This is a genomic window from Seleniivibrio woodruffii (genome assembly GCF_004339245.1).
In the GTDB taxonomy this organism is placed as follows: Bacteria; Chrysiogenota; Deferribacteres; order Deferribacterales; family Geovibrionaceae; genus Seleniivibrio; species Seleniivibrio woodruffii.
The window spans coordinates 57,672-173,014 of the sequence record NZ_SMGG01000007.1; the positions used below are offsets into that span (position 1 = coordinate 57,672).

The window sequence follows — 115,343 nt, forward strand, 5'->3', positions numbered from 1 at the left end:
TCTTTGGTGTCTATCGCCAGTGCCTCAACAAGTTATATCAGAGCCCTCAAAAGCTACAACGCTATATTCAACGCAAAAGAAACTCTATCATTTGATGATATGGGAAATTATCTGGGCACAGCAGCTCTCTATGGATACTATAAAACATCTAGAAAAAGAATAAATAAAAAGAGAATTGACGAAATCATTACTAAAGATGAAGAAAATGTCGAATGGGTATTGGCAATGTTAACAATTGTTAACGTATCAAATGCTTCTGGACAGACCATTCCTGTTTTCTCAGTACATAAACTAATCGGAGTTTTAAATAGGCTGATAAATAAATATTACGAGTCAGCATATTTAAACTCAGAAATTATTGAGTCAGAATTATCTAAATTAGGACAAATAAAAGACTTCTTGTATCCTGATTGGGCATCAAAGATGCCTATAAAAGTTAACGATAACTTTGAGACAGATGAAATTGAGGAATCACATAATCAGAAAAATACAAACACTAAGCTCAATGAGTTAGCCACTATAATCAGTGAGTGGATTAGCTCCAGCGAACCTATTAATATTTCGCCCACGCTACTAGGCAGGATATCAACTAGGTTTTTCTATGCCCTTTTACGTATTGATGAAAAGCAGTATCAAAAACTAGGCGAATACATTCACAGAGTGTTGATTGTATTTTTATATTCAATTTTAGTTGAAGAACTGGATGAGAACAGCAAAGAAATAAGAATCCAAAGAACTAACCCCACAGATACCGATGGGCTGTTTGATAATGCGTTAAAAACACTGGCTGGAATAGATGGATTGAACTTGCCTTTCTTCGAATGGATACTCACATGTCCTCTAATCACTGTTTATCTTGATAAAGAAACACTCAAAAAGATTAGTAACTACAAAGAATCGGATATTAACAGCGAAGAATTCAATATACATGCAAAGCTGATGAAAGTTGATATTTATACTAAAAATGTCCCTTCGAGTACCGCCGATAACAACGAAGGAATCGGTGAAAAGCCAAATATTGGAGTATACAATAACAAACACATTGAAATATTCGAAACTTATCTAGTCCGTTCAGGGTATGATATGAAAAAAATTAATCCAAGAAATAACAATATATTATACGAAATAAAAGACAAAGTTAATGAAGATATACAATTCCCCTATCGTTTACCATCAATAAAAACAGTCAGCTCACTTATTAATACAATAAAGAGCAGGAATAGCAAAAAACAATGAGTAACACACCATCGTTAAGACAAATTCTTTTTGATATAAATTCGTTAAAAGATTACGAAACAGGTAATGGCAAACCGGAATTTGAAGATATTAAAAGAAGAATGGTGCTCAACGAACGTTCACTCAACAGAAATTTGCCTGATCATTATTACAATAACGGTTACGAATATGTACTGGGCGGAATCAATGATATAAATTCACTTCTGACCAAAGGGTTAACAAAACTCGGCTCCGAGCATCTGACAATTTTTAAGGATCTTGTCTATGTAAAGACTGAAAGCTTTTCGGACTGGCAAGAGTTACTGACTTTATGCCCCCCACTGATACTTGTTTGTGCTTTTTTATGGGACACTAAATACTGCAAAAGCCAGACGAAAGTCTGTTGTATATCAGAATTTACTATAGAGTATTTGAAACCGCACACTATTTACACATGTATTCCTTCACCAAGATTCATTCATCTGGATAGTTTCATTGAAGAAAATGGTGGTCTTTACGATCTGCACATGCACTTGAACGGTTCAACAGAAACCGATATAGCATGGCACTATTTTCTACAGACACCTGAAAAAGTCAAAAAAGGCCTAATGAGTGCAAGCCATAACCAAAAAGTCATAGAACAGATTGAACAGACGGAAAATGGTTTTACACCGGACGTTCTCTATCAACGCCTGCAAGCCGCAGTTGAACTCAGACATGATATCGTAAGAACAATACTTGCGTCTTATGGCATTATAAAATGTGAAAACTACATAAAAGTCAGTGACAGACACCCTATGACTCTGCTGTTTAGCTCCTATTCTGACCCAGACAGCAATTGGCGTGATGAAACAATGGAAGCCTTGATGTATATCTTGGCACTAGACCACATTCATACACACCAAAGCAGTACTCTGGCAAAAATATTCCACCACTACCTCCTCATTTTGGGTTTCATTAACCAGTTCCTTGTTCAACAGATTCATCAGAGCGGTTTTGACCAATTCCAAAAAATCACACTTAACAAGTTTCGTGAAACACCAGAAGAAACTTATGCAAGGCGATTTTTTCAATTGGGAGGATACAAACAGAATAACTTTAAAATGATTGAAGGACGGTTCGCTCCGAAAGATACACCGCAGAAAAACAGAGAGCAGATAAACCTTATACTTTCTGGATGGGGAAAATATAAAGAAAAAATTAAGAGCCGTTACGATGACCTAAAAGTTGACTCCGACCATATAGAATTAAAGCTCGTAGCTCACTTTATAAAACAAAGTGATTCCAATATATCAACTGATACCGATGACTTCTTTATTCCTCATACAAGATTACGTAAGTCTCTATGGCAGAAGGCTGCTGCCCTTATTGTAACCAAAAACCACACAGAGCACGGTCAATACCTCACCGGAGTTGACGCTGCATCCAATGAGTTGGAAACACCGCCTGAAGTTTTTGCCCCGATATACAGACACTTGAGAAATAATGGGTTCAGTCATTTCACATACCATGCGGGCGAAGATTTCCATCATATCGTAGGTGGACTCAGAGCTATGTACGAGGCTGTTGATTTTCTCGATTTAAAAGCAGGAGACAGAATCGGGCACGGCACTGCAATGGGAATCAGCCCTGAATTATGGCACGGTCACACAGGGAATTTTCTATTTTTGAACAAAGGTGAATGGTTGGATGACTTACTATTCTCAATTTTCCTAATTGAAAAATACGATGACGGCTCTCTTGTCAATTTGTCCAGTAAACTCCGCTTTGAAGCTGAAAAAAAAGCATCGGAAATATATGGGAACTATTTTCATATAGGAGCTTTAATCGGTGCATGGAAGCTCAGAAAGTTCTGCCCTTTTCATATGTTTCCTGTTGAAAGTTCTCTAGGGCATAACGACTACTCAACTGAAACGGTAGCCTGCTGTCAGGCAAAGCCGGATAAAATACAGTCAGACCTGTTGAAAGCTTACTATACACAATCGATAAAAAAGCGATATGATATTAAAGAAAAAATTGAAACATTAGGCCTGTTCAGTCTGGATGACCTGTGGAAGTTGCAAATAATTCTCCAGAAATATATGCACCAGAAAGAAATCGTAATGGAAGTCCTACCAACAAGTAATGTTAGAATAAGTTATTACAGCCAATACTCAGAACATCATATATGGAGATGGCTCGGATTGAATAAAGTTAACAATTGCGACACCTTGCCCCCCATCGTCCTCGGAACAGACGATACTGGCATATTTGCGTCAAATATAAGAAACGAGTATGCTCATATTTATAACCATCTGATTAATACCATAAAGTTACCTCACCAATCAGCCTTGAAGTATATTAAGGAAATTCATGAAAGCAGTAAAGTGTATGCGTTTAAATAGTAAATAAAGAAATCTAACTTTAACAATATTACAAGGAGTCTAACTGTGACTGGTTTTGTTCCATTATTGACGGTGTTTTCAACGCAGCATAAATATAACTATTAATTAAATATGTTTGTTTTAGTACTCTTTATCTATTATCCGTATTTTCGCTTCTAACGCAATTTGCGTTCATAAACACAAAACTCCAACTCCCAAACTATTTTTCGTCACAGACAGGCTCATAGGCTCTCACAACGCCATACCAGAGTTGCAACGCCATGACATAGGAAAAAACCGCATATCAATGGATGATATTACTGACAGCTATAATTTTAGTTTGCACATAAATCTTTCCCAAAGAAGCCGAATAAAATCACTGTCGATTTTTACACTGACTAAATTCATTTGCATAGAAACTAGTTGTTTTATTTTAAAAAATGGAGAAATAGAAATCGCTTTCGCTCGAAATAGAAACTGTAAAACATACGAAGTATATAATACTGGATAACGCTGGCGTTTCCAGAAACGCCGAGCGGCGTTTGCAGGAACGCCGGCCGGCGTTCACGGAGCTGCTAACTGGTTGCTAAAAATTCTGAACGTTAGGTCATAATGAAAACTATATAGTATTGCATTTAATTATTTTAATAACTATTATTTTAGCCTCATTTCCACTCTGAAATTCAGTGTTAACTAACCGCACAGGACGGGGGTTCATGTAACCCAATATCGGGCATCGCAATCCCAGTTGAGACCCAAAACAATCCCAACTCTATCCAACATCAGAGCAATTGTCGCTCATATTCCATATCGAACATGAAACAATGCGTCGATGAGCCTGCATATTCTTTCGCACCTCTGTTACCCTGTCATTCTGCAAGTCATAAATAATCCGCGCTTCAACAGATCTCGCCAGCACATTCCCATCTGGAGAATGATGAAGAATGATATTCTCAAGTTTTTGAAGAACCGGCTCATCGATCTCAATCATCTTGGCAGCATTCTCTAACAATATCTTATGCGATGAAGAAACAGCACCGACATAAAGACCTGTGTGCGTGACCTGAAAGCCTCGCTCTGTCATCCTGTAACACTTGGCTTTTCCAATATTAACAAGCATAATTCCCATGATGAGATGGTCATAATTTATATATTTTCCAATGCGATCCATCTTCGCAAATAGTTCTGCTGTCTCAAAAAGCTCGCAGGTATGAACCAGAAGACCGCCAATGTAATTATATTTACTGTCATTCGACTCCGGCGCATCTACAAACAACCTCATTAGCTTTCTGTCTCGATGAATCATGCGGAATAGCCTACTACACATGTCATCCTGCAGATTAAAACTGTAATCCACAAACTTCTGCATGTATTTTTCATAAAGCTTGTTCAGACCTATTCTTACTCTGGAAATGCTGATCCTACCGTTTTTCCTATTCTTAATCCTGACACCGTCGATACTGATTTCACTGTAATCAGCCAGAATACGAAGTGTGGCATCGATATTATCTTTGCAGTAGGCAACTTCTTGTCCTTTTGGACCAGAAACATGTAGTTTCAAACACCTGCCGTCAGAGTTGACAACTTCCTTATGTATGACTACAAACTCACCAAGATATTCAACCATCGCACACCGCCACTGTTCTCACAAGAACACGTTTATTTTTAAACATGTTTAATAATAAACATTCAATTGCGTCATGTCAATGAAATAATTTGATTTTTACTCTTTTGATGTTTATTCTTGTTATATGGAAATAAGACTTAAACCCGAATATTTAGAAGAAATTAAAAAGAAGCACACAACCTATTCGCTTGGAAAAATACTAAGCAACCACCAGGCAATACGTATTTTCAGCGGAGAGGCCAATATAACTCTCAAGTCATACTACGTTCTTTGCAAAGCAATGGGATGGGATTTTCCTGAGTATTTCAGTGTCAAAGATGACGCTGAATAGATTAGTCTTCTACATATTTTAGATTATTGACAATATATTTTTGTGATTTATAATATAGAGTACATAAGGAGGACACTATGGAACTGATTACATCACCAATCTTTATTTTCCTCATGATTGTCGGAGTACTTGGAATAGGCGCACAACTGCTGTTGAATAGCAGACATAAGCAAAAGAATAAATAAGAGAAGGCTTCTGCTTTCTCTTTTTTTATATCAGCTTATCGAGTTCAGAAAGTATTCCGGTAACCGCCGCCTTCTTCCCGCTGTCGGCAGTCTCAAGACTCTTCTGCAGCTTCTGCAACGTTTCATCAGCAAGAAAGTCAGTCTCAGGCATCAACAGCCTTTCAACGTTCACGCCCAATCTCTCGGACAGACTCAGAAGTATCGCAACTGTGGGATTCGCTTTGCCGGTTTCCAGATGTGACACATAGGTGGGATGCAGCCCAGCAAGCTCAGCCAGCCTCTCCTGAGAGTAGCCCTTCGCCTTGCGCAGCTTCTTGATGTTTACAGCTAGAATTTCCATGAATTCAGTCATTTTGGCTTCGTTTATTTCCATACGGAAATATATTATTTTTCCAAAACGATAAACATAGATGATACTACATCATAATTGACTTTATTTGTCTGTTACTCTATATTTCTATTCATTCTATGTATTATATTACGAGGTGAACATGAAAAGGTTGCTTTTAGTCATGATACTATGTATCAGCTCAGCTCTCGCTTATGCTGAAGATGCAGTCACTCAATACGACCTCTCTTCAGAACTTGTCACAAAGAACATCCTTGTTCCGACCAAAGGATACGGGGATGTCGCATTTACACAGGGCGATATAGCCAATATGGTTGGTCAGAGGCTTGCCTCATACTCTTCGATGCAGAAGTTCTATAAGTTCATGTACAACGAGCATGTGGAGGGCTGGACAGGTGTGCGCGGGACTAAGTCTCCTGAAGGCAATTTCATTTCTCTGGCATACTTTGGCAATCAAGACAAAAAGCCCATAGGAACTAACAGAACGGCTTACACAGAGGCAAAGCTGCCCTATTACATCCAGAACAACAAGATGGCATTGACACTGCCTAACAAGTTCGCAGAAGTGATGAGCAGAGGCTTTTCATTGTTTGGACCTAAGCCTCTGGATACATCCACCAACATCAAATACGACATCCAGAACGCATTTGATGCCCTTAAAGAGAATGACACCTACTGCGCTGTTTATACTCTCAAGGATTCATTCCAATACAACGGCAAGCTGGATAATCTGACAAGCCTCATCAGGAACTCCAACAAATATGTAAACGTATTCAATGGCGAAAAAAGGGACAGCCTGAAATACATCATAACCTATATGTTCCCCACTCTTGAGCCTGAGCTTTATAAGCAGTGCATCGACAACACAGGCGACGACCCTGTGCTTATCAAACCCGATTACGTCGCTTATCAGTACAAGCTGGAAGCCTACCCCTACATGGCGGGTTACAGGATAACCTACGAGCTTAAGATCCCATACTTCGTACAGGGCGACGGCAAACTTATCAATTCCGAGGTCATAGAGGAAACGAAGCAGATTATAAGGACCACTTTGAAATAGGAGGATATCGTGAAAGTATTTATTATCTCGTTACTGCTTGGGACGATAGTGCTGTTTACCGGGTGTGCGGCGAAGACAGGCAACTCTAAACTTGCTGAAGCAACGAATGAGTCTGTCTCGCAGACAATCATTAAAGGAACATCCACGAAGGCTGATCTTCGCAGGAGCTTTGGTGAACCGCAGAAGGTTGACTTCACAGAATCGGGTCTTGAGAAATGGGAATACTCATTTATCAGGAAATCCCAGAAGGCTATCAACTTTGTACCGCTTGCCGGAGCATTTGTCGGCGGCACGAATGACACAACGAAAACTCTGCTTGTAATCTTCAAAGGCGACGTTGTAGAAAACTATGCTCTGTCCACCGCACAGGGCGAAACAAAAGCAGGGCTGTTTCAGTAAAAATCAATTAGGCTCCGCTCAACGGCGGAGCCTTTTCTTTAACCCTCTGATATCACACCCAAAACAATACAAGACGTTTATATATTTTCAGGCAGCTTTCAAGTTATCATCCCGATTATTTTATGCGGGAGTTTGTTTTGATTGATGAGATACTGAAATCTATGAAAGCCTACCAAAAGGGAGACATGCCCCTTATCGCTGATACCATAGGTCTAGCAACAACAAAATGCTAATGTAAGAATTAGATAATAATTAAGACATTTATTGTATCATTTATTTCTTAGGCAAGGTTCTAATACAATTCAAATAATAAAAGCCTAATATGATTGCATCTTTTATTTAATATGTTATCATCTCTATAGTTTACAGTATGGAGAAACTATATGCCAGATGATAAATTATATAATCTTGCGGAGAAAATATATTTTCATGAACTGGGACGTGTTGAGCACATAAGAAACAGACAACAATTACCCATGGCTGTCTTAATGGTGTTTATTAGCATATATGTTTTCTTCACCAATAAAGTAACTCTTGCACTGTCTGATGATAAGCATAAGATATTTTGCATATTATTATTTCTTAGTCTCATATGTTTTTTTGGAGCACTTTTTTATTTTATTAAAGTTTTTAAGTATAAAAATATAAAACATATGCCAACGGCAAAAGCTATAAGTGATTATAGAGATGAACTAGAAAAAAAGTCACTTGAACCAGAGGCAGACTGGAATGCTGAAGATGTTTTTAATGATTGGATGGTAAAACGGTTTAATGAAAACTCTTCGAAAAATTTCGTTACTAACCTTGAAAACTCTAAATCACTTGAAAAATGTAATCTTTTTATAATAATGAATGTATTTATTATTGTTATTCTATGTTTTCTGTATACATTCGGCTCTCTTGACAAGAAAGATAGTCGTAATGATCTAAAAATTCATTTCATTGGTAGTAACAGAGTTAACCTTTCATATAATGAGAAATCTTCAGGATTTATAATTGAAGTAGATAGCTTAAATAGAGGCATCACTGTTAAAGAGGACAATGATGCAAAGAATTAATATAGAGCAACTTATTGAACTTCTGAAATCATTAAATCAAGAACAAGTTGATGAAAAGAATACTCCTCCGATAGGTCCAGATGATAATGATGTTCCTGGCAGATATAAAACAATAGGCGGTTTTAAGGTAATATCTAAGTCATCACAAAAAAAAGCTAGAGAGAGGCATAGACAACATAGACAAACACTAAAAACACGTAAAGGCATCGCAAACTATGTGGGTTCACCTATACGTGAGAACCCTTCTGTGCAGAATAGAGGAGGAAAAGCGGGTAAAATCGCTAAACGTGGAGGCAAAGCAATCCCTTCATATAAGTATCATAATCTTAATGCTTATAGTAAGAAAAAACTACTTGATTCCATTATTAAGCATTTAGATATTGGTTGTGCTGTCCAATCAAGGGACATACCGGTAGAAATAGAAGTTAGATTAAATGAGAAGACGTTAACAGTCACCAATCCTTGCGACGGGACAAAAACGCTATATCATATCATAAAAGGGATGTTAAGAAAAATTTGATAGAATTATAACGAAGGTGGCGTCTGGAGCAGAAATGATAATGTTCGTCTTGTGGATTATATGCGTAGCAACTGCTGCATATCTTGTTAAACAGTACCGCCGTTCATTCTGGTGGGTTCTGCTTGTTGCGATACTTCCGATAGCTGTTATTGTGCTACCCATGCTCGGACGCAGAGAAGGTTTAGGCGGATATAAAAAATGCAGTGAATGTCGTGAGCTTATTAAGTATGATGCAGGTATATGTCCCCACTGTCACTCTGACCAGAACGCAGAGCCCAAAGGCTCAAAAAAGGGTATCGTCATCACCACAATAATCTGCCCCAAGTGCAAATCGGTGAATACTTCCGACAGCAAGACGTGCTATAATTGCGGGAAGAAGATGGCTTAGTTTTTAGGCACTCCTATAACGTCTTCATTCATTATTCTGATTGCCTCTTGTTCTTTATAGTATGCATCAGATCTAAGCTGATTTGCTTTTAATACAAGCGAATTAATTTCTTTCTGTTTATCTTGATTTTTAAGCAATGGGATACTGACATCACCAAGATGATTGCTGTCGATTTCATCAACAACAGCCCCATATGTATTTCTCGTTATGAGACTATAACCATATTCCGAATTAAGCCAACAGTATAAATATCCTGAAATATCCGAACTAAAAGGGAAAATTCTTAAAATATGTTCATTGGCAGCCCAATTTTCTAGATGTTTAGGGACAATATTTGTTTTGCCTATTGTTCCACTACGGGTAACAAGGATACAATTCTCCTTTAACAATAGTTGTTCAGCTACTCTTTCTTTGTGTAAGGCTTTGGAAAGATATTTCTCACAATTTGGAGATAGCTCTAATAGCTGTTTTCCGCCGAAAAAGGGGACTCCATTGTTTTTGTCAACATATACTCTTTTAAATCTTCCGGGGAGAATAATTTTCTGTGATAAAGTGGGGTCTTTGAGCTTTTTAACATCTTTTGCATGTTTTTTTATATGGTCTTCAATAATATCAATTAAAGGCAGATGATAACTTCCGTCAAATCGCATATTCAGTCTGCTTAATTTAACCTGAAAATTTCGTACATTATCAATATCTCGAAAATACGAAACTTTTAAATCGTCCAAAGAGGGCAAGGATAACTCTTCATATAAGATGTCTTCAGCTTTATCCATAAGTTCATTTGATTCGTCACGCAATTCGTATGAAGTCTCTATTAACCGATGAATTGTATTCTTTATGTCTTCAGGTGCATTCGGAATCACAACATTCTGCAGATGCTCAGGCTCAATATGTTCAACAACAGCACCATAATTATTAGACTGTAGTATCTTTTGCCCTGTATCAGTCTTGAAAAATGTGTAAATGTATCCACCGTCATATTGCTCTTTTCCAGATATTCTTAATAAGTCATGGCTCAAAATGTTACCGTCCAAAGTAGAAGACACAAAAGATGATTTACCTATCGTCCCTGAAATGGTTAATAGAACCATGCCCTTTTTAACTTTTAATAGGTCAATATTTGTATCTGTTTTTTCAGAAATATATTGCTGTGCCTTGGGATAAATTTCTGATATTGCTGATGGTTGAAAGATAGGAAATGCGGACTTCTCTACGAATAATCGTTTAAAACGTGGACGATGAAACGCATTAGCTACTAATCCATTATTACTCCATAAATAAACATAACCATATTTTGAATATTTAACTAAGTTAATCGCTGCCTTTGCTTCCAAATCAAAAGCACTCGCCTCAAATCTCATCTTATTATGAATAATATCATTCAGAGAAACCGATGTGCTTTTAGGCTTATCCGGTAAAAATGTATAGTCTTTTTCAGGTTTTTCTATGTCATGGATATGTCGTGGTGCTGTATTGCCTACCATGATATTCCTTCCTGTCTCTTCCATTCTGCAAATATTTCTGCAACATGAACAGTTTGATCATTCACAATTCTTTCCTGACTTATCTCTTTGCGATAAGTCATATTTCCGTCTCTGTCTCTTTCCTTAACCAGATTTTCTTGTTCGACTATAACAAGATTTCCGTCTTCGTCTCTTTTATAAATTTTTGTCCCACGCTTATCATGTCCGATATGGTCTACCATAGTCATAAATATATTGTAGTCTGCCATACATCCGTTCACTTCTTCTTCACGGATTTCCTCTGGTGTCTTCTTCTGTATAATTAAAACAGATGTTTGTGTCCCGTTTCTAGGTTGAAACGTATCCGCATGTAAATCTATACTTGCTATCAACTTCACATTTTTAATAAGCCAGAACCTAATGTATTCTAATCCGGGAGCCCCAAGTATACTATCAGGCAAAACTATCGCAGCCCTTCCGCCCGGTTTAAGCAACTGAATTATTCGTTCGATAAAAAGTTGCTCCGGCGAAACACTACTTTGCAGTCTATCTGTTTTATTCCATGAGCCTTTTTTATCTTTTTGCCATATATATGCTATTTCAAACTGTTCAAGAATACTGTGGTCTTGAATTGGTATTTTTGAGCCGAAAGGAGGGTTCGTAACTATTACATCGAACTGGTTTATATTGTTGTGATTGGTAATACTACCCTGCTTAATTTTAAGTGATTCACACAGTTGTTTTTTTACATCTTCTTCCCATTCGTGCGGAGGAAGCAGGGAGTTAAGTTTCAGAATATTGCCACTTCCGTCATTATTCATGACCATGTTCATTTTTGTTGCTTTCACAAGGGAAGGGTTTATATCAAAGCCATAAAAATTTTCACGAGCTATATCAGATATAGTTTTCTGATATATTGCATAAATATCAGTATTCCATTCATCTTTCAATTTCCCATGAGACGTTTCGAGCTTTTCAACGATAAGGTCAATTACTTTCTTCATCGCCACAACCAAGAAGCCGCCTGTACCACAACTGCTATCAAGTACCTTTTCGTTCATTTGCGGGTTAATCATATCTACAACCATATGCATCACGTTTCTTGGAGTAAAAAACTCGCCCCTGTCTCCACGGAGATTAGCTCCAACAAGCTCTTCATATGCCTTGCCTTTAATATCAATATCAGTTGTCAGCAGAGAGTACTTCTGCAGTTCTGCGACCAGATAGGTTACAGTAATAGATTTAAGCTGTATTTCATCATTTGCAGCAAAAATTTGAGAATGCTTTTTCTTAACTTGAGAGAATATGTTATTGATTCTTTTATTAACTGAAATTTGTCCATCACGGTAATTACGTTCTCTCGAGGTTACATAAAACTCTATAGGATTAAAAAGTTCTCTCTCGTCATGGATTTTACAGAATATTATCTTCAGAAACTCAAAAAATGCTTCCTGCTTTTGGAAACCTTCATTTGCATAAATAATATTATGGCATGTTTTGAAAGTGAAAAGAAGGTTGTCTTCATATGCTTTTATTAGATTGCCACGCACTGGTCTTTCGTTTTCGTCTGATACACCGTCCGCAGAAGGTATGTCATTAAATTCAACGATTTGAGGTTTTTTACTTTCATCAATAACTCGACGATAAACAGTCTTATGAAGACCATTAGTCCACATTCCCCATTCACAATTAACACATGCTGCCATGTAGCTTTTTAATTGCTCTAATCCATTGTCTTTGTCGTCCGGCTTAACGTCTTCTTTTTTACATTCAATAATAATAGAAATATTGTGTTGGTCGTTTTGCTCTTCTGGAGAGAGGCTATTAGGAAAGATAACAATGTCCGCTCTTTTTTTACCAGACCCCATTTGCATCGTATATTCAACCTTAATACGATCTTTTGAATATTTATGCTCATTGACCAAACGTTTTTCGACTGTTTGTCTTACATATTCTTCGGGAGTATCATTTCTAAAAGTACCGTCTATATAGTCTTTAATCTTCCCTTCAGGGATAGAAATAACAAGATTACTCATTAATAAGACTCCGTTTTTAATAGTTAAGTTTTATTATGACATTCGGCGTATTTATTGTAAAGATTAAATCAATTATCCTGATGGCACAGCCTCAGTCAGCTTATTCATCAGATACCGATTGATTTCCTTCTGCGTTCCTTCCCAGAGCGCACCGTCCTTGATTGGGAAGTATAGTCTTGCCGGAAGCGCCACGCTCCTGTCTCTGCCCGCCTTTCCGCCGAACTGTTGTATAGCGGCGCAGAAAAGGGACTCCTCAATTAGAAGAGGCTCTTGTATCGTTAGGAGATAGCACAGAGCAGCTTTATGATATTGTTAATAGTGCAAAAGAAAATGAAATTGAATTTTCTCTTCTATTTACATCACCACCTTACTATTCAGTTACTAATTATCATGCTGATCAATGGTTGAGGTTATGGCTATTAGGTGAATCAAATGGCCCACACAGTATAAATAATAAAACGATTCACACTGGTAGATTTGATGATAATAGAATATTACAATCTTCTCGATACAGTATTCATGAATTGCGCTAAAATCATGAAAGAAAAAAATACAGTATATGCAAGAACAGACAAAAGAGAATTTACATTTCAATCTACATTGGAAATTCTTAAGAAACATTTTCCTAAGCATGCAGTTAATATAATTGAAAAACCATTATCTGAAAAAAGCAAAACACAAACAAAACTTTTTGGAGACAAAACACTAAAACCAGGAGAGGTTGACATAATATTGACTAACGCTTAAATCAGCATTTAGGAATTTTTCCAACCTTAGCGAATTCTAATTGTGACGCAAATATGGCGCAAATGATTTTTTAATAACCTTATTTACACAATATTACAAATATTATATAAAATAGCACATTTGGATTCCTAATCCAGAGGCCGCATGTTCGAGTCATGCCGGGGGCGTTTGTTTTTTATCAATAACTTGCCTGATTATCAGCAAGTTATATAAGTTGTTTTAACAAACTAAAATCGTTCAAAACCGTTCAATTTCGTTCAAAATTTGAAGCATTTGCTTCAAGAATGCTTCAAGTGTTTGAAGCAGTGGTTTTTTTCTAAGCCTATTCCAGACGCTCTATTTCCTGGCATCAAAGACAAGACAACATACTAATAATAAAGAATAATCACGAAAACAACCTAATAAAAACCTTTGTTAACAAAATTGATACTTTCTCTATAATCAGGCAGAATCAGCAGAATAGCTTATATGCAAATTAGTTACATCAATGTTCCTATATTTCTTTAAGCCTGTTCGCAATAACCAATAATGACTGCATAACACTTTGCTCATCAACTGGCTGTCCATAAACCAAGCCCATAAATTCATGCTCATAAGTATCTACAAGTTTTGTCCAGACCGTAACGGTATCTGAAAATATCAACGCTTCCTCAAAAGGATGTTCAAGCCATTCATTGTTGTTTCTGTAGCTTCTTTTATCATCCTCTCTAACTTTAAGCATCATCTCACGAAATTGGTCAGAATGCAGAAACTGTACGATTTCCTCCCTTTGTAAAAGCATATGGATGTCATAGGTATGCCTGATCTTCATTTTCAAATCCTGATTTGGATCTGCACTGTATGAAAAACGAATCAGGCTCATGATTTTCTCGCAGAAGGTTCTTTCAAGACAAAGAGCATTAACAACAAATGGAGTCATTTCATACTCGGCAATCAATGCATCCTGCTGTCTGGCTTTCATCATCTGAGCAATATACGATTCAATCTGTACTTCTGTTTTAGGTTCAAAGTAACCAAGCCAAGTGGCTTCTATTACTATATAATCCCTGACCTGCCCAAAATCTCCTTTCAATGTCTTGGGATAGGAGTGGCATGTTTTTCTGTTCATACCTCTTTTGACAGTAACACCATCGACATCAATTTCTTCAAGTATGCCGGATACTATATTACTGACTGCTCTTAGTTTTTTGTTTTTACTGTTATCCGACTCAGCCTCGTCATAACTTATAACCAGATCAATATCTTCCGAAAAACGCTCTATTACACCAAAACACTTGGATAAAGATGTTCCACCTTTAAAAACAACATAGTCCTTCGCTTCAGCCGTGAATATAGCTTCAAGCACCAAAGTAACCCAGTAGTCTTTTTCTACATAGACTTCTCTAATGCCCATCATTTGAGCTGTCGCCTGAATTGCTTGTCTGAAAAGAGTCGGATTATTATGCAGTTTCATTTTATATTCCATTGAGCCGATGAAGTAAGGATTTTAGCAGCTCCCTTATACTTATAAATTGTAACAGAGTTGAGTGAATCTTTTAACTTTACAGTTTTTTCCTCATAACCGATCTCACTCAATAATGCACCAAGTAAAGCTCTTGTTGATGGGGGATATTTCATCGCTAATCTTACTATATTATCAATATCCGATTTATTTAAGTCTCTTAGGATTGATTTCAAACGGACGCAGGACTTTTCAATGGAAGTATCAGGAATTTTCTTTATGTACCTGATTGAGTCCAATATCTGCAACAGGTAGATGTTATCTTTTGTAATGACATTCCTCTGTTTTACAAAGGATATTAAATAATTGCCCCTTTTTAACGATGCTCTGACTATGTTTTTACCTATCTGTATCACATTGCTCACCTGAGTGGTTAAACCAAGTTTATTATAACAACTCAGACCGGTGATATATCCGTCTATTTTCCCATTTGTCTCAAGCAGATCCTTTACTATCTGCTGCTGATTCGGTTCCAACTCTCCAAATAAAGTTTTCTCCTGTTTATAAAACTTTCCTTTAGCCAGTTTTACTATTTTACCAGATGCGGCCATACGATTAAGAGCTTTTATTACAGCTTGACTGCTTGTCACATCATCAAGAAAATCATTATAGGTGAACACATATCCTTTAGGCAGCCTATCTATTTTATTATTTATTATTTCAGATGTTTTCATAAGCAAAGACTACATCTCTTATAAATATTTGTCCAGTTTTTTAATTAAAAAACTGGACAAACAAACACAAGCAATACAAAAACAAAATATTCAAGTTATACTAGATTATTATCACTAACTCATATTCTGTTATCTCTGCGAAACAAATTCGTACAATATTCTTCTAAATTCAAAAACGACGAATCCTTTATAATAATAAAGTTTTAAGGCAAGATTAACCCAGAACTTAACACTATCGTCATTAGTAACTTAAAGAAACTCCTTTGCTGTTATGTTAATACCATGATAGAATTATATGTTTGGGGCTTATTTATACATTGTATAAATAATTCCGAATAGGGATGAAGCTAATGTTAAAGGCATCAAAACCTTTCTAAAACTTGCTAGCAAGTGGAAAGTACCTGTAAATATAAAGCCCCAAACTCTTGAGGAAAATATGACAATTTCAAAAGAAGAAACTCTTGGGAAAATTCAAAATAAGATATATATAACAAGACTCTCAAGAATTCAAGCAAGTGAACGATTGCTAAACAATAAAAAATGGTCAGAATACCTTCTTGTATATTACTCTATCGTAAATATTGTATACTCTTATTTTTCTGTCACATCCATATGCTCTAGTGTGTATTTAGAACATCTAAACATACTCCTTTCTATTATTCTCCTTATTATCTCCCTGATTGTTGCAAAAAACAGGTTTTCAGAGAGATCTCATTTATTCCAAGACAACTATACAGCTTTAGACAATTTATACTATAAAGCATGCGAATCAAATGCCGATCCAATAGAAATAATGGATGAATATAGTCAACTTCTAAATAACATTGAAAACCATCTTGCCCAAGACTATATTGTCATGAAAGTAAAAAGATTTCTTTCCGGAAATGCTATCAATAATGGGAAACCAACTGCATATGAATTCTACCAGTTTACAGAAATTTACATCACATCACAAATTATTGTCCCTATTCTATTTATAATTCCTATTTTAACCCCAATCATATTACATAAAACTTTAAGATGAAAGCTTCAGAATTATTTAAGAAATCTTTTAAAAAAGAGAATATCATACATGTTTATAACGAGCACATAAGGCATTCAACTACAATTGGCTTGGATAGGGTCTCAATACGGACATTCGAAAAAAACTTAGATGAACATATTGATGTAATTCAAAGAAAATGTCTAAATGGACAATATGTATTTACAAAGTACAAGCTATTGTTAATTTCAAAAGGACCGGACAAGTATCCTCGAAAAATATCAATCCCAACGATAAGAGACCGAATTGTTTTAAAGGTTTTACAAATATTTATAAGTCAAGTCTTTAAAGATTCACTTAATATTACTTTACCGCAAACGACTATTTCTCATCTCAAAGATGCCATTACCAGTGGCATGTACACGCACGTAATAAGAACAGATATAACTAACTATTATCCATCAATTAATCATAAAATTCTTTTCAAAATTATCCACTCTAAAATAAAAAAGAAGGAAGCTACCTCACTTATCAAAAAAGCAATCTGTACTTGTAGTGTAACAAAATCTAATAAGTTAAATAATGTTGAAGAACAGTGCGGAGTTCCACAAGGCCTTTCTATTTCAAATATATTAGCAGCATTATATTTACACAACTTTGATCAAAAATTTCAAAACAATCAAGAAATGGCATACTTCAGATATGTAGACGACATATTAGTCCTTAGCAACGACACAAATAAAGATCTAATAGCAAATACTATTCAGACTTTATTAAAAAGAGATAATAAACTTAAGATTCATGATTTTAATAAATCAGATAAATCTTCAATATCTTTAATTAATGAACCATTTAATTTTTTGGGTTATGTCTTTAATAGTGATATGGTTACAGTCAAATCAACTGCTAAAGAGAAACTTATTGAGAGTCTTATTAAAATACTTACTCAGTATAATTATTCTCGAGAGAAACGAAAAGAAATTGTGGAATGGAGGTTAAATTTACGTATCTCTGGATGCATATTTGATAAGACACGCCGTGGCTGGGTATTTTACTATTCTCAAGTAAATGATGAAACAATGCTGCATCAATTGGACTATCTAGTAAAAAAACTTTTAGTTCGTTATGAGCTAGTTGGTAAAATTTCTGTAAAGTCTTTTGTTAGGACATATCACGAAATAATTAAAAACTTTCATAATACCAACTATATCCCAAATTTTGACAAATACACCAACGAACAAATGGTTAAAACACTTAAGGAATATTTCCCAAGAAAATTTAACCAAGCCACGCTAAGCAGTATGACACCAATTGAAATTGAAAAAAACTTTAGACGTCAAATAGGTTATATCATTAAAGATATTGAGCAGGACATAAAACCAGAATCATACTGATACAGTAAAATTTAATATATTTAATCCTACAATCTCTTTGAATACATAATCACGATTCTTACTTGAGAATACAATTCTATTTTATAGTTAATTCAAGTTACTGTCGTTTAAACTCTATGCGGTTCGATTCTATCATATTTCCCTCATATATAATTTTAATCATAAGAAGTTTATAAGTAAACAGCTATTATCCCATCACACATTTAACCGTCTTCTCATTAATGAATCAGATAACAACATGAGGAGGCTAAAATGGCTTATCTGAATCAAACACATCTTTTAGGACGATTAACCACAGACCCTGAACTCAGATATATTCCAGGCAAAGATATTCCGGTATGCGTATTCACTCTCGCATCAAACAAACCAAAGAGTGATAACACTCTCTTCATAGAAATTGCCGTTTTCGGCGAATATGGTAAAGCCTGCCATGAACACCTCAAAAAAGGCAGTCTTATCATTGTCTCCGGTGAGCTTGAATACAGAAAATGGGATAAAGGCTCAGAAAAGCACTCAAAACACACTATCAAAGCCAATGATATTCAGTTCATAGCTCTCGGCAAACCCGATGAAAAGGATACTGATAACTAATGTGCATAGAGGACAGTTATATCAGCATATTAGAACAACTGAACGATGCCAAAAGCACTATCAACAGCATCAAAGACCTTGTTATGCGAGTCATCTCTGAGGAAGAGGATGAGAGGGACTACACAACTGCGTTCGATGAACTTTTCGGCATTTTAATGACAGATAGCAGCAGAGCGAGAACTGACATATGTGGCTGAAAGCATATATTGCCGAAATCTCAGAAATATATGGAATAAGCTCTGCTGAGGTTCAGAATGTCATTATTGAAACGGCAGAACAGTTCTATACTCATCTTCTACGCCATCCTGTTGTCTGCGAAATGACAAAAGACGGTATAACCATCAGAAAGTATAGTTTCAACGCTTTTGCTGTTTCTGAAGACACCGTCACACTGCAATCACACGACTTTAAAAGTTTGTCTGCAAGCCTTAAAGACCGTTTTGAGACCATTATGCTGTACAGAAAGCACAAATATTTATCAGGATACATTGGCAAGGCAATCAGGTGCACATTCTTAAAATATGATGATGGTGCATTTTGTTTTACCGAAGACGGCGGAGCGGGCAAAATACATGCAGTATGTTCAGACCGCAACATACCTCCGAAAGAAAGAAACAGATACTCATCTGGACAAAACCTATGGTTCATCGCATCAGGATTAATACAAATAAACGATCAGATTCTTTTCCGATTATCACGCACAGCCATGACTCTTGTTGATGAATTATTCAAGCTCAACGGCTCAAATGTGAAATGCATAAAGCGAATTCCGGGTGCCAAGAGTTACGTTCACGCAAAAAAGCACATTCCCAAGAAGCAGATTGTCTCCGTTGCCGGTGAACTCAATGAACGAATTATTGTGGAGTTCTGAATGCAGACAGTTGTCGGAACAGGACATAGAATAAAAGATAGAAGTAAAAAAGCAGCCCTGTCCATAAGCGATGCTGATCTCTCAGGGCACTCATGGGTTTTCGGAACAACAAGGGTGGGTAAAACCAGACTTATCGAGAATATTCTGGAACAGTCTATCAATAAGGGATACAGCACAGTCATCATTGACCCGAAAGGCGATGTTGAACTTTTCAGCAAAATAACACAGGTCGCACTGGAGGCTGGAAGAAAAGATGATTTAATGCTGATATCCCCAATATTTCCACAATACAGTCTCAAGATTAATCCCCTCGAATACTACTACATGCCTGAGGAGCTTGTCGGACACCTTGTATCCGGTATTGAGGTTGGTAAAGAACCTTTCTTTTACAATGTAGCATATGAAACCAGCCTGATGATTGTTCAGGCGTTTATGCTGATTACAAAGAAGACTTATGGGGAACGCTTCAATTTCAATGATGTCAAAGATGTTGTTTCCCATCATGACATCGAATCACTTCAAAAACAGATAGAATCAATAGGCGGCGATGATGCCACCGTTCAGCTTGCGGCAGATCTCAAAAAAATCGTTGATTCCGGAATAGACTATTACAACAAGGTATCATCATCACTCCGAGTAGCCCTTATGGAACTCACGCAGGGCAATATCGGTGAGATTATAGGCAAAGCCCGAGGGAATGCCGTTATCGAACGTCTGGAAGCCGGCAAAGGCGTTATCCTTGTTGCCCAGATAGGTTCGCTAATAACAAGAAAGGCCGCATTCACTGTAGGCAAGGTACTTCTCTCAATGCTCCAGTCATATGTCGGGCGTGTTTTCTCAAGCGGCAAAAAAGTACACCCAACACTTCAGATTCACATGGATGAAGCACAGAACGTCCTATACAAAGGCATTGATGATTTTTTCGCAAAAGCGGGCGGAGCAAGTGTTCAGCTTTTTGGATACAGCCAGAGCGTAAACCAGATTTATGCCGCTCTTAACGATATCTTTTATGGCAACACCATACTTGATAACACCAACAATAAAATGTTTTTCAAAGCTCCTGACTCAGAAACGGCTGAATACGTCTGCCGACATTTCGGCGTTGAAAAGCAGATGACTAGCATGATGAGCACATCGGGCGTTTTAAATATCAGAGAAACAGAAAACGATGTTCTCCAACCTCAGGATATTCTCGGATTATCCAGAAGAGAATTTTTCATGCTCAATTATGACGGCACATTTTTCGGCAAAACAAACAACGTCAGCGAGCTTTATGTTGATGTCGTGTATCCGGAGGCAACAGTATGAAGTGGAAAACCCATATAGCAATCGGTCTTTCATATGCCGCTGCATCCGGTAGATTTGAGATGCTTCCGGCAACGATGCTGGCAACCGGTGCAGTTCTTCCTGACATAATTGACAGGTCAATCTCATTTGGAATCGAATCCGTCTGGCAGAAGGTACACAGAAACATCAGCCACTGGTGGTTTATATACTTTGCACTAACCCTATCATGTATCTTCACAGGCATGCAGATGCCCTACTATCTTTTTATTGGCTGTATGCTGCATATATATGCAGACTCTCTCACCGTATCAGGTGTCCCATTTTTAAACCCTTTTGAAGCTGGTTATGGGCTAAGGAAAGCGAAAACCGGAAACTTATCTGAATATATTCTGGCTGGAATAATGGTGGGATTCATGTTTCTGATTGGATTCCTGCCAGTGCCAATATGGATGACTCTTACAGCAATTTTCATTCTCTCTGCCATATTTAACCACAAAGAACAAAACCCAATGCAACATGATAAAAAGCAAATCGCTTTATCTGAGCTGTCAAAACTATGGACAAAATACAATATAGACATTGCCCCCAATCAGAATGCCACAGCATTGGATAACCCACATTTCAGTAACAATCTGATAAATGAGTTTTATCAAGCCAACACCAAAGATATTCCGGAAACCCAGCTCAGCATAATCATTGAAATCCTGAACTACCTCGATGAACATGGAGATATATCCTCTGTATCAACCAATATAAAAGATATTTCGGCATACAATGAACCAGCACTCAGGCAAACTCTCTCAAAAGTCACATTGTTGCAGCACAGTATAAATACAGCCAATGAAATAATTTCTCGAAACAGAAAGCTCAACGCATTTTATAAAGGAGATATACTTATAGCGGCACTGGCACATGATATAGGAAAAATCTCAGCCGCAGACAAAATAAATATAGGAGAGCATCCTAAAGCATCCGTACTGTTTCTTAACAGCATTAACGGTTTTAAAGAACTTTCCCAAAAAACTGCAATAGAAGAGGCAATTCTTAACCACGACAGCACCGGCGGCGGCGAACTCGCCGAAAAGCTCAGAATTGCCAACACCGAAGCCAGAAAAAAAGAAGCCGCAACAAATAACCCTAATCAAGTCAAGAACACCATACTTGACGAAATAGACGCTGGCACTCTCATAGAAACACTAAGAGCCCGTATCAATGTCGCAAACGGCATTAAATTCGATGCTTTCAGCTTCGGAAGTGTTGTCTACTTTAAAACTGATGCATTCTGGAAAGCTGTTGCCAAAAGTATTCAAATATCGCCCGATACAAACTTTGAGGATGCTGAATACCGCAAGACTCATCTCCTCGAAGCCGTAAAAATACTCAATAAAACCGGATTCATAGATAACGACCTGCTTACTCCGGAAACATTTACCCAAATGTTTTCTATCACTTTTAAAGACGGCAGCACCCAAAAGATCTATGCAACTCCATTAAAACTTAAATCTTTCAACAACCCAGCAGAACTCGAAAACAACAAAACAGGAATACTTTCAGAAATTACTGCAGTTACACCTCTTTATCAGGAGAAAGGTAAATGAGATTGCTTCTTTTGCTGTTGATGCTTCCAATCAATCTTCTGGCGGCTCCGTATATCTGCGGCGACTCAGGTTTGATATATGATTCGCAAGGTTTCTGCAGCTCGGCATGTACAAACTGTACCGCTTTGATTTCTTCTGAAACATGCAGTTCAAATTATAAAAACTATGTCTATGATGAAACAAGAAATATCACCTATGCGGTTTCAGTCTCTTCCGGCAGATGGACATCATTTACATCCTCTGCAATTGTCAGAGACAGCTCTGCTAATGCAGTACTCAAAAGCATAACCAATTACAGTGGATTGGCGGCAGCGTGGATAGGACTGTATGACCCAGATAAATCCCAGAACCTCGGCTCATCTGACGATACAAGGTTTAAATGGCGTGACGGCAGCCTCTTAAATTATAGAAACTGGGCTTCTGGTCAGCCAGATAACGCATTTGAAAGTGCCGATATCGGAACTGTATCCGTATACGGAGAGCATTGGGTAATCATGGGTAATAACGGTCAATGGAGTGATGTCGGAGAACACTCAGGGCAAACATTATCATACCCAGCTCTTGTAGAATTCTCAGGACAGCTGGGCTGTGTAAAAGGAACTATCCCATCACAGGAAACAGCACCTGAAGACATTATCACTTCTTACTGTGCTACAAACCCGGATAAATGTTATCTCTGCACAGACACAACCGACATATATCAATGTACTGCCGGAACATCAGGTGGGTATCTTTGCCCAAAATCACAAATTGCCTGTGACGCTCAATGGGCAAATTCAAGTTGCTCATCGGGCGGCGTATTAAATCCGGCAACCGATAAATGTGAACTGAGTAGGAATGTAACTTGCCCAACAGGAATGTCTTTTGACACTAATCTTGAAGTATGTGTTTTAGCCGCTTCATGTTCTTCAGGCGGCGTATTAAACACCATAACAAACCTTTGTGAAATAACACTTTCATCGTCCTCGTGTCCGACAGGCTACGTTTATGATGCGGTCAATAACGGATGTACGAAAACACCAGACTGTTCCTCAGGATCTTATATCGCAGCAAATGACAGGTGTGAATTCTCCGTAACTTATACATGCCCGTCAGGTTACTCATATAACAGCGGGCTTGGAATATGCGAGGCTGCACCTGTCTGTACTAACGGGACCTACAACACGGCATATAATAAATGCCTGACCTCTGCAACGCTTTCCTGTCCTGTCGGGTATACCCAGAACGGAGCAATATGCCAAGCCGTTCCTTCGTGCACAAGCGGAAGCTACAATACCGTCACAAACCGGTGCGAAAGCGGCAATAATTACACGTGCTCACTCGGCGGTAGCTACAGCGATTCTGCCAGCTGCTCGACATCATGCAACTCGACTATTAATGCAACGGCTACATCCACCTACAAATGGATATTGACCTTTCCTGCTTATGACACTGTATGGGGTGATTATAACTCTGCCACATACAAAACTTGTACTGTTGATTTAAAAACCTGCTGGACATATGGACCAATGACAAGAGGCGGTGCATACTTCATACGAGACCGCTACTGGGCGACTGCTTACAAGAATGATGGCAGCATATATCTGTGCCTTGATATGAACGGAACATACAACTACACATGCTCAACCACAGTTGCAACTTACTATCCAGAAGGCACATCGTACTCTTGCCCATATGGTTGGTCAATTACGGGCTATAATGGCGACTTGTGCTATAAAACTGGCATATGCACTGTCGGTTCATGCCCATCAGGCACAACGGCTTCTGGTTCGCTTTGTGTGTCGTCTCCAAATTGCCCCAGTGGCGGTATTTTGAATACATCAACAGATAAATGCGAAATAGCAACTATCAACAACTGCCCTTCAGGAATGACATGGGACAGTGCTTTAAATTACTGTGTTGCCTCTCCCGTGTGCCTCAATTCAGGCACGCTCAATACTGTTACAGACAAATGTAATCTTAGTGTTACCACCAGCTGTCCTTCAGGCTACAACATTTCAGGTTCAGTTTGTTACTCTGCACCAATTTGCTCTTCAGGCAGCTATAACAGTACTCTGAATCTATGCCTATATTCCGCATCAAATCTATGCCCTGCTGGTTATAGTTTTGACTCAGCAACGGATAAATGTAGAATATCCCCGTACTGCTCTGTTGGCTCTTACAGCACAACGATTGATAAGTGTTCTGTTCTGCCAACAATATCCTGCTCAGGGGTTTACAGCTATAATTCGGCTTCCAAAATATGTCAGTCAGATCCGTCATGCAGCAGCGGAATATACAACACGAACCAAAACCAGTGTTTCACAGGCTATGCTTGCCCTTTCACCGGTCAGCCGTGCATAGAATTGAACAGTCAATGGCTCTGCAGTAAATACGGGTGTTACGATGCAAATGACCAGAGCAACTACGCCGAAGATGATACTGAGGAGGGGACAAACGATGTCCTTGCCGATGGCGAAAAGGATAACTCAGGAAACTGCATCGGTACGATTTATATTTTTAACGGAAATGATAGAAGGTGCCGTAAATCAGGTGTGCAAACCGGATTTTCAGACTGCTGTAAAAAGAAAAAAGATTGGTTCGGATTGGCAAAATGTAACCCAACGGAGCAATTATTATCTACTCTCAGAAACTGGGGAGAGCTGGACGGGCAATGCCATGAAATCGGCGAATATTGCTCCTCAAAATTCCTCGGTGTATGTGTGCAAAAGAAAAAGACTTACTGCTGTTTCGGTAGCCCATTGGCAAGGATTATACAGGAACAGGGAAGACCACAACTCAATGTTGGCTGGGGAGATCCAAAATCGCCTAACTGCAGCGGCTTTACCCCTGAAGAGTTTCAAAAGCTGGACTTCAGCAAAATCAGCTTCGATGAATGGATAAATGAATATGTAGCACCTGAGCTCACAGAGAGCATTACAGACAATATCAAAGAAACATTTGAAAACATCACGTTACCTGAAAACAATTAAAAACTTTCTTGTAGCATGCTAAATCTCAGACTATGCATGCCACAAGATCATTTTTACAGAAGGTGCTGCCAACATAACAAATAGAGATACTTTTTTGGCATAATAAAAAAGTTACTATTTGAAAAATCAACAGTGACGTATAGCGTTTGAAAGACTCAGTCTTTCAACTTTTACACGCCATCTAGTCTACCAGTCTCAATGCAGATTGTTTTATGCCACAACTAATTTACATCGAGAACTTAGCTTATAGACCACCCATAATAAAGAGGGCTTCCAATAAAACACCTCCTCTGCTACAGCTTTACTTGCAGCATCTTAAATATTTTAATAGCAATATACATGCCAATTTTCTATTTGTCAAGTTTTACCATAATTCTATGAAGACGATCGCAATCACACGTAGTTATTAACCCCTACCTCATTCTCTAACAAAGAGAATGAGGCATCTTTGTGCAAAAAAGAAAACTTCTGACAATATGTTTGGCTGTTGCTATTTGCATGGTCATCATAGTATTAACTTGTCGCAATATCGGGGTAAACATCTCTGAATCTGTACCATTTCGGGTATACTCCATCGATAAAACGGATAAGCACTTCTCCTGCGGATCTTACGCACTCTTCTATTTGACAAAAGATCCTCTGAACATCCTGCCTGACAAAGTTAAGCTCGTAAAAAGGATTGCCTGTGCTCCGGGCATGAGTCTGAACTCATCTAAAGAAGAATTCACGTGCGATGGCAAACTCATTGCCATCCGCAGGGACAAAGCGAATATGAAATTCTCGTTTAATGGAACAGTACCAAAAGGCATGTATTTTATGTCCGGAGACCATTTCCGCAGTTATGACTCAAGAATCTGGGGGTTCCTCAATGAAAAAGATATTATTGCCGTTGTTCATCCTATTTTTTAACTGTGCGGTTTATGCCGAAACAGTGCAAAACCTGAACCATGAGTTGGTAAACAAACTGCATGAGCTTAATCAAACCAAACAGGCACAGACAGAAGTAATAAAGAATACTGACATGAGCAAACGTGTAACTGATTTTGGCAATAATGATATGTCTAATCTACTGAACAGAGTTCAGGAATATAAAGGAAAGCTCTCATCCGATTTCGGGTATGAAGATGACTCAGAAAAGACATGCTACGAAAAACGTGAGCTTGGCGAAATCAGTCTTTATGTTTTTATCAGCTCCTCTATTCCGGAAGAAACCTTAAAGACATATGCTGCAGACCTCAAAAAACTCCCCGGTGCGGTGATGGTTCTCAACGGTGTTATCGGAGGAGCCAGCAAGATAATGCCCACCGTTGACCTTATTTCCAGAATCTCTTGCGGTAAAAATGTGAGTGAGCTTAAAACAGAAAACTCTGACTGCACTATGGCACGCACTGACATCAATCCATATCTCTTCAGGGCATTCGGAATAGATAAGGTTCCGGCTTTTGTGATGGCTGACTTCCCATACAGCCAGATAATGATGTCTGCATCGCAGGGGCAAAATATCCCTGACAACAGTTTTCTGAAAATATCCGGAGATCCAACACTGGAATATGTTCTGGAACATTTCAATTCCGCTGGAAACAAAGATGCAGCTGATCTGCTTATTCGGCTTCGGAGCGGATACTATGATTAAGATAATATTCACAATCCTCATCATCTCAGCCTGTGCATATGCCGACAATAAATCTGACGCTCAAACGAGAGCAAACACGCTAGGAACATCGCTTTCCGGCACATATTCAGACACCGGAAACATCAAGAATAAACTGTATAATCCAGTCACCTCTGACACAAAAATGCAAACACTGAATCAGTCATGGAAGTGTGCTGATAAATCCACCCCATATGAAAGTCAATCAGCCTGCAATGACTCCTGTTCAACACCGTGCACAGTATATTCCTTCGATGCGAAGCTCCAATGCTCATCGTCCACTGAAGCCATTATTATTACTCCATACAGCTTTTCATCCGGTGGTGAAGTCTCTCTTAAAATCCAGTACGACACCGACCTTGACTGGAGCATAGACAGCTCTTTTACGACATCGAACATATCAGGTTTCTGCTCCAACGGATATGTATCCTGCACTCCGGGCACGTTCAATAACTGCAAATATTATGAATTCGGGATTAAGCATAAATGCGGAACAACAGAATATAACACTTATAGAGAATGCGATGCCGCATGCTCTGGCGTGTGTAAGCCATCGGACAACAAGGTTCTGGCATTTCAAAGAAGTGTCTCTGAAATGAAGTATTCTGGAGGATGCTTCTGTTCCAACTCTTCATGCGGTTCCAGCTTTAACGGTGTATTTCAGAATGCATTGAGCTATTTTGGGGGAGGCATAACCGCACATGCCATGAAGGAATTAGGATTTGCTCTGATTGACACCGACATAGATTCATCGACACTTTCAGTCAAATACTACGCTGCAAATGCGGCATCATGCCTCGATTCTTCAGATGATAAAACTGACACATTAAAGAGCTTTTATCAGGTAGGCAGCATACATTATGACGAAGAGCTAACAGAGCAAATGACGGACAGCGAGAGCCTTTATAATACCGTAACGGCACAGAGCAACAAAACCGCAAAAACAAGCAGTTGCAGTGTCACAAATACTCCGGCGGCAATTAACTCCACACCCAGCCAGACGCTTCTCATAACCGCTGGGCAGGTCGGCAACAACTACTGGTGCTCGTCATGCTCCATGCACTCAATAACAAATGAATTCACCATTGCAGACAAAAACAATGTCACTGAATTCAAACTTACATCGGTAAAATTTGATGACTGGATTAAGATAACGCTGAACGGTTATGTGGTTTATGTTGGACCTTATGGTGGTGACAGGCTGAGCATTGTTGATGGCCATGTGCAGTATTCAGCCACCGGAACCGGAAGCTGTGAGCTCGGAACCAGCTGGAGCAAATCGCCAAACGTTGACTTCAAGAATTATCTCGTAAACGGCACCAACACACTTAGAACCGATGTCGTTGTAGCAGGTTGCGGAGAGGGTTATGCATATTTTCAGGGAGTAGAGGTCGGTAGCGATAATCTCGGAGTTACCAGACACAACAGTTGCTCCATATATGAACAGGATTCAAACTGCAGACTATACAGCGAGACAGTCAACGGCACATATGAAACAGTCGTAAACTATACTTCCACAGGAATTATCCCAGGCAGTACGTGCACAACAGTGCAGGGTTCTTCCGGAACATATGTGGTATGCGATTACGGAGACAGAATAGATCAGGTTTCATCAAAGAAAAATGTACCTCTTCTCACAGGAGGCACCGGCGTTGTCACCAGCAATACTCCTGTAACTATCTCCTCACAAAATAACGGTAAGGATTGGTTCTTAATCTCCAGAACATACATCTGTCAGGATGGCTCATCATATAACTTTACTGAAGCAAAAAAGCAGGCTGACCTTGTCGGTTCAACTATCAACAGGGATACCGGAGATTTCAGCTACTATTCTGACAGCGGTATATCCTCAGGCAACGCAAAAATAGACACTATGTCATATGACACCTGTTCTTATACCTGCACTGTTCAAACAGGCAATCAGGACACAACACTGTTCCCTGACCAAACCACCAGAAACACCACAACTGCCGTTGTTAAAGAACAGCGTCCATGCGGAAGAGAAAAGATATGCCCGTATGACTCTGCCAGTGAAACATTAATTTCAGACTGTACCTGCACAAACTCATTCAACGAAGTCATATCGTTATTCAGCTCGGTGAATGATGCGGTACACGACATGATTTGCAGTAGCACACCTAATTAGAGGGATATAAATGATAGAACTATATCAGAAAATTACATACTTCATCCTTTCAATGTTTTCAGGACGACTGGCAGAAGCCATCAGTATAACTCTGCTTGTCTCTGCCGGTTGGATATCAATTAAAAGAAAGTCATTCAGGTTTGCCACCATACTGATATTTCTTTCAGCACTCATATCTTTCGGATCAACTTTATTTGCGTTTTTCAGGGGGCAATAATGGCAGAGCAAGTAATTCCCATGGATACTGAAGGCACAAGAAAAAAGCCTGTAGGGCTTCTTGAGGCTGTGAGTGAAATCCAGCTGTATTATGTTGCAGAGTCTGGCGGCAGTGAGCTACCGGAACACTACGTCACACTGGAAAGGCAGATGGAATATTTTGTGATAGGTTTCAAAAGCGTCCTGCATGGCGGGCTTTTCACAATCCTGTTTATGCCTCTGCTCATAGGCGTGCTTGATGACAAAATACATATCTTCGGACACGTCCACAGAACCATGCTCGACAATGTTTACATGTTTGCGATGACACTGCTGTTTTCTCTGTCATACGCATTCTTCTATGTGTATTCATCAGGCTTCAATGCCGGTGCAGTCACCAGAAAAATGATATTGAACCTTTACGGCGGCGTAACCTTTGGCAGCATACTGAAAGCAATCGTATCTATCATTGTTTACCACATCTTCTATTTCTATGTCGTCACGGACAGAAATGTATTTGTTGTTCTTCAGAACCTCAGGTTTATCCGTGCACACGTGCGGAATGACATCTTTTACTGGATTCACGACACCAAGGATGTCCTCATCAGCAGCTCCATGTGGGTGTTCTTCACATCCTTGTGCACAGTCATAATGTGCTGGATTGCATATTTTGTTTCAGAAAATAGAAAAAAATCGAAGGAGAAAGAATATGGCTGGAAATAGTAAAGGCAGCGAATATCTGAACCGTAAGCTGGAGCTTGCCGGAAGACCGGACAGCAAAGTGGTTATGACCAGAACGCCGGAAAGCCACATCCTCTATCTGATTATGTCGCAGGCGGATATTGGGATAAGCACCCTGAAAATGAGATTGTTCCAGGAAGGATATTCTGCCGATGAGGTGGAATCGTTGATAAAAGAGTTTTACGCCAAGTGCAGGGAGCTTGAAAAGGTGGTCGAGAAAATTAATACAAAATGCGGATTCAAATACAAAAAAGCAAAGGAGCTAGCATGAAAAAAATTATCTGTATCGCCCTGTTTCTGTTCAGTTCAATGTCTCTTTATGCGGAGGAGAACATTAATCCTGATGAAATCAGAGCAAACATCGGCAAGGCATTTGCAAATATGCCGGTGGGAGAGATCAGAGAGTCCGAGATATCCGGTTTGTTTGAAATAGAAACCGGCAACAACATCATCTATTCTGACGGCAAATATCTCATGATGGGGCATATGTTCGATTTCTTAGGTAAAGACCTTACACAAGAAAAAATCAACAGCCTGATGACAAAGAAAGCCTCTGAGATTGATAAAACACTGGCGATTAAAGTCGGTAACGGCAAAAAAGAAGTAGTTGAGTTTACAGATCCGGAGTGCCCGTATTGCCTCAAAGCTGAGGAATTTTTCAAAGGAGCCAATGTAACAAGACTTCTGCTCTTTATGCCGCTGCCCTTTCATAAAAACGCCGAACGGCTCGCCGTACACATCCTCTGTTCATCGACACCGGCGACAGAGTATCAGAAAGTGCTAAAAGAAGTGTCAGCAGGCAACGCCGACAACTTTAAAACAATCAGCTGCGATGCCGGAAATGAACGTCTTCAAAAGATGGTTGAAACAGCCCAGAATCTTGGTGTTCGTGGAACGCCATTTTTCATCATAGATGGCAAAGCTGTCAGCGGTGCAGATCCAGCTATACAGCAAATGATAAAATGAAAAGGATTATCTTGATTGTAATCATACTTTTGGCCTGTGGAATATCACAGGCCTCTGTCTCACCTGAAATTCTGTCTGCAACAAAATACGCCTCAAAGAGAACAGGTATTCCGGAGTGGCTTATTCTTTCTATTGCTCATGTGGAGAGCGGGTTCAATCCATATGCGGTCAATGTGGCAGGGAAAAGTTATCAGCCAAAAACAAAAGAAGAGGCATACGCTATTATCAGAAATGCCGCTTCAGCTGGGAAAAGTTTTGACGTTGGGGTTATGCAGGTGAACAGCTTCTGGTTCAAGAAATTCAACATCCCATATCACTATGGTCTGGATCTCCAGAACAGCTTTGTCATGGGTGCCGAAATCCTCAGAGAAGAAATCCTCCGCAATGGCAACAACTGGCTGTCAGTGGGGTATTATCATAGTAAAAATGTTAATTTAGCCGTTAAATATTTTCAAAAGATTAAGTATCAATCGGAAAATTACAATTTGAGATAGAATTTAATTATCTCAGTAAGTTACCATACAAGAAAATGTGCATTCTGTTAAAAAATGAGACCGCAAAATAGCGGTCTCAACAATGGTATTGCTCATCAGAACCCTTTGCAAAGAGAAACTATTTCGCCCTCTTCGGGGTAGCGTTTTCTTACCAGTCTCGAAAAAACAACTGCACCGTCGACAGTCACGGCAAACTCACTCTTCTTTGGTCCCGGCTCATATGTAATATCTGCATTTGGGAAACTCTCCTGAAGTTCTGCGGCGAGACCCGCCGCCAATGGTTCGTGGCCTCAGCTGGGGCAATAGATTATTTCAATTCTCATCTGTTTCTCTCCTCTTATTTATTTAAACCGTCCAGATATCTTTCGGCATCCAGAGCTGCCATGCAGCCGGTACCTGCCGATGTTATCGCCTGACGGTAAATATGATCCTGAACATCTCCGGCGGCAAATATGCCTGGAACGCTGGTCTGGGTTGCATAATACCCTGTCTTTCCGGCGACCTTTATATAGCCGTTTTCCATCTCCAGCTGTTCTTTAAAATTATCCGTATTCGGAGAATGACCTATTGCGACAAAAACGCCTGCTACTCTTATTTCTTTCAATTCGTTGTTTCTTGTGTCCCTGATCCTGACTCCGGTAACATTGTTTCCGTCTCCAAGCACCTCATCAAGGACATTGAACCATTCGATAGATACTTTACCTTCGGCAGCTCTCTCAGCAATTCTGTCAGCAAGTATTTTTTCTGAACGAAACGAATCCCGCCGATGAATAACAGTTACATGAGAAGCAACATTTGAAAGATACAACGCCTCTTCAACAGCAGTATTCCCGCCACCGACAACAGCAACAGGTTCATCGCAATAGAGAAAACCATCGCAGGTGGCACAGGCGGAAACCCCTTTATTTTTGTAAAAGTTTTCGGAAGGCAGCCCAATATATCGTGCCGATGCACCAGTGGCTATTATCATGGCATCACAGGAGTATTCATCCTTTCTCCCTTTTAACAGAAAAGGTTTTTCTCCAAGAGACACTTCTGTTATATGGTCATTAATTATGACGGTACCGAACTTTTCAGCGTGTCTTCTCATCCTGTCCATCAGTTCGTTGCCGTCTACTCCGAGGTAATCTCCGGGCCAGTTGTTCACCTCCGTTGTGGTTGTGAGCTGTCCCCCAGGCTGAACTCCCGCTATAAGCACCGGCTTAAGATTTGCTCTCGCTGCATATACTGCTGCTGTATACCCCGCAGGTCCGGAACCGAGTATTATAAGTCTGTGGTGGCTGCCGTTCATGATATACCTCCGTTAAAAATTCATAACTCTGTCGGACACAAGCACCATATCGTATAAGTCTTTCATAGTCGAAATTGAGCAGATGCCTTTATCATCAAGTTCTCTGAGCTTCATACAGGTTCCGCATGCAAGTATTTGCCCGCCTCCGCTATTAAAAGCGGTTATCTGTCCCCTGATGTCAAAATCAGGTTCATCGAGCCTAATTGCTTCCACACCTTCAGCTGTTAAAAACACTGTGACATTATCTTCCTTTCCAAGGGCAAAGTTTGCAAACCTGAAAGCGGTGAAAACCTGTTCAGGATTTTTCTGAGTTATAACTACGGTAATCTTCATAAAACACCTCACATATTGAACATCAGGGGCGGATACAGCACTTGCTCTCCTTCTTTTCGTTATCTTTCGGGTCGTTTTTCAGCAGTTTAAGTATCCCGCCGACAAGCTCGGGACAGCGCACAAAATAACATCTCTGTGCACCGCTTTGTGTGAAGTCGACTATCCCGGCACTGCGCAGAACTGTAAGATGCTGTGAAATGTTAGCCTGAGAAACAGGTAAAATTTCCTGAATATCGGTTACGCATTTTGTGCCGTGTTCAAGCAGTTCGATAACTATCTTAAGACGTGTGCCGTGTCCAAGCGCCTTTAGTATCTCAACCCATTCTTTATTAAAATATGCCTGCATATCAAATCCTTAAATCATATTCGAATATTCTTATATCATGTATTAAAAAAAATTGCATTAAAATTTTCAGCATATTTCCATTATGGAAGCAGGGGAGAAATTCTCCCCTGCTCCGGTTTGATCAATTATTTATTTCTTTTTGTAGCCCATTTCCCACAGATCTTTAAACATAGGGCTTCCGGGAAGCTGCCAACCCATGATTTCAGCCTGTTGGTCTTTTGCCCCCTGTATCTGTCTGACATAGTCGTCATGCTGCGGCGGGAAATCCTTAGCCGTCTTGTTCACATACTCATCTTTGGTCTTATCCCATTCGTTCCACATCTCCCACTGCTCTTTCGAGATAATTCCTTTGCTGTATATAAATTCGACATTTTTTCTCACGCTTTCCCAGTAGCCGGGTTTTTTATACCAGTAGTTATTGGTGAGAGCGATGTTTGATTTACCCCAGATAGAGCCGCCGTAGTCAAACCACGGGAAGAACCAGACTTTATCCTTTGAATTCTCATGCGCCCATTTTTCTGCCTCGGGAATACCCTTTTCGGCAGCCATCTCGATGAGTTCATATGTCTGATAAGTCATCGGACTGTAGCCGTAGGCTTCGTTCTTATTAGGGCCAAAGTGCATAAGCGAAGCTCTGTAGACCCTACCCGTGTCGTGCCATACTTCCCTGAGAATGATATCAAACGGGTCGTCATCATCATTTTCGCTGGTAAGCGCACCCTTTTCATTCATAGATCCTCTCAGTTTCGCAAAGACTTTAAATACCTCGTTAAACTGATAGACTCCCAGGTCGGTAGCAAGGAAAAGCCTCTTGGTAAATGATTCTGCATGGCACTGAACGCAGACTTTCTCCATACGTTCTCTTTTAACCTGCCAGTTTTCATCATTCCATTTACTTCTGAAAGAAATAGGTGAAGCGAGTCTCCAGCTGCTCCGCTCGCTTACGTTGTGTGTTGCTTTAAGTCCGGGCGCACCGCTCATATGGCATGTTGCACAGACAGGTGCATCAAAAGGAACGACTTTTTCGCCGGAAGCATAATTCCAGTTCCATTTTGAGCCTTTGTCAAAATATACAAGACCGTGTTTTGAGTTCTGATATGATTCCCAGTTTCCATGATCCATACCCTCGTGACAGCGTTTACATGTCTCGGGCTTTCTGACCTGTTCAAGAGAGAAATCATGCTTGTTATGGCACTGTGTGCAGTCTCCCAGTGTTTTATCCGGCCAGTAGTTGCCCATACCCGCATGACAACTTGAACAGCCCATTGTTTTTCCGTAGATGGGCGGTTTTCTCCAGTTCATGTTAGGGTCGAGACCCTGTCCGTGTGTACCGAGGATGGCGTGACGGCTCTTGAGAAACTCTTCATTCTGTTTCGGGTGACATTTTGCACAGTCAGCTGCATTGGGTGTCTGCGCAACGGTGTAGCCGTTGTGATCCATTGCATCATAATCCTTTTCTCCCGCTTTGTGGCAGGACATACACCCAACTTCAGCTTTGCTGTGCATACTGTTTTTCCACTGCCTCACCATGCCGGGATTGTTTTCCCCGTGGCATTCGATACAGTCTTTGTCCGCCTTTGTCAGACCGATCTTTTTAGATGGTTTTCTGGCATCGGCATGAGCAGAGCTGAAAGAACCGGACATGCCGAGAAATACTGAAACCATCACAAATAAGACCATCAGACTGATCCACTGTGACTTTTCACTTCTGTGACTCATAAAGTCCTCCTGAATAAATTCTTACGAGACAAGCTCTGCTTTATTCAAAGCAACATAAATGCCACACAATTCATAAGTGCCAGCACATTGGTAATAAAAGAAAATACAAGAAGCAACCGTTATCGATAAAAAGGAATTGTTACAAACTGAAACATGATGAAACCGAAATGTTGCTGTAATGCAACATGAGAGGAATTGAAGATACTGAATCTATGCTCTTTCTATACCCAGCTCCTTCATTTTTCTCCAGAGAGTTGCCCGGCTGATTCCGAGATATTTAGCAGCCTCACTTTTACGCCATAAAAATCTGTTAAGAGCGTCAAGGATGGTTGATTTCTCTATCTCTTTGATATTGTAATCAAGCTGGCTGTTCCCAACCGTATCGACTGTCCTGTCATGCCTGTTTAAAATGTCAGAGGGAATATTTCTGACAAAAACAGTGCCACCATCACAAAAAGTGATGATATTCTCCATCAGGTGCTTCAGTTCACGGATATTGCCCGGAAAATCGTAGCCGGACAGAAACTCTTTAAATTCCTCTGAAAAATCCGGAACGGATTTTCCGAGTTTTTTGCTGAACTCTGTAGCGTAATGTTCAGCAATTGTGAGGATATCCTCCCGCCTGTCTCTGAGCGGAGGAAGTGATATCGTCAGCACGTTTATCCGATAAAAAAGATCCTCGCGAAAACGTCCGGCAGAGATAAGCTCTGAAATATTCATTCTCGTAGCAAAGACAAACCTTGTATCAATATAAATTTCCTTGTTGCCGCCAAGACGTTCAAAGGATTTATTTTCAATTATCCTCAGCAGCTTCGTCTGCATGTTGAAAGGCATATCTCCTATTTCGTCAAAGAAAAACGTACCTTCATGCGCCAATTCCAGCTTTCCTTTTTTCTGTTGAAAAGCTCCTGTGAAAGCACCTTTTTCATAACCGCACAGTTCTGCCTCAAGCAGTTCTTCAGGAATAGAAGCACTGTTTATTTTGATTATATTGCTGTCGCACCTTTTACTCATAAGGTGGATTGCATTTGCAACAAGTTCTTTACCAGTGCCGCTTTCACCAAAAATCATCACGGATGAATCAGATTTCGCAGAAGCTGATATAAAATCAAAAATTCTGCCGACAGCCCTGCTTTGTCCTAAAATACCGAAGTTGCCGGAAGACGGCTGTTTTCCGGCATCGCAGCAGGTACTCTTGTTCGACTTGTGCGTACCGCTCAGAAACCTGTCTATCATTTCTATAAGTTTGGACGGATCAAGCGGTTTCTGAATATAATCAAAAGCTCCCAGCTTTATTGCTTTCACGGCATTTTCTATCTCGGCAAATGCCGTAATCACGATTACACAGGTTGACGGGCTGATTTCCTTAACTTTTTCCAGTATCTCGATACCGTTATACCCCGGCAGGCGGAAATCGGTGACGATAACGTCAAAGACTTCCCTGCTGATAATATCCATGCCCTGTTCGCCGGTTTCGGCAACACATACATCATAGCCTGCATCCTCAAGGGTAAACCGAAGCCCCAGCCTCATGGAAAGTTCGTCTTCTATTATCAGAATTCTATTCATCTGTATCCCCGTTTTTGCAGTCAAGAGGCAGGGTGATTATAAACTCACACCCCTTTCCCGCCTCAGTTTTAACCTCTATGCTGCCGCCGTGCTGGTCGATAATTCCCTTGCTGACAGAAAGCCCGAGCCCGGTTCCCTGACCATTCTTTGTGGAAAAGAAAGGATCGAAAATATACGGCAGTATGTCATCGCTGATCCCGCTTCCGGTATCTTTAAGAGATATGCGGCACTTCCCATCCAGTTTTCTGGTTTTAATATTAAACGTTCCTCCTTCAGGCATGGACTGAAAGGCGTTTATCGCAATATTCATAATAACCTGTGATATTTTATTTTCACTCAGTTCTATCCTGCCAAGATCCGGATCAAATTCACAGGTTATTTTTACATTACGTCTTTGGGCTTCATAGCCTACCAATACGAGCAAATTTTCAATCAGTGCGTTCACATCGGCATATTTCTTTTCAGCTTTTGCAGAACGCGAAAAATCCAGCAACTGCTCGACTATATGCTTCATTTTTTTCAAACTGTCGTCAATGCCGAAAACCAGCTGTTCTGTCTCTGTATTTACAGCGGTATATTTCTGGAGCCTGTTAAAGCATAGCATTACACCGCCAAGAGGATTGTTAATTTCGTGAGCAACACCGGCGGACAGATACCCCAGCGACACCAGTTTTTCATTCTGAATAAACTGTTCAAATGTTCTTTCCTTCTCCTCGTCAAGTTCTTTAAGCCTCCGGATAAGCCAGTAAAAACTGTGTTCAAGCTCTCCTATTTCATCACGTCTTCCTTTTGCAACAGTAATGTTCATGTCCTCATGATTCTTTATTCTGTTCATGGTTCCTGAAAGTTTTATGATAGGTTTTGACAAATGCTTTGCAAACGCTTTCACTATTATCATAGCGAAAAGAACCAGCAGAACAGCAAGAACTATGATTTCCTGTTTCAGCACATCAATTCTCTGATGCATCTCCTCCAGCGAAAGCGAAATTCTTATAGCTCCCCACTGCTTTGTGCTGACGTTCAGCGGAGCTGTAATCACAAGAATCTTATCATTTTTATCCGATGTTCTGATTACGGGCTTATTCTCTTTCATTGCAGATATAAATTCCCTATCATGATAGCGTTTGTTCAGCGAATTTATATCTTTATGTGTGATAACCTTTCCGTGCGTATCCAGAATTGCGATACATTTTATGCGGGGATCCTTTTCTGACAGATTCAGAATATAATAATCGAAATAATCGATCATATCCTGATTGTCCATTATTTTAAGTTCGTTATATACCATAATGTTTGTAAGGGTCAGTCTGCTGGTTTCAGTTAAAACGTTTGCCTGCTGATATGCGTTGGCTATGTATAATTTCTCCTCACGGTCAAATATCCACCAGCTAGCAACCGCAATGGTAAGGATTATGCAACTCACAGCGGTAATGGTAAATTTTCCTTCCAGAGTCACAGGCCATCTGAACAAAAAGTATTTGAGCTTGTTAATGAAGGATAATACCATTCTGTTCCATCTCTTTTATCATACCTCTGATCGTGTTATAGTCAGAATCTTTTGCTTCGGCAAAACCGAATTTAAGCTCTTCATCCCATGTACTCATTATTTTTCTGTCCGCCGGTTTGCTGTAGTCAAGTTTCAGCAGAGCAGCCTTAACTTCATTGATAAATTTAGGATCCGCATCCTCTCTGACAACAATGGGAAGTCCCGGAATAGGCTCCGAACGCCATATTACTTTCAGACCCTCGTGGCTGTATTGATAGGCAACGGCGTCTATAAGCGCACCCGCATCATAATTGCCCTTCTGAACCTCTCTTGCCACAGAATCATGGTATCTGAGGTTCTTGTAGCTACGAAGTTCGTTAAGATAAATATGTTTCTTCATGAGGTTGTATACGGGAACAAGAAAGCCTGATGTGGAAAGCTCCGAAGGAAATACGATGCTTTTACAGCATAACTGGTCGATGGAATTTATCGGAGAATTCTTCCTTACAACTATAGTACTCCTGTAAAACACTTCCCCTTTTGAATTTTTTGGTTTCAGTATCGGAATTACAGGTGTAGTTTCTCTCGCTTTAACATATGTGGTTCCTCCAAGCAGAACCAGATTAACCTCTTTGTTTGCAAGATATTCTATGACTTTTCTGTAGTCCTTATTCAGTTTCAGTTCAAATTTATATGAAGTATTTCTGGTCAGATAATCCATCATAGGCTGATATTTCTGGTACATGACAATTGGATGATACAAAGTAATAGCACTGAAATATACTGTCGGTTTAACAACCGCAGATCCGGACGCACTCCATGATATACCGGAGCAAAACATCACAGCAAAAGCAATCAGAAATATCCTGTATAATGATTTCATTTTTCTGCCTTTATCACAGTAAAATAATATCCGCTACCGAATGCCTCATCTGAAATTCCGGATATGGATATTCCTGTAAATCCGAATTTGCCCAGCATCTCTATAACCTCATCGGCAGAATAAAAATGCGCATTTCTGTAAAAACGGCTTTTTTCTTTCTTTGCCAGATATTTTTGCCCGAGTCCGGAATCCTTGTCCACAAATCCAATGATAAGACAACCTCTTTCACTCAAAACACGTCTGACCTCTTCAAGAGCTTTCATAGGATTTTCAATAAAGCACAGCACAGTTATCATATATACTGCACCGAAACTGCCGTCAGCAAAAGGTATGTCCCCGGCGTATCCCCTCACAGTGCAGATTCCCCTTCTCAATGCGTATTGTGCCATATTGGATGACGGCTCAAGACCATATTCAATTCCAAGCGGTAATGCAAATCTGCCGGTACCGACCCCTATTTCGAGTTTCGGGGTTTCAGAGGCGCACACATTTTTAAGAAGATCAAGTTCCGCAAGAAAAACTTCCGTATTTTCATCAAACCAAATATCATATTCAGCGTGGAAGCTGTCAAAGGGGTCTGTATTGTCCATATTCCACCTCGGATATAATATAAGGCATGAGTTTATTTAAAGGAATCACATAATTCAGAATGCCGGTGCGGATTAACCGCACCGGCAGATGTCCCCTCCCCTGAGGTTGTTAAGGTCAGAGACGAATCACTTTAACACGGGTGCTGCTGAAGTCCGGAGTCCCCCCCACTACATCAACCATGGGGGTATTTCCGAAGTCCTCGTCCAGTCGTGCGACATTATTGAACTGCAGCCCTGAACCGAGTTTTTTGTTCCCTATCAGCCTGTCTTTTTCCGCAACAGCTTTACCGCCGTAAAACACTTCCCGGGCTTTTGAAATGGGCAGATCGGAGGCTCCCATCTGTGTATGCCCGTAGTGGTTGGAAATTCCAAGACAGCCTTTACGAACCAGTTTTGTAACTTTAACTTTTCCGGTAATTCCGTCTTTATTGCTTGCTGAAATCAGCCGGACAGAATCCATATCCCTTATTCCCAGTGTAGCGGCATCTTTGTCGTTCATTTCAATATAGTTTTCCGGAAACAGTTCCATAGACCATTTGTGGAAGTGAGTTCTGGACTGAGCATGAACGTTCATTTTGTATGTTATAACGCTGAACGGGTATTCCTTATCGATTTCATCGATATTCCTTCCTTTCGGCGTAACCGGCTGCACATATTTCAGAGTCCCGCTGAAGTTTTCTCCGGTGATGGAGTTTTTCGTTAACGCCAGTTCCTCACTGTAAAGCAGGATCTCTTTAATTCCAAATTTGTGATTCTCGCCAGTGAAAACATCATTGTAAGACGTGTTGAATACACCGCCGCGGGCAAGTGCATAGCACACTTTTTTCCACTCGGATGCACTAAGCATGTTTTTAAATCCGGCAACGGGATAGTTCTTTTCGACAAAAGCCGTCTCTTCATCCGATGCTTCAGGCACTTTTGCGCTGTCGGCAAGGTTTGATATCGCCCTAAGATAAAAGTCCTCAGCTTTTTTCAGCGGGAACATATTTCCGTTTTTATCTTTTATGGCATTTTCGCCGAATCCCGGCAGACCGGAGGCAATGGCAAGGTCAATAAGAAATGTTTCTTCGGAAAAATGTCTTCCGTCTTTTGTTTTGCCTGTAACCGGCTCAACCGCAGGAGTTCTTATTCCCGTGAATCTTGAAGCCGGAGCATGAGGAGTAAGGAATCCGTAATGTCCCTCGGAATATACCACATCGGGAACTATGTAATCGGCAAAAATATTAGACTCGTTCACGGTTATATCTATGGAAACGTGAAGCGGTACTTTTTCAGTGTCACTCAGTGTCTCTTTGTATCTGTACCCGCCGGGTATTGAATATACCGGATTGAAGAAGTAGGTCATCAGTATCTTGCACGGGTAAGGATACTTCTGGTCTATACCGCTCATTGCTTCAACACAGAGACCGCCAACCGACATGGGAAACCATGGTCTTTTTGCAGGATATCCGTTCTTTTTGAATTCCGTAGTTTTTTCGTAAGCAAATTTCTCACGCGAGATAACCGGTCCGGAAGGTTTTCTTGCTCCTTCAAATAATGCAAGATCATATATTCCGGTATTCCATTTTCCGGCACCGCCGCCAGCTTTCATATAACCGCCTTTCCTGTCCACACTGCCTACCAGCGCATTAAGAACTGCCACTGCATAAGCGGCATACGTTCCGCCGATATAGTTTCCGGCACCGTGATACTGTGTTACTGCTGATTTTGTACCGTTGGAAGTAAATCTGTCCGCCAGCTTAACTATATCCGCAGTTTTTACTCCGGCTTTTTCAGCATACTCATCAACTGTAAATTTAAAAACACCCTCTCTCATGAGAACGAATGCCGATTTTACGGAAACTGATTTTCCTGAAGAATCTTTAACGGTGCCTGAAAACAGCAGATTTGCTTTTTCTGTTTTTAATGCTGAAGCGAACATACCGGCGGAATCTGCCACAACAGGGTCTTTACTCTCTTTTTCATCTGCATTTGCATTGATATCGGCAACTCTGAGAAATTTTCTGTAATTTTTATGCGCCGGATCGGTAATAACAAGATAGGAAGCATTTGTAAAACAGGCAAAACCCGCCTTTGAGGCTGCTTCGGTATTCGGGGCAGCAAGAAACGCCCCGTTGTATCTGTTATTATCAATTATCCATCTGAGCATCCCCATAGCTAATGCACCGTCTCTGGTGGGCTGAACCGCAATCCAGTCTTCCGAATGAACTGACGCATTGGTTGCTCTGGGGTCTACAATTATAAAACGTACTTCACCTTTTGAATTCCTGTTTGCGACCGTCGCACCGTAAGTGTTTATCCCGGGCTGAAGAGCCTCATATATATTTGCGCCGAAAACCGCAATAAATTCAGAATTAACTGGATCCGCCTTGAACTCCACTTCTTTCTTGTTGCTCATAATCCAGTTGCCCATTCTGAAACCTATGCCGCAGATATCTGTATGACCGATACGGTTGCACGAACCAAGCGCGCCTTTCACAAATCTGTCTGAAAACTCTTTTCTGGCATTCTGGTCACGTCCGCCGATAAATATGAACCCGTTTCTGACTGTTCCAAGCTCAGGAGCACCCGCATCTATCAGCTTATCAGAATTAAGGGCTTTAACACCTTCAATCATACGCTTCTCACCGATGTGTTCAAAAAGAGCTCCGCCTTCAGCTATCTCTTTTATCATTTGCTCCCACTCAATGGGTTCAAACTTGCCGGAGCCTCTAGGACCGGATCTTTTCAAAGGTTTTATAAGCCTGTAAGGGTTATATGCATAGTTCCTTGATTCTTTGGATTTTCCGCAGACACTGCCGCTGTGTAAAAGCGACTCTTTAACCGGCATATCATAGGCGATGGGCGCAAACCTCGTATTATAAGGATGGTATGGGTTTCCATAATTACCTATCAGCCTACCGTCTTTGGTAAGGACTCGGGTACCGCATCTTGCATTGCATCCCAGACAAACGGAATGAACAACTTTTACGTTTTTATCTTTAAGCGTTTCTGCAATGTCCTGTACATCACGCGGGCTTGTGAATTTCTCAGAAGCTTCTGCTTCTGGGGAAGAAAAACCGACGACAGCCGCACCCGCTGCTCCCGCTGCCATTGCCGCTGCGTTCTTTACAAAAGAACGTCTGGACATTTTAAGTTCTTTATCTTTTCCGCTCATGTTTACCCCCTCAGTTCTTTCTGCTTTTCTTATATTTAAGGCTTGTTTCTATGCGCAATTCAGGGAATCGGGAAATCAGTTTATCTTTTTCAAGATATTTGGCAAATTCACCTGAAGGCATCTTCGCATTACCGAACAATCTTGCTCCTGAAGGGCAGGTTTCAACGCAGGCAGGCATAAGACCTTTTGACAATCTTGATATGCAGAAATCGCATTTGTCAACTTTGCTGCCCGCTTTGCCTTTGTACCTGTCATCAAAAAATCTCGCATTATAAGGACATGCTCCCACACATTCGCCTATTCCGTCGCATTTCTCCCAATCGGTTACGACGATACCGTTCGAAAGTTTAAATGTTGCATCAACAGGACACGCAGCAACACACATCGGTTCTTCACAGTGGTTGCATTGAACCGGAGTAAAAACAGCTGCCTTATCAGAAATTTCCTCTTTCAACACTCTGGTATTGAAATTATCCTGAAATGTGTCGTTCTCTGCTTTGCACGCTATTGAACAAGCCTGGCAGCCCGTACATCTGTTTTGGTCTATAACCATCATGTACTTCACATCGGGCATACTGCTTATCACGGTTTTTTTGGCACACGCCGAAGCCGCAACGGCAACAGTAAGCACCAGACCGCTCTTGAGGAACAATCGCCTCGAATTCATAATGATTCCTCCTTTATTAGGTTGTTTCGCCGATTAACATTAATCAAAACCGATGCCAAACGACAAACGGAAGAATACTGTGCAGTATGAGTATATTATCTGAGAGCAAATATCATGATGAAGCAATACTGAAACAACGTGAAACGTTTTTGTTTCATATTTGAAACAAAATGATTTAAGTTAAAGCCATATAGATTTTCAAGAGTTAATTTATGATTCCGCACCTAGCCATACATACGAATTATTTAGAAATATTAGCCACATTTTACACCATAGTTTACAGATCATTCTTCAAAATATAAAAAGTGGATCACAGTTACTTTTTCAATTGTTATCCACTTATCTCTCCGTGCTCTACTAAAGATAAAAAAAGCCCTGCCAAAATTGGCAAGGCTTTTAGGTGACTATATGCTAATCCTCATCGGGCAGCATAACAGTAAACACAGGATCCGGAGTATCTCCTGGACCTAACACACATTTCAATCGAATAACTTTTGATTCATCAGCGTCATCACCGCCGGATTCAATCTGCCTTACGGTAACTGAAAACACTATTTCAGACCCGCTCGTGCCCTTTTTAATAGCAAAATACAGACACATGAGAACATCCCAGAATCTTCCGGAAATGCTCTGAATCCCAGAATAATTTTCAGGCAAGCCAACAGCCTCAAAATATGCCGTTCTGGTAAATGCCATAGGATATTTAAAGCCAGCCTGCTTAAGCATAGGTATGTTTTCATTTTCCGGCTTATACTCGGTCATATCAACCAGTATGCCGTCTTCTATTGCCTGCTTACGTGAATAAGCATACAAGACTTCGCCAAAAATATTATCCATATCGGCACCGCCTCAGGACGCTTTTGGCAGCGACATAGCCGCCTCTAACTGAGCAATAATGCTATTTGCCATGTCATAAGCAACAGTTAAAGCTTCTTTCACCTCAGAGATGTCTCCATCACTCCATCCGGCAAGATACCCGAATGAATAGCATGATGAATCCACGCCAAAATGTCCGGACACGATAAATGATGTTATCTCTGCCTCAAGCTCTTTAACGGCTCTGCTTTTTGACTTTTCTTTAAAGTGATTCAGCTCACCGTGGGCTACCTCATGAATCAAGGTTTTCAGACGTTGCTCTTCGCTCTTGTTGGCGTTAAGAGTGATTGTATTATCACTTGTCAGAAAACCACCAAGATCCGGTTCCAGAGGCTCGTGTTTCACGCCATATTTGTATCCGAATACACTTATAAACTTGCTCAGAAGTTCCGTTTCGCCGCCAAAGTCGTGACAAATATCAGCCTCTTCAGGAAGCTCCTTCCCTTCTGTCTGGCTCACGTCATAAACACAGACTGCTCTGAAGCCCTGCAAAAGCTGCACGTGCCTTTCAGACTCACTTACGGCTTCGCAATCAACTTCTATATCTATGACTTTCTTTATCAGAGGGGCGAATATCATTATTGCCTTTTCACCTTTTTTCACCCTTCTTCCCAGCTTGTTCCACTGCTTCAGCCCTGCCACCATGGTGGCGTGTCTGCATGCACAGAATATCAAAAGGGAATTCATTGGTGAATACTTGTGAAACTTTGAATGGAAAGCCAGAAATTCTGCAAATTTACCATCGGCGATTATTTTCTTTAAACCATCTTCAATAAGAGCAGAAAGCTCCTGTAAACTTTTACTTTGCATTGTGTTCTCCTTAAAAAAGGGGGGACACAAATCCCAGAGGGGAATTGCATCCCCTCAAGGGTTATTTTTCAAAAACTACTTCTATTGCGTTATCGATAACATCCCAGTTAATCCCTATCGTTGCGTCATGTGCTTCCTCGATAAGCTTTGCCACTTTTTTACAGTTTTCAAAGGTGGGTTCAATATCTGCATAGCCCTCATCAATCCTCATTTTTATATCAGCCAAGGACCAATGAACGTCTATCTCAATATCTTCCCATGCATAACTGAACTGTTTAACGTTTGGCAGTTCATCCGGTTCCCCTTGAGACTCAAAAACTATCGTAGCAAACGCTCTTATCAATTCTTCACAAGCATCTGTATCAAGAGGCTCTGTCTGAGCCTTGAAAGGGTCTTTCTCGCTGAACAGTGATATCAACGCCATAACAGCCGTATCAAAGTTCATAAAGATTTTTATCCGTTCATTCAGCTCATCAACTTTTGAATCCAATTCACGCACCACAGAGCGAAGGCGTGTTATCTCTCGCATACGTTCTTCAGCTATCTCTTCATATGTCATTTTGCATCCTCCGCTGGCAGAGGAGCATACCCTGATAGGGGATATGCATCCCCTGTCAGGATTTTTAACTATTGATTACGGGCATCAGAAATCGCTTATTTCAGCTTTTCCCAGTACCAGTAATTCTCAACAAACTTGTTTATCAAGGATAAGCCGGAGCCGCTTGCCAACAAGCGTCCTTTTGTGTCGGTTATCCTTATCCTGCCTCTCTTCATCTCAACCTTAACATTTGTGGGTTCGCCCCTTAAGTTAAGGATTTCTCCTGTCTCAGATAAGTCTGAGCCGTACTCTTTCAGAACATTTTTGATTGATTCCATATTGTGCTCCATTCTCATAAAATATCAGAATGGAATATCATCGGAGTCTTCTTCCGGAGTGTGCGGCGGCATATCATCCGACTGCTTCTTCCATGCAAGCAGCTGGATTGAGTTTGCTACAACAAGCACCCTGTAACGGTTTTTGCCTTCTGATTCCCATTTATCCTGTTTGAGCTTGCCCTCTATCAGGACAGGAGAACCCTTTGATACAAAGTTTTTGACAAACTCGGCTCTATAACCGAATGTTCTGATGTCGAAGAAACTTGTCTCCTCTTTAAGCTCTCCGTTTTTATCTCTGTATTTCTTGGTAACAGCGACAGAGGCTTCGGCGACAAGAGTTCCGTTTGGCAGTGTACGTATTTCAGGTTCTTTTGTGATGTTTCCTTTCAGGATTACGATGTTCATAATACTCTCCTTAGATTTGATATTTTAAGAGAGAGCATTCCCCATAAGGGGATATGCCCCCTCATAGGGTTAAAACTTGTTTTCAGAGTGTAGTTATTATGTATTCAACAATCAGATCCCATGATGCCGTCGGATCTGCTTCAGACTCATAGAAATACCTTTCCTGAACAGCCGTGAAATATTCATCTAGAGACTGCTCATCAACAGGCAGTTTGAGTCTTTCTGCAATTACTCTGACATCATCTCTCGTTAACCTCAGGCAGAAAAACTCAGCAGAGTATTCGCCTTCGTCCATGAGGATTGAGCCTTTTGAATACAATATTTTTACTTTTTGCTCTGCCTCGGCAGCAGATTCAGCATCTACGGTAACTTTCAGAACAGATTTTTCAGTGATTATGACGGTGTACTCACTCATAATAAGCACCATCCTTTTCAGACAGGACAAATTCATTCCCTCTTGCAACAATCTGAGGAAAATCAAAGTCCCAATCCTCTTCATCTATTTCAATGAAGTCTGCATCACCAAACTGAAGCGGTTTTATAAAGATTACCGTGTTGCAGAAATTCACGAACACACTTTTCTCAATGGTAACAGGTGTGACCCAGTCGCCATCATCATCGTGTCTGGTTTCATAAAAGAACAGCTGCCTTCCGGCTAGTTTTTCTATCTGTTCCTTTTCTGCTGATTTGAGTCTGCCGTCATAATAGGCATAAAGATTATTAAACATGATGTGCCTCCGCATAGATTACCGGAAACACTTTTACCCTATCCGGGGTAGTGTCCCCGGCGTTGGGTTTTACATAATTTCTGAAATACTGATGGTCTCGCTTCTCAGATCCTCTGCATGATACTTCAATGACAGCATCAACTGGAAAGTCGTCCTGCCAACAAGCACGTATCCGCAGCTTGTTTCTGCATAAGCATCACCGCAGTTGTAGCCGTAATCAAAATCAATCTCTCCAGTGTCCTCATCAACTTTTCCTGACTCAACAGGATGGAAGAAAGAGGCTTCAAAGAGACCTTTTGATGTTACAAACTCAGCTGTTTCGCATATCTTCAGAATACTTTCTTTGCTGATAACAGTTGAAAAACCATCATCGCAGTCCATGTATTCCAGATCAGAAAACAGCTTGCCGGTAATTGAAACGCTGCCATCAGCTCTTTTTTCAATAACATAATTTTCCATACGACACCTTTAAGCCGATTTCATGTCGGATTTCTTTGAAGCAGGGTACATGTTGTTGATGTAATTGCCACCCTTCGGAGAGGCATAATAGTACACCGAAACATATTCCCCTTTTTTCAATCTGACATTATCGTCCACAACGGACTTATCAGTTCTGTTAAACCACTCGGAACCGATACGGATTGCCTTATCAGCATTTACCGCAGCGATATAGCCTGTGATTTTCAGATTATGCTCATAAGTCTTTACATCAACAGCAGCAGGCACAACATTATCAGTTACTGTCTGTTTAAAGCTATTAATGTACTTTCTGCCTTTCGTTGTCACATAGACAACGGCATCAACTGTCATTCCTATTTCAGGTTCAATATCCATAACGGTATGTTTTGAGAAAAGATATTCCTCTCCGTTAAGGCTGAGACTGTTTTCGGAAATGGCAGTAATGTCGGCGGCAAAAAGCTCTTTCAGTGGATTTTCGGCACTAACACCGGCGAGATTTACTCGGTTCAGATAGAGCGAGTTTTTATTAGGGCTCAGATAAGCATAAAGGTCTACCTTCATCCCTTTTGAAAACTTCTCAAATCCGACTCTGACAGTCTTTTCCGATGTGACAAAGGTGTAGCCGTTGATAACAACACCCTTAAAAGTCAGGGTATCGACAACAGCATTTTCAAGATTAACATAGATTGCATTGGAAACAGTTTGATCGTTTGACTTGTCTTGCATAGCGTTCTCCTTCGTTTGAAATATTTATTTCCGAACGTAGGCACACTATGCTCCCTCTAACGGGGTAGTATGCCCCGTGGGGATTTTGTGACATGTGCTGCATATCAACTATGCAACAAAAACTATGACCGGTGGTGTCCCGGTTTGACCGCTGGTGTTGCGGGTCATCATGAAATGATGAAGAAATATAAATAATTATTCAATAAAATTGCTTCAAATGCAACAGTATTAACTTTTCAATTGTTAGTTTTAACGCAATTGTCTAATTTCCTATGTAGCAAAGAAATCAGCGTTAAATAGTCTGCCGCATCATCATCTCCAGACCACAGAATCTTTGGCTCATGAGCCAGAGGATTTCTGATCGCTGCGAAACACCCTTTCAACAACATAGCAAATCCTTTATGCTCAGATTTTTCAGTTTCGGTCTGTAAAGTATTTAAAGCAAGAATTGGCTTGTCTATTGCAAATACAGCCTCAACCAAAGCCGCTCCATCAAGCTCAAGACCAGACATCACTCTTAATCTTTGAGCTAATCCTTTTGCAGCTTCAAAAACTGCATGAAAATAATTTTCCTGCATAAGCTCCTGATTACAATATTTAATCAGCTCAGGATGCATGCTCCTGTCTTTGAATTTTGCACGAATTGTCTGGACTCTCCGTTCTGCTTCTTCCAAAGTAGAGGCTTTATCGCAGGTTTTAATTTTACCATCTTTACCCAATTCAAAACCTGCAAATATAAGTATTCTGTTCAAAGCCTCCCTTTTCTCTTCAAATTCACCACTGCGTCCTATATATCTAGCAGGATTGAAAAATGCCTGTAGAAAATCTAATATTTTATTGGAGCATTTATACTGTCTCTGAGAATCAGAAAATACCCAATATAGCCTTTTCCATTTTGTAGATTCCCCAGATTGATCTTTTATGCCACGATCATCTAAAAGTCTTGTGATTTCGCTACCACTTCCGCACTCTCCCAAAAACTTTGCCAGTGTTTCGATTTGACCATTTGACATTACAGGCAATGCACTCATACATATTTACCTGTGAAATCTTCATAAGAAGTGGCAACTGTGAAAGCGACATCGGTTTCGAGAGCCTTGAAATGTTCTTTCCCGCAGTTTATCTTTGCGTTTTCTTTTGCTCTTCTTTCTTCAGACATGTGGGTGTCTTTTGTTTCAACAACAAAGTATAGTTTTTCTTTTCCATCTGCTTCAACAAGAACAGCCCAGTCTGGGTTATATCCGCCAAGTGGTGTTGGAATTTTAAACCAGCTAGGCAATTTTGTATAAAGCTTAATATCAGCACTTTTTTCAAATTGCTCAGCAAACTTAAGTTCAACATCTGAATCATATACAACGTACTCATGAATTGACTTTGCAACACTCAACATATTCTTGTGCAGATATCCAAAGAGTTGCATATCATCTTTTTCAAAAAGCTCTTGAGCATAAAATTCAGTATCTCCAATTTTCTGGTATTTAACTCCATTCACCTGCATCAGCTGCATTTTAGTATTAATAATGTTTGCAACCTGCTCAATGTATTTTTGAGGATTTCTTTTGAATGCGTCCAGTCGATCACTTTCAGCAATAATCTGAACAATAGTCTTTCTCGTAAGGTTAGTAGTATTTTGCAGATATGTTATTAAATCAGGTAGTTCAAACGCTGTCGATTCATAACTGCTGGCACTTTCATGTGGTGTTCCGACATGAACGCCGCCTCTGTCAATTTCTGCAACTGCTTTTCTATAGATAAATCTTGCTTTACCAACATTAAGGTTATTTTTAATCTCTTGGACACAGTCTTCGACAAGCCTATCAACGTCAAAATTAACTCTGTATGTCGTCTTAAACTTGATTTTATCCCAGAGAATCTTAAACTCTTCGCTCATAAATACTGCTTTATTAAGAACTATGTGTTTTTTGTCATCTCTATTGTTGATATTCAGTTTTCCTGCAACTTTCTTGAGAATGTTCTCGATCTGGGCTCTTTGCGGTTCGTATTTTGCAGAAAGTTTCATATCACCATTCTTAAGTGCAGCTTTCAGGCTATCCTGAACCTTCCCTTTAACATCAACATAGGCATTTTCCTTCAGCTCTTTAAAAAGCATTTTGGATGCCTCTGAGCCAAGGTATTCTATTTCTTCATCTTCAATAGACACTGCTATGCCTGCAAAAAGATGATCCTCTACAACACCAAACTTAATACCTTCTTCTCTCTCAATTTCGTTTTGAAGCCCTTCTGCAAACTTCTCATAAGACTCATTTGCCATAACAGTGAGGGTATTCACCTCAAAGCCATGAACTCTCTCACCATCCTGGTTAACTGCGATACGAAGTCCCCTGCCTATTTCCTGTCTTTTTTTGATTTCTGAGTTGGTTTCGTTCAGAGTGCAAATCTGGAATACGTTTGGATTGTCCCAACCTTCTTTAAGAGCAGAGTGAGAAAAGATGAATTTCAGCTTTGAGCTGAAACTCAAGAGTTTTTCTTTATCCTTCATAATAAGATTGTACGCACTCTCATCAAAAGCAGATGTTGCAGGCTTATCATCATTTGTATATTTAGATTCCTTAAACATATCTTCGCCTTTTGTATCTTTCTTCTTATCTATGGCGAAATAACCGTTATGAACTTCTGCGGCAACAACTTCAGGAGTTTTTCCATCTAGCAGAGTTTGATATTGGGGTTTTCTGACAGCTCTGACAAATTCTTCCTCAAACATTACCGCAAACTTGCCTTTCTGCGGATTTCCGTCAGCATCATAAGAACGGTAGTTTGATACTTTATCAATAAAGAACAAACTTAAAACCTTTATTTGCTTCTCTTTCAGCCTTAATTCTTTGTCCAAATGCTCTTCAATGGTTTTTCTTATCTGAAGTCTTTTATATTCATCGGGATCAACCTCACCAACTGCCTGTCCTATTCTGATAATATCCGGCTTGCTAGTAAAGCTGATATATTCCTCACCTTTTTTACAGTATATAGTTTCAATGATGTAGCCTTCATAAATATCACGCCCATTGCTGTATTTGTTTTCCAGCAGGTCTGAATTTTCCTGAACGGTAACAACCTTTCGCTCTATACTTCCATCCTTTTTACGTGCATCTATTTCAACTTTCGCTGTAATTGGACTCTTCTTATTATCAACGCTCACCAATTTGATATACGCCTTGTTGTGTCCGTCAATAACATCTATTCCGGCGACTTCAATTTGTTTGACCAACTTTTGTTCATAGGCATCTACAGAGTCCAGCTTATAAAGCATATGGTGTTTGTCAACATGAGTGGCTGAATACCTGAGCGTACATAAAGGATTCAAAGAAGCAATAGCCTCTTTGCTCTTATCTGTTCTGTCTACACTTTGTGGCTCATCAACAATTACAATAGGATTTGTGTCCTTTATAAATTCAATAGGTTTTGCACCATCCATTCGGTCATGTGCCCTATGGATAATATTTGCTTTATTTTCTTTCTCAGGGTCTGCAAAACTCTTTCTGAAAGCATCAATATTGATAACCATGATTTGGATATCAGGACTTGTTGCAAAGTCTCTGACTTCAGGCAGACGGTTTGAGTCATATATAAAGTAATTAAAGGGAACATTCTCATAAAGCTCTTTGAAATGAGTTTCTGTCATCTGAAGCGATTTATAGACTCCTTCTTTCACAGCTATCGAAGGAACAACGATAATGAACTTTGTGAAGCCATATTTGCTGTTCAGCTCAAAAATTGTGCGAAGATATACATATGTTTTCCCAGTCCCTGTTTCCATCTCAACTGTAAAGTTGAATGAGTCCAGCTTTTCTGAAGGTGCGAGTCCATTTTTCAGCTGAATTTTGCGGACATTTCTCAGGATATCATCATCCAACAATTTAAGGCGGTTACCGATACCAAGATTACTTTCAGTAACAGGGGCGACATTTGCAGCGGTATATGTCAGCGGAGCAACAGTGAAGTTGGTCTGACACATCTCCTGTCCTTCAAAAATATCGACAATAGAATCTATCGCCTGCCTCTGATAATCAAGATGCGGATCAAACTGTATTTTCATGTTACAGGCTCCTCACATCTTCAATACCGGCATCTTTTAAGATATGGATAATATTTGCTTTTACAACATTGGCATCCAACTCTTTGTCGCCAAATCCTGAGTCTTTTAAAACTACTCGCATGATCTCTGGTTTGAGTTGTTCTTTTAGTGAAACGATGCCTTCTGCTACATTGATAGTAATATTATCAGACAGGCACACCATGAGTGCCCCCATACCGATATCATAGACTTTCTGTCCATCTATCATGTGCTCAGTGATTGGAAGAGTAAGGTCAAGTCCAAATTTAAGTAACACTTCATAAAGGATGTCGTGCTCATTACGGTCATCTTTGATGTTAGAGATATAGTCTTCCAGCTCTCGCTGAGTCAGATCAAAATCTACTTCCCACGGCTTTATATTGGTTGAATCGAGTTTAAATACCTTGAAGCCAAGGTCACCAGCATAATTTTCAATAGATGTTCTTAGCTTGTAGCTCACGCCATTAAGACGCCTTTTCCCGATATCAACAATTGATTTAAACCCTGCAGCGAACGCTTCGGAATCCTGGTTAATAAGTTCAGGAATTTGAACTAATAGAACCTTTCTATTTGAGGACTGTTCAGCATTTAATTCAAAAACAGCCTGCGCTGTAGTACATGACCCTGCAAAGAAATCGACTATGAGATCATCTTCATCTGAAAATGTGGCGGTCAGATATTTGAGTAATAGAACAGGTTTTACTGTATCTAAGCCATGCTTATTACCAACAATTTCGTTTAGGTCTGATTTACCTGTTTCTGCCGTCCCAGTGAGTTCAGGCTCCATAAAGCAATAAATCGGATACAACGGATCTTGCTCTTCGTGCTCATATTTCTTTTCTTGGGGAACACCATCATCATTAAGCAAGATTCGATTATTTTGGAATAAGTTATCTATTGTTTGTTTGCCAGCTTTCCATCGGAAGTCCTCGTCAGGCTGATACCCACCTGATGCAAATCGCATAGTTTCCCTTCGAAATGTCCCGCGATTAGACGTCAGAATTGTAGTTGTTCTATATTTGCCGTCGGCATCTTCATGCGGATATGTTCTTGTTTTTGCAGGAACAACATTAAACTTCAACTCATCTCCAGCGCGTCTACCATATACTAAAATGTATTCGGCTACTTTTTGCGGCCGGAACTTAGCATCACCGGCATTGGTTGGTTTAGCACGCGACTTCCAAGTAAAAATAGCAACGCGATTTTCTTCACCAAAAATTTCATTCATTATAGACGTTAAGTTTGAAAGCTCTGCATCTCCAATAGAAACAAGGATCACTCCGTCATCATGAAGCATATTTCTGGCAAGTTTTAAGCGCGGGTACATCATATTTAGCCAGTTAGTATGATAGCGACCATTCGTTTCTGGGTTGTTTGAAATATTATGCCCCTCACCATCTACCTGACCAGTTATTTTCTTATAATTTTTGATATTATCTTTAAAGTCATCCTTATAAACAAAATCCTTTCCAGTGTTGTATGGTGGATCAATATAGATCATTTTCACTTTTCTGTAATAGCTTTTCTGAAGGAGTTTCAAAACTTCAAGGTTATCTCCTTCTATGAATATGTTTTTAGTGTTTTCCCAGTCCAATGATTCTTCTGGACATGGACGTATAGTTCCCGTGCTTGGGGTTTGTGCAATAAGCTTTGCCTGTCTCTTACCATTCCAGTTAAAGCTGTAACGTTCTTCTCTGTCATCTATAAAATCGCCAAGTTCTTCTTTCAGCTTGTCACAATCCAGCTTCCCTTCTGTAAAAACTTCCGGAAAAATTTCCTTCAGCTTATTTATATTTTCCTGCACTATATCTAATGTCTTTCCGTCCATTTTATCCATAATATACATCCTTATTATTTTTTAGTTTAAGCCTTAGATTGTTTCTCCCAGTGGTCAATAATATCTTGAATGTTTGAGTTAATTGATTTTAATGCTTTCAAAATTGCATAGAATGTCACAAAAAAATACGAAAATGCAAATGTACTAATCAATTGAATTTCTATAGCTTTGAAACAACCAACTTGCTGATAAAACGTCTTATCTCCAATCATTTCGTAAAGATATAAATTATTAAAACCTTTTGGCATCGTTTGAAAAAAGGAAAAAAGAAAGAAAATAACTACAGCCACAAGGCTAAATAATGTAATTTTTGCAAGGTCAGAATCAAGCGTCTTTAGGGGATCATAAAGTTCTTTTTTATATGCTCCTTCTTCTTGTGCCTGTTTTACATGCTGTTGGTATGCGGGGTTACCATAAATGACCTCATGAAGCTTAAAAGTAATAAATGTTCTGGCTGTAAAAAGAAAACCTACAAGCGCAAGGAAACCTGAGAAAATTGTATCAATAGATATTTTTGTGTTTACAAATAACCCCATCGGCGTTGCCATAAAGAGAATGACAAATATAATAACAAAAATTTTGATATGAGGAATTATTTGAAATGATTGTATTGTCTTATTCATTTTAGTTAGCCGGTTTAAAAACTATTTTTTCATCCATCTGTTTTATCATCTCTTTCACCAAATTATGAGACAATAGATTTTCAGTGTCAAATGTTCCCAAATCATCATAATCAAAACCAAGATAATCATCCATTGTATCAGTGAAATTTATGGTAATCTCTTGGTCATCATTAGTAGTGCCAACTACTGATCCAGAATACACTGTTTTACCCGATTTAAGTCCACGGGCTGTTTTGTTGCGTAAGCTTTTAATCCAGTTAAAAATAGCATTATCTGATTGGCCTTCTAATCTAAAAACCTGATGTACCGATTTTAGATTATTAGAAAGTGATGAATTCTCCTTGTCTGCCCCTTCTAATTCATACGTCGTAGCCCGTACTTCTGATATAGTCTGTAGCTTCCCTATTAAGTCTTCAAACTCCCCAGGAGTGAAAAGTGGACCATAGTTCTTTATACCTCTAATAGTAAATCGTTTGTTGACGTCTTCTGTTGTGCTAGATTGATCAGCCTCTGCTTTCTTTTGCTTTACAAACTCAAGATAAGTACTCCACAGTTCGCTTAAGAATAGATTAAAGGCATAAGAGCTCATATAGTGAGAATAGATTCCTTTCATACTGTCTTTTCGAACACAGAAAAAATTAATTTCCACAGGAGGATTTCCATCTACAGGTTTTGCTTCGATAGTAACTTTTCCATTTTCGTCTTTTTTGACAAAATGATGAAATATATTTGTCTTCGAGGAAATAATCAGACCAGCAATATGTTTATCATTGTCATTTAGATATAATCTTCTGGTAAATGGCGGATTTTTTTCGAGTTTATAATAAGGCCAGTCACGATCAATATTATCGATATTTTTAAGCCAATCAAAAAATTTAAGTATACTAACTGATTTTTCCTGTAGCCCTGTATTAAAATAAAATGACGAACCTTTTATTGTTACAGACATGATGAACTCCTAAAGTGACTTATTTATTATATATTTTGAGCAAGCTTTTTAAGTTCTTGTTCAAACTTCTTGATTTTTGTATTGAGCTCCACCTGCCGGTTGAAATCTGCGCCTTTGATCTGTGATCTCAGCTCAGCAATTTTTTGTTCAATCTCTCTTGTCCTATCTAACATTTCTGAACGACTGTTTCTGTCGCCCAGTTTAAATTCTCCGTTGAGTTTACCACATTCATAACCGATAAAACAATCCTGCCATGAGCAGTAAAGCGTATAAAAGTTATGCAGTTTTTGCTTATCCAAGCTTAATGAATCAATGAATGCTTTTTCAAAGTCCATCAGAGTTGATTTTTTAATCCATTCAGTAGTATAAAACTGCTCCGAAACATAAGCTCCTTTTTCTGCCTGACTGAAGCGTTTATGAGCAAAACTCAGAGCTATGTTGTCATTATTATCGCTGAACCCAAGTAATAAAGGATATGGAATCATCCTGTGTATTATCTCTGCAATCCTTTTATAACCTTTTGGTTTGACCAGCTCAACTTCTAATATCGCAATTTCAAGATATTCTCTAACATCATCTTTGTATGGCATTATGGTACAAGTTGAAGTCTTAAGCGTATATGCCCAATAGATATTCTTAACATTATCTTTTATAAGTTTTTTATCTGCCGCAGTGAGACTGTCACTCTCCAAAAAGAGTTTCTTTGCGACTCTACTTCCCAAAATTGTACTATCTGGGAATGATATTTTATCCCATACCGTTTTTAACACCTCAACCATCTTTTCAGTCCTTCTTACCAAGAAGGATCAGAAAACTAACAACCTCGAAATCATCTATTCCTTTGAAGCTATTTTTGCTCATTACAGTTCCTCCGGGAGAAAACAGACTCTCAACTCCCTTTTCCTCCGCTGCACCAGTCAATGCCTGAATAGCTTTGCCAAGCAGATTTTGATAATGACTCATATCATTACCGTTCTTTGTCTTTTTGTTGAGCCTGTCTATTGCATTTTCAGATATTGATTTGCCAGAATTAGCCGTTTTCTTAAGAATATCCAGAATTTTTTTAACCTGTGTAAACTGAAGCACTACACTGCCTTCATCTGATACATAAACAAGATAATAAGGCGATAATGCATAAGTTGAATCAGAAACCGCATGACTGCCTTCATTTTTTAAACAAAAAATTACACCTGGTAATAGTTCGTTGTTGTCAGCAGATAGTTCGACAACAGAATAAGCCCCGTAAGGCATCTTTGAGAGCAAATCTTCATGTTCTTTGAAATAATCGCCTAAGTCCATGCGGAAATCATTCAGAGTGAGATCTGTAATTGATATCCCACCTTCAATGTCTTCGATATCAACGACCTCATCCTGTAGTCTTTCGAGCTGTTTTCTTCTATACTCAAGATCGTTCATCTTTCCAGAGTCAGAAAACTCAATGACGTTTTCTTCACCTGTTGCAGAAATATCCAGAAGCACCATACGTCCAGAGACACGTGCTTCCAGATTGATATACTCATCAAGCTCCATATTTGGCCAGAAGTTTACAAGCTGAATTCTATCGTTTTTTGAACCAAGCCTGTCTACTCGCCCGAACCTCTGAATAATTCTTACAGGGTTCCAATGTATGTCATAGTTTATCAGGTAATCACAATCCTGCAGGTTCTGTCCTTCTGAAATACAATCTGTGGCTATCAACAGATCAATCTCATCTGTCAAATTTGAATCTATTTTTGATCTTTCTTTTGAAACTGGTGAAAATGATGTAAGTATTGATGCTAAATCTTTTCTGATTCCCGGCATCTCTGTTTTGTTGTCTCCTGTGCCTGTAACAAGAGCAGAGTATATTCCAAGCTCTTTAAAAGCCCACTTTGACAGGTTTTCATAAAGATACTTTGCGGTATCAGCAAAAGCGGTAAAAATAATAACTTTTTTGTTTCCTGCGTTAATAGGATTGTTGACTTTATTTTGGATAAGCTGCTTTATTTGTCGCAATTTCTCATCTTCTGGGGACTTTATACCCTGAGCTGGTTGTATGAGATTTTTCAGAATCTCTTTATCTTCTTCAAGTTCCTGAGACCACCGAATCAGATCCATATCCTTAATCAGCACCTTAACCTTTTTGCCGACAACGAAAGGGGCAAATTCATAGTCATCGACCTCTATGTCTTCTATATCCAGCTCTTCAATGGAATCATTTGCGTCATGCTCTTGAATCTTTTTAAGCAGGTCTTCAACTTCTTCTAAAAGCTTTTCGAGCGTCATTGAAAAAGAGTGAATTGAACTCTCCATCCTTTTGAAAAGGTTAACTCGCATCAAATGGATCAAACTCTGCTCTCGGTCAACTTGCCTGAAAACTGAGCCGCCAGCAACTTCCTTGTCATATTTCCTGCTGTACTCTTCAACCTTTTGCGGCAAAACATATTTTAATGGTGCATATGCACTGAGATTCAGCAGCCTGATGTCTCGATTTATTTTATCCAGTGAAGGGAATTTTTCATGTATGTCGATACCAGTCTTTATGTTTAAAGGCTTTAACCTTTCAGGAAACTTTCCAACTTCTGAAGTATCATAATATTTTTCAATGTGCTTTCTTGAACGTGCAATAGTTAATAAATCCAATAACTTAAAGTAATCAAAATTGAGTCTTTCAAGAAGTGTCGCCGTAGTTCTATCCTGACTCTCAAGTTTGAGCCATGCATTGAAACGAGTCTGAGCCATCTTAAGAGTATGCTCTATACTTCCTATACCGTTATCTTTTAGAGCTTCGTCATTGCCTTCTACAATAAATGCTACCTGATTTTTTAAATCATTCATTCTGTTATTTACCGGCGTTGCAGACAACATCAATACCTTTGTTTTCACCCCGGCCTTTATTATCTCATTCATAAGTTTAGAATAACGTGTAACACTATAATCTTTTCTTGTCGGACTGTTTCTGAAATTATGAGATTCATCAATCACAACTAAGTCATAATTGCCCCAGTTGAGAGTGTTTAGATTGATTTCACCTGAATAGCCATGAGAACGAGTCAGGTCGGTATGATTTAAAACATCATAATTAAATCTATCAGATGCAAAAATATTACGTTTATCGTTAACAGTATATAACGTCCAGTTTTCACGAAGCTTTTTGGGACACAGGACAAGCACTCTATCATTGCGAAGTTCATAATATTTGATGATAGCAAGAGCTTCAAATGTTTTACCCAAACCGACACTATCTGCAATAATGCAACCGTTGAATCTTTCAATTTTTGATATTGCACCAAGAACACCATCTCTTTGGAACTTATACAGCTTCTGCCATATACGAGTGCTTTTTATACCTGTCTGTGTTTTGATAATTTTGTCTTCGTCAAGATCAGACACTAGATCTTTAAATATGTTATATAAAGTTAAAAAATATATTTCTTTTGCAGACTTCTCTGAAAAAAATAATCGCAGATAATGAAGTATATTTTGCTTAATTTCTCCAGATTTATTACTCGCATCCCAAAGACTATCAAACCAGTTCTGTAAAGAATCTACTTTGTCGTTGTCACTGAAACAAGTGTTCATATGATGATCTGATGAAGCAGATACTCCAAGTCCCGCTGTGGAAAATGGTGAACTGCCCATTATGCAACTATTTAAAGCCTCTCTACTCCCTACTAAGAACATATTCTGATTAATTAACGAATTCTGCTCTCGAATCTTGCATTTGTTTTCAAGCCACTCGTAAAATTCTTGAGCCACCCTTTTGGTAGCAAGTTTATTTCTTAAATACCGATCTTCTATTCCTCCACACATCTCGCTATAAAATGACTCCTGAGCAGTATCATATAATAAAATATGGGTATCACTCATCTTTTGAAGATATCTCTTTAACTCTTGAAAAGCAAAGATTGACAATTTGTTAGAAATAATTTTTATTTGCCCATTATCTTCTAAATGAAGTTTAAGCTCATCTATAACTTTACCAAAATTCCTATTATCCAGAATCTTAACTGCATCCATTAATTAAAAAACCTCTTATATAATTCTATTTCATATCAATAGAATTTTGCACCATAAGAATAACTTTAACAACATGAAATTAGGTGCTGCTTTGCAAAAAACAGCACCTTTGACTGGTTATTCTGAAGACTTTGCGTTCTCAGGTTGTTCTTTCTTTTGCTCCTCAAACTTAACAGGTGTAAAGCTACATTTTTTCTCCAATGCCACAAGCTGAAGACGCTCAATCCTCATCTTGTATGACTCCAACTCAGTTTTCTCTGCACCACTCAGATCCATGAAAAACAGCGGTACGATAAGAAATGCTCCAGTAACTCCAAGAGCCACGTTTTTGCCTGTGCGATCGTTAACTTCGCCGTTTTTTTCGTTAATCTTGTTGTGGTAATAAGAAACTTCACTGAGCAAAGAGTCACAGCTTCTGTTCTCATCTCCTGGCTGATACGCCATGATTGTATGTGGTTCTCTTTTGGCACAGCTGGCACACATCAGAGCCAGCAACATGATTGATACAGTCTTCTTCAGCATAGATGCCTCCTTTATCCATGCTAAATATTAAATTAAACAAACGTCAGATATTGTCGTTTGTATTTTTAATTGTGTTTATTTTCACGGATTGGTTTTTCTATTTAGATTGCCATGTCAGAAAAATGGACTATAGTTGAACTAGGAGTTTTTATGTTTGGATTTGGAACATTTCACATAGTTTTTATTTTAGTGCTTCTTGCTGTTGTGATTCTTGTCCGTATTTCCATGAATAAAGCCAACAAAAGCGGAAATCAAGATGACAATGGACTTGATTTCACCAGAAACGACAACCTAGACCCTTCCAAAAGCTGGTCAGGCACAAACCTATTCAATGATTAGAATGGTGGTTATTTTTTGCTGGCAATATCATAGTTAGTCGCTGTTTCGTTCAGTTTCTTTGAATATCCGCTGATAAATTTGCCCTCATCTATCGAACCGTCCGCTTTTTTAGACAAAGCTATAGCACTAATATGGTCACTCTGAATTGTTTTATAAATTTTATCCGAGCTATAAGAAGATTGTTGCTTGTTTTCCCATCCAATTTCTGATTTTGCATATCCTTGCACCTCTGATCCAACACCAGTTAAGGTTTTTACAGCTCCCGGAGTTCCTGCACTGATAGTTCCTTGGACTCCACTTGCAATTTTTCCATAAACAGTATTGCTGCTACTGTAGCTACTTTTTACAAACCCGCCGATGGTTCTGTTCATATCGTCTGTTTGCTGCCTGATTTCAGACGCAAGATTCTTCTCAAATGTCTTCCAGTTTATATGTCTCTTACCAGTTGTAGGACTCGTTATCCATGATGAATCTTTATTATATGCCGCAGCCCATGCAGCCTGAGCAAGGTTTTCAGACTCTTTTTTATCCAGACCACCCTGAAATACATTTTTGTAGTTATTGCCGGAATCATAATCGCTTCCTTTGCGAGTCTTATCCTGATCTACATTATAATTTACATTATCGTGACCGGTGTAGTAGGTATCTCGGAAATCCTGTTTAACACCATCAACAATATTTTTTGATGAATCGTAAGTATATTTATCAAGAACGGCCACATCGTTTCCTGTTTGGGTCTGATTGACAGTATTAACTTTCTTACCACCGGTATAAATGTCTGAGACATTCACTTGCGATGACTTATCAACATCAGATTTATTCTGCGATGTCTTATCAAATACAAAACCTCCTTTATCATCAAAATGACCAGTACCAATGAAGCTCTTTGATTTCCCTTTCTCCTGCCCTGTAATGCTCCATGTTCCATTCTCGTTATGCAGCTTTGCTCCTGTTATTGAATGCTTCTTGCCGTCTGCAAAAACGTTGAGTCTGTCTCTGTTGGAATCCTCTGTTCTGCTGACAACACTCATAAAGCCATTTCCACGCCCATCTGAATTAGCCTCAACATTACCATATCCAAAGAGCTCAACTTTATTGCCATTTTTATCGATGCCGGATACTTTCAACCCGTTTCCCTCTTCAGATACAGAAGCACCTTTCAGAGCCCATGTCTTGCCTGTTTTCTTATCATCCAGCATCAACTCATTGTATTTACCAACTGCGGATTTCCCGTAATCGACATGCTGAAAAACAACATTGCTGTCCTTGTCAAATGATACCTGATAATCACCGGCACCAGATTTAAAACCAGCAGTCTTTGCCTGTTCCTCATTAAGACTCAACGCAAACTTGTTGCTCCCTGCTTTGTATAGCTCAGACACATCCATGCCCATTGAGTTAGCGGCTGTTTTGGCATTCTGAAATCTAAAATACTCCTGCATGCCGGAACCGGTTTTCATATCCTTTACGACATCGTCATAGCTTCTGCCAGTCACCTGCGACATAACCATAGCCGCATCCGACTGCCCCTTTTCTGATAGCAGGTTAAACTTCGCAGCCTGCTTTACTGTTTCTCCGTTAACACGACCATTTTTGAATTCTTCCCATAGTCCTGCTTTCTCCATGGTGTCTTTAAACCCTTTGGCTCCTTCAAGGTCTTTTATACCGACTCCAGCCTCTGAAGCAGCTTTAAGCATACTCTGCGAATAACCAATCTCTTTTAGACTTGATACTGACTTAGCATCTGCTACTGCACCTCCTGCCGTGTTCCAGTCCCCACCAAAAGCTTTCATCATATTTTTTGAGTGCTGAACATCAGCGGTCTTCTCCATTGCCGCTCTATATGAATCAGGGGCTGTTGTGCTGACTGAACTCAGCCTCGCCTGTGTCATGCCTGTCGTGGACGCACTGTACATATCATTATAGTGATTGGCTCTATCCATAGGAGTAGCCATGTCCTTTGCCGCAGTGTATGCTGAAGCCTGATAGTTATGAGCCATACGGTTGGTAAAGTTACTGAATACAGAACTCCCCTGAATGCCAAAAAGAGCCGTTCCAAAAAGGCTCGAAATCCCTATACCAACCCACCGTGCGTCACCGTATTGTTCAAGCATTTTTATTGAACTCATTCCAAGATCAAACTGAGTCGCCAAGCCCATCCCGCACTCTTTGATTATTCTGAACTGTTCCACTGCGTGAGACTGGACATAGCTGTTCATCATCGTATCAACAATAATCCAAAGCATTAACCACGCCCACAAGCCCATATAGAGCTTTATAGCAGGCAGCGGACTGACAAACATAAACAGGATAACCACGATGAACATTGTGATAAAAATAGTCGCAAGCATTGACTGAATCTGTGGGATGTATTTTGACATGCCAGTGCTTGTCCAGTTTGCCGCCTGTGCAAGTTTATCAGCCTGCCTGACAGCCATATATACTCCACCGTCAAGCCCAGGTTGTAGATACCTTCGAGCTATGAATGATGACGCAACAAACGTATTCAGATCAAACGATCCGTTTGTGGCAAAATTCTGAACCAATCCTGAAAATTTGGTCTTACAGACGTTGAACTCACTCGCATCAGTTGAGTCGTATCCCACCCTATCGCAAAAGTCTTTCATAACTTTGTCGGTAAATAGAGTACTCTTTACCCTTGTATTGATGTTCGCCCACGCATCAGCACATTCCATCAGTGAGCCCTTGGGATTTGCATCTGTATAAACATCTGTGTAGAAGACTCTGTAATCGAGTTTGATAGCATCAACTAAATCTGAATTTGACTCTAAATCGCCAATGGTTATATCTCTTGAGGCTATAGCCTGATCGAGGCAGTTATACATGTATTTGTCGATTGTCTCAGATAACAATGGATCTGCCGATGACGCAGCATTGCCGATTGCCGCCGATGCTGTCAGCATCTCAAAACCATCGCCAAAGCCGATCTCATTTATCGACATGATGGGATTAAAAACAGTTTCAATAACATCCACAACAGACCTCGCCATGGTGTTGCTTATACCTGCAAAAGCGGCAAGCCCTATCGGAACCCCACCGACAGCTTCATATTTGTTTCTGACAGGGTCATAAACATGAACTGTTGCAGTGCTGCCAGTCAATGCAGTCACAAGGACAAATGCCATCAGTGTCTTTTTCAGAATGTAGTTTATGTCTGTTCTGCCGCCTGTCGCCATATCTGAAACGGCATATATCACGCCAAAGAACACACTGGTAACAATTGAGATGTATAACAGCTGAGAAAAAAAGGACATGCTGAACGCTGCGGCAACGCCTTTAAAAGCCATCACCATTGATTTGAAATCACCATAGACATAGTATTCAAAATTCATCAGAATACTCTGCCCATTGCATATTTACTGTCGTTTATTATACTGTCTATTTCATTCTGCTGCTGCTTATAGGTATCCAGAACATCATATAAATGGTTCATATCTCCTATGGATGCCTGATAGTGCTCAAACGCTTCCGACCTCACCTCTTTTGCCCTCTCCAAAAGCGTCTTAATAGCCTCTCTGTGGGAAGTGGTAAACTCATCGCCGGTACATGTCGCAAGATACTCTTCATACTTTTTTGCAGCATCGGTAACGTTCCTAACCATTTCAATAAACATATAGAAAGCATATGCCTTTGCAGCTATGGGTTTGATTTCTTCTGAAGCCTCCTGAAGCTGTGTTTCACCATATTTGGATGCAGTGTTTAGGATGTAGACGACAGGAATTACAGCTTTTCCTATGTAATCTTTTTCAGTGTTGGTATATGGGGAAGTTTTGTCATTCATTATTTTCTGAGCTATGCCGTCTATATTAGTGTTCACATACTCCTGAATAGTGTTGCCGCCTGTCTGTGTGCATGATGCGGAAGTACCCGCACCTTTTTTATATGGAGTTTTATCAATCAGAGCATCATAAGTCGCTTCTGCACAATTGCCGATTGGAGTGAATCTGTACTCGCCTGAATAGCTGATATCTATATCACCGATAAGAGCTCTCATCTGTGCGATTCTAGTAGTGGTTATACCCATTTTCGCTCCGATGCTGTTAAGCAGCGAGCCTTCTTTCAATAATTCCGATTTTCCTGCAGAGCTCATCGAACTGCTATTAATACTGGATTTAACCTTACCACCGGGGTCATCAGTAAATCCCTGCTTAGCCTCTTTCCAGAGGCTGTCAGCACCTTGAATTAGTCCGGAACTTATTGTGTCCAGAGCCGCATCACTGTTGCCCGATGCCCACTGCTTTGCAGAAACTACCAGAGCTTTTGCTGATTTACACTCGTCCATCTGAAGGCTGTTCAGAGCATTAATGATATTCTCTGCTCTATCTTTTATGGTTGCTACGGTGGTAGATAATTCATTGAGAGCCATATCAAAAGCCACATATGGAGCTACACGAATCATCTTTTCAGCTTTTTCCACAAGGTAGTCAGGATTAAGAAAGCTGAACCCGCCCATGAAGATATCGATACCGCCGCACCCGACATTGATATGGGGCTTGGATATTGTTAATAAGCTGTCAGTATGGGTTTTTAGTCTGCCGTTGAAACTGCCTAGCGTTGCATAGGTTCTCTGCTGGGATTCAAATACTCCAGGCTGAGTCGTAACAGCTGCGTCAAACCAGTCATCAACCCAGTTAGCCTCTGCATGTGCTGTCGCAACCGCTGTAGTCATAAGGACCGCAGTTAATCCTGTTTTCAGAATTTTGGACATACCTCCACCTCACTGAATTACTCAGTTATGAAATGAAGTAAAGGTGAAAGCACCGAATCATCTATAATCAACCATCAGTATTACAAGACACGGCACAGGTTATATTGAAAATATCAACACCCTATGTTAAATTATTGAAAATTACGATGGCGGCGTTGTGAAAACAATAACAATCAATAACTTCAAACAATTCCATGCAAAAGTAGAAAGATATAATGACAACATGAGATTTCGTGGTGTAGCTGATAAAAATTTTGGACTTATTCCTAAAATTGGTAGACATGAGTTTACAACTAACTATAATAAATCAGGGATATATCAAGATCTGATTGATTATGAAGAATATCTTATGTTGGAATTCAAAAAGTATGCCCCACAACATTTAACTTATTCCCCACAAAGTGAATGGGAATGGTGGGCAATAGCACAACATCATGGGCTTGCAACAAGACTGCTTGACTGGACGGACAACCCGCTTGTTGCCGCATACTTTGCCGTTTCTGATTTACATTCTAAAGCTGATGCGGCAATATATGTAACCGATTGTACAATGTTTAATTCTAATATTGAGGATGTTGACTCACCTCTAGAAGTTGATGAAGTATATATCTATTATCCACCACATATTAACCAGAGAATAGTTGCTCAGAAAGGGATGTTTACTGTACATTACGACCCAACTTGTGCCATAATAGATAAACATAAAAATAAAAGTGGAGATAAATATTTCCTAGAAAAGATTACTATTCCGAACGAATGTAAAATGGATTTTAAACGCATTTTAAATTTATATGGAATAAACGCTTCCACAATTTATCCAGGGCTAGACGGCATCACAAGCTATCTCGAATGGAAAACTCTTCACGCTTCTAGAAAAGGTGCTGAATAATGAAATTGTATATGCCTATCCTCAAAAACAGAACCATAGAACTTTCTGTATTAAAGGAACTTATTGAAGTGAAGTTGTGTAACAATATATTCCCTATGCTTGAAATAATCCAAGAGAAAACAAGAAGTAATTCAAAAACAACCTATATAGAAGAACTTAAGGAACTGTTGGAAAATCATAACAATTATGTATTTGTTGACTTTCCAAAATTAACACTGTCAAAATCTATAGCAGATCCGGTAAAAGATTTTCTAACTTCCGTAAATAGAGATAATAACTTTGTATTAGAGCAATATAAGCTCTGTTCAGATATAAAAAATATTATTCCAGTAATTTCATTTAATCAAAAAGAATCACCAAGTGAAAAAGATATTAAAGATTATATGAGGCCCCTTTTACAAAATTATCAGAGAATTGCATTCAGATTGTCACCACAACAGTACAGCAGTTGTGAATCATTTCTAGGTTTATATATAAATAATAATTTCTTACTCTTAGATATTGACGACAAAGGCCATACCAATCCAGCTTTCAAAAAAATCTTTAAAAGTATTAAGGAACTTAAAAAAACTTATTCTTTTTATAGTATTATATTAAACTCAAATCGATCTGCACAGTTTTATAATAAGAATATTGAAGATGGAGAACCAATCGAAGAAATTGATAATAGCTTAAAAGAAGTATTTAATGCCACTTCATATAGCTTTGACGGGTTTGGAGATTATGCTTGTGTCTCAAGAGACCTGCCAACATCAGGAGGAGCTATTAGTCCTGCTGGTGTTTTTTATTCCAAAGAAAGTAATTTCTTTGTCGGTTTTAAAGGAAGACTCGCAGCATTATCAGAGTTCAAAAACTATATTGCACCAGCTATTGTGAAATCTGAATATTGGCTAGAGTTTGACAAAGTACATCAAAAAAAGTGTCCAGGATGTAAAAAAATACTTGATATATATAACGGTAAAAAAACAGGAATGAATCAAGGGATGTGGAAAGGAATTACAATGGGACATTACATCTACACAATCTCAGAAGAATTCTGTGAAGAATAAAGTTAGCCCTTAAAGTAAAGCTTATCTGGTGTTATACATGTGTTAATGAATGAACCATAATCAATAGGCAAAGCATCTTTGTGAATTATCTTGAAATCTTCCCAATTTTGTTGATATTTTTTCTTCAAATATCTTTTGAATCTTGAATTGATTGTCTTATCTGAATATGTATCCACTACATACCTGAATATGTCTTCTTTGTCGTGAGAATTAATTTTAATTTTAAAAGATTTGTTTAATTCATCTAGAGGTATTTGTCGAATTTGAGCCATTGGATTTATAAGTTTACTTCGTATTGCTTTCCTAACTACACGAATTCCTTCAAATTGAAGATCTGGCACTAACACACCACAAAAAAAAGGAACTTCAGCAATTATTTTATCAATAAACTTATCAGCTACAAAAACGTAAGTATATTCAAACAATAAAGAATAATCTTCTAATTGTTTTGAAAGTCTTTTTAATGAATCAAATTCCGATTTAATTTCATAGGCATAAGAACTACCATTTATTCTACATAAATCTAACCTACTATTAAGCATAGACATTTCAAAAGCAACCACGTTATCCTTATCTACAAGGTCATTTATTAACAGATACTTATATAGCCGTTCATTTCTGTAATATTTCATAAAAAGAGTATTGATAAATTCATTCGCCAATAATTCTTCACTGTAAGTATCAAAGAGTTGATGAGTAACTGGACCAAATACATTTTTTAGATTATTCCATATGTGTTTATCGTTATCATACACATTGTAAAGTCTATTAATCTTTTTGGAAAACGCAACCAACTCTATGGTTGAATAAATTTGTTCTATCTCATACAATAAATTTTCTGTTTTATTATTTATCTTTCTCATATTAATCTCTTTAGGTGTATAGCAACTATAATACCAGTTAATCTGGTAATTATTTCCCTATAACCCTAAAGACTCTTTCTTTAATATCCGGCAGTGGCAGCAAGCCGGAGCTAATCAGCTTCCAGTCTTTCGTACCTTTTTGTATCAGAACCAATGATGGCGTGCTCTGAATGTTAAATCTAGCGACAGCATTTGAGTCTGTTGAAATATCGACAGGCTTAACAGTCCAGCCTGTGTCGTCAATAAAACTCTGAAGAATTGGAGCCTGTTTAGCACAATACCCGCATTCGGGAGAATAAAAATACAGCAGTGCATAGTTATCAGCATTTTCACGCAGAACTCTGTCTATTCTCTCACGTTTCTCTCTGAAATATTCATCCTGACCGACTTTTGAAGCCGGATAGCGGCTCTCTCTTGAAAGATCTGGATCAGATTGCACAACGGACATAGAAGTCTCCATAAAGGCTCTGGAACGGTCGAGAGCGATGCTCTGCAGCTTATAAAAATCTCTGACATTTGCCTCTGACGGATACATAATTGCGTAATCTTTCACATCCTCTATCAGCTTATTAAAATCTGTCGGATGCATCGTCTGCACTGCTTTCCAGTCTATCACCGGTTTTGAATGAACAATTTCCGATTCTTTTTTATCCTCTGCCTTTTCTTCCTTTTTCGGATCTACCTCATAGAAATACCAGCCACGTTCTCTGTCGTAATAGAACTCTCTCTTTTCGGCTTTATGTATCTGATCAGCTCCGGCTTTAAACACCAGAAGCATAATCAGAACGCACAACAATCTCTTTTTCGCCATAAGATAAACACCATGTTGTCATTATTTGGAGATCCGGGAGGATTAAGGAATCTATTCCATATCAGTGACGGCTGTCCAAGCCTTCTGCAATACCAATCAGGCACAGGCATGGCAGTCTGAAGCCGATACTGCATCTTATTCCATATAGGCATCGGATACATTCCGCACAAGCCTTGTGAGCCTATACTGCCCCAAAGCTGAAGCTCTCTGTGCATCTTAAATATTGTTTTTGATGCATCCACTTCTGCCGCTTCAGTATAGTTGGATTTACTCACCTGATTATTGCTCAAAGGAAATATGGCATGGTTGCCTGCACACCAGTAAAGAGGCGGGATAGTGTATTCCGCTACTGTAGCTATGGCATCAGGTATCTCACAGGCCATAATAGCTATAGGGTTAGCAAACAGTACCGATTCAGGATTCAACAGTAACGCCGCAGTGTCTGACCTTGACGTTATATCCACTTCTGAAGTATATGCCAGAGACCAACCCGCACCATCTGTTTGAAGGCAGATAAGATCCGTAAAGAGCTTCATAAATGTCCACGGGACGAATTCCCACATGTGAGTATTCGCAAAATCATTCTTTGGAGCAGACACAGGTCCTTTGCTCCCACCAGACCATACAGTCTGACTCATTCCGAATCCAAGACTCGGAAAACACCAAGGATCCTTCACAGACTCAATCAGCTTTATCGGCTCTCTATACCCCAGAGTTATGCCTATTCTCGGTATCGGATCAGTGCATATGCAAACAGGCAGCTGCGTTCCGACACCGGCGTTTCTATCCATGGCATCGGCAATAGGATTGCCAGATGTTCCCCACGGGATCCCGGCAATGGTTATTGGCAGGACACAATTCCACCTGATTCTTGTGATAGGATCAATCGGTGGACCGGCACAAACTGCCGATGCGTCATTTATGCTTATAACTGCGAGAAGTATTAACAGAATTAACTTTTTCATCTGCCACCATTATTTCGTCCACTCTCATTCGTTTTCCTTCCGGATAAATCACACTGACGGTATGCTCCAGCTTAAATAACTTTCTCATGTCATCACGCAAAACATAAACCGGCCTGCCAATATGCTTTGCTATTTCAATGGCATTGCCTTCGGTTATCAAAGGATACACAAGCGGAGCCAGAGAGTACTTTGCTTTAAACCAGTCGATTTCCTTCTGCCTTTTACCGTTAAAGACAACATATGTTTCTTTCACTTTCACATAATCAAGAGGGTTATACACAAAGCCCTTCGGATAAAGGATTCCGGTAATCTCTCCCTTTTGATTATAGGTGTTAATGTCATGATCAAGAACGTAGGTCATATTCAGGTAGAACGAGCGATTCTTCTCAGCTTTTGGCAAGGATATGCCGCCTTTACCGGCATTCTTCCTAACATTTTCGGTTTCTCTTCTGATTATTGATTTCCAGTCAACTTTTGCTGCACGCTCTTCTATCTCAGACATTAAATCTTTTTCAGCAACCGGGTATGTGTTGCCCACAGTCCCCAGATCTTTTGCATAAGTCACAAAAGAGAATAAAAGCAAAATAATAACCAGTCTCATTTTTCAACAAGATCCTCGAATTCATTCTGTATGTCGTTATCGACTTTCCCCGGAAGAGCCCCCATCTCAAAAACAATCCCTTCATGGTTGCTTATGCGTGTCTGGAGTTCCTCCACACGCTTTCTCAGTTCATCGGTTGTCAGAGTCTTCTGATAGACCCTCTCTGCCAGCTTCTGCAGTATCTTGTTAGTATCAACGACATATATTTCTGATTTTCTGACATAATACTTCTTCACTATAAAAGTATGGTAGCCACCCAGCATAATTGCTGAGATTCCAACTATAATAACCAGCCTAACTATCATGTCTGACACCTGCTTCATCTCCGGCTCCTTTGTGTTGTAAAAGATATTTTTTGAATGCTCCTATGCCACCAAGCTGTTTGGCAAGCTCTGCACAATATTTGACAGCATCACGCATCGCCTCTTTCTTCGAGAATCCTTTATTAATGAATTTCTCCACCTGCTCTCTGATGAACAGATAGTCTTTCGGATCAGACGTATTCAGAAAGTATTTATATTCATCAACAATAAGACGCACGATAGTGTTCCCGTGCGGCGTTCTGACAAATATCTCAGAATATCTGGGAAGTGCATCCTTTGGTATTTTCTCAATCAGATTGATGAACTCAAAATCAGTCACCTTGAGAACTCCAAGATCTTTGGCTTTGCGGAAGTTCTCATCGTATAGAGCAAAAGAAAAGTCACTCTGAGAGGTTATTACATCGCCCAGTAGCCCAAGTTTTCCTTTTTCATGCAGGTCATCCAAAGACTGAGTGATTATCCCCACAGAAGCGTTATACTTCCTTGCTTTACGGTACAGCCCCTCAACGAATCTTTTGGCATACGGATTTTCTGACAATGTCTGCCAGCTTTCATCAAGAACGACAAACTGCTGTTTCTTTCGATCCCCTTTATAGATTTCCTGCTCAATGATATTTGCGAATGCCAAAACAAAGACCTTTCTGAGGTCCTCAGGCGTTTTAGTGAGGTCAACCACAACCATATCTTTTTTCATAGATATGGTGCTTTTGCCGTTAAAATACTTTCCGTATGTTCCTTTTGATGAATACTTCTCCAAACGGAGCATCAGCTTATATGCTGTCTGAACATGAAACTGTGCTCTCAGGTCTGTGTTGCTGTTCATACTGTTCAGATAATCAAGCAGATCATCGATGTTTGTATCTCTGTTCTTTCTCGCATAAACGGCTCTGATTGCTGTTTCAAGTATTACGACCTCGTCCTCGCCAAGCATCTCGCCGGTTCTTGAACTCGCCATAGATGCGATGATACCGGTGAGCATGTTCAAAGTATCGCCATCAAGCTCATAATGCAGGTTTCTGAACTGCTGAGGAGGTATAACAAGTACCTCTTCATGTTCGCCGACCTTAACTACTATCTTACAAAAGCTCTCAGATATTTCTGCGACCTCCACGATGCTTCCGGGTGCAAGCATAATATCGCCATATCCAACACCTTCAGTCAGTATTCCGAACATGGTTCCAGCTTCAGAAAAGAAGTTAATAATCATTCCCTCTTCTTCATGTTCGATATACTGACCATCACTCAGGTAGCAGGTTTTTCTATATGAATCGCAAACAGTTATTATCCTGAATCTTGAATCTATACTGCGGTATGAGTTGGTAAAGTCATTCATGAAAAATGACTTCCCTGCACCAGTACCACCGGTCACATAGAAATTCTTGTTCTTACCAGTGTTAAATATATCGAGGGTAACTGGCTGACCACGCCTGTCTATATACAACAGCACCGGTTCCCCGACACCTTTGAAGGCTGCTTGTATAGGGGCAGACAAAGCAGCAGCGTTGGTATCAACAATGAAGTTACGCTCCATTTCATTTATAACTTTTGAGTAAAGTCCGCACGGGAGTGCCGAAACGAATAATACATGAAGCATGTAGTCAAGCTCAGATTGTGTCTCAACACCGCATGTATTCCAGAATGCTTTGGTTCTGTTGAGCTTTGCAGTGAGATCCTCTTCTGAATCACAGATGAGCATCAGCTGAGGTATGATATGCAAAAATGTGTTTCCTTCTTCATACTGATTCGCAACCCACATGTTCTCTTCTCTGCGGTTTCCGGTTGATACCATCATGCTGTCCATGTTGCCCTCTTTTGCGGCACCACGGGCTGTAGTCGAGTTATGAAGTGCTTTCGCACCCAGTTTTGACCGAAGATTACTGTCAGTGATAATATTTACCGTAAACACGTAGGGACACTGGATCTGATTGATATCATTTTCAATTGCAGTTGCCCCACGGGTAATAAACCCTGCAAGGTCATTGGCAAACATATTGTCTATGTTTCTGGGGAGTTTTTTAGGAGTTATCACACCAAAAAACTTATTGCCGAATCTGATTGAATATTTTTGTCTTTCTATCTCAGTATCAGCAAAAATTATCTGCTTGCAGATAGGCATTTCATCCACATGGTTCTGGTATCTGTCAGGGTTAAGCTCAGGGTTACATAACCTGTACATAGAAGTGATGAGCATGTCAGGTTTCAGCGGCTTAGGATTAAGAGACTTCAAACCTTCCGCAACATTTGAAATCACATCAGAGTATTTTTGGATCTCAACAAGGTAGGACTTAATATTTGAAACATCGGACTTGACCGGAACTTTTATTGAGATGAACAGCCTGAAATTTCTAAGCGGAGTACCGGAAAGCTGCCACATTCCTTTAAGCCCGTCATTAAGGAAGTTAGTATAGTTTTCGGTTACTTCTTTGTATAAATCCTCTTTGGCGGCATCTCTTAAATCCTTATAAGCATAAACTATTTCATTTATATAGGAATCAGCGTAAAGCATGAACTGGAATACCGTATGATGAGGCATTTGCGACCTCAAAAGTGAGGATATCGTGTCAAAGATGCTGTCCCCTGCAAACAGCACAGGATTACATTCCCATATCCACCCGACACTCCCGTCTTTTAGAAAATAGTGTCTTGTCTCCTCATCATACGATACCCATGGCAGAAGGTCTGAAAACTTTTGACGTGTCAGGTCAATATCCATCTTTTCCAGACCGCCGTGTATCCCCTGAAAAAACTCTTTTATGCAGCTGAGCATTACTGTGCCTGTCCGTCTTTAATTTCTACCTGTTTGTCATCGACAATGAGATAATCGCCAAGTAACCAGTCAGACTTCTGTAGAATCATATATACTCGTCTCAACATGTTGAGCCTGCCTTTGGAATCCTCATATGGAAGAATAGTAACCTTAAGAATCTTTGGCTTTGATGTTACTGGTGTGCTATCAGAATTTACCTTAATACCGTATGAGGTGAGTTCTTCTGCCAGAAGTTTCTGTTCATTCTTTTTGAAATCCAGATATTTTTTTGCATCTTTTGACACCATAACACGGTCTGTATCAGCAGGTTTATAGTTGCAGGGTTCATCAGTATCGCATTTAACGAAAAGTTCCTGTTGAACAACAGAGTCAGGTTCAGCGGCGATAACCGTGTCTACCTCCGTAGCATCCGTTTTATCGTCTTTCTCTATAGCGTATTCTATATTGCTGGAAACCGGCTTACATGCTCTGCCAGCGTTTTTATATCCTTCACAGGTAAATTTTGAGTCATAAACACAGCCGGAAAGTATAGAAAGCAAACCGGCAAAAACTATTATTTTATATCTGTCCATTCCCATTCCTCCGGATTAATATCCACGCCTTTATTGATTATGACCTCAACCTCACGACCGCCAAGCACCTCTATTACAGGCGAGGTATCGTTAAGTATGTCTGTGTAGTATTTTGAGAGCATTTTGAATGATTCGGAAAAGCCTGATCCGGCTCCATATTTGATAATGTCATCACCTGAGATTGCTGTGGTTGTGGTTCCTGTCATTCCTGAAATAGTGCTGGTCTGGTTTGCTAAGCTGAATGCCTCTCCCATACCCTGCAAAAATGACGCAACAAATGCTGCGGCCATAATCTGCCCCTGTTTGGAGACAACTCTTCCTGCAAGCCCAATGATACCGTCCTCTCCCTGCACAAAGCCTGAGACAGGGACATCAATCACTGAAATATTATTTTCTGAAAGGCATGAGATATTATTAAGCCTGACATTTACCCTCTCATCACTGAGATTACCGTATGCCTCTCCACCGATGAAGCAACCGCTTAAATCTTTGCGAAACTCATTAGGAAAAAAAGAAAGATCCTTCAGACGAAGGACCACAGGATACGGACTTTGTTTGCCTTTTGCCAAAGTCGGGGCATAAACTCCGGTAACTAATGTAGCTTTGAAGATACTATTGGAAGGTATCCAGTTCTGTTTTTTCTTTTTGATGTCTTTTGGCTCATCAGAGCTGCTGTTTGTCTTATCAGCAATGCTCATGAAGCCTATTTTGGATACAACCTTTTCTGTGGGTTTTGCCGGAGCTTGAGACTGATATTGATTATTTTCCTGATATTTTGACTGAGGATACGCATCTTTTATTTCATCAGGGATAGGAACGTCTTTCAGAACATTAAATAGCATCGGTCTATTATACTTCGCAGCATCTTCAGCGGCGGTTTTTTGCTGTTCCTCCTGCTGACTTTGTTCTGATTGCTGTGTTTTACCGCTTTCAAGATCGTCTATGCGTTTCATCATCGCATCGAGTTTTTTATCAAAACCGACTTTCAAACTTGTATTTTTATCATTTTCAGTGAAATCGGTTGTTTGTACCGTCTGCTGCTGAGCATTCTCATTTTTAGTTTTACCTACGTTGGCAGCACGATATAAAAGCAGAAAAATAACAGCGAACAAAAGCATGGAAGCCACAACAACAAGCTGTTTCTTGGTTTTGGGCGATAAAGCGTTAAACCTTTCTTTCAGAGTCTTCTGCTTCATCGGGCAACTCCCTCAACAACATATGCGGTGGTTGTTCCGGAAAAGACTGGACTCATTATTGCAACCGCTTTAACGTTCTTAAACATCTTAAGCTTAATCAGTTCTGTGTCTATGATGCTTACTTGCTTATCTGAACGAAGAACGAGTTCTCTGACTCTGAAGCCACCTCCAGAAATCTCTTTTACAGCGGTAATCTGAATATCTTTATATGTCTCTTGAAGATCAGTGTCTGAGAGTTTGAAGCCTTTAGGAACTGTATTGTGAATAATTGCACCTATGAGATCCAGCATCAGCTCATCATATGATTTTGAGACTGTATATTCTGCAGCCTTCTTCATATCAGATGAAGTGTCAGACAAATAAACTGTCTGTCCAGGTATTCGTTTTGCAGTGAGAATAAGTGAATAAACCGAACTCCCGCATGATAAAAATACCTCAGCAGAGCCATTGTAATAAACCTTCTCTTTTCTTCCTACAGATTCGGTCTCTATCACCGGGAATTTGACAAACAGATTTTCTCCGGATGGCTGAAGCTGAAGCCCTTTTTCTTCGCTATGAACAAAATTGGTAACAGCCGATTTATTTGGACAAACAATTCTGTTTACATCTATGGATGACATATCAAGCCTTGAAGTTGTGTCAGGCTCTAAACCGGTCACAGCACCATATGAAGTTGCCACTGAAATAACCATGAGAATAACAAGTATTTTCCTCATCACTTCTCCTCTATTGTCTGAATTTTAAAAAGACCATTATCATTGATATATCTGATGTTTATGGTGATAGACTTAGAATCTATCTTCTCGGATGCCACGAAACGGGAGACTTCACCTTTTATAACCAGTAAATCTGGATCTTTGAGAATACTGACACCTGTAATCTGAAAATTTGAAGCAACATCATTCTCTTTATACTGAGCCGCAAGCGATAAGAGCTTTTTGCTATTAGCGTCATAATTTTCTGAACTGAACAGATTAGAAAGAGTTGAATACTGTGCAACTACAGTAGACGGGACATAGTTATACATTAGTCCGGCGACATAAAAACCTATTGCTGACAGGTAATTTGTGTCCATATAACTTCCGGAAACTGATACTTTGTCTTTAATGTTCGGAGGGACAAGGACAACCGTCCTGTTCTTGTAAGCATCAGCCAAAATCACCTGCTGGCTGATAAGCAGCCCAATCAGGCAAAGAACTATAAATTTATAAAATCTATTCTGAGCAAAAACATTCGCAGTGGCATTAACATACTTATTAAAACGCATGCTCACTCCTTAAAACTTCTGATGAAAATATTTGGAAAGTTATGAAATTGTTTAAGACCTACGATATATGGAATGTGCCTCAGGAACCCTCTGGGATACTTATTTTTAGCCTTTCTGTAAGCAAAAAACAGAAAGACTCCAATTATAAAAACTATAAGCGATTTGAGTATTATCCCCATAGCAACAGCGTTCGCAAAGACAGCAAACTCATCCATATCAAGCATCATGACTTTATTCGGCTTATGCAAATACTGCGGAACAAACGATTTCATACCCACCTCTTTTTTGGGCGGGGGAGAAAACTCCCCCAAGATTCAATAGATGGCACCAAGTGAGGTCACTATTGAGGGAGTTGCGATGAATGCAGCAGAACCAACAAGTGTTGCCACCGTCTGAATCGGCGGGGCACCATATGCCATTCTTGCCAGACCAACTGCAACTCCAAGAGCACCGGCAACGTATCCGGCGGCACCGCCGATACCCTTAAGAACAACTATGTCGTAAATGCTGTAAAGCATACCCGTTGAGGTGGGAACTGTGGCTGAGTAAGCTCCGACAGACAGGAGCATCAGAAGAAAAAACACGAAAACACGCTGTTTTTTATTTACCATATATGCCTCCTTAGCGTTTCTGACTGAATAATGCTGAAGGGGTTAAACGGACGAAAACAGATTCAATAATTGAAATCTTAAAAATATTTAGCTATTATTTTGATGTATTAATGAAATAGCAATTTAAGGATAGTGCATGGTTATGAAGCCGGATAAATACGATATACTTTCATTTCCCGATGATGGCAAAACCGTTGTTCCCCTTTATGAAATAGTGACGTTGGGGATTCAGACTCTCGTTATTCCGAATGAATATAATCCTAATCAAGTCATGTCAGCTTACCTTCAAAGGCTCGGCTCAAACAGGCAGCTGGAATCTTTGGAGGATTTCCAAAAAGCAGGTCATTTTATTATGAGCTATATGAATGCCGTCACAGGCATGTATATGACTCTGGAAAAGCAGGAACTTTTTGAACACATGCAGGCTCTTGCTCACAAAATGATTGAAGATGAAATAACTCTCAGAAAGAAAAAAGGGCTTCTGGCTCTCTTGGCTGATACACTGCATACATTTGAATTTATATACCAACACTACCATCCTGAATTCAAGAATATGCCGTTGAAAAATGGTAAGAAAGAACATAGACGATTGAAGAACTATGAAGACCTTTGCCTAACAATGCTTGGGTTCTGCAACAGTGTGCTCATGAGCCTTGAAGAAAAGAACGCAAAGACCGCCTCTGTCGAGGAAGACGCAAAACTGGCTGTTCTGAACCTTTTGATGATTACAGAAATAGCCAACGACATCCGAATATCAAAAATACCTGCTCCAACTCCCAAAACACCTATCAGAGCTACCGTAAAAACCGGTAGAAACGATCCCTGCCCATGCGGCAGCGGCCTTAAATTTAAAAAATGCTGCGGAAAGAGTGATAAAATTCTGGATATGGATGACTTCAGGAACTGAGCATGACGTCACGATTTCTTTAATTGAGCCTTTATCTCCTCAGGAGAAAACGGAGGATTTCTTTTATGAATCATGGCATGGCAATTTGGGCATACAGGTACTAAATCATTTTCAGGATCGAGTTGGTATTCCTGTTTAATGTCAGACAATGGTTTTATGTGGTGTACATGAATAAAATTTTTACCAACATCTCCATATACTTCTTCAAAATTAAACTGACAAATTGTACAAACAAATCCATGACGTTCAATACATCTTTTCCTAGCGTCTGGATCCCGCTCATATTTATTTATCAATACTTGCTTACAACTCCCCTCTGTGTAGATTTTGTCACTGTTATCTATTTCATCAGGGTATACTATATCGTTAACAAAATTTAATAGTTCTCCCTTATATTTCTGTAAGATTTTCCTTAATCCATGCATTTTTACATTTCTTAAATTCTCATAATACTGAATATGTTCATTTAACGCTTTTACAGCGTTCTCGAGTTTTGAATACCCGAAATCATTCTTTATCATTATTAAAAAATATTCAGTCGTCTCATTATTACTTGTTCGAGTATATTTATCGCCATGAATCATATGTTTGAAATTTGTTATCAAATCACTTGCTGAACCTCCACTCATGCCGAAAGACTCAGCCTGCTCAACAGCAGTATTTTTCTTTAATTCTCCTAAATACACTTTTTTAGCAAGAATATAAATTTGCTTGATTTCATTTGTAGTGATGTTTGGCATTCTTTCCTCTCAACCTTAACCTAATTGAATTCAACAACCTTACTTCTAAGGATAAACGATATCCTTCAATTCGTAAAACCTTAATGGGCGAGTTATTCAAACTCGCCCATCACTGAACCGCTGGGAACATTTTTTACTTCATTTTCTGATTTTATTTTGGGAGAGCCGCCACTAGCCTGCCTACCAAACAGATTAAGCATATGCTGTCCATCCTCAGTCTGGATATAAGCCGCCAGTGACATAGCAATAAATTGCCCACGCTGAACCTTTGGCAGAGACATCAATGTTTTCAAGAGTGCTTCATTTTTTATAGTGAACTGTATTCGCCTTTCATCCATACATCACCACCATTATCACAATCCTGCTCGCAGACCTTTCATATAGCCTCTTGCATTGCTGTATTCCGGATGTTTTGGCACGGATATAATTTTTGATAATGATGTAGGCATATAGCCATTCAGAATAACTGCTCCACCGCCGCCAAGAAGCATAACTTCCGCACGCTTAAGTCTGCTGTCCCACCTGCTTTCTATGGTATGAAGTAACTCATTGAAATATTTTTCTGTGATACTTCTGATAATTTCTGAAAGGTCTTTTATATCGCCGTAAAGCCTGAGCTTTCCTTCAAGAAAAACGTCTTTAGTCTCCTGTTCTGAGAGTTGAAATGAAAACTCTGAATAGATTATGTCTGCCAGTTCTACAATAATACGAGAGATACCATATTTCTCCAGCGTACCTGCATCTGAACGAACAGCCGCACCTTTTTCAAAACAGACCACATCCACGGTGTTATAACCGATATCAAGCACAATGCCGTCTTTTGAGGTGTCTTCCTTTGTCTTGCCATCAATATCCATTCGATAGTCCATCAGAATACCGACAGCCTGCGGAAACAACTTCGGCTGTATCTCAAGTTTTTCTCCGTCAACAACAGTCTGAGTAAGCTCTTTTAAGAACTCTTCCTTTTTAGAAAACCAATTAAGCGGCGAACCCACACCCACATCCTGCGTTTCCAACCCTAGACTTTTGAGAGCGTGATATACGAAAAGCCCAGTGTACCTTCTGAGGAAATCATAACTGCGTGTACTGAAGGCTCCAAAACGTGCCTGCTCACCCACCAGATATTCTCGTCCTTGAAAGCAGCGAATACCTTCTTCTGTTATCCCTGAAGAACTGTTACCTGCATATTTAATTGCTGTCGGCATCTTAAAATATTTCAGTTCTCCTGCTTCCATATAAACAACCTTCACATCACCAAACCCTACGTCAATTCCAGTCATAGCGACCTCCTTACATTTTCTAAATATGTAATGACTCAGGGGTGAAACTCATCACGCATAAAACATGCAGAAAAAACTCATGTATGCGTGATAAAAAACTGATTAATGAGTGTTCGTGATTTTGATAACTGAAATAACAGGCATTAAACACTCATTAAAGAGTGTTTAATCAGGGATATAGAATTGATGTTAGATTACAGGGTTATCTTTTAAGTTCTTTATAAAAGTTCTCGTGACTGCCAAGTGAGAGAAGGATTATCTCGGAGTCATCAAACTGATATGCTATTAAAAAGAGCTGCTTTGTGATTTTGCATTTATACACAAAGACTGATGCCAGATCGCCTTTCTTTTGCTCTCCGATATAAGGATTCTCGTAAATTGCTTTAATCGCTGTATCAAGCTCTGACAGTTGATTTTTATGTAGTTTTTTCTTGTTCTTTACAAAGGTTGGAGTCTGGAGGATTTTACGCATTAAGCCCCTTCCCCAAACTTATACTCCTCAAGCTCACCATGCTTTGCCTCTTCAAGAGCAACAAGCAGATCCTTAATCATGCTGAAATTAAAATCAGGATTTTCCTCTGCAATTTTGCCGATTTTTGCCCAATACTCTATCTGACCGCCAACAGAGCGATTTTCAACCTTTGATAAAATCTTTGCAGAATCGACTATCTCATCAGATATTCTTATTGCGTGTGCCATAATCCACCTCTGAGTATAAAATATTGCATAATGCAACTAATTGCAACGATATTTCATGATTATATTCTGCGAAACAAAAGTGTATTAGATCAATAGTGGTAACGGCAGGAGATAACGACAATCTTTTCATCTTCGACTGCATATACCAGTCTGTTGGTGTCATCAATTCTTCTCGACCAGAATCCGGAAAGATTTTCTCTCAGGGCTTCTGGCTTTCCGATTCCTTCAAATGGACTCCGAAGAACATCTTTTATGAGCAGATTTATTCTTTTGATTGTTTTTCTATCCTGCGACTGCCAGTAAACGTAGTCCTCCCATGCCGCTTCAGTCCAGGCTATCAGCCTATTCACCTACGATGTCCTCAACCTTTACCTGAGAATTCTTATACTGGCTGATAGATTTCATAAGATGTTCAGCATTCGCCGGAGTTTTAAGCAGATGGAAAGTCTCCATAATACTGTTAAAGGTATCCAGCGACATCACAACGGTGTCATTTGAATCTCTGCGAGTAATGACAGTATAATCCGCATCGTCTATAACGCTATCAAGCACAGACTTCAGATTATTCCTTGCTTCTGTAAAGTTAACGACTTTCACTTCAGCACCTCCAACTTGTACAATTTAATGTACAAGTTAAGCAACGATTTTACAAGGGAAATTTGATTTTACTTGAGACAAAGGCATAAGACGGTGTCTCTGCGTAACGTATTTTATATATTACAGGTTCATCACTTATTGGCTTTGCTACAGCGAGCCCCACCAAACCAAAAAATACGTTCAGAACGGTCTGTTTGTTGGCGTAAATGTAATTACAGACTCTCTTAACATCTTTGTTCGACAACACTGTAATTACCGCCGCTCTGTGCTGAAGCGACAGAAAGCGAAACTGCCCCGGAGCGTATCTTTCCCATACTGGAAAATACAGATAATCAAAAATATCACCGTGATAAAGCGGCTCAACAGCCAGTTTTCTTAAGCCTTTTCTGAAGTCATGTTGCACTTTAAAATGCTCTGCAGTGAGATCCTTTCTGTATCTCATGGGCTTTGGCTTCTTTTCATTGTCCTGTGTCATATCTGCTCTCTGTATGGGCTGAAATAAATCATATAGATCTTTTCAGGAACTGTATTGTGATCCATATCCCAGAAAAAATTTGTTCTCTGATAGGTAAATCTGTTAGTTACTCTCGAAAGCCAGAGTGGAATTATCGCACCCGATGTGTGCCTGAAATCGGCGTTACCGGCGGCGAATTTTTTTGTATGCTTAATGAAGTACTTTTGCACCTCTTTCACCTGCTCCATAGCGTCTTTTGCATATCTGGCATCTTCAACAAATGAATTCACTAAAGCTGATAGGATAACGAGCTTATGGGCATATGAGGATTTACCTTCCGTAGCTTTTAAAAGTCTCTCTTTGAGAGCTTTTACATAGTCATTACTCAGCTGCACATCGACATGTGTGCGACCGTTCCGTATAGATGCAGAAATCGCATAACACATAATCTCAAGGGGTTCATCAAACACATATTTGTAGCCACTTTTTCTAGAAGAACTCGTGTGGACAAGGTTATTCTCAAACCTCAATCCGCTCTCATGAGCTTCAAAAAAGAACGGATCAAATACGCAGTTAGCAAGGCTTCCTTTTCTGCCGTCTGCATTCCAGAAGCAGAGATATTTCTCCAGAGCAAAGTCGATGAAGACGGAATCAGTTATCCCATGATTTCGCAATGTAGACTTAAATAACTCGACATCATGTTTGCGTATCACTGCTTCATGAGAGTAATACCATTTCTTATTGCTGCCATTAAAAAGCCTTCTCATCCAGCTGAGTGTATTCCCTTTCGTCCAGTCCAGCTTAAAGCTATTCTTCTGCTTCTGGATGATTGGAGCAAGGCAGAGATATACTCTGTAGAGTTCTGTCATCTCTTTGTAGATGACAGACCCCGCCATATGAAAATACTTCTGCGACAGTTTATCAGCCATATTATTGAACGCTTTGCGATTCATAATTTCATAAAGCTCGCCATTGCGGAAATACTGCCGCATGAGAATCATTCTCTGGGCACGTCTGACCTGATAGTATGTATCTTCTATATTCATACGCAAGAAATGCGGACAAGGTGAAGTTATCACCGTCAGATTAAAAGAACGTAATAATACGAAGCACATAATGCGTATTACAGAAGTGGATAAAAACGCACGGCAATAGCATTGACAACCGCAGCTTAAACGGAATAAATTTAATCATTATTTGATGAAATACATCGGACTTGATTGTCCATAGTCAGTCTGCGAAACGCAGATCAACCGCAATGCCCTGAGACATTCTGCGGAAGTTGTATGAACCTGCTGTCCTGAGATACGGACACCACGTATCACGCAACACCAGCGAATCAGAGACAGTACGGAGACCACCGCAGCACACCACTGCGGCCACGGAAGTCAGCGGAACACCACCGCATCAGGCGATGCATACGGAACTTAACGGGTAATGCCGTCTGGGACTTTACTGTCCATGGTACAGCTTATTTGACATAACCGGATTCACCGGCTATGACCTTTTCTGCCACAGGCAGAACAATTCAAACAAGTGCAGAAGACGAGATTAATTTCTCCTTATTTACGGCATAGCCGTATACGGAGGCGGTATCGAACGCAAAACATTAATCAGTCAAAGGCACTTTCCCCAGCCTACAGCAGAAGCCAACAAACGTTGGCTGAAGCTGATGATATAGATAGATGCCTGGTTTTTTAAACGTATTACACTGTAGTGTGAGTCCCGAAGTCCACAGGCCGATGTAGACCAACATCGGCAGCAAAAAGCCATAGTGTGGAATAAGGGATGAACCGGAGAGCCGGATGCGAGGGAAACCCGCACGTCCGGTTTGGGAACCAGCTTGCAGGAGCTACCTGCTCCGCCAGAGCAGGGTGTGACTGTAAGTTGAGTTCACATAAGAACGCAACACTCCTGTTGTGGTAAACTCGCCGTAGGTGCTTTCCGAAATATTCCAGAGGGCTGGGATCCTCAACAAATCCCAGCAGGATTATAAGGAAAGCTCCGGAGTAAGAGTTTTCCACAACATGGGGCTATTTATAAAGTCCAGTATATTGAAATGGTGCGTCTGGATAAGACAGACATCCTTTTGGACAGGGGAACATGGGCTGAAGAGCTCAGTTAACCTGCAAGGGAATCAGCGGCTGTATAGGGATTAAGGGACTGGTCATCCGTATAAACCTTTACAGTTAGAGCAGCTGATTTAAAGCCCGTGAGGGCGACCCGAAGCTTTATGGTGACGTGAGGAAGCTCCGTTTAAAACTTTTATGTGTAGGTGTGAGTAAGGCGATCTGTGACACTTCGTAGCCCGAAAACTGCAACAAAGTTGGTATTTGCTCCAACGCCGAAAATTTGAGTACAGGAGCCACCTAAAGAGCTGTATAGGATGTGTGAGGTAAAAGCTCACGATGCCGGGACAGGTAATGCTGTTGGTATATTGTCTGAATCGGAGAAGTAACCTGTCTGATAATGTCAGGCAGGGCTCGGAGGACTCGTAGTAAGCCCGGTGTGAAAACACCACGTCTGCGTCCGACCGTCCAGGTTAAGAGCCTGCGGCACTTTATGGGAGTGGCATCCCAGAGAGGTAAGTGAAGGACAGATGAGCTGTTGAAAAGACGGCTGGCCGAAGGGGTCTAGGTTCTGTATCATGCTACAGATGTTAATGCGTTTAAGAGACCGGACACTGTTTATCGTGTCTGTCTCAATTTGGGGAGCTTCGGCTCCCCCTTTTTATAATGTATTACTTTTTTGTTATCTTTTTTAAATCATATGCAACTGTTGGTTGTGAGATACCTAACATTTCTGCAATTTCTGCTTGAGTATAACTTTCTTCATACAACTGAAGCTCAAGTTCTCTACGCTCATCAATGTCAAGCATATCAGGATTAAAACTAGTCATTTCTTTAAGAGCCCCATCAGCTCTAGTTCTGTAAATATTAGTATCGCCATTTGGTTTTTTCACCACAGCCACACACACTCCTGCCCCACCTTTAATCACATATCTGTCTCTTTGTGGATTAATGGGCACAGGCATTTTAAACAAATCTGGAAAATTATCTTTTCCCATACAACACCTCATTAATTTGATTAATATGATTGATTAGATTTAATCAATTTAATTCACATTGTCAAGCTATTTATTTTGCCTGATTACCACACATTCTATTTAAATAGCGAGTCCGCCGAGTTCAAAATATCCTGAGAATTTAACCGGCTTAAAATTATTGCTGATATACATAGCAACCTTTTGCTTAACGACATCCATGTCATCGCCCATGGAGATATTGTTTTCATTAGCAAATTTTGCCAACGTTTTTATACCTTCTTTCTCTGCTATATGGATATTTTCTTTGGTACAGCCTAAGAGCAATGCCGTTTCAGACAACGAAAGAAATCCTCTGTTTGTAAGTCCCAGCCTGTGATGCAGCACCTGTTCCTGCCTCAAAGGCAGTATCCTGATTATTTCTCTTATCAGTTCTTCAGGAAATTGAAGCAACTCAGCTCCGTCTGTTTCATCTTCAATTTCTGAAATCTCATCAAATACACACGCTGATTTATCTGCGGTCTTCAAAACATCTCTTAGTGCCGGTGTTGTCTGTATCTCTTCAAAATGATGCTTCAGGTTTATCAGCATCCTGCTTTCAAAAGCTGAAAGCGTCATAACTGTCTCCTCTGCAGCAAGCACAATCAAGGTTTCATATGCCACAAGCAGGGCTTCTGTTTCAAGATCTTCAAATGAATATACCGAAAAAGGCAGGTGCTTTGCGATATAGCTGGCAATTTTTCTTTTATTCGCTTTATTTGCAACGGTTAACTCAAATGCCTTGTTCCAGACAGATTCCGGATTATTAAAATCAACGCCATCTATTGTGATATTCTCAGACGCAGCAGTATCCTTTGTTATGATTTTTTTGTTTTTCTTTCCGCCGCCATTGCCGGGACAATATCTGCATTTGTCAGTTGCTCCTGTTTTCATTATTTTTGGGGCACACATGCCTTTGCATTTTTCCCAGCACTCAGCCGCCTGCTGTATCAGCATTTCTTCAGATTGCTTTTTCTCAGAAACAGATTTCCAATCACATGAATCACAATATTCAAAGAAGTTTTTAAGCCTTAACCGCTTGACAACGCAGTATCCGGCAGACCTACAGTCACTTATTATCTGCTCAATAGATTTTTCCTGTTTTGGCTCTTTTAACCTTGCCACATACGCTTTGCAGTATCTGCAATATCTGAACGGAGAAACTCCATCTTTCAAAACAGCACAATCTGAATGTTTTTCTGAGCATTCCTGTGCTTTTTCAAAAACAGAGAAGCCCTCAGTATCGTATTTTCCTGCAATAACAGCAGAAGAGTTCTTTAAGAGCCATGACAGCTTTGGGAAGCCGGATTTAAAGCTCAACAGAAAGTCAGATCTCTTAACTGCACTAAACAGCTTATCCACAAAACCCTGCCCATGCAGCTTCAAACCTTCTTTGATGTACGTCTCAAAAATTACATTAAACCTGCTTACTGCATCCTGATTGATTAATTCTTTATACTGATCAAAAGCATCATTGTAATGACCTCTTATGCTGATTGGAGGTTGCTCTGCATGGCACTCTTTCTCTCTGTCTTCTATATGTCTAGTCTCTGAAGAATAGTCTATATAATGAGAAAGTGCCAAATTGTCCTGACGGAGGGTGTCATTTTGGGCACAGAGAGTGCCATCTTGTCCAGATTGGATGTCAGATTGTCCTATCGTAGTGTCATTGTGTCCAGTCGAAGTGTCATTCTGTCCATTCGCAATTTCTTTGATATTCAATACTGTAGTGCCAAATTGTCCAGTCGTAGTGCCATTCTGTCCTGACGACATGCCAGATTGTCCATATGCAATTTCAGATATTCTCTCATATACAATAGTTATCCATCTGGTCTTATTCATTCTGCTTTCATTGAATCTGTCAGTACATATGATGATATTGTCAGAAGATAGTCGGCTTATAACCCGCTGAAGAGTTTTCTTATTCCAGAATGAAAATTGTGTCATCCAGCGACTATAGCTATTTGCGACCCAATACGCTGAATCACGCTCGTTTGAACTATATGAGAGCCAATAATGAAGCTGTTGCAAAAAGATAGCTTCATTTAAACCAAGTTTTACGGCAAGAGTAGGCTGAAATATAAGTGGATATTCATCAATGACGCACTCTGAATATAAATCAGTTCCGGTGACTTCACGTAATTTTGAATAATTTATTCTGTACCATTTTGTCTTATTGAAATACTTATTGAATTCAACAGAGGAAATCAATATTTCAGAATCTTCTAGAGATTTAACGATTCTTTTGAGAGTCCTAAGGCTCCAGAAAGGAAACTGTTCAAGCCAGTTTTCATAAGTGTTATAAACCCAACTCACCCCATCATTCTGATGTTTTGACTTACCAAGCCAGTAATGCAGCTGCTGAGTGAAGATAGCTTCATTCAGACCAAGTAATTTGGCAAGAGACGGCAGCACAAGCAATGGTGGTTCGTTTATCAAATATTTTGTCATTGGCATAGAAAACCAAGCATCAATTTGATTCAAGGATTCGGATTAATAGCACAATATAACCTGCTCAAATTTCATATTTCTCAACTGAACAAGATTATATCATCCAAATGAACAATTCAAGAATATTTATACACCATATGGCATATAGCGACAAAACAAAAATAGAGTGATAATATTCAACATGGAGAAAACAGATAACATAGACGAAATTATCAGAGAACGCTTGAAAGAAGCCATCGCAAATTCAGGAATGTCTCAAGCCAAACTATCCGGCATAGCGAAGATATCGCACCACAACCTTAACAGATTCCTCACCGGGGCAAGAAAAGGAATAACCCCTGACACTATATATAAAATAGCAAAAGCCCTTGAGATAGACATATCCTACCTATTTGGTGACGCAGACAAAGTCAACAGACAATCATCGATAAAACCACTACACCAACAATCCTTCGGGGAACTATTACAAAGATTATTAGATGCAAAACGCATGACATACGAAGATCTCGTAGCACTCGACATTGGCGTTGGCATAAAAAGCATCAGCCATTATAAGAACAACTTAAGAGTTCCGTCCCTTAGTGTACTACAAAACATTGCTCACGCACTAAACACCCCTGTCGGGTACTTCTTCAACGAAGTCTCACTCGAAGAAGCACTCTCAAATGAGCAAGAGAACCCAAAATCAAAAGAAATTCAGAAACTTTTAGACATAGCCAAAGATCTTGACGCTGACAGCATTAGAGATTTACTAAAACAAGCTGAAAAGGAAAAAAGCCTTCAGGATTATAAAAAGATAACCCCTTCGCAAAAGAAATCTTCATAATTTTACAAACCATAAATTTTTCTAACAACAAGTTAATATTATTAAATATTCTCTCCGTTGTCAATTCATTTACATCCATATCCCACATCATCCACATGAGCAAACACATCACGTCTTGACATGCTACTTATTGTAGAATATATTTTCAATATGGTACTCATAAAAAATAATCTAGGGACATACAATCTGCTTATCACACACAACAATACTAGATATTTATGCACTATAAACGGAAACCCAGTTGAATTTGACGATCTTGAGGCAGGCGAAGACTATATAAATAAAATAAAAAAGTTACCGCTTTTTTTCTACATTTAGTACCAAAGAAAGAAATAACAATACCACTACTTTGAACTTACCTAATACCATCGAACAGGAGAACAGAAATGAGCACAACTTCAGAGAGAATGAGGACTCTCATCAAAGAAAAAGGAATGAAACAAATTGACGTATGTAAAGCATTGGGGCTCTCACCATCACGACTGTCCAATTATCTCTCAGGTAACAGGATGCCAAGCATTGAAATTCTATCGAATTTCTCCGCATACCTCGGTGTTTCATTGGACTATTTTAATACGATTCCTAATCCCAGCGATGAAATAGACGAAAAAGAGTCTCTCAAAAATTATGTCAGATTCTTAAGCGAATTAGCAAAGCCTGTAAAAATAGAAGTTATAACTGATCTTGGAGTTAGAAAGTTTGAAATAAACAGCACCAAAGTATCAAGCCTTATCAGCTCGACAGCAAATTTATAAATTCGAGCTGAATATGAGCGACTCAGACATCAACCTGATACTTGAAAAACTGAATGGGATAGAAAAGCATCTTGAGGCAAAGCAATATTCACACAGATGGCTCTCGATGGCAGAGGCATGTGAATATGCTGGCGGCAGATCTAAAAACTGGATGCTGGACAAACTCAACACCGGAAAGATACACGGCTATCAGGAAGACGGCAAAAAAGGTTTTCCGGGGAAATGGGTAATTGACAAAAACAGCATAGATGACTTTTACAGCGGACTAAAAGAGGACACCAACAAGAAGTATCTTGACCTGAAAAAGCGAACAGGAGGATAACAACAGTAATGAAATTGTGGCAATACCCCGGCATCGGCACATGGTATATCTACTTTGACAGGAATAATAAAAAAAGCCTCAAGACAAAAGACAAGAAAGAGGCTCAAATACTCTTCCGCAAATATCAAAAAGATTTACTCGAAGGGAAAATAAGCGAAATCCACAATTCTGAAAAATTCTCAGTTTTCAAACAGTCATGCCTTACAAATTATAAAGCGACAAAAACCTTGGGCACATTTCAGAGAATGGAATACACACTGAAAGCATTTGAAGATTTTATCGGCGACAAGGATATCTCTAAAATTACAAAAAGAGATATAGACAGATTCGTTGAATTAAGACTTGGGCAAGGTCTTGCAAAAACAACCATCAATATCGATATCAGAAACTTAAAAGCGGCATTTGGAAAAGCATACGAGTGGGAACTTCTACCTAAGAATACATTACAAGGATACAAACAACTTAAAATAGATCGTAAAGCACCACAGTTCTTGAATTTAGAAGATATCAATAAAATTGCAGATATAATCGACAGCCCTGTAATTAAATCAGCATTTTTCTTCTATATCCTTAGCGGTTGCAGGCGTGATGAACTTTTAAACCTGACTTGGCAGGATATTGATTTAAAAAACAGAGTAATCCATGTCAAAAAGAGCAAAACACATTTAGACAGATGGATTCCCATAAATGATTCTTTAATGGAGGTCATCGAACAAATCCCGCATAGAGTCGGTAAACTCTATCAGATGCATCACGACACCATCACACACAAGATGAAGAAATACATGATTAAAGCTGGATACCCAGATATGAAACTTCATAATTTAAGACATACATTTGCAAGCCTTATAGCTATGTCAGGATCTTCATTACAGACAATTAGAGACCTTCTCGGCCATACCGATATCAAGACCACAGAGATATATGCCCACCTTACCAACGATCATCTTAAAGCCGCAGTGAGCAAAATCAAAATCGATATCACACACCCCTAAAAAAACCTAAACAAAACGGATTATGATAAATTACTTTGACATCTATACAAAGAACGGACACAAAAGTGGAATTTGTATCACAATAATTAACGATAAAGAATTTTATATTGTACTACAATACGCTAGCAAGCGTAAGCTTCCCCTGCCGGTTGACATTTCTAAACTAGAGTTTTCCGTTAAATGAGGTCCCCCCAGTCTTAGGACACCAATGGAGCATGCAGAAATAATGGAAAAACTCTATGCTGACTTGGCAATATCGAAGGGATGTTTACAAAATATTCAAGATTATTTCCGTATATCACGCTATTGGCATTCATAATCCTGAATATCGTTGTTTTTATGATTACATATTATTAAATAGATATCTTATTTTACGTTGTTTTGAATAAATAATTTGGTATATTTAAAAGAGACCACCAATGTCACTTGATGGTCTCATAAGGAGGTCCATTCAGATTTGGCACCTAGGCATAATGTTGCCAAATCTTACCTCCTCCCCCATTATAAAATCCAGTATCTAGCTTAATTTGAATGAGTCAACATGTTCATAGAGAACATGTGCTTGACTTTGCAAGAGTTCTACACTTTTGACAGATTGCTGCATAGCCACATGTATCTCTTCAATACCTGAAGAGATGCAATCTGCCTTATCGTTTATGATGTCTGTTTTGTCGGCCTGAATCTTGAGAACCTCTTTAATTACAGATCCATTTGAAGCAATTGTTTTCATTGCTTCAGCAACAGTTTCAATCTTTTCGTAAACATTATTTATAGCATCTACTCCTTTGGACACTTTATCAATTGTCATAATCATTGCATCCGACACATTCTCTGTATCATTTTTGAAAGTTAAAGTGATTTTCTCAATCTCTTTAATAGCATCCTGTGTACGCTCTGCTAATTTTCTGACCTCGTCAGCAACAACTGCAAATCCGCGCCCGGCGTTACCAGCTCTCGCCGCTTCAATAGCAGCATTCAGAGCAAGAAGATTTGTTTGGTCAGCAATATCGTTAATAACAAAAGATATATTTGTTATTTCACGAGATGAGTTCTGTAAATTGTTTACAGTGCCGGCAAGATTCTTAACATGTAGATTTATGTCTCCCATATGTGAAACAACATTTTTTAGCATCACCTTCGCCTGATCAGCGTTTCCTGATACGCCTTCTGTCTTTACAAAGATCTCAGACAATTTGTTGTTAACATGATCTGATTGCTCTCGCATATCATTCAGTAGAGCAGATACGTCAGAAATTTGCTGGGATTGATTACCAGTGTTCAATGAGATTTCATCAGTTGAATTTCCAATTTGAGTGCTTGCAGATGCGAGGTGCTCTGCTATTTCGCGAATAGTTGATATTGTAACTTTAAGACTGTCCATATACTTATTGAAATTATGGGCCAAAGAACCAATTTCATCATTTGCATTGACAGACAATCGGCACGTCAAGTCACCATTTCCATCAGAAATCATCTTAATCGCATCAGATGTGATAGATATAGGCTTAGCAATACTATTTGCTATGAAATACATTACAATCAAAGCTATAATAAGGCCAATAACAGCCATGTATATTATTGGTATAGACACTGATAGCGACCTATTCTTAAAATCATCATAAGGGACATATGATATTATTTTAAGCCCGGTTCCATTAACATCATTATATGATATTACAGCCTTTTTATTATTGACTGTTTGGATTGTAAAATCACCTTCTTTTAAATTTAAAAGTGTTCTTCCCCATTCATAGTCTTTAATATTTTCTTTAAGTATCTTACTTCGGTCTTCATGCTGCAGAACCCTTCCATCATCCATAGTAAGGGCAACGTAGCCATTATCTAATAATTTTATATTACTTATAAGACTCTTAATAAATTCACCAAATGATGCAGAGATACCCACTACACCCGCATATTGATTATCAATAATAACAGGATATGTTGTGACTATAGTTAAGTCTTTTGTAATTGGCGACATTATTGGTTCTGAAACCATATTACGCAATTTGATGGCAGCTTTTACGTTATAAACGCTACTGGTTTTAAATAAATTTAATCCAATTGCCGCTCCATTAAAACTATCTGCAACAACAGTTGGCTTATCTTTTCTAATTCCGAGATAACACCCTTCTATCCCTTTAGTGTTGTTTTTTAGCTCAGTCAAGTAGCTCTGAACATTGGAAAAGTCCTTTTTACTTATAGCATCACTTACCATTTTAGAATTAGCTAGGGTTTTTGCTATATCATTATTGTAAGAATAAAAACCAGAAATACTTTTTGAAATTATAAAATTTGATTCAGAAATTGGGTCAGACAAAGCATTAACAATTGCATTCGTAGAGTTCATATACACAGCAATTCCAATAAATAACGAAAATACTAAAAATAAGCAAGTAACAGCCATCAATATTTTTGTTTTAAACTTAAGATTAATCATTTATTTACCGCCAGCAAATCCGTTATTTTATTAACGAATTAAGCACAGGAAATTTTTTAATTCGAGGCATTTCTCAAAAATTGTTAGATAAAACAAATAGCAAAAATTCTAAAAGATTTTACCCCGTGTTCTTCAAGGTATAAAAGGCTGCGCATTAAGCGCAGCCCTTTTGACTAGTTAGAATGGCTTAACAAATGTAACCCATGAGGAAGTACCTTCGCTTGTATCGGCGGCATTAAATTCTTTATATACTTTAACTTTAAAAAGTGATTTTATAGCAGGTACAAAAAAGTCGATTTCAGGTCCAATACCATAAACGTGGTCATGTACACTGGCGTCATAGTTTACATCATTACCCTTGTCATCGCTAATCTGCCAGTGTGCATACCCGGCAAGACCAGCAGTAACACCTCTGTTAATGTCTTTACTGAGCCCCCACTCAAAATCAATGTCATCGCCATAAGTTATATCAGAATGATTGTTTTCAAAGTGCTTTTCATATCTAGCAAGACCTGAAACCGCTACTGACTTTGCGTCATCAAAATAATATGTAGCGCCGTATGTAATCAGAGCAGTATAATGGTCTTTGCCTATATTTAAAGCCTTTGTTTTGTCATATTCTCCAGTGGGGAGAATGATGGCGGATCCGAAAGACATGTCGTATGTGTCTCTGTGCCATGAAAGCAAAAAAGGCTCTACAGTTATATCTCCTAAAGCTGTTTTGCTTGTATCAATATTTGCTGCATCAATATTAAGGTCTGCATTTACAATGGGTAAAATAACATTAAAACCGTAATCAGCTCCTAGAATTTTTTTGTCTGTTATATAGACAAATCTATGCACGTTGGCAAAGCTGTGGACATCAAATCCAATATCCTTTTTATCTCCATTTTTATCGACTGTCTTATCCGCAGAATAATAGTTGTTATACATAAGATAATACATACCTGGTCCAGGAACTGAACCAGCTTTAAGACCTTCTGTACCAACCGCATAGTCCTGTGCAAAAACACTGAAAAAAGAACAAAAAATACAAGCGACAGTTAAAAGACCAATTTTTCGTAACATTTTTTCCTCCGAGTTATATTTTTTTTATTATGAGGTTACGAATTGCCACACCAGTAAAAACCAGTACCGACTGATAAAAGTCAGTTGATGCATGCTTAGCAGCTTCGACAATAAAGCTATCTGCCCATCTGCCTATGTGTTCTTGAAGAAATTTAAAATACAGATTTCTGATTTTCTCAAACTCAATATCTTTGTCATTTTCAAGTAAACGCATTTGCTCATAAGCAAGCTTAGATAAGAACTCCAACTCAACTCCAATGTAATCCAACCTGTTCTTAACATCAGAATATTTATTATAATTACCAAGCAGATATTTTTCCGATAGTGCCTTTTGAGTAGCGGAAGCAGTTGAATGTTCAATATACAACTCTTCATAAGGAGGCATAGGGCCATATTCTGGAGAAATACCTCTGAAAAGTTTTGTCCAATCCTTCTGCATTTGAATTAAAAATGCTGAATCGGCAATCTTTTCCTTACTTTTTTCCATGCTCTGAATAAACAAGGTAGTATCATTTTTATGAGATTCATCCGAAAATGCCCCAATAAATTGTGCAAACTCATAATCGTCAATACTCATAAGAAAATTTTCATTCGGGCATTCATTATAAACTTTGCTCAGAAAAGCCCAAATAAGCATTTCGGATTTGATTTCCAAATAAAACTTTAACCATTCCGGTAAATTATTCGTATTACCCAAGTTAGAATACATTTCCAAGTCTTTCATAAAACCTCTGAAAAGCCCCCTCCCCAGCCTTAAAGCCGGGGAGAGGAAGAGTTTAGCAATATCAGCCGATGTAAAATACTCTAGGATGAGTACCTTTTTCCGGTTTATAAGGCTTAGGCTGATATTTTTTATATAATTTAGAAACCTCGCTGTTAGGGTCATCAAGATCTCCAAATACTCGTGCAACGGCAGGACAAGTTTCAACACAAGCAGGAATCATTCCTCTATCGCGTCTTGACTTACAGAAAGTGCACTTATCTACTGTTCCGTAGACATGATCTTTACTACGAGCTTTCTCAAACTCATTCTGCCCTTTTTCTTCCCAGTAAGTGGGCTTTTCATCTCCGTTGAAGAATCTTGCGCCATAAGGACACGCTTCCATACAGAGCTGACAACCTATGCACTCTGACGAAGTTATCTGAACAGTACCATCAGGCATCTTTTTTGATGCTTTTGTAGGACAAACAGCGACACAAGGAGCCTTGTCGCAGTGGTTGCAAATCATCGGCATAAATGACTGTTTACTGTTTGGAAATTTACCACTCTCCTCAAGTAACACTCTTGTATAAAATGTGCCCGGAGGGGTCGCATTAGCTTGTTTGCACGCAACTGTGCACCCATTACAACCAAAGCACTTTCTTCTGTCTAAAATCATAGCGTATCTCATTATTCACTCCTAATGATATACTTTCACGGGTACTGAACCGATAATCCCTCCACCAATGGAGTCAATATTATTCAGTTTGCCGTTTGTGAGTTTGTTAAAGTGAACATAAGAAGCAGGTTTTTTGCCAAGTGACTTAACCATTCTTCCTAAGCTTCCACCAATAGCAACAGTTTCAGGATGAAAGAGTTCTGACGTTTTGAGCTTGCCCTGTACTTTTCCATTCGCTGATTCAACAGTTATTATGTCGCCATCTTTAAAGCCTTTTGCTTTGGCAGTGAGAGGATTCATACAAATTGTGTTGTAGAATGGAAAAAATGTCTCACCTACCTCATTAAGCCATGGGAGTTGATCAACAGCCCCAATTTTGAAAGGAGCATACGTAATCTTGTAGTTGTATGCGATAAGATCATACTCCTGACCTTTTTTAACGGAATTGACATTGTTAGGTCTCCATGTAGGCATGGGTTCATAGATTCTCAAATGCTTTTCCATATCCCACTCAGGAAGCTGGACGTGATTATCAACAAAAAGCTTCTCAAGTTTTTCTCTGCTTCTGATCAATCTTTCAAAATAGATTGGGTGTCTTGTTTCACCTTTTTTAAACATCGCAGAGTTATAACATCTGCTTTTCGGTTCATAATAGTAATAGATACCTTGCTTTTTAAGCATATCGATACCTTTATCCATGCCGAATTTAGCTTTGAGACCTCTATCCCAGATATCTTTGATTGAATACTTTTTAGACGGATCAAGTTTCAGTTCATCTGGAAGTTTTGAAAATGTTACCTCGCCAAGCATTACACCATCATGGTTAATAATATTGTAAAGTATCGGGAGAGTTCCAATCTGTTCAGCGATATCCATCATGACTTCTTGAGCCTGTCTTGTGTTATATACAGGAGGAAGCTCGTCTCTATACATGCTCATACAGAGACCGAGAGTGTCATGAGTAAATCCGGTAAAGTCAGATTCATATACGTTAACAGATTTTTTCTCTAAGATTGAATTAGAGGGAAAAACTATATCTGAAAGCATCGCTATTTCGTCATAGTGGTACCCAACGCAGGCGACAAAAGGAATGGATGAGATTGAATCCGCTATAACTTGAGGCTCTGTCCCACTTGTCACGGGGTTTCCTCCAACTACGAAAAGAGCGTCTACTTCATAATCAAGCCCATAAAGCTTAGGATTTTTAGCTGCTTTAAACGCAAGATAAGGCGCTGTGTGCTTATGAATCAGGTATTCTGTAAGGTCAAGATGCTGAGGAGGATATGACGGTTCATGTCCTTTTGCCTCAAACTTGGGTTGAACTACGCCATCTTGGTCTGGGCTAAGGAAGGGGCCTCTTGAGCACGCAAGGACACCGCCCGGTACCTCCAAGTTACCTACAAGCATATTGACTACTTTAGACATCAAGTCTGCAGGAGTACCATCCTCCTGATTTATCGCTCCTCTTTCAAGGACAAGACTTGCAGGTCTTAAAGGCATTGTGACTCCATCAAGAGTGATTGTTGAGCCAATGCTAGCAGCATCAACAAATTCCTTGGCTATTCTTTTGATCGTTTTAGCTGGAACAGTCGTGATTTTTTCTGCCCACTCGGGTGTGTACTGCTTCAGGTGATCTTTAAGAAGAGAAAAACTTGCTTTAAACTTCTGGCCGTCAACATCCACAACTGCATTTAAGTCTGGTGTTTTAAGCGATTTATCATCAAAAGACTTGACCTTCTTATCTGAAGCATCAAAAACCTGAGGCTTGCCATTTTTGCCTCTTAAATAGTTGCCATTGGCATCTATAAGGTAAGGTCCATTTGTTCGCCACTGTAGGAACTCAACATCGTATTTTCTTACATCAAATATGATTGAGTTTGACATAGCGAGCAGGAACGCAAGATCTGTTCCGGGCTTGATTGCTACCCATTCACCTCTTGAAGCTTCAGGAGTGTTCCTTGGGTTAATGTCTACAAGCTTGAGCTTCCCGCTCTGAACAGCTTCTGTAAGCCCTCTAGCATGACCATTTGCCGTTCCAAACGCCATACCCAAAGAACGTCCCATTGTAATATGATATTTACAATGAACAAGGTCTGACACTGCAACGGGAAAAACTCCCTGTACCAAGTCAGTAGCAAAATGCACTGTACAGAGAGGGCCATTACTTGTAATCAGGTTCGGAGTACCAAAAGATGCCGCGAAGTGATATATAAACGTATTGAAATAGTTCATATCCCCAAAGCCGATGTTAAACATCAGTCTTCTGGGGTCTTTGTCATGGATAGCCTTAAGCTTACCTGAAGTAATACTGATTGCTTCTTCCCATGAAATCTCAATCCAGCCGGGATCTTCATTAAGACCTTTTTTAGGATTGGTTCTTTTCATAGGTGCTTTAACCCTGTAGGGGTTGTAGAGGTTCTGTATTACAGACTGTCCTCTGGGGCACATTGCACCTTTGTTAGTCGGAGCCTCTTTAACTCCTTTCATCTCAACAACTACACCATTTTCAGTTCTGTACATGTTGACACATTCTCCCCTCATGCACATCCTGCAATGGCTGAAATGCCATTCATCTTTTCCAGAGTTCCCAGACGATGGCGATTTGTCGTCTGCCCATGCTCTCCCAAATGGATTCTGGGCAACCATAACCGCGGCTCCCGTCAGACCAGCGGCTTTCAAGACGCTGCGGCGAGATACCTTCCCATCAAGTAAGAAATTGCTCATTTTTACTTCTCCTTAGCAGTATAAATACCCTAACCGTTATTGTGCAATAATGATGCCGATTTTTATATATCTGATAATAAAGCAATTTAATTTAACAACCGACATCCATTTACTTGATTTAGTAATTTTACGTGTTATTTTTTGTAAAAACACTATATATCATAAATGCTAAAATCAGAATGTTTACCGGAAGAGTTGGGCATTGCATCATCTAGACAGCAAATGCCCATACACAAGAAATGAATAACGAAATATCTCATACAATCAGTCAGAATCTAAATGGTTCCCTCCGGACCATAACTAATTATCCTGAGCTTAAATACAAGCAATTTGCATTCCAAAAAGATTATAATCATTTAACATTACTAGTCATAAACTTTATACGATATAGCGTAACATTTATTGACATCTACTTTATATAGTTTATATTTTCAAAAAGAGGGAGGGCATATGATCATAAACCACCTACAATTTTTCCACGACGCTGTAAAAGAACTTACAGGCTCGCTGATTATTGAAGACGCACTCATGAAATGTCTTAAGTATTTTCAAGGGATAATACCTTGCGACACACTCAGCATCACTTTGTGGGAGCCTGGTTTAAGCTCTCTAAGACAAGTTGCTATTGCAACAGATAAAGACAAACTCCGCATTGACAATATGATTCATGTTAACGATATACAAAAAAGTTTCATAACATGGCCTTATGAATCAAACGTTATCTTCTTTAATGACTTTCACAAAAACCCTGTCTGCTCCACCGTACATGCCGAACTTGATAAGCTGTTCAATATAGGCGACTCCTCACATATGATAATGAGAGTAGATATTGAAGATCAGAGAATATGCGATGTAAACCTCACCGCTAAAGGCTTTGACAGATACACACAAGACCACGCAAAGCTACTCTCACTATTATCATGTCCTTTTGGTATAGTAGTGTCCAATGCTCAGAGATACTGGACTCTTATGGAAGAATATGGAAAGCTGAACGAAAATAAAATGAAGCTAGAGAAAGAGCTGATTGTCAAATGCGGTTGCGAAATAATAGGTCATTCGCTCCCTCTTAGAAATGCCATAACCAAGGCGACACAGGTAGCATCAACAACTAGCCCTGTACTGCTTCTCGGAGAAACAGGAACGGGCAAAGATATGTTTGCCTCATTTATACAAAAGCAGTCATCAAGATCAGTTAACCCATTTGTAACTGTCAACTGCGGCGCCATACCTGAATCATTAATCGATAGCGATCTATTCGGACATGAAAAAGGTGCTTTCACGGGCGCTCTTCAACAACACAAAGGTCGTTTTGAAAGAGCACATACAGGGACAATCTTTCTTGATGAAGTTGGAGAATTGACGCCATCAGCTCAGGTTAAACTTTTAAGAGTTCTTCAAAGCGGAGACTTTGAAAGAGTTGGTGGGCACACCTTGATTAATGTTGACGTCAGAGTGATCGCAGCAACAAATAGAAATCTAGCGTTAATGGTTAAAGAAGGTACTTTCCGAGAAGATCTGTTTTACAGATTAAACGTTTTCCCAATTATACTGCCTTCACTCAAAGAGAGACACGAAGACATCGCACTTTTAACAGACTATTTTATAAAAAAGATATCGAAAAAATTTAATATCGCCCCACCAAAGCTGGAAATAGGCGAACTGAATAAATTAAAAGCATATACTTGGCCAGGCAATATAAGAGAACTTGCAAATATTGTTGAACAGTCATTAATTTGCCACACAAAAGGCGATTTAATTATTACAGGTCTCCCCACTAGTACTGAACCGTTAGCAACTGATTATTACCCAACAACAGTGTGTACTCTTGACGAAGCCAATATCAACTGCATAAAAGCAGCTCTGGACAAAACAAACGGGCGTATTTCTGGCCCCAATGGTGCTGCTAAATTGCTTGGTGTAAAATCTACAACATTAAGAAGCAAAATGCAAAAGCTCTGCATTTCATAATCAGCATGCCTCGGTAACACCGAGGCATGTGTATAACCTTTAATCAAAAAAGCTTAGCAAGCACTTCGGCTCTATCTAATGCTTTATTTTTAAGCTCTTCAAGTTTATCTGACTGAGCATCAACACCCTCAAGAATCAACGCCTCAAAGTCTTCAACACCCATAAACTGCATCAGAGAATAAAGATAGGGCACTGAATGATCCTCTTCCTTTCCGTAGTGAAAACCGCCGCTAGAATGTATACTGAGACACTTCTTGCCTTTACCTTTTAAGAGACCGACAGCACCTTCTTTAGTATAGGCAAATGTCTTCCCCACAACACAAATAGTATCCAAGTAGATCTTCATTTCAGCAGGGAAGCTTAAGTTCCACATTGGAGTAACAAACACATATTTATCAGCAGATGCAAAGTTTTCAGCAGATGCCCATATGTTTATCATTTTGGTTCTTTCAATGTCAGTCAAGTCATCGACACTCATGCCGTTTTTAAGTTTGTACATAGCCCCGAGAACATCCTTATCATATCTCTGAATATGCTCATCATAAACATCTATAGTTTCAATAATATCATTAGGATTATTTTCCACATAGAGTTTCCTAAATCGTTCACCGACACTTAAACTGCGGGACTGTTCCTTTGATTTCAAATTACACGTAATATAAAGTAAGCGAGCCATTTTTTCCTCCTATAATAAATTCTAAATGCAATACCCATGCCTGAAATGATACATCTTAGTTATCAGATGTTTACAATTCAACGCCTACAATTGTTACTAAATAACGCAAAAAGCACACGACATTTAGTACCAATAAGCAAAATTACGTCATATCGCATTATTTGTCTGATTTTTCATCTCACCACTACATATAACAAAAAAGCCGGCTCCATACGGAGCCGGCAGATGCTAAAGCAAAATCCAGTCTATTCCAATATGAAAAAACAGTCTTAAATGCTTATGAAGAAGTAGAAAACTCATTAACAACTCACGCGGAAGAGTTAAAAAGACAAGAACAGCTCAAACAGATGCTTGCTTCTAACAACAAAGAATATGATTTATCAGTTAGACTGTTTGAAAAAGGTTTATCAAATTATATTTCTGTTCTCAATTCAAAATATAAGATGATACAAACCAAAAAAATGATTGCCGATAATGACACGAACCTGACCAAGTCTATCATAAGCCTATATAAAGTTTTTGGCGGGGGAACAATATCTCCTGAATCGTAGGCGACCTCCACATTGAAAGAGTAGGTCTTTTAAGGCCTACTCTTATGAGCTGTAAATAATATTATGCAGGCGCAGTTAATTTATTAACAATAAAATCACCTTTAGGTAATAGATATAAACCAAATGTGGGAGTAATAACTCTTTTATTTTTATGCTTAGTAGTTTATCAAAAGTAAAATTCTGACACACATCCGACCGTGATAAAAACTGAATGATTTCGCATTATTCTAACGGCTGTTTCAAATCTGCTTCAAGTAATGTCACACCTATTGATAGATATAGATATTTATCGCATAACATAATATTCCTAATCCAGAGGCCGCATGTTCGAGTCATGCCGGGGGCGTTTGTTTTATCAACTATTTAAATGGAAAAGCCCGGCTAAACCGGGCTTTTTTTATTCAGAATACCTGTCAAGAAGGATCACTCCTGCAGTGAAGCAGGTGACGGTCAGAAGCGACAGAATGGCAAATGAAGGCAAAGTCTCAGCAGTCAGCCTTCCGGCTCTGATAAGCTCATTTGCGTGGCTCAGAGGCAGCAAATAGATGACCTTCTGCAGCCACGATGGCAGGAAATCCACCGGATAGAAAGTTCCGGAGAAGAACGCCATAGGCATCATCAGAAAGTTGGTGAGTACGGCGTGATCCTCCATATCCTTTATCAGAGTGCCGACTATCACCCCTGCGGATGAAAAGAACGCAGTGTTCAGAATCAGGGCAAAAAGCGCAAGCCAGCTGAAAGGGAAAACATGGAACACCGCAAGCCCCGCAACAGTTATCATTGTGCAGGCGAAAAGCCCTCTGACTATGCCGGAGATTACCAGCCCCCTCATGACGGCAGCCGCCGACACAGGAGACGTAAGCACGGCCTGAAAAGCTCCCGAGTGGAGCCTGCCCATACCCACTGACACAGAGACCATGTTAAACGAGTTCATCATGGAGCTCATGCAGACTATCCCCTGGATGAGGAACGCCCCGTAGTCGGGGATCTGCACCCGTGAACCGAAGCCAAGTCCGAACGCCAGAAGATAGAGCACCGGCGTGGAAATGCTGTAAAAAACGTATCCAAGCCGCATAAGTTTATATTTGAAAAGGAGCATCTCACGGTAGAGAACCGCATAGGTGCCCATCAGACTTTCAATCATACCGCACGTCCTATGTTGACCATAACGTCATCCAGCTTTGTTCTGCGCACCTTAAGCCCTGTGAGCCCTTCGGCGGTGATATATTCGTCCGCCTCCTGCCCGTCCTGAAAGAGCATGGTTCTGCTGTTGACATCCACCGCAAAACACCCTGCCGTATCGATGAGCTTTTCCGGGGTATCAAGCCTGATTATCCTTCCCTTCTCCATTATGGCAACCCGCCCGCAGAGGTATTCCGCCTCGTCGGTGTAATGGGTCGTCAGCAGGATTGAGCGGCCGTCCGCCTGCATCTGGAGGATGATATCCCACATCTCCCGTCTGACAGAAGGATCAAGCCCTACGGTGGGTTCGTCCATAAAGACCAGTTCCGCCCCGGAAAGCAGTGCTCTCGCCGCCATGACCCGCCTTTTCTGACCGCCGGAGAGAGTGCCGACTTTGGCATCCCGTTTTGCAGACAGCCCGAATCTTTCGATGGTTTTATCTATCTCTTGTACACTATTGCGTATGCCCCGCAGAAGTGCATAGACATACATCACTTCGAAAACAGTCATCTCATAGTCGAGGTTCATGTCCTGCGATACCACGGCAATGCTCTTTCTGGTGGCTTTTCTGTCTTTCATTATCTCCTGTCCGTTCAACAGAATTTTTCCGCTGTCGGGTTTTGCAAGGGTTGAGAGCATTTTTATGGTTGTTGTTTTGCCCGCTCCGTTTTCGCCCAGCAGACCGAATATCTCCCCCTTGCCGATACAGAAGCTGACACCGTCAACGGCTGTCACTTTGCCGTATGTCTTGCGGATATTGTCCACCTCCAGAAGCATCATGCAACCCCCATATACATGGCGGCGGTTCTTCCGTCCAGACTGACTATCCTGCTCTTAACTTTAAAAATATCGTATATATTCTGTTCAGTGAGGATATCCCTGCCCGCTCCGTCCAGCCTGACCTCGCCGTCTTTCATGGCGATGAGCCTGCCGGAGAATCTGGAGGCCAGATTGAGGTCGTGCATAACCATCACCACAGTCAGCCCGCATTCAGTGTTCAGTTTCTCCAGAAGTTCCAGAACCTCGAACTGGTGATGTATGTCCAGATAGGTCGTGGGTTCGTCCAGAAGCAGAATTTTCGGGCTTTGCGCCAGTGCCATAGCTATCCATGCTCTCTGGCGTTCCCCTCCTGAAAGCTGACCGAGGCGTGCAAAACGCTTGTCCTTAAGCCCTGTGGCCTCGATTGCCCACTCAACCGTCTGTTTGTCCTCTTTTGTGAAGGCTGAAAGCACCTTTTTGTGTGGGTTGCGCCCGTATGCAACGAGGCAGTGCACCGGAATGTCCGCAGGTGCACTGGGAGACTGGGGCAGAATACCCACGCTCTTCGCAATACTGCTGTCGGTCAGAGCGGAAATGGATTTTCCGTCCAGATAGACGCATCCTGCGGAGGGTTTCATCAGTCTGCCCATACATTTAAGCAAAGTTGACTTCCCCGAACCGTTAGGGCCTATGATAGAGGCCGTCTGCCCCTTTTCGAAAGATAATGTTATATTTTTCAGCACTTCTTTTTTGCCGTAGCCCGCTGAAAGGTTTTCGCATGAAAAAAAATTGAAGCTCATCTAGCGTCCGCTCCTGCTCAACAGATATAGGAAAAATGGCGCACCTACAAATGCCATCACCACGCCCACCGGAAGCTCATAGGGGGCGAAAAGTGTTCTGGCCGCAGTGTCGGCGAAAATGACTATTATGCCGCCGAAAACCGCACTGAAGGGTATCAGAAACCTGTTGTCCGAGCCGATTATGAGCCTTGTGATGTGCGGAACAATGAGTCCCACAAACCCCAGAAGCCCCGCCACGCTGACAGCCGAAGCCGCAAGGAGTGCGGCAAGCATGGTCAGCATGAATTTGACTCTTTCAACGGAGATCCCAAGCCCTCTGGCAACGTCGTCACCCAGCATCAGTATGTTGAGATATCTGGAACCTGCAACGGCTCCGAAAAGCCCCGCAAGGGTATAGGGCAGAATCATCTGAAAATGCACCCAGCTCTTTCCGCTTAATGATCCGGCCATCCAGTTCACCGTACCCTGAATCCTGTCGCTGTAGAGCACTGTCAGGGTTGACATGAACGCACCGAGGAAGGCGGCCAGAGCCACCCCCGCCAGAACAAGCCGAAGGGGGTGCGCTCCGCCGTCGTAGGCCAGAAAGTAAATTACAAGAGAGGTGACAAGTGCCCCGGCAAACGCCGCAGGAGGAACCAGATGCGTAAGCGCAGGGAAAAGTATCATCACCGCCATAGCGAAAAGCCCTGCCCCCGCCGTAACGCCGACAATGCCGGGATCGGCCAGGGGATTTTTAAGAACGGACTGGAGGATAGCTCCGGAAAGAGCAAGATTTACGCCCACCATAGCTCCGGTGAGTATTCTGGGCAGACGGATATTCATAAGCACGTGATACATGCCGTCTGTCTGAACGCCTGTCAGAATCTTCGCCATCTCTCCGAACGAAATCTCCACCGTTCCCGTTATGACGCTGATGACAAATCCGGCCGTCAAAAGCATCAGACCAACGGCGCCCGTGGTCAGGCGCCGTTTTAAATCGTTGTCAGTATATTCTCTCACCTGAACCGCTCCGGATAGATCAGTCTGGCGAGTCTGAGCACAGCCTCACCCGTGCGCACGGTGGGGTTGTTGCCGTAGGTTTCGAAGGGCAGGCTTATCACCTTGCCGTTCTTAACCGCCGCCAGACCGCTCCATGCGGGGTGCTTTGTCAGTGCGGAATCGTTCTTCGCTTCGGTTTTGTTGTCGTGGTTTATCAGGAATATCATGTCGGGATTCTTGGCCGCCACATACTCAAGGTTCACAGGCACAAACCCTCTGGACATTGCCGAACCGGCCATGGGGCCGCCCTGCTTCTCGGGCTTTGCGCCCACGGCAACGTTGTCGCCGCCGGCCATCTCAAGCATCATGCCTGAATAACTGTCGGGCATTGCCATGCTGTAGCTTTCAGGTGAGCCGTAAAGCAGGAGCACTTTGACCTTTTTAACGTCTTTAAGTTTAGCCTGAACGTTATTGATTTTAGATTCGATATCAGCCACTGCGGCTGTTGCTTTCGCTTTGTTTCCGGCAATCTCGCCGAAGGTGCGGACTGTGTCCTTCACCTGAGGCAGAGTGACGGGGGAGAACAGAGCCATCTTAATGCCAGCTCCGTTCAGCGAACCCCGCAGAGCCACATGGAAAGGGAAGTTCATGCCGATTACGAGGTCGGGCTTCATTGCCACGATGCGCTCGATATCCGGATTCTCCACCTTGCCCACGTTGGGCAGTCCTTTCAGGCGGTTTTCGATATATTCCGGCGTTGTGGAGCTTACAGCATAGGCCGCAGGGGTTCCGCCCGCCGCAAAGAACATCTCAAGGTTTGAGCTGTTGAGCACAACAACCTTCTGAGGCTGTTTGTCCAGTGTTATTGTTGTGCCGGAATGGTCTTTAAAGGTTATCTGCGCAAATGCCGTTCCGCAGAAAAGAACCAGAAGGAGTGTTATCAGCTTTTTCATTGCATCATGCTCCTCTTAAGGGCGTTGAACTTCTCAACCTGATCCTGTTTCAGCTCATAGCTTTCGTCTCTGCCCACATGTATTTTGAAAGACGCATTGCCCTCTTTGTCGTAAACCTGAACCGAAAGGCTCTGTTTGCCCATGAATGGTCTGCTGACAAAGTGGATGCTGTCGAATTTATCCGCCATAAAGTGTCCGCCGATGGGGGATGTGTCGGAGTGGAGGTTGAACATGCCGTGGGAGTATTTTCCTTTGGGAAGCTCACCGTTCACCTCGAAAATGACACTGCCGTTGGAGACTATCATAAGTATTTCGCCCCATGTGCTAATCTCGTCCATCACCTCGTTGAACTTCGAGATGCTGACCTCAAATGACTCCTCGTCCAGAGCACGGACAATCTCCCTTTCGGGAACGCTGAGTGCTCTCGCCGCCATGATGGTGGCAACGCCCTTTTTCTCGCTGAGATACTGCTTTATTTCCGCTGTCATTTCTCTCTCCTGTAACTTTAATTCTGAGCGGCCACTTTTGCCGCCGTCGGGGTATATTCGCTGTTGAAGAAAAGCTCCGTCACATCAATGAGCGACTGAGCCATGTTCACATACCAGAACTGCCCCTGAGGGGTGAGTTTTATGGACGAGCCAACCCTTTCTGCCAGTCTGCGCTCCTCCCATGAGCTGATAAGGGGTTCGAAAACCTCCGTCAGCCGGAATCCGGCCTCCCTGTCCACCATATCCCCACGGAGATATCCGCAATCGATCTGGCTTGAGATAAGGTTATGGAGCCGCTGACGTTCGTGACTGCGGCTCAAGCCCATGATGGGTTTGCGTCCCGCCTGAACCATTTTCAGGTAGGGTTCCAGCGACATATGGGTGAAATATCCGTACTGAGGGGTTCTGCCGCCTGCTCCTGCTCCGAAAGCGTGCATTGTGTGCCCCTGCTTCGTCATGCGGTTATAAAGGCTTCTGTCCCTCGTATCCCGCACCCAATGCGCCATAGATGGCTGCATATAGCCAAGCTGCTGCATCAGCTTCTGGGCTTTTATAAAATAGACCGACTGCTCCGCCGTTGTGGGAGGGGGAGGCAGTTTCTCCTCTTTTATCTTCTCCATCAGCCTTCCGTCGTCGAACACGTTCAGCTGATACAGAGCCATTCCGTCCACACCTATTCTGTCTGCGGTGAGGATGTCCTCCAGAAAACCGCTCTCGGTCTGATACGGCAGTCCGAACATCAGGTCGATGGATACGGTTGCCTCGTTAAGAGCTTTCAGCTTCTCAAGCATCCGCATTACGGTCTCGCCCTCATCCACACGGCCTATGGATCTGCGGGTTTTTGTGTCGAAAGACTGAACACCCAGAGAAAAGCGGTTGACCCCCGCATTCAGGCAGGCCTCTATCTTCTCGTCGGTCAGCTGATAGGTTCTGGTCTCAAATGTGAACTCACAGTCGTTTGCCAGCGGCAGATTATCCTTTATGGCGTTCAGCATTGCGGCTATCTGCTCTGCGCTGAGTGCGCCGGGAGTTCCGCCGCCTATGTAGACAGCATTTATCCTGCCGGATGAGACCACCGGCAGAGAGGCAGAGGTCTGAATCTCCTGCACCAGTGCGCCCGTGAACGCCTCCATCATGTCAGCCTTGGCAAGGTTCTTAAAGAACCCGCAGTAGAGGCATCTGGTCTGGCAGAACGGCACGTTGACATACACCAGCTTGTTACCCTCCGAGGGCTGGGAGCTTGCGTACATCCACGCCTTATGAGTCTCCTCCGGAGGCACAGCCTCTCCCTTGCTTCCCGCATGCACCGTGCGCTTTTTGTCATATGCCTTTGAAAACGTATCTGCGTCCTCGTTTCCGAATATCAGCCTGCGTTTCTCTTCCGTAAGGCTCGTCGTCCAGTCTGCGTTCATGCCTTCACCTTTGCCATGCGGCCTATCAGCTCTTCCGCAAACGTCCAGCACTCCCTCTTGTCCATCAGGGTTCTGGGTTTCTTGCGGTCAGCGGCTTCGGTTTCCGACAGGCCTATCATTTTGTAAAACTGCTCGATGCCCTTTTTGTCCCTGTCGGTCATGGTCGGAAATACCATCTGACCGTGGAGCATTCCGCATCCGACAACATTGTCGCCGAGGCTTTGGGCATATTTTTCCAGCATCAGGATCCCGCCGTGGCTTTTACCTTTGTGCATGATAGGCTCGGTTTTCATCGCAACGCCGAAGAGTGCCGTTCTGCAGGTCTGAAGCTCTGAGGAGTACTTTTCCATGTACTCCTCAAGCTCCTTTAAAAACCCGTGGTTATAGATGCCCGAGCCGAGGAGCACCAGATCGCACCCGCCCGGCTCAGAAGCATCCGCTGCACTCTGTGTTGCGACTGCAAAGCCCTCTGCCTCAAACCGCTCGGAGATCCATTCCGAAATCTGTCGTGTGGAACCGTAGCGTGAGCCATAAACAATCTTTACAGTCATGTTATCTCCTTAGAACTCTATTCCGGCTTTCAGGACAAAATGCCTGCCCGGTTCAACCAGTGATTCGGTGGCCATTGCCAGATAGTAGTCTTCGTTGTTCAGGTTAAGTGCTTCGGCTGCAAGCATCAGCCTGCGGCCGCTGTCGAAAGTGTATGTGCCGGACAGCGACAGGTTATATGTGCTGTAGCCGGGGTCGGTGGTGACTGCACCTGCGGCATCCTCAGTGTCGGCGGACTGTGCATATCTCATATACAGGTCGGCATTGAACAGAACATTTTTGCCGAAGGCTCTTGAGTATTCAACACCGTATCTGGCAAATCTTTCCGGCAGACCGACTTTTTCTGTCTTGTATGTCGCATATTCGTAGTCACGGCTGACCAGTGTCGCCTCAATGTAGGGACGGAAACCGTTGACGGTGTATCCCAGAGCAAGTTCAAGCCCCTTTGTGGTGGCATCGTTGATGTTGGTGTACACGTTGGCAAAGCCGCTGGCTGTGGTTGAGTCCACAGTTTTCTGAGTGGTGATGTAGTCCTTCGCTTTGCTGTAGAAGAATGCCGCATCAATATCGAAACCTTTTGCCATGTATCTAACGCCAAGCTCATAGTTTGTGCTTGTCTCGGAATCCAGATCCTTGTTGGATTTTGTGGGTGTGCTGCTTCCGTGGGTGGTTCCCATGTAGAGCTGCTGAAGGTTGGGCGTACGATAGCCTGTGGCAACCTGCGCACGCAGAACAGTGTCTTTAAAACCTTTATATGTAAGCGAAAGGCTTCCCACTGTGCTGTCGGTTTCGGAACTGCCTGGGGTCTGGCCGCCCTTGTTTGTGCTTTCAAGTTCAGTCTCTGTTCTGGTGTAGCGCAGACCGCCTGTCAGAACGAAATCTCCGGCGATTATCTGCTCATCCTGCACAAAGAATGACATTGAAGACTGGTTGGCATCGCTTTTGTAAGCCGTTGCGCTTGTCTGTCCGAAGTTCTGGATGCTCTCTTTGGCTTCCAGATCGTCTTTCATGTATTCTGCTCCGAGGATAAGCAAATTTGTCTCGGTAAAAACCAGATTCGTCTGAGCGTTGAAGCCCACAGAATCGAGGTCATTTTTGGTTCTGGAGAGATAAGACATCACCGGCATCATGGGTGACATCTTCATATACATGTTATTTATAAATTCCTTGAAAGTGTTCTGATGGTAAACATCCAGACGGAATCTGGAAAGAACGGCATTTGTGTTATTGAATTCAAAATAGGCCTGAGTCTTATCCCTGTTCCATTCGGGCAGATCCATCTCCATTTTCGTGTTGCCTATTACGGAAGGATCCACGTTCTCCATTCCTGTCTTAACCTCGTTGTCGGAGCGGTAGACAGTGTGCTCAACGCCGAAGTCGAAATTTTTGTTCTTGTAGCCCACAAGGCCTCTGTAGTTCGTGCTGTCAAACTTGGTATAGTCCACCTTGTCGCCGTCAGAGTCTTTGCGGTCGCCCTGAACTGTGTCGGTGGCATCAACCCGGTAATAAACGCCGCCCAGAGAGCCGAACAGCGAAAGCGATGTGCTTGTTCCGCTGGTTCCTGAGTCGTAAATTGTTGAGAGTGAACCCTGAATGGGCTTTGTGCCGCCTTTTTTGGTGATGACGTTAACAACGCCGCCGATGGCTTCTGAACCGTAGAGTACGGAAGCGGGGCCTTTTATAACCTCAATCCTTTCGATGGAAGCGACATCAACCAGCAGAGGTGCGCCGTCCATAGACTTCTGCTCGGAAATCTTAACGCCGTCGATCATTACCAGAGTTCTTGATGCGTTCTCGCCCCTGATGCTCAGTCTGAAAATACCCGATGAACCTGTGGAGGAGAGCTGAACGCCGGGGATGTCACGCAGAAGGTCGGCAAGTGTCGCCGAGCCGGACTTTGCGATATCTTCTGACGTTATGACCGAAATGGTCATAGGAACCTCTTCCACAGCCTTTTCAGACCTTGTGGCCGTAACGAGAACCTCATTCTGCTTAAGCTGAACATCCGCCGCATACGCAGACACCGATACCAGCAGAGCAGCAAGAAACGCAGTCAGTTTCTTTCCTGTCATGTGAAAAATCTCCTGTAAGTTTTTTGGAATTCTAAGATTCTCTGGTTATGCGGACAGCCCTGAGAAACAGAGCCGTTAAAGTCCGTGGTTAACGGATTATTTGTTTGCGGCCTGAGAAGCTATCACCTGAATGAAGCCGCATTTGGGGCATTTGACCTCAACGAGCCGTACATGCCCTTTCATAAGAAGCCTGCCGCATCTGCGGCATCTTATTTCCTCTTCAATTTTCAAATTCTGCATGTTGTCCCTTTCAGCCATAGAAATTGACCTTACTTGAGTACTTCGGCAGCCGGATTATTGATACTGATTATCATTATCTGATTTTGGTGTCAATATGAATCAGGACAAATTTACATTTTTTTCAGCATGAAAAACTCTGATCGTCCTCCAAAGCCTTTCCTGTTGACTATTCCATGCGCCGACCTAACTTTAACATTAAGGAGATCTTCCGAGTTAATTGCAGGAGAACCGAAATGAAAAAGATATTATCAGGATTTTTTATGGTGTTCGCACTGGCGGCAGTGACCCATGCGACCGAATGGAACATCGACAACGACCATACCAACGCATTCTTCAGCGTTAAGCACATGATGATAGCCGACGTTCAGGGCATGTTCTCCGAAGTCACCGGGGTTGTCAGTCTGGACGAAAAGGACATAACAAAATCATCGGTTTCCGCTGTTATAGACGTTTCATCGCTGAACACAGGAGTTGCGGCGAGGGACAACCATCTTAAAAGTGCAGACTTTTTCGATCTGGCGAAATACCAGAAGATCACATTCGTTTCCAAAAGAGTTTCCGTTAACAAGGACAAAAGCCTGTCTGTTACAGGCGATCTGACCATTCACGGTGTAACGAAAGAGACAGTGCTTTGGGTTGACCTCTCAAAGGCCATTAAAGACCCGTGGGGCAACACCCGACTGGGAGGCAGAGCAGAAACGATTATAAACAGAAAAGACTTCGGCATAGTGTGGAACGGCCTGCTTGAGAACGGCAGTGTTCTTGTGGGCGACGAGGTCAGAATTGTTATCGACCTTGAGCTGATACTGAAAAAATAGCAGCAAAAAGCCCGCTTCGGCGGGCTTTTTTTATATGTCACTCTGAGCGTATGCGAAGAATTTCATTCTGCCGTTGTAAAGAGCAGAACGGCCTCGGAAACAGCGTTCTCCTGCTTTTTGAGACCGGAATTGACCAGCGCACGGGCGGAGGTCACGGCCTTTGAGGGATCACGGTTCACTATATAAAGCCCGGAACTACCGTCAAACTTCACAAGCGGAACGGCATCCGAAGGATCTTTTGCTGATGCTATCACCTGTAAACTCTCCACACCGTAGGGAGCTGTCACTGAAAATTCTCCCAGGCTCACCCACTTGTTCGCATCGTCGGCGTTTATGAACCTGATGAATCTTCCGGGAGCCTGCGCATTCTGAAACTCAAGCAGATACGACAGCTTATCGCCTTTTTTGACAGTGTGCCCGATAACGTACACATAGGCGGGTGCGGTTGTCTTCACCAGAATCTCAACTGATTCCGCCCTTTTGAAAAGAAGGTTTCTGCTGCCCTTGTTCGTGGAAACATCCACCCTGAAATCATTTGAAACAGCCAGCCCGCTGTAAAGCAAAGCATCGAAATCCGCAGTTTTCGGTTTATAGTCCAGTCCAGCGAAAGCCGCAGGAAGAAGTCGTGCCGTTCTGGCATAAAGCGTTGTTCCGTCCCACCTGTTCACCAGCCTGTATGTGAGGATTATCTCTTTTCCCTGAACCGTATATTCACCCGAAAAGTGATAATCAGCTGCATCCGGAGAGTTTCCGGATGCCAGTCTGCCGCTTAAAACCGACTGAACCGCCGCCGCAAAAGGGGTTATCTCATGGCTGTTCTCAGCGGAAGGGGGAAAAACGTATATACTTTTCTGCGTTATATCTCTGGTGAGCAGAAACGCCGCATCCTCGAAGGTGGACGCTGTTCTCTGAACGGCCTCCAGAAGCTTTGCAATTTCTGCGGAGCTTATGTCTTCATCTTTTTTGTATTCACTGCCCAGAAGGCGGGCGACGGGAAGTATTTTTTCATAGTTATCGGCTTTTGCAAAAGCTGTTTCCAGTGCAACCACAGTCTGTTCGCCTTTGGTTCCTGCTACGGTTTTCAGATTTTTCCGGATATCATCCGCCAGAGAGTTCAGAGCTTTTTCATACATGGGAAGGGACTTTTCGGTGTTCAGAACAGCCGAAGCGGTGAAACCGCCTTTGGATTCGAAATAGCTTATTTCAGCACCCAGAACGGGCAGGTCGGAATAGGCATCGACTCTTCTGTGCCCGTCCGTCTTTCCGGCTGAGTTTTCAGAAAGCGAAAACTCCGAACGCACTTTCACCGAAAGCTGCGAGGCCAGATCCGACAGGGCGTTCGCCCTTGCCGTCTCCCTGTCCGCACCGAACCCCTCACCCGAAAAACGGGCGGCGTGCACTGCGAACGGAATCAACAGGATAAGTATGATAAGTCTTAACATAATACGATAATAGTCCTTGTTTTTTACGGCGGCAATACCTTATCATTGTCACATGGGAAACATACTGGTGACAGGCGGCGCAAAGGGCATCGGCAGAGGCATTGTCAGGCATATGACAGCTTCAGGCCGGAAAGTGTTCATTGCCGATATTGACGAGGCCGCAGGAAAACAGACAGCAGAGGAGACCGGAGCGGTGTTCATAAGAACCGAGTGCGCCGATGAGGCATCGGTCAGAGCATGCGTTGAGCAGTGCGGAGAGCTTTATGCGCTGATAAACAACGCAGGAATAGCTTCGCCGAAGCGTCTTCCGCTGAACGGGACAACCCTTGCCGACTGGCAGAGGGTCATAGATGTCAACCTCACCGGAGCGTTCCTCTTCGCAAAATACGCCTCAGCCCGCATGATCAAAGGCCACATAATCAACATAGCATCAACCAGAGCCTTCCAGTCGGAACCGGACACCTTCGCCTACAGTGCATCCAAGGGCGGAATAATCGCCCTTACCCATTCACTGGCGGTAAGTCTTGGCCCGGATATTCTGGTGAACTGCATCAGCCCCGGCTGGATAAACTGCGACGAAACATACAGCCCCGCCGAAACCGACCACAGCCAGCACCCCGCAGGCCGTGTCGGAACACCGGAGGACATTGCAAAAGCCGTACAGTTTCTCATATCATCAGAATTCATCACAGGACAGAACATCACCATAGACGGCGGTATGACCGTCAAAATGATTTACTCAGAATAATTTACGCTCAAAATCTACCCTCAGGCCACTAAAAATACTTGACACAAGCGGACTCATATTTAATTTTATAGATATGGGTGGATAACACCATGTAACAACCAAATAAAAGGGAAATATCAGGAGGTAGATCATGGACGTTAAAAAGTATATCCCTTGGAACTGGTTTAACAGGGAAGAAGAGGAACAGGGCAAACCCATGCCGTTTGCAAGGGACGAAAAACAGGGCATCAGCCCCATTCAGCAGCTTCACAGCGAAATGGACAGAATTTTTGATCAGGCTTTCAGAGGTTTCGGCATCCGCCCGTTCAGCAAAGAGTTTGAGGCGGATATTTTCAGACCTACACTTGACCTGAGCGCAACCGAGAAGGACTACACAATTGCAGTTGAGATCCCCGGAGTTGACGAAAAGGACGTGCATCTTGAAATGACCGCCGACACAATGGTGATAAGAGGCGAGAAAAAACAGGAAACCGAAACCAAAGAGAACAATTTCTACCGTATGGAGCGTTCATACGGAAGTTTCCGCAGGGTGCTCTCCCTGCCTGAGGACGCCGACAGGGAAAATGTTGCAGCCGTCTTCAAAAAGGGTGTTCTGACGATCACAATCCCCAGAAAACCTTCGCAGAAGACGGATGTCAGACGCGTTGATATAAAAAGTGCCTCGTAATTTCAAAAACTCTCAGCCCGGTTTTTTTACCGGGCTTCTTTTTTTATGCTTAAACAATCCGACATGCCACCTTTGAACGTGATATAATAACATCAGAGGTGAACCATGGCTATAAACATGCGTTATTTGGTTGCAGTTTCTGCAATTTTTTTCTCCATTATTTTAAGCGGATGCGGGGACGGTTCGTCATCCTCATCGTCACAGAACAACGAAGTATACTCAGCACTTCCCGAACCCGAAGAGCACTACGGGGTCGACTTTCACCCTGCCGGACTCTTCTCGCTCTCTGACAGCGGAAAATCCAAAGGCCGTATCGGAAAGGCGGAAGTTTCCGAGTATTCGGCAGGAACCAGCCATGACAACTCCGAAGGCAACTGGGCTTTCGGGCTGGACAAAGAGGCTCTCACCGCAACACTGGGTTCAGACGCTGTGGAAGGCTATGAAAAAAATATAAACGGGTTCGTCTCCGATGTTGTTTCACACCCGTCGGTCATTCAGAAACTGAATGATGTGATGACCAGCTTCCCCATGTTTACAGGGGCACACGTGTTCACTGAGGCTGATATAGACTACAGGGTTCAGCTGACCTCTGTTTCTGTTGCGGACGGGGTC

Annotated in this window: 112 protein-coding genes and 1 pseudogene (2 of these 113 cut by a window edge); 37 read left to right on the plus strand and 76 right to left on the minus strand. The window is 40.8% G+C overall.

The window, feature by feature from the left end:
• Both C8D98_RS12710 and C8D98_RS12715 read left to right on the plus strand, forming a co-directional pair.
• Positions 1–1,236, plus strand: the end of a protein-coding gene (locus C8D98_RS12710) for a P-loop NTPase family protein (RefSeq protein ID WP_132874546.1). Its footprint begins 1,560 nt before the window's first position; only the last 1,236 of its 2,796 coding nucleotides appear in the window; the start codon falls outside the window, past its left edge; its stop codon occupies positions 1,234–1,236.
• Positions 1,233–3,599 carry an amidohydrolase family protein gene (locus tag C8D98_RS12715; protein ID WP_132874547.1) on the plus strand — a complete coding sequence of 789 codons (2,367 nt, stop codon included), beginning with the start codon at positions 1,233–1,235 and terminating at the stop codon, positions 3,597–3,599. The genes C8D98_RS12710 and C8D98_RS12715 overlap by 4 nt, the downstream gene beginning before the upstream one ends.
• Positions 3,600–4,350: 751 nt before the next feature.
• Here C8D98_RS12715 and C8D98_RS12720 read toward each other — a convergent pair.
• Positions 4,351–5,205 (minus strand): hypothetical protein, encoded by an 855-nt coding sequence (locus C8D98_RS12720; protein ID WP_132874548.1) that lies wholly within the window; start codon positions 5,203–5,205, stop codon positions 4,351–4,353.
• Positions 5,206–5,329: 124 nt separating this feature from the next.
• Between C8D98_RS12720 and C8D98_RS12725 the strand changes: the two genes are divergently transcribed.
• Complete coding sequence (locus C8D98_RS12725; RefSeq protein ID WP_132874549.1) at positions 5,330–5,536, plus strand: hypothetical protein; 207 nt, start codon at positions 5,330–5,332, stop codon at positions 5,534–5,536.
• Positions 5,537–5,746: 210 nt separating this feature from the next.
• Here C8D98_RS12725 and C8D98_RS12730 read toward each other — a convergent pair whose 3' ends face one another.
• Positions 5,747–6,073, minus strand: coding sequence for a helix-turn-helix domain-containing protein (locus tag C8D98_RS12730; protein ID WP_165871334.1), 327 nt, complete (start codon positions 6,071–6,073; stop codon positions 5,747–5,749).
• A gap of 139 nt (positions 6,074–6,212) precedes the next feature.
• On the opposite strand from C8D98_RS12730, the gene C8D98_RS12735 reads away from it, so the two are divergent.
• From C8D98_RS12735 to C8D98_RS12755, 5 genes are all read left to right on the plus strand, one after another.
• Positions 6,213–7,130 carry a hypothetical protein gene (locus C8D98_RS12735; RefSeq protein ID WP_132874551.1) on the plus strand — a complete coding sequence of 306 codons (918 nt, stop codon included), beginning with the start codon at positions 6,213–6,215 and terminating at the stop codon, positions 7,128–7,130.
• Positions 7,131–7,139: 9 nt separating this feature from the next.
• Complete coding sequence (locus tag C8D98_RS12740) at positions 7,140–7,529, plus strand: hypothetical protein (protein WP_132874552.1); 390 nt, start codon at positions 7,140–7,142, stop codon at positions 7,527–7,529.
• Between the two features lie 383 nt (positions 7,530–7,912).
• Positions 7,913–8,587 (plus strand): hypothetical protein, encoded by a 675-nt coding sequence (locus tag C8D98_RS12745; RefSeq protein ID WP_132874553.1) that lies wholly within the window; start codon positions 7,913–7,915, stop codon positions 8,585–8,587.
• Positions 8,574–9,107: a hypothetical protein gene (locus C8D98_RS12750; protein WP_132874554.1), complete on the plus strand. Its 534-nt coding sequence runs from the start codon at positions 8,574–8,576 to the stop codon at positions 9,105–9,107. The genes C8D98_RS12745 and C8D98_RS12750 overlap by 14 nt, the downstream gene beginning before the upstream one ends.
• 34 nt (positions 9,108–9,141) lie before the next feature.
• Positions 9,142–9,495 carry a zinc ribbon domain-containing protein gene (locus tag C8D98_RS12755; protein ID WP_132874555.1) on the plus strand — a complete coding sequence of 118 codons (354 nt, stop codon included), beginning with the start codon at positions 9,142–9,144 and terminating at the stop codon, positions 9,493–9,495.
• Here the strand turns inward: C8D98_RS12755 and C8D98_RS12760 are convergent.
• Positions 9,492–11,006, minus strand: coding sequence for a restriction endonuclease subunit S domain-containing protein (locus C8D98_RS12760; protein WP_207891280.1), 1,515 nt, complete (start codon positions 11,004–11,006; stop codon positions 9,492–9,494). The two genes, C8D98_RS12755 and C8D98_RS12760, sit on opposite strands and share 4 nt — an antisense overlap.
• Positions 10,976–12,997 carry a type I restriction-modification system subunit M gene (locus tag C8D98_RS12765; protein ID WP_132874556.1) on the minus strand — a complete coding sequence of 674 codons (2,022 nt, stop codon included), beginning with the start codon at positions 12,995–12,997 and terminating at the stop codon, positions 10,976–10,978. Before C8D98_RS12765 ends, C8D98_RS12760 begins: the two co-directional genes overlap by 31 nt.
• Positions 12,998–13,477: 480 nt before the next feature.
• Between C8D98_RS12765 and C8D98_RS12775 the strand changes: the two genes are divergently transcribed.
• A complete protein-coding gene (locus tag C8D98_RS12775) occupies positions 13,478–13,744 on the plus strand; it encodes a hypothetical protein (RefSeq protein ID WP_165871335.1) in 267 nt (88 codons plus the stop codon).
• Positions 13,745–14,237: 493 nt separating this feature from the next.
• On the opposite strand, the gene C8D98_RS12780 is transcribed toward C8D98_RS12775, so the two are convergent.
• Positions 14,238–15,140, minus strand: a complete 903-nt coding sequence (locus tag C8D98_RS12780) for a nucleotidyl transferase AbiEii/AbiGii toxin family protein (protein WP_207891281.1) — start codon at positions 15,138–15,140, stop codon at positions 14,238–14,240.
• A gap of 53 nt (positions 15,141–15,193) precedes the next feature.
• Positions 15,194–15,919 (minus strand): DUF6088 family protein, encoded by a 726-nt coding sequence (locus tag C8D98_RS12785; RefSeq protein ID WP_132874558.1) that lies wholly within the window; start codon positions 15,917–15,919, stop codon positions 15,194–15,196.
• A gap of 436 nt (positions 15,920–16,355) precedes the next feature.
• Here C8D98_RS12785 and C8D98_RS12790 point away from each other — a divergent pair, with 436 nt between their 5' ends.
• From C8D98_RS12790 to C8D98_RS12855, 14 genes are all read left to right on the plus strand, one after another.
• Positions 16,356–16,943 carry an SLATT domain-containing protein gene (locus C8D98_RS12790; protein ID WP_132874559.1) on the plus strand — a complete coding sequence of 196 codons (588 nt, stop codon included), beginning with the start codon at positions 16,356–16,358 and terminating at the stop codon, positions 16,941–16,943.
• Positions 16,940–18,295 (plus strand): reverse transcriptase domain-containing protein, encoded by a 1,356-nt coding sequence (locus C8D98_RS12795; RefSeq protein WP_132874560.1) that lies wholly within the window; start codon positions 16,940–16,942, stop codon positions 18,293–18,295. Before C8D98_RS12790 ends, C8D98_RS12795 begins: the two co-directional genes overlap by 4 nt.
• Positions 18,296–18,547: 252 nt before the next feature.
• A complete protein-coding gene (locus C8D98_RS12800; protein ID WP_132874561.1) occupies positions 18,548–18,886 on the plus strand; it encodes a single-stranded DNA-binding protein in 339 nt (112 codons plus the stop codon).
• Positions 18,887–19,073: 187 nt separating this feature from the next.
• Positions 19,074–19,757, plus strand: coding sequence for a hypothetical protein (locus C8D98_RS12805; RefSeq protein ID WP_132874562.1), 684 nt, complete (start codon positions 19,074–19,076; stop codon positions 19,755–19,757).
• Positions 19,758–21,065: a type IV secretory system conjugative DNA transfer family protein gene (locus C8D98_RS12810; RefSeq protein WP_132874563.1), complete on the plus strand. Its 1,308-nt coding sequence runs from the start codon at positions 19,758–19,760 to the stop codon at positions 21,063–21,065.
• A complete protein-coding gene (locus tag C8D98_RS12815; protein ID WP_132874564.1) occupies positions 21,062–22,642 on the plus strand; it encodes a metal-dependent hydrolase in 1,581 nt (526 codons plus the stop codon). Before C8D98_RS12810 ends, C8D98_RS12815 begins: the two co-directional genes overlap by 4 nt.
• On the plus strand, positions 22,639–25,614 hold the full coding sequence (gene traN, locus C8D98_RS13820; RefSeq protein WP_207891282.1) for a conjugal transfer protein TraN: 2,976 nt from the start codon (positions 22,639–22,641) through the stop codon (positions 25,612–25,614). Before C8D98_RS12815 ends, traN begins: the two co-directional genes overlap by 4 nt.
• A 450-nt stretch (positions 25,615–26,064) precedes the next feature.
• Positions 26,065–26,523 carry a S26 family signal peptidase gene (locus C8D98_RS12825; RefSeq protein WP_145065552.1) on the plus strand — a complete coding sequence of 153 codons (459 nt, stop codon included), beginning with the start codon at positions 26,065–26,067 and terminating at the stop codon, positions 26,521–26,523.
• A 148-nt stretch (positions 26,524–26,671) separates the two neighbouring features.
• Positions 26,672–27,247 (plus strand): type-F conjugative transfer system pilin assembly protein TrbC, encoded by a 576-nt coding sequence (locus C8D98_RS12830; RefSeq protein WP_165871336.1) that lies wholly within the window; start codon positions 26,672–26,674, stop codon positions 27,245–27,247.
• Positions 27,240–29,411, plus strand: a complete 2,172-nt coding sequence (locus tag C8D98_RS12835) for a hypothetical protein (RefSeq protein ID WP_132874567.1) — start codon at positions 27,240–27,242, stop codon at positions 29,409–29,411. Before C8D98_RS12830 ends, C8D98_RS12835 begins: the two co-directional genes overlap by 8 nt.
• A 216-nt stretch (positions 29,412–29,627) precedes the next feature.
• The gene (locus C8D98_RS12840) at positions 29,628–30,329 is read left to right on the plus strand and encodes a hypothetical protein (protein ID WP_132874568.1); all 702 of its coding nucleotides are present in this window, start codon (positions 29,628–29,630) and stop codon (positions 30,327–30,329) included.
• Positions 30,316–30,618 (plus strand): hypothetical protein, encoded by a 303-nt coding sequence (locus tag C8D98_RS12845; protein WP_132874569.1) that lies wholly within the window; start codon positions 30,316–30,318, stop codon positions 30,616–30,618. The genes C8D98_RS12840 and C8D98_RS12845 overlap by 14 nt, the downstream gene beginning before the upstream one ends.
• Positions 30,615–31,313 (plus strand): DsbC family protein, encoded by a 699-nt coding sequence (locus tag C8D98_RS12850; RefSeq protein WP_165871337.1) that lies wholly within the window; start codon positions 30,615–30,617, stop codon positions 31,311–31,313. Before C8D98_RS12845 ends, C8D98_RS12850 begins: the two co-directional genes overlap by 4 nt.
• Positions 31,310–31,807 (plus strand): lytic transglycosylase domain-containing protein, encoded by a 498-nt coding sequence (locus C8D98_RS12855; protein WP_132874571.1) that lies wholly within the window; start codon positions 31,310–31,312, stop codon positions 31,805–31,807. The genes C8D98_RS12850 and C8D98_RS12855 overlap by 4 nt, the downstream gene beginning before the upstream one ends.
• A gap of 95 nt (positions 31,808–31,902) precedes the next feature.
• Here C8D98_RS12855 and C8D98_RS12860 read toward each other — a convergent pair whose 3' ends face one another.
• From C8D98_RS12860 to C8D98_RS12995, 28 genes are all read right to left on the minus strand, one after another.
• The gene (locus tag C8D98_RS12860; RefSeq protein ID WP_132874572.1) at positions 31,903–32,085 is read right to left on the minus strand and encodes an Rdx family protein; all 183 of its coding nucleotides are present in this window, start codon (positions 32,083–32,085) and stop codon (positions 31,903–31,905) included.
• A gap of 59 nt (positions 32,086–32,144) precedes the next feature.
• Positions 32,145–33,098 (minus strand): thioredoxin-disulfide reductase, encoded by a 954-nt coding sequence (gene trxB / locus C8D98_RS12865; protein WP_132874573.1) that lies wholly within the window; start codon positions 33,096–33,098, stop codon positions 32,145–32,147.
• Between the two features lie 12 nt (positions 33,099–33,110).
• Positions 33,111–33,431 (minus strand): DsrE family protein, encoded by a 321-nt coding sequence (locus tag C8D98_RS12870; RefSeq protein WP_132874574.1) that lies wholly within the window; start codon positions 33,429–33,431, stop codon positions 33,111–33,113.
• Positions 33,432–33,453: 22 nt separating this feature from the next.
• The gene (locus tag C8D98_RS12875; RefSeq protein ID WP_132874575.1) at positions 33,454–33,777 is read right to left on the minus strand and encodes an ArsR/SmtB family transcription factor; all 324 of its coding nucleotides are present in this window, start codon (positions 33,775–33,777) and stop codon (positions 33,454–33,456) included.
• 129 nt (positions 33,778–33,906) lie between these two features.
• Positions 33,907–35,496: a multiheme c-type cytochrome gene (locus tag C8D98_RS12880; protein ID WP_132874576.1), complete on the minus strand. Its 1,590-nt coding sequence runs from the start codon at positions 35,494–35,496 to the stop codon at positions 33,907–33,909.
• A 210-nt stretch (positions 35,497–35,706) separates the two neighbouring features.
• Positions 35,707–37,065, minus strand: coding sequence for a sigma-54-dependent transcriptional regulator (locus tag C8D98_RS12885; protein ID WP_132874577.1), 1,359 nt, complete (start codon positions 37,063–37,065; stop codon positions 35,707–35,709).
• Positions 37,058–38,572, minus strand: coding sequence for an ATP-binding protein (locus C8D98_RS12890; RefSeq protein ID WP_132874578.1), 1,515 nt, complete (start codon positions 38,570–38,572; stop codon positions 37,058–37,060). Before C8D98_RS12890 ends, C8D98_RS12885 begins: the two co-directional genes overlap by 8 nt.
• Complete coding sequence (gene phnD, locus C8D98_RS12895) at positions 38,553–39,434, minus strand: phosphate/phosphite/phosphonate ABC transporter substrate-binding protein (RefSeq protein WP_132874579.1); 882 nt, start codon at positions 39,432–39,434, stop codon at positions 38,553–38,555. Before phnD ends, C8D98_RS12890 begins: the two co-directional genes overlap by 20 nt.
• Positions 39,431–40,024 (minus strand): class I SAM-dependent methyltransferase, encoded by a 594-nt coding sequence (locus C8D98_RS12900; protein WP_132874580.1) that lies wholly within the window; start codon positions 40,022–40,024, stop codon positions 39,431–39,433. Before C8D98_RS12900 ends, phnD begins: the two co-directional genes overlap by 4 nt.
• A 115-nt stretch (positions 40,025–40,139) precedes the next feature.
• A complete protein-coding gene (locus C8D98_RS12905) occupies positions 40,140–43,181 on the minus strand; it encodes a molybdopterin-dependent oxidoreductase (protein ID WP_132874581.1) in 3,042 nt (1,013 codons plus the stop codon).
• Positions 43,182–43,191: 10 nt separating this feature from the next.
• Entirely contained in the window at positions 43,192–43,812 is a 621-nt protein-coding gene (locus tag C8D98_RS12910; RefSeq protein WP_207891283.1) for a 4Fe-4S dicluster domain-containing protein, read from the minus strand.
• A gap of 447 nt (positions 43,813–44,259) precedes the next feature.
• The gene (locus C8D98_RS12915) at positions 44,260–44,685 is read right to left on the minus strand and encodes a DUF6573 family protein (RefSeq protein WP_132874583.1); all 426 of its coding nucleotides are present in this window, start codon (positions 44,683–44,685) and stop codon (positions 44,260–44,262) included.
• A gap of 12 nt (positions 44,686–44,697) precedes the next feature.
• Positions 44,698–45,534 carry an ArdC-like ssDNA-binding domain-containing protein gene (locus tag C8D98_RS12920; RefSeq protein WP_132874584.1) on the minus strand — a complete coding sequence of 279 codons (837 nt, stop codon included), beginning with the start codon at positions 45,532–45,534 and terminating at the stop codon, positions 44,698–44,700.
• Positions 45,535–45,595: 61 nt separating this feature from the next.
• On the minus strand, positions 45,596–46,093 hold the full coding sequence (locus C8D98_RS12925) for a hypothetical protein (RefSeq protein WP_132874585.1): 498 nt from the start codon (positions 46,091–46,093) through the stop codon (positions 45,596–45,598).
• A 95-nt stretch (positions 46,094–46,188) separates the two neighbouring features.
• Positions 46,189–46,410, minus strand: a complete 222-nt coding sequence (locus tag C8D98_RS12930) for a hypothetical protein (RefSeq protein WP_132874586.1) — start codon at positions 46,408–46,410, stop codon at positions 46,189–46,191.
• Positions 46,411–46,434: 24 nt separating this feature from the next.
• Positions 46,435–46,815, minus strand: coding sequence for a single-stranded DNA-binding protein (locus tag C8D98_RS12935; RefSeq protein ID WP_132874587.1), 381 nt, complete (start codon positions 46,813–46,815; stop codon positions 46,435–46,437).
• 82 nt (positions 46,816–46,897) lie between these two features.
• The gene (locus tag C8D98_RS12940; protein WP_165871338.1) at positions 46,898–47,230 is read right to left on the minus strand and encodes a DpnD/PcfM family protein; all 333 of its coding nucleotides are present in this window, start codon (positions 47,228–47,230) and stop codon (positions 46,898–46,900) included.
• Positions 47,223–47,543 carry an LPD28 domain-containing protein gene (locus tag C8D98_RS12945; protein WP_132874589.1) on the minus strand — a complete coding sequence of 107 codons (321 nt, stop codon included), beginning with the start codon at positions 47,541–47,543 and terminating at the stop codon, positions 47,223–47,225. Before C8D98_RS12945 ends, C8D98_RS12940 begins: the two co-directional genes overlap by 8 nt.
• A 69-nt stretch (positions 47,544–47,612) precedes the next feature.
• Entirely contained in the window at positions 47,613–48,002 is a 390-nt protein-coding gene (locus tag C8D98_RS12950) for a hypothetical protein (RefSeq protein ID WP_132874590.1), read from the minus strand.
• 9 nt (positions 48,003–48,011) lie between these two features.
• Complete coding sequence (locus C8D98_RS12955) at positions 48,012–48,728, minus strand: hypothetical protein (RefSeq protein WP_132874591.1); 717 nt, start codon at positions 48,726–48,728, stop codon at positions 48,012–48,014.
• A gap of 236 nt (positions 48,729–48,964) precedes the next feature.
• A complete protein-coding gene (locus tag C8D98_RS12960; RefSeq protein ID WP_132874592.1) occupies positions 48,965–49,759 on the minus strand; it encodes a TIGR02391 family protein in 795 nt (264 codons plus the stop codon).
• A complete protein-coding gene (locus C8D98_RS12965; protein ID WP_132874593.1) occupies positions 49,756–52,779 on the minus strand; it encodes a type III restriction-modification system endonuclease in 3,024 nt (1,007 codons plus the stop codon). The genes C8D98_RS12960 and C8D98_RS12965 overlap by 4 nt, the downstream gene beginning before the upstream one ends.
• A 1-nt stretch (position 52,780) precedes the next feature.
• Positions 52,781–54,634 (minus strand): site-specific DNA-methyltransferase, encoded by a 1,854-nt coding sequence (locus C8D98_RS12970; RefSeq protein ID WP_132874594.1) that lies wholly within the window; start codon positions 54,632–54,634, stop codon positions 52,781–52,783.
• Between the two features lie 26 nt (positions 54,635–54,660).
• A complete protein-coding gene (locus C8D98_RS12975) occupies positions 54,661–55,257 on the minus strand; it encodes a hypothetical protein (RefSeq protein ID WP_132874595.1) in 597 nt (198 codons plus the stop codon).
• Between the two features lies 1 nt (position 55,258).
• Positions 55,259–56,206: a hypothetical protein gene (locus C8D98_RS12980; protein WP_132874596.1), complete on the minus strand. Its 948-nt coding sequence runs from the start codon at positions 56,204–56,206 to the stop codon at positions 55,259–55,261.
• Between the two features lie 26 nt (positions 56,207–56,232).
• Positions 56,233–56,985, minus strand: coding sequence for a DUF4391 domain-containing protein (locus C8D98_RS12985; protein ID WP_132874597.1), 753 nt, complete (start codon positions 56,983–56,985; stop codon positions 56,233–56,235).
• Between the two features lie 4 nt (positions 56,986–56,989).
• Positions 56,990–60,205, minus strand: a complete 3,216-nt coding sequence (locus tag C8D98_RS12990; protein ID WP_132874598.1) for a helicase-related protein — start codon at positions 60,203–60,205, stop codon at positions 56,990–56,992.
• A gap of 117 nt (positions 60,206–60,322) precedes the next feature.
• On the minus strand, positions 60,323–60,727 hold the full coding sequence (locus C8D98_RS12995; RefSeq protein WP_132874599.1) for a hypothetical protein: 405 nt from the start codon (positions 60,725–60,727) through the stop codon (positions 60,323–60,325).
• Positions 60,728–60,877: 150 nt separating this feature from the next.
• On the opposite strand from C8D98_RS12995, the gene C8D98_RS13000 reads away from it, so the two are divergent.
• A complete protein-coding gene (locus C8D98_RS13000) occupies positions 60,878–61,066 on the plus strand; it encodes a hypothetical protein (RefSeq protein ID WP_132874600.1) in 189 nt (62 codons plus the stop codon).
• An 8-nt stretch (positions 61,067–61,074) separates the two neighbouring features.
• Here the strand turns inward: C8D98_RS13000 and C8D98_RS13005 are convergent, their stop codons facing one another.
• The gene (locus C8D98_RS13005; protein WP_132874601.1) at positions 61,075–64,419 is read right to left on the minus strand and encodes a conjugal transfer protein TraG N-terminal domain-containing protein; all 3,345 of its coding nucleotides are present in this window, start codon (positions 64,417–64,419) and stop codon (positions 61,075–61,077) included.
• Positions 64,419–65,795, minus strand: coding sequence for a conjugal transfer protein TraH (locus C8D98_RS13010; protein ID WP_132874602.1), 1,377 nt, complete (start codon positions 65,793–65,795; stop codon positions 64,419–64,421). The genes C8D98_RS13005 and C8D98_RS13010 overlap by 1 nt, the downstream gene beginning before the upstream one ends.
• Positions 65,796–65,952: 157 nt before the next feature.
• Here C8D98_RS13010 and C8D98_RS13015 point away from each other — a divergent pair, with 157 nt between their 5' ends.
• Both C8D98_RS13015 and C8D98_RS13020 read left to right on the plus strand, forming a co-directional pair.
• Positions 65,953–66,684 (plus strand): FRG domain-containing protein, encoded by a 732-nt coding sequence (locus C8D98_RS13015; RefSeq protein ID WP_132874603.1) that lies wholly within the window; start codon positions 65,953–65,955, stop codon positions 66,682–66,684.
• A complete protein-coding gene (locus C8D98_RS13020; RefSeq protein ID WP_132874604.1) occupies positions 66,684–67,733 on the plus strand; it encodes a beta family protein in 1,050 nt (349 codons plus the stop codon). Before C8D98_RS13015 ends, C8D98_RS13020 begins: the two co-directional genes overlap by 1 nt.
• Positions 67,734–67,735: 2 nt before the next feature.
• Here the strand turns inward: C8D98_RS13020 and C8D98_RS13025 are convergent, their stop codons facing one another.
• From C8D98_RS13025 to C8D98_RS13080, 12 genes are read right to left on the minus strand one after another with little or no spacing between them, the layout of a single operon-like run.
• Complete coding sequence (locus tag C8D98_RS13025; protein ID WP_132874605.1) at positions 67,736–68,596, minus strand: sce7726 family protein; 861 nt, start codon at positions 68,594–68,596, stop codon at positions 67,736–67,738.
• Positions 68,597–68,645: 49 nt separating this feature from the next.
• Positions 68,646–69,407 carry a conjugal transfer protein TraF gene (locus C8D98_RS13030; RefSeq protein WP_132874606.1) on the minus strand — a complete coding sequence of 254 codons (762 nt, stop codon included), beginning with the start codon at positions 69,405–69,407 and terminating at the stop codon, positions 68,646–68,648.
• Positions 69,377–70,372, minus strand: coding sequence for a TraU family protein (locus C8D98_RS13035; RefSeq protein WP_132874607.1), 996 nt, complete (start codon positions 70,370–70,372; stop codon positions 69,377–69,379). Before C8D98_RS13035 ends, C8D98_RS13030 begins: the two co-directional genes overlap by 31 nt.
• The gene (locus tag C8D98_RS13040; RefSeq protein WP_132874608.1) at positions 70,323–70,973 is read right to left on the minus strand and encodes a hypothetical protein; all 651 of its coding nucleotides are present in this window, start codon (positions 70,971–70,973) and stop codon (positions 70,323–70,325) included. Before C8D98_RS13040 ends, C8D98_RS13035 begins: the two co-directional genes overlap by 50 nt.
• Positions 70,970–71,278 carry a hypothetical protein gene (locus tag C8D98_RS13045; protein WP_165871339.1) on the minus strand — a complete coding sequence of 103 codons (309 nt, stop codon included), beginning with the start codon at positions 71,276–71,278 and terminating at the stop codon, positions 70,970–70,972. The genes C8D98_RS13040 and C8D98_RS13045 overlap by 4 nt, the downstream gene beginning before the upstream one ends.
• Positions 71,268–74,063 carry a TraC family protein gene (locus C8D98_RS13050; protein ID WP_132874610.1) on the minus strand — a complete coding sequence of 932 codons (2,796 nt, stop codon included), beginning with the start codon at positions 74,061–74,063 and terminating at the stop codon, positions 71,268–71,270. The genes C8D98_RS13045 and C8D98_RS13050 overlap by 11 nt, the downstream gene beginning before the upstream one ends.
• A complete protein-coding gene (traV, locus tag C8D98_RS13055) occupies positions 74,063–74,635 on the minus strand; it encodes a type IV conjugative transfer system lipoprotein TraV (RefSeq protein ID WP_165871340.1) in 573 nt (190 codons plus the stop codon). The genes C8D98_RS13050 and traV overlap by 1 nt, the downstream gene beginning before the upstream one ends.
• Positions 74,617–75,831, minus strand: a complete 1,215-nt coding sequence (locus C8D98_RS13060; protein ID WP_132874612.1) for a TraB/VirB10 family protein — start codon at positions 75,829–75,831, stop codon at positions 74,617–74,619. Before C8D98_RS13060 ends, traV begins: the two co-directional genes overlap by 19 nt.
• Positions 75,828–76,547, minus strand: a complete 720-nt coding sequence (locus C8D98_RS13065; protein WP_132874613.1) for a TraK domain-containing protein — start codon at positions 76,545–76,547, stop codon at positions 75,828–75,830. Before C8D98_RS13065 ends, C8D98_RS13060 begins: the two co-directional genes overlap by 4 nt.
• Entirely contained in the window at positions 76,547–77,098 is a 552-nt protein-coding gene (locus tag C8D98_RS13070; RefSeq protein WP_132874614.1) for a TraE/TraK family type IV conjugative transfer system protein, read from the minus strand. The genes C8D98_RS13065 and C8D98_RS13070 overlap by 1 nt, the downstream gene beginning before the upstream one ends.
• Positions 77,099–77,100: 2 nt before the next feature.
• Positions 77,101–77,370, minus strand: coding sequence for a type IV conjugative transfer system protein TraL (gene traL / locus C8D98_RS13075; RefSeq protein WP_132874615.1), 270 nt, complete (start codon positions 77,368–77,370; stop codon positions 77,101–77,103).
• 42 nt (positions 77,371–77,412) lie between these two features.
• Positions 77,413–77,709, minus strand: a complete 297-nt coding sequence (locus C8D98_RS13080; protein ID WP_132874616.1) for a hypothetical protein — start codon at positions 77,707–77,709, stop codon at positions 77,413–77,415.
• Between the two features lie 136 nt (positions 77,710–77,845).
• Between C8D98_RS13080 and C8D98_RS14025 the strand changes: the two genes are divergently transcribed.
• Positions 77,846–78,616, plus strand: coding sequence for a YecA/YgfB family protein (locus C8D98_RS14025; protein WP_283805601.1), 771 nt, complete (start codon positions 77,846–77,848; stop codon positions 78,614–78,616).
• 8 nt (positions 78,617–78,624) lie between these two features.
• Here C8D98_RS14025 and C8D98_RS13090 read toward each other — a convergent pair whose 3' ends face one another.
• The 11 genes from C8D98_RS13090 to C8D98_RS13140 all read right to left on the minus strand — a co-directional run bounded on the left by C8D98_RS13090 (position 78,625) and on the right by C8D98_RS13140 (position 87,919).
• Positions 78,625–79,356, minus strand: coding sequence for an HNH endonuclease (locus C8D98_RS13090; RefSeq protein WP_132874617.1), 732 nt, complete (start codon positions 79,354–79,356; stop codon positions 78,625–78,627).
• A 92-nt stretch (positions 79,357–79,448) separates the two neighbouring features.
• Positions 79,449–79,694, minus strand: a complete 246-nt coding sequence (locus tag C8D98_RS13095) for a hypothetical protein (RefSeq protein ID WP_132874618.1) — start codon at positions 79,692–79,694, stop codon at positions 79,449–79,451.
• Between the two features lie 15 nt (positions 79,695–79,709).
• Entirely contained in the window at positions 79,710–80,636 is a 927-nt protein-coding gene (locus C8D98_RS13100; RefSeq protein ID WP_132874619.1) for a ParM/StbA family protein, read from the minus strand.
• A gap of 202 nt (positions 80,637–80,838) precedes the next feature.
• Entirely contained in the window at positions 80,839–81,108 is a 270-nt protein-coding gene (locus C8D98_RS13105) for a type II toxin-antitoxin system RelE/ParE family toxin (RefSeq protein ID WP_132874620.1), read from the minus strand.
• On the minus strand, positions 81,108–81,335 hold the full coding sequence (locus C8D98_RS13110; protein WP_132874621.1) for a ParD-like family protein: 228 nt from the start codon (positions 81,333–81,335) through the stop codon (positions 81,108–81,110). Before C8D98_RS13110 ends, C8D98_RS13105 begins: the two co-directional genes overlap by 1 nt.
• Positions 81,336–81,424: 89 nt before the next feature.
• Positions 81,425–81,685 carry a Txe/YoeB family addiction module toxin gene (locus tag C8D98_RS13115; RefSeq protein ID WP_132874622.1) on the minus strand — a complete coding sequence of 87 codons (261 nt, stop codon included), beginning with the start codon at positions 81,683–81,685 and terminating at the stop codon, positions 81,425–81,427.
• A complete protein-coding gene (locus C8D98_RS13120) occupies positions 81,678–81,932 on the minus strand; it encodes a type II toxin-antitoxin system Phd/YefM family antitoxin (protein WP_132874623.1) in 255 nt (84 codons plus the stop codon). The genes C8D98_RS13115 and C8D98_RS13120 overlap by 8 nt, the downstream gene beginning before the upstream one ends.
• Before the next feature lie 49 nt (positions 81,933–81,981).
• Positions 81,982–82,407, minus strand: a complete 426-nt coding sequence (locus tag C8D98_RS13125; RefSeq protein WP_132874624.1) for a hypothetical protein — start codon at positions 82,405–82,407, stop codon at positions 81,982–81,984.
• On the minus strand, positions 82,404–83,315 hold the full coding sequence (locus tag C8D98_RS13130) for a hypothetical protein (protein ID WP_132874625.1): 912 nt from the start codon (positions 83,313–83,315) through the stop codon (positions 82,404–82,406). The genes C8D98_RS13125 and C8D98_RS13130 overlap by 4 nt, the downstream gene beginning before the upstream one ends.
• A gap of 1,811 nt (positions 83,316–85,126) precedes the next feature.
• Complete coding sequence (locus C8D98_RS13825; protein ID WP_207891284.1) at positions 85,127–85,453, minus strand: terminase gpP N-terminus-related DNA-binding protein; 327 nt, start codon at positions 85,451–85,453, stop codon at positions 85,127–85,129.
• 99 nt (positions 85,454–85,552) lie between these two features.
• Complete coding sequence (locus C8D98_RS13140; RefSeq protein WP_165871341.1) at positions 85,553–87,919, minus strand: sigma-70 family RNA polymerase sigma factor; 2,367 nt, start codon at positions 87,917–87,919, stop codon at positions 85,553–85,555.
• Positions 87,920–88,142: 223 nt separating this feature from the next.
• On the opposite strand from C8D98_RS13140, the gene C8D98_RS13145 reads away from it, so the two are divergent.
• The 4 genes from C8D98_RS13145 to C8D98_RS13160 all read left to right on the plus strand — a co-directional run bounded on the left by C8D98_RS13145 (position 88,143) and on the right by C8D98_RS13160 (position 90,817).
• Complete coding sequence (locus C8D98_RS13145) at positions 88,143–88,745, plus strand: helix-turn-helix domain-containing protein (RefSeq protein WP_207891285.1); 603 nt, start codon at positions 88,143–88,145, stop codon at positions 88,743–88,745.
• Positions 88,746–89,131: 386 nt separating this feature from the next.
• A complete protein-coding gene (locus tag C8D98_RS13150) occupies positions 89,132–89,500 on the plus strand; it encodes a helix-turn-helix domain-containing protein (RefSeq protein WP_132874628.1) in 369 nt (122 codons plus the stop codon).
• Positions 89,501–89,513: 13 nt separating this feature from the next.
• Positions 89,514–89,822, plus strand: coding sequence for a hypothetical protein (locus C8D98_RS13155; protein WP_132874629.1), 309 nt, complete (start codon positions 89,514–89,516; stop codon positions 89,820–89,822).
• An 8-nt stretch (positions 89,823–89,830) separates the two neighbouring features.
• Complete coding sequence (locus C8D98_RS13160; RefSeq protein WP_132874630.1) at positions 89,831–90,817, plus strand: tyrosine-type recombinase/integrase; 987 nt, start codon at positions 89,831–89,833, stop codon at positions 90,815–90,817.
• Between the two features lie 517 nt (positions 90,818–91,334).
• On the opposite strand, the gene C8D98_RS13165 is transcribed toward C8D98_RS13160, so the two are convergent.
• The 5 genes from C8D98_RS13165 to C8D98_RS13185 form a co-directional block, all read right to left on the minus strand.
• On the minus strand, positions 91,335–93,257 hold the full coding sequence (locus tag C8D98_RS13165; RefSeq protein ID WP_132874631.1) for a methyl-accepting chemotaxis protein: 1,923 nt from the start codon (positions 93,255–93,257) through the stop codon (positions 91,335–91,337).
• Between the two features lie 177 nt (positions 93,258–93,434).
• A complete protein-coding gene (locus tag C8D98_RS13170) occupies positions 93,435–94,325 on the minus strand; it encodes a SphA family protein (RefSeq protein WP_132874632.1) in 891 nt (296 codons plus the stop codon).
• Positions 94,326–94,338: 13 nt separating this feature from the next.
• A complete protein-coding gene (locus C8D98_RS13175) occupies positions 94,339–95,049 on the minus strand; it encodes a TorD/DmsD family molecular chaperone (protein ID WP_165871342.1) in 711 nt (236 codons plus the stop codon).
• Between the two features lie 61 nt (positions 95,050–95,110).
• Positions 95,111–95,716 carry a 4Fe-4S dicluster domain-containing protein gene (locus C8D98_RS13180; protein WP_132874634.1) on the minus strand — a complete coding sequence of 202 codons (606 nt, stop codon included), beginning with the start codon at positions 95,714–95,716 and terminating at the stop codon, positions 95,111–95,113.
• Positions 95,717–95,725: 9 nt separating this feature from the next.
• A complete protein-coding gene (locus C8D98_RS13185; protein ID WP_132874635.1) occupies positions 95,726–98,428 on the minus strand; it encodes a molybdopterin-dependent oxidoreductase in 2,703 nt (900 codons plus the stop codon).
• 450 nt (positions 98,429–98,878) lie between these two features.
• Between C8D98_RS13185 and C8D98_RS13190 the strand changes: the two genes are divergently transcribed.
• Positions 98,879–100,396, plus strand: a complete 1,518-nt coding sequence (locus tag C8D98_RS13190) for a sigma-54 interaction domain-containing protein (RefSeq protein ID WP_132874636.1) — start codon at positions 98,879–98,881, stop codon at positions 100,394–100,396.
• Positions 100,397–100,439: 43 nt separating this feature from the next.
• Here C8D98_RS13190 and C8D98_RS13195 read toward each other — a convergent pair whose 3' ends face one another.
• Positions 100,440–101,072, minus strand: coding sequence for an FMN-dependent NADH-azoreductase (locus tag C8D98_RS13195; protein WP_132874637.1), 633 nt, complete (start codon positions 101,070–101,072; stop codon positions 100,440–100,442).
• A gap of 224 nt (positions 101,073–101,296) precedes the next feature.
• Between C8D98_RS13195 and C8D98_RS14070 the strand changes: the two are divergent.
• Positions 101,297–101,623 (plus strand): annotated as a pseudogene (locus tag C8D98_RS14070) (TolC family protein); the annotation flags it as partial.
• Positions 101,624–102,020: 397 nt separating this feature from the next.
• On the opposite strand, the gene C8D98_RS13205 reads toward C8D98_RS14070, so the two are convergent.
• The 10 genes from C8D98_RS13205 to C8D98_RS13250 form a co-directional block, all read right to left on the minus strand.
• On the minus strand, positions 102,021–102,767 hold the full coding sequence (locus tag C8D98_RS13205; protein ID WP_132874638.1) for an ABC transporter permease: 747 nt from the start codon (positions 102,765–102,767) through the stop codon (positions 102,021–102,023).
• Positions 102,764–103,585, minus strand: a complete 822-nt coding sequence (locus tag C8D98_RS13210; protein WP_132874639.1) for an ABC transporter ATP-binding protein — start codon at positions 103,583–103,585, stop codon at positions 102,764–102,766. Before C8D98_RS13210 ends, C8D98_RS13205 begins: the two co-directional genes overlap by 4 nt.
• On the minus strand, positions 103,582–104,364 hold the full coding sequence (locus C8D98_RS13215) for an ABC transporter ATP-binding protein (RefSeq protein ID WP_132874640.1): 783 nt from the start codon (positions 104,362–104,364) through the stop codon (positions 103,582–103,584). The genes C8D98_RS13210 and C8D98_RS13215 overlap by 4 nt, the downstream gene beginning before the upstream one ends.
• Positions 104,365–105,303, minus strand: a complete 939-nt coding sequence (locus C8D98_RS13220; RefSeq protein WP_132874663.1) for a FecCD family ABC transporter permease — start codon at positions 105,301–105,303, stop codon at positions 104,365–104,367.
• 56 nt (positions 105,304–105,359) lie between these two features.
• Positions 105,360–106,295 carry an ABC transporter substrate-binding protein gene (locus C8D98_RS13225; RefSeq protein WP_132874641.1) on the minus strand — a complete coding sequence of 312 codons (936 nt, stop codon included), beginning with the start codon at positions 106,293–106,295 and terminating at the stop codon, positions 105,360–105,362.
• On the minus strand, positions 106,292–106,783 hold the full coding sequence (hutX, locus tag C8D98_RS13230; protein WP_132874642.1) for a heme utilization cystosolic carrier protein HutX: 492 nt from the start codon (positions 106,781–106,783) through the stop codon (positions 106,292–106,294). The genes C8D98_RS13225 and hutX overlap by 4 nt, the downstream gene beginning before the upstream one ends.
• 17 nt (positions 106,784–106,800) lie before the next feature.
• Complete coding sequence (gene hutW / locus C8D98_RS13235; protein ID WP_132874643.1) at positions 106,801–108,195, minus strand: heme anaerobic degradation radical SAM methyltransferase ChuW/HutW; 1,395 nt, start codon at positions 108,193–108,195, stop codon at positions 106,801–106,803.
• Entirely contained in the window at positions 108,192–108,746 is a 555-nt protein-coding gene (locus C8D98_RS13240) for a flavodoxin domain-containing protein (protein WP_132874644.1), read from the minus strand. The genes hutW and C8D98_RS13240 overlap by 4 nt, the downstream gene beginning before the upstream one ends.
• Positions 108,747–108,755: 9 nt before the next feature.
• Positions 108,756–110,816, minus strand: coding sequence for a TonB-dependent receptor plug domain-containing protein (locus tag C8D98_RS13245; RefSeq protein ID WP_132874645.1), 2,061 nt, complete (start codon positions 110,814–110,816; stop codon positions 108,756–108,758).
• Positions 110,817–110,912: 96 nt separating this feature from the next.
• Entirely contained in the window at positions 110,913–111,056 is a 144-nt protein-coding gene (locus C8D98_RS13250) for a Com family DNA-binding transcriptional regulator (RefSeq protein WP_207891286.1), read from the minus strand.
• Positions 111,057–111,289: 233 nt separating this feature from the next.
• Between C8D98_RS13250 and C8D98_RS13255 the strand changes: the two genes are divergently transcribed.
• Complete coding sequence (locus tag C8D98_RS13255) at positions 111,290–111,874, plus strand: YceI family protein (RefSeq protein WP_132874647.1); 585 nt, start codon at positions 111,290–111,292, stop codon at positions 111,872–111,874.
• 62 nt (positions 111,875–111,936) lie between these two features.
• Here C8D98_RS13255 and C8D98_RS13260 read toward each other — a convergent pair whose 3' ends face one another.
• Positions 111,937–113,316: an LPP20 family lipoprotein gene (locus C8D98_RS13260; protein WP_132874648.1), complete on the minus strand. Its 1,380-nt coding sequence runs from the start codon at positions 113,314–113,316 to the stop codon at positions 111,937–111,939.
• A 52-nt stretch (positions 113,317–113,368) separates the two neighbouring features.
• Here C8D98_RS13260 and C8D98_RS13265 point away from each other — a divergent pair, with 52 nt between their 5' ends.
• The 3 genes from C8D98_RS13265 to C8D98_RS13275 form a co-directional block, all read left to right on the plus strand.
• Positions 113,369–114,064: an SDR family oxidoreductase gene (locus C8D98_RS13265; protein WP_132874649.1), complete on the plus strand. Its 696-nt coding sequence runs from the start codon at positions 113,369–113,371 to the stop codon at positions 114,062–114,064.
• A 130-nt stretch (positions 114,065–114,194) separates the two neighbouring features.
• A complete protein-coding gene (locus C8D98_RS13270) occupies positions 114,195–114,731 on the plus strand; it encodes an Hsp20/alpha crystallin family protein (RefSeq protein WP_132874650.1) in 537 nt (178 codons plus the stop codon).
• 105 nt (positions 114,732–114,836) lie between these two features.
• Positions 114,837–115,343: the 5' end (the start) of a hypothetical protein gene (locus tag C8D98_RS13275; RefSeq protein ID WP_165871343.1), read on the plus strand. It continues 1,251 nt past the right edge of the window; 507 of the gene's 1,758 nt are visible here — the first part of the coding sequence; its start codon is at positions 114,837–114,839; its stop codon lies beyond the right edge, outside the window.

Coding starts and splice junctions, on each gene's coding strand:
- C8D98_RS12900 (WP_132874580.1), bottom strand. CDS start 40,024: ATGGACAATACAGACCCCTTTGACAGCTTCCACGCTGAATATGATATT.
- C8D98_RS13270 (WP_132874650.1), top strand. CDS start 114,195: ATGGACGTTAAAAAGTATATCCCTTGGAACTGGTTTAACAGGGAAGAA.
- C8D98_RS12890 (WP_132874578.1), bottom strand. CDS start 38,572: ATGGTATTATCCTTCATTAACAAGCTCAAATACTTTTTGTTCAGATGG.
- C8D98_RS13090 (WP_132874617.1), bottom strand. CDS start 79,356: ATGCCAAACATCACTACAAATGAAATCAAGCAAATTTATATTCTTGCT.
- C8D98_RS13210 (WP_132874639.1), bottom strand. CDS start 103,585: ATGATGCTTCTGGAGGTGGACAATATCCGCAAGACATACGGCAAAGTG.
- C8D98_RS13025 (WP_132874605.1), bottom strand. CDS start 68,596: ATGAGAAAGATAAATAATAAAACAGAAAATTTATTGTATGAGATAGAA.
- C8D98_RS13100 (WP_132874619.1), bottom strand. CDS start 80,636: ATGACTGGAATTGACGTAGGGTTTGGTGATGTGAAGGTTGTTTATATG.
- C8D98_RS13140 (WP_165871341.1), bottom strand. CDS start 87,919: ATGACAAAATATTTGATAAACGAACCACCATTGCTTGTGCTGCCGTCT.
- C8D98_RS12780 (WP_207891281.1), bottom strand. CDS start 15,140: ATGATGGGCATTAGAGAAGTCTATGTAGAAAAAGACTACTGGGTTACT.
- C8D98_RS13170 (WP_132874632.1), bottom strand. CDS start 94,325: ATGTTACGAAAAATTGGTCTTTTAACTGTCGCTTGTATTTTTTGTTCT.
- traV (WP_165871340.1), bottom strand. CDS start 74,635: ATGGACAGATATAAAATAATAGTTTTTGCCGGTTTGCTTTCTATACTT.
- C8D98_RS13220 (WP_132874663.1), bottom strand. CDS start 105,303: ATGCTTTTGACGGCCGGATTTGTCATCAGCGTCATAACGGGAACGGTG.
- C8D98_RS13250 (WP_207891286.1), bottom strand. CDS start 111,056: ATGCAGAATTTGAAAATTGAAGAGGAAATAAGATGCCGCAGATGCGGC.
- C8D98_RS12840 (WP_132874568.1), top strand. CDS start 29,628: ATGGCAGAGCAAGTAATTCCCATGGATACTGAAGGCACAAGAAAAAAG.
- C8D98_RS13190 (WP_132874636.1), top strand. CDS start 98,879: ATGATCATAAACCACCTACAATTTTTCCACGACGCTGTAAAAGAACTT.
- C8D98_RS12940 (WP_165871338.1), bottom strand. CDS start 47,230: ATGAGTGAGTACACCGTCATAATCACTGAAAAATCTGTTCTGAAAGTT.
- C8D98_RS13240 (WP_132874644.1), bottom strand. CDS start 108,746: ATGACTGTAAAGATTGTTTATGGCTCACGCTACGGTTCCACACGACAG.
- C8D98_RS12960 (WP_132874592.1), bottom strand. CDS start 49,759: ATGAGTGCATTGCCTGTAATGTCAAATGGTCAAATCGAAACACTGGCA.
- C8D98_RS12885 (WP_132874577.1), bottom strand. CDS start 37,065: ATGAATAGAATTCTGATAATAGAAGACGAACTTTCCATGAGGCTGGGG.
- C8D98_RS13185 (WP_132874635.1), bottom strand. CDS start 98,428: ATGAGCAATTTCTTACTTGATGGGAAGGTATCTCGCCGCAGCGTCTTG.
- C8D98_RS12855 (WP_132874571.1), top strand. CDS start 31,310: ATGAAAAGGATTATCTTGATTGTAATCATACTTTTGGCCTGTGGAATA.
- C8D98_RS13160 (WP_132874630.1), top strand. CDS start 89,831: ATGAAATTGTGGCAATACCCCGGCATCGGCACATGGTATATCTACTTT.
- C8D98_RS13125 (WP_132874624.1), bottom strand. CDS start 82,407: ATGACACAGGACAATGAAAAGAAGCCAAAGCCCATGAGATACAGAAAG.
- C8D98_RS12875 (WP_132874575.1), bottom strand. CDS start 33,777: ATGCAGGCATATTTTAATAAAGAATGGGTTGAGATACTAAAGGCGCTT.
- C8D98_RS12845 (WP_132874569.1), top strand. CDS start 30,316: ATGGCTGGAAATAGTAAAGGCAGCGAATATCTGAACCGTAAGCTGGAG.
- C8D98_RS12870 (WP_132874574.1), bottom strand. CDS start 33,431: ATGAAGATTACCGTAGTTATAACTCAGAAAAATCCTGAACAGGTTTTC.
- C8D98_RS13065 (WP_132874613.1), bottom strand. CDS start 76,547: ATGAGGAAAATACTTGTTATTCTCATGGTTATTTCAGTGGCAACTTCA.
- C8D98_RS12925 (WP_132874585.1), bottom strand. CDS start 46,093: ATGACATATGAAGAGATAGCTGAAGAACGTATGCGAGAGATAACACGC.
- C8D98_RS12795 (WP_132874560.1), top strand. CDS start 16,940: ATGAAAGCTTCAGAATTATTTAAGAAATCTTTTAAAAAAGAGAATATC.
- C8D98_RS12920 (WP_132874584.1), bottom strand. CDS start 45,534: ATGCAAAGTAAAAGTTTACAGGAGCTTTCTGCTCTTATTGAAGATGGT.
- C8D98_RS12720 (WP_132874548.1), bottom strand. CDS start 5,205: ATGGTTGAATATCTTGGTGAGTTTGTAGTCATACATAAGGAAGTTGTC.
- C8D98_RS12995 (WP_132874599.1), bottom strand. CDS start 60,727: ATGCTGAAGAAGACTGTATCAATCATGTTGCTGGCTCTGATGTGTGCC.
- C8D98_RS12955 (WP_132874591.1), bottom strand. CDS start 48,728: ATGCAAGACAAGTCAAACGATCAAACTGTTTCCAATGCAATCTATGTT.
- traN (WP_207891282.1), top strand. CDS start 22,639: ATGAGATTGCTTCTTTTGCTGTTGATGCTTCCAATCAATCTTCTGGCG.
- C8D98_RS12975 (WP_132874595.1), bottom strand. CDS start 55,257: ATGAATAAGACAATACAATCATTTCAAATAATTCCTCATATCAAAATT.
- C8D98_RS12945 (WP_132874589.1), bottom strand. CDS start 47,543: ATGTTTAATAATCTTTATGCCTATTATGACGGCAGACTCAAATCAGCA.
- C8D98_RS12745 (WP_132874553.1), top strand. CDS start 7,913: ATGCCAGATGATAAATTATATAATCTTGCGGAGAAAATATATTTTCAT.
- C8D98_RS12950 (WP_132874590.1), bottom strand. CDS start 48,002: ATGGAAAATTATGTTATTGAAAAAAGAGCTGATGGCAGCGTTTCAATT.
- C8D98_RS12935 (WP_132874587.1), bottom strand. CDS start 46,815: ATGAACATCGTAATCCTGAAAGGAAACATCACAAAAGAACCTGAAATA.
- C8D98_RS12815 (WP_132874564.1), top strand. CDS start 21,062: ATGAAGTGGAAAACCCATATAGCAATCGGTCTTTCATATGCCGCTGCA.
- C8D98_RS12835 (WP_132874567.1), top strand. CDS start 27,240: ATGATTAAGATAATATTCACAATCCTCATCATCTCAGCCTGTGCATAT.
- C8D98_RS13225 (WP_132874641.1), bottom strand. CDS start 106,295: ATGAAAAAGCTGATAACACTCCTTCTGGTTCTTTTCTGCGGAACGGCA.
- C8D98_RS13050 (WP_132874610.1), bottom strand. CDS start 74,063: ATGCTCAGCTGCATAAAAGAGTTTTTTCAGGGGATACACGGCGGTCTG.
- C8D98_RS12990 (WP_132874598.1), bottom strand. CDS start 60,205: ATGGATGCAGTTAAGATTCTGGATAATAGGAATTTTGGTAAAGTTATA.
- C8D98_RS13010 (WP_132874602.1), bottom strand. CDS start 65,795: ATGTCCAAAATTCTGAAAACAGGATTAACTGCGGTCCTTATGACTACA.
- C8D98_RS13175 (WP_165871342.1), bottom strand. CDS start 95,049: ATGAAAGACTTGGAAATGTATTCTAACTTGGGTAATACGAATAATTTA.
- C8D98_RS12985 (WP_132874597.1), bottom strand. CDS start 56,985: ATGGTTGAGGTGTTAAAAACGGTATGGGATAAAATATCATTCCCAGAT.
- C8D98_RS12800 (WP_132874561.1), top strand. CDS start 18,548: ATGGCTTATCTGAATCAAACACATCTTTTAGGACGATTAACCACAGAC.
- traL (WP_132874615.1), bottom strand. CDS start 77,370: ATGAAATCGTTTGTTCCGCAGTATTTGCATAAGCCGAATAAAGTCATG.
- C8D98_RS12970 (WP_132874594.1), bottom strand. CDS start 54,634: ATGGATAAAATGGACGGAAAGACATTAGATATAGTGCAGGAAAATATA.
- C8D98_RS12755 (WP_132874555.1), top strand. CDS start 9,142: ATGATAATGTTCGTCTTGTGGATTATATGCGTAGCAACTGCTGCATAT.
- trxB (WP_132874573.1), bottom strand. CDS start 33,098: ATGAACGGCAGCCACCACAGACTTATAATACTCGGTTCCGGACCTGCG.
- C8D98_RS13255 (WP_132874647.1), top strand. CDS start 111,290: ATGAAAAAGATATTATCAGGATTTTTTATGGTGTTCGCACTGGCGGCA.
- C8D98_RS13030 (WP_132874606.1), bottom strand. CDS start 69,407: ATGGCGAAAAAGAGATTGTTGTGCGTTCTGATTATGCTTCTGGTGTTT.
- C8D98_RS13045 (WP_165871339.1), bottom strand. CDS start 71,278: ATGATAGTTAGGCTGGTTATTATAGTTGGAATCTCAGCAATTATGCTG.
- C8D98_RS13000 (WP_132874600.1), top strand. CDS start 60,878: ATGTTTGGATTTGGAACATTTCACATAGTTTTTATTTTAGTGCTTCTT.
- C8D98_RS13005 (WP_132874601.1), bottom strand. CDS start 64,419: ATGAATTTTGAATACTATGTCTATGGTGATTTCAAATCAATGGTGATG.
- C8D98_RS12790 (WP_132874559.1), top strand. CDS start 16,356: ATGACAATTTCAAAAGAAGAAACTCTTGGGAAAATTCAAAATAAGATA.
- C8D98_RS13080 (WP_132874616.1), bottom strand. CDS start 77,709: ATGGTAAATAAAAAACAGCGTGTTTTCGTGTTTTTTCTTCTGATGCTC.
- C8D98_RS12760 (WP_207891280.1), bottom strand. CDS start 11,006: ATGGAAGAGACAGGAAGGAATATCATGGTAGGCAATACAGCACCACGA.
- C8D98_RS13165 (WP_132874631.1), bottom strand. CDS start 93,257: ATGATTAATCTTAAGTTTAAAACAAAAATATTGATGGCTGTTACTTGC.
- C8D98_RS12775 (WP_165871335.1), top strand. CDS start 13,478: ATGATAATAGAATATTACAATCTTCTCGATACAGTATTCATGAATTGC.
- C8D98_RS12715 (WP_132874547.1), top strand. CDS start 1,233: ATGAGTAACACACCATCGTTAAGACAAATTCTTTTTGATATAAATTCG.
- C8D98_RS12980 (WP_132874596.1), bottom strand. CDS start 56,206: ATGTCTGTAACAATAAAAGGTTCGTCATTTTATTTTAATACAGGGCTA.
- C8D98_RS12915 (WP_132874583.1), bottom strand. CDS start 44,685: ATGGATAATATTTTTGGCGAAGTCTTGTATGCTTATTCACGTAAGCAG.
- C8D98_RS12725 (WP_132874549.1), top strand. CDS start 5,330: ATGGAAATAAGACTTAAACCCGAATATTTAGAAGAAATTAAAAAGAAG.
- C8D98_RS12810 (WP_132874563.1), top strand. CDS start 19,758: ATGCAGACAGTTGTCGGAACAGGACATAGAATAAAAGATAGAAGTAAA.
- C8D98_RS12850 (WP_165871337.1), top strand. CDS start 30,615: ATGAAAAAAATTATCTGTATCGCCCTGTTTCTGTTCAGTTCAATGTCT.
- C8D98_RS14025 (WP_283805601.1), top strand. CDS start 77,846: ATGGTTATGAAGCCGGATAAATACGATATACTTTCATTTCCCGATGAT.
- C8D98_RS12905 (WP_132874581.1), bottom strand. CDS start 43,181: ATGAGCGGAAAAGATAAAGAACTTAAAATGTCCAGACGTTCTTTTGTA.
- C8D98_RS13155 (WP_132874629.1), top strand. CDS start 89,514: ATGAGCGACTCAGACATCAACCTGATACTTGAAAAACTGAATGGGATA.
- C8D98_RS12730 (WP_165871334.1), bottom strand. CDS start 6,073: ATGACTGAATTCATGGAAATTCTAGCTGTAAACATCAAGAAGCTGCGC.
- C8D98_RS12750 (WP_132874554.1), top strand. CDS start 8,574: ATGCAAAGAATTAATATAGAGCAACTTATTGAACTTCTGAAATCATTA.
- C8D98_RS13105 (WP_132874620.1), bottom strand. CDS start 81,108: ATGCGTAAAATCCTCCAGACTCCAACCTTTGTAAAGAACAAGAAAAAA.
- C8D98_RS12965 (WP_132874593.1), bottom strand. CDS start 52,779: ATGAAAATACAGTTTGATCCGCATCTTGATTATCAGAGGCAGGCGATA.
- C8D98_RS13195 (WP_132874637.1), bottom strand. CDS start 101,072: ATGGCTCGCTTACTTTATATTACGTGTAATTTGAAATCAAAGGAACAG.
- C8D98_RS12805 (WP_132874562.1), top strand. CDS start 19,074: ATGTGGCTGAAAGCATATATTGCCGAAATCTCAGAAATATATGGAATA.
- C8D98_RS13020 (WP_132874604.1), top strand. CDS start 66,684: ATGAAATTGTATATGCCTATCCTCAAAAACAGAACCATAGAACTTTCT.
- phnD (WP_132874579.1), bottom strand. CDS start 39,434: ATGAAATCATTATACAGGATATTTCTGATTGCTTTTGCTGTGATGTTT.
- C8D98_RS13040 (WP_132874608.1), bottom strand. CDS start 70,973: ATGAGACTGGTTATTATTTTGCTTTTATTCTCTTTTGTGACTTATGCA.
- C8D98_RS13070 (WP_132874614.1), bottom strand. CDS start 77,098: ATGCGTTTTAATAAGTATGTTAATGCCACTGCGAATGTTTTTGCTCAG.
- C8D98_RS12880 (WP_132874576.1), bottom strand. CDS start 35,496: ATGAGTCACAGAAGTGAAAAGTCACAGTGGATCAGTCTGATGGTCTTA.
- hutW (WP_132874643.1), bottom strand. CDS start 108,195: ATGAACGCAGACTGGACGACGAGCCTTACGGAAGAGAAACGCAGGCTG.
- C8D98_RS12765 (WP_132874556.1), bottom strand. CDS start 12,997: ATGAGTAATCTTGTTATTTCTATCCCTGAAGGGAAGATTAAAGACTAT.
- C8D98_RS13260 (WP_132874648.1), bottom strand. CDS start 113,316: ATGTTAAGACTTATCATACTTATCCTGTTGATTCCGTTCGCAGTGCAC.
- C8D98_RS12930 (WP_132874586.1), bottom strand. CDS start 46,410: ATGGAATCAATCAAAAATGTTCTGAAAGAGTACGGCTCAGACTTATCT.
- C8D98_RS13265 (WP_132874649.1), top strand. CDS start 113,369: ATGGGAAACATACTGGTGACAGGCGGCGCAAAGGGCATCGGCAGAGGC.
- C8D98_RS12735 (WP_132874551.1), top strand. CDS start 6,213: ATGAAAAGGTTGCTTTTAGTCATGATACTATGTATCAGCTCAGCTCTC.
- C8D98_RS13130 (WP_132874625.1), bottom strand. CDS start 83,315: ATGGCTGATAAACTGTCGCAGAAGTATTTTCATATGGCGGGGTCTGTC.
- C8D98_RS13825 (WP_207891284.1), bottom strand. CDS start 85,453: ATGGGAAAAGATAATTTTCCAGATTTGTTTAAAATGCCTGTGCCCATT.
- C8D98_RS13205 (WP_132874638.1), bottom strand. CDS start 102,767: ATGATTGAAAGTCTGATGGGCACCTATGCGGTTCTCTACCGTGAGATG.
- C8D98_RS13180 (WP_132874634.1), bottom strand. CDS start 95,716: ATGAGATACGCTATGATTTTAGACAGAAGAAAGTGCTTTGGTTGTAAT.
- hutX (WP_132874642.1), bottom strand. CDS start 106,783: ATGACAGCGGAAATAAAGCAGTATCTCAGCGAGAAAAAGGGCGTTGCC.
- C8D98_RS13245 (WP_132874645.1), bottom strand. CDS start 110,816: ATGACAGGAAAGAAACTGACTGCGTTTCTTGCTGCTCTGCTGGTATCG.
- C8D98_RS13150 (WP_132874628.1), top strand. CDS start 89,132: ATGAGCACAACTTCAGAGAGAATGAGGACTCTCATCAAAGAAAAAGGA.
- C8D98_RS13095 (WP_132874618.1), bottom strand. CDS start 79,694: ATGGATGAAAGGCGAATACAGTTCACTATAAAAAATGAAGCACTCTTG.
- C8D98_RS13110 (WP_132874621.1), bottom strand. CDS start 81,335: ATGGCACACGCAATAAGAATATCTGATGAGATAGTCGATTCTGCAAAG.
- C8D98_RS12830 (WP_165871336.1), top strand. CDS start 26,672: ATGTCTAATCTACTGAACAGAGTTCAGGAATATAAAGGAAAGCTCTCA.
- C8D98_RS13060 (WP_132874612.1), bottom strand. CDS start 75,831: ATGAAGCAGAAGACTCTGAAAGAAAGGTTTAACGCTTTATCGCCCAAA.
- C8D98_RS12785 (WP_132874558.1), bottom strand. CDS start 15,919: ATGAAAACATCTGAAATAATAAATAATAAAATAGATAGGCTGCCTAAA.
- C8D98_RS13035 (WP_132874607.1), bottom strand. CDS start 70,372: ATGAAAAAGTTAATTCTGTTAATACTTCTCGCAGTTATAAGCATAAAT.
- C8D98_RS13215 (WP_132874640.1), bottom strand. CDS start 104,364: ATGAGCTTCAATTTTTTTTCATGCGAAAACCTTTCAGCGGGCTACGGC.